This window comes from Nocardioides daphniae, from assembly GCF_004777465.1.
Lineage (GTDB): Bacteria > Actinomycetota > Actinomycetes > Propionibacteriales > Nocardioidaceae > Nocardioides > Nocardioides daphniae.
On record NZ_CP038462.1, the window covers coordinates 2579900 to 2694064 of the forward strand.

Genomic DNA, 114165 nt, shown 5'->3' on the forward strand with positions numbered 1-114165 from the left:
AACGACCGGGCCGAGTTCGCGTGCCCCTTCAGCGCCCGCAGCGGCATGCACTCCCCCGACGGCGCGGCCACCGTCAACGGCGTCTGCCGGACGCCGCGGGGGATGAGCGTGGACTGGATCTTCGGCAGCGGCTCGCTGCAGTGGAGCGACTACGTGCAGGACTGGTCGAGCCGGGACCGTCGCCTCAGCGACCACCCGATCATCGCCGGGACCGCGACGGTGCCGAGCATCCACGACCCGAGCAAGTGCCGCCGCGCGAAGGCGCGCGCCGGCATGCAGATCTACTGCCCGGCCAGCTGACCGGGCACCGCGCCACCACCGGAGCGGTCCGCCGCCCGGAGACGGCTCGGGGGACGGCTCAGGAGGCGTCGTCGTCGCGCTCGACGCGGTCGCCGGCCATCGTCGAGTCGACCTCGTTGCGGTAGTCGGCGAGCAGCCGGCGCGCCGCCTCCTCGTTCGCGCTCGGCCAACGGGACCAGCAGCTCGGTCACCACGTCGAGCAGCTCGGCCAGGCGCATGTTGAGCTGGCGGCTCTCCTGGACCTCCTGCTCGAGCACCTCGACGCGCGCCCGGAGGCTCGACTTCAGCAACTGCTTCACCTTGTCCATGACACTGCCATCCTGTCGATGCTCACGACCGCCGCAGCGGCACCACCGGCGAAGCCGGCCTGTTCCTCCGTCAGGCGGGTGAGGTCGACGACCTTCCCACCGACGGCCTCCACGAGGGCACGTACGTCCTCGGTGGCGAGGGCACGCAGCCCTCTCTCCTCGGCGAAGTCGGTCTGCGCCGTGCAGTACTGCAGGTACAGCGTCCCGGTGTCGCGGGCGAGCATCTTCGCGATCCTCAGCACGCCCTCGCGGGCCAGCGGGGTGGCGCCGTCGAGGAGGTGGTGCGCCATCAGCACGCGGGGGCCGGGACGGCGTACGAGGTCGGCGCCGGTCGCCAGCGTCGAGCGCAGGTCGCCGAAGTTGCACCACATGAACTCGGTGTCGAGCCCCTTGGCCTCGGTCTGGCGCATCGCCATCCGCAGGGACGGCGGGAAGTGGTCCAGCCCCACGGCGCGGAAGCCCTGCGCGGAGAACCAGCGGGTGTCGCCGCCGGCTCCGCAGCCGAGGTCGACGACGAGACCGGCGTCGGGGTGCTGCGCGGCGACGTGGCGCGCGAGGGCGCTCGGCTTGGCGCCGGTGCCCGTACGCCGTCCCTCACGGTGCGCGGTCCACCGCTCGTCGAGGCCGGAGCGCATCCCGCGGAACCAGCCGTTGAGGCGGCGGTGGGTCGAGTCGGGGGTGGTGAACTTGAAGGCCGGGTCGGGGACCCTCCAGGACGGGCCGTACATGGCGACCAGCAGGTGGTCGGGCTCGGCGGGGGACGGGAAGGTCCGCCCGGCCAGCGTCACCTCGCTGCGCGGGTAGAGCCACTCGCGGCGGAAGGGGGCGCCCACCTCCCCCATCAGGTAGAGGGTGTCGTCGAGCATGAAGCCGCCGAAGACGTCGAGCCCGCGCCGGGTGCCGTCGGCCTCGGCCACCGACACCTTGAAGCCCATGCCGCTGTAGCGGTCGACCGGGTAGCCCATCCGTTCGATGCGGCGCTGCAGCTGCATCGACTCGACGATCGCGTCCACCGGCGTGGTCGCAGCACTGACGTAGCCGAGGTCGGCGTCGGAGTCGTGGCCGATGAAGTCGCCCTGGCGCACCGCGCCGAGCAGCGTGCCGTAGGCGACGAACGGCTTGACGCCGGCCGCCTCGAGAACCTCGATGACGGTCTCCATCGAGTCGAGCAGCGGGGCGGTCTGGTCGGAGTCCTGGTCGCCGAAGAGCCGGCTCAGACGCATCGACTTGTCCAGACCCATCGGGTTGCCGTCGGCGTCGACGACGCGTACCTCGCCCTCACCCGAGCCCAGCACGGCGGTGGTGGAGGCCAGCTCCTCGCCGGTGGCCGGGTCGGCCAGCGCCACGTCGACGGTGCCGTCGAGGAACTTCCTGAGCACCGGCGGCCAGGGCATCAGACGCTGGGCGCCGCGGCCCTCGGTGTCGCGGAGCAGCCAGAAGGAGAAGACCCGCTTGCCGCCGAAGAGGACGTCCACGGGAGCGTCCTCGGAGGCGCTGAAGGCCACCCCCCGGTCGTCGACGTCGAGGCGCTGGACGCGTCGACCTGCAGTCTTCTCCACCCGTTCAGCCTATCGGTGCGCCGACGCCACCCTCACCCACCCGCCGCCCGGCTAGGATGCCGCGGGTGATCGTGACCGTCAGCACCGTCAAGGACCACCTGTCGAACGTGCAGCGGTTCGTCGAGGGCAACCTCGACGGCGGCGTCGACCACATGGTGGTCTTCCTGGCCCGGGCCCCCAAGGTGAAGGCGTGGCTGGACACCCGCCCGGAGGTCACCGCGGTCGTCACCGACGACACCTGGTGGCGCGGCCAGCGCCCCGCGCTGCTCAACCGCCGGCAGAACGCCAACGCCAACCTCGTGCGCCACGTCCTGGCCGACCTCGGCTGGGCGGAGTGGCTCTTCCACGTCGACGCCGACGAGGTGCTCCAGCTCGACCGCGACGAGCTGGCCGGTGTGCCGGCGCGCGAGCCCGCGGTCAGCGTGCCGCCGCTCGAAGTGGTCAGCATCGCCGAGCCCGACGGCCCGCCGGTGCTCTTCAAGCGCCTGCTCGACGACGGCGAGCTCCACTTGGTCACCGCGCTGGGCCTGCTGGCGGAGCCGACCAACTCGCGCTACTTCCGCAGCCACATCGCCGGCAAGGTCGGCATCCGCCCCGGCGCCGACGTCTGGCTCGGCATCCACAAGGCCACCGACCCGGGCGGGCGGCGCCTCCCCCTGGTGCAGCGTCCCGGGGTCGAGATGCTCCACTACGAGGCGTTCTCCGCGAGGACTTCGTGCGCAAGTGGGTGGCGATGGTCGGCTCCGGCCCCAGCGTCAACTTCGGCACGCACCGGATGGCCCTGGCCACCGCCCTGCGCACCCTGGTCGGCATGGAGCTCGACGAGGAGACCAGGGCGCGCTACCTGGCGCGGTTCTACGACCCTCCACATGGCCGACCCGGTCGACGACCTGGCCGCGCTCGGGCTGCTGGAGAGCCGCCCGCCGCTGAGCCACGGCCACCGTCCGCAGGTCCTCGACGAGTCGCGCCGCAGCGCGCTGGCCGCGGCGGTGGAGGGGCTGCGTACGCAGGACAAGAAGCGCTTCGTGCCGCCGAAGGACCCGGCCAAGGGCGAGACCGCACCCAGCGCCGCAGGCGCCGGCCTGACCGAGAAGGTCCGCCGCCGCATGCGTCGTCAGGGCTGAGCCGTCAGACGCTCGCGACCGGTCGTCTGGCGCAAGAACACCCCTCTCACGCGCACCATGGGTCACACTGGGTCTCGCCCCGCAGTCCCTGGAAGGCCCCACCCCATGGTTCGACACCTCTCCCGCCCGCGTACGTGGCTCCTGCTCGCCGTCGCCCTGCTGCTCGTCGGCACGGTCGCCCTCGTGCCGCGCGGCAACGCCGACCAGCCCACCGCCGAGCTGAGCAGCGGCGCCCCGACGGTGCAGCCGCCCGGGACGACCTCGTTCCGGATCTCGTCGTTCAACCTGCTGGGCGCGGGCCACACCGACGGCAAGAAGCCGAAGCGCAAGGGCTGGGCCAACTCGGCGCAGCGGCTGAAGTGGACCCGGCAGATCCTCGACCAGCAGAACGTCGACGTCGTGGGCTTCCAGGAGATGCACGCCAGCCAGGTGCAGCAGTGGCCGGTCAACAACCCCGACTTCGCGTCGTGGCCGCTGCACAAGTTCTCCCACGCCGTGGGGCACAACACCATCTCGTGGCGCACCAGCGTCTTCCGGATGGTCAAGGCGAAGACCATCATGGTTCCGTACTTCAACGGCGTCGAGCAGCGCATGCCCTACGTCCTGCTCGAGCACATCGCCAGCGGGCAGCGGATGTGGCTCTACAACGTGCACACGCCGGCCAACATCGGCGGCAACCACCAGAAGTGGCGCGACATCGGCTTCCAGCGCGCCATCGAGCTGGCCAACAAGCTCCGCGCCGAGGACCCCTCGATCCCGGTCTTCATGACCGGCGACATGAACGACCGCGAGAAGTTCTTCTGCCCCACCGCGGCCCAGACCGACCTCGTCGCGGCCAACGGTGGCTACGCCTCGGGGTCGATCTGCACCCCGCCGAAGCCCACCCAGATCGACTGGATCATGGGCAGTGCGCCGGTCACCTTCACCGACTACGCGGCGGTCCGTACGCCGCTGGTCAGGAAGACCACCGACCACCCGGTCATCGTCGCCACCGCCAACGCACCGTCGATGGCGGTGCAGCAGAGCAGCATCCAGCGCGTCGTCGTCGTGACGGCCGAGGGCCTGCGCGCCTCCACCGGCAGCCAGCTCGCCACGAAGGGCGAGATGCCCCAGCTGGCCGCGATGCGCGACTCCGGCAGCCACACCTTCAACGCCCGCACCGCGGTCGAGTCGGCCGCTCCCCTGCCCAACCTGGTCTCGATGCTGTCGGGGCGCCCGGTGGCGAAGTCCAGCGCCGGCCACGGCGTCACGAGGAACAAGCTGAGCGGCACCGTGCACCGCGCGGCCGGCACCTACGTGCCCACGGTCTTCGACCGGGTCCACGACAGCGGCCGCCGTACGGCCGTCTTCGCGAGCTCGAGCGTGGTGGCGCCGATCCGCACTTCGTACGACGCCAAGAACGGTGCGCTCGACCCCTACGGCAAGAACAACGGTCGTCGCAAGATCGACGGCTGGACGATCGCCGGGTCTGACCACAAGGCGGCCAAGGCCTTCCGCGACGCCAGCAAGCCCGCGGCGTACACCCACATCCACCTCAGCGGGCCGCGCGCCGCCGGGGAGAAGTACGGCTTCGGCTCCGCCCGGTACCGCAGGGCGCTCAAGCAGCTCGACCGCAACCTCGCGCTGGTGCGACGCACGGTCAACACCCACCCCGCCTACCGCGGCCGCACCATGCTCGTGGTGACCGCCACCGGCGGCGGCGACAAGCGCTCGGGCACCGACCGCCTGGCCCCGCACACCTACAAGGTGCCGCTCTTCGTGACCGGCCCCGGCATCCCCGCCGGCCAGTCGCTCTACACGATGAACCCCGAGTGGCTCTGGCCCGCGGGCGACCGGGTGGGCTACACGCGCCGCCCGATCACCACCGGCGTGGTGGCCAACCTGTCGCTGGCCGCCCTGCGGCTGCCCGCGCTCAGCGGCTCGACGCTCAACCGGGCCCAGAACTTCAACGTGCTCCAGCTGCCGACGACCGCCCCCGGCACGACCCCGACCCCCGCCCCGGCCAAGGGTCGCTGACCTGCGGCGACGCGGTGGACGACAGGTGCTCCACGGGCGCGTACGTGCGCAGCCGGCGCGCCGCCAGAAGGTAGCGTGTGCCGCGTGAGCAGCTCCCCCAGCCGTGTCTTCGCGGCGCGTCTCGTCGGCCTGCCTGTGTTCGACCCCCGTGGCGACCAGGTGGGCAAGGTGCGTGACGTCGTCGTGGCGCTGCGGTCGGAGGTATCCCAGCCCCGCGTGCTGGGGCTGGTGGCGGAGGTCTTCGGCCGGCGTCGGATCTTCGTGCCCATGACCCGGGTGACGGCGATCGAGGGTGGCCAGGTGCACACCACCGGCCTGCTCAACATGCGCCGCTTCGAGCTGCGCCAGGCCGAGACCCTGGTGATCGGCCAGATGCTCGACCGCCGCGTCACCATCCGGCCCACCGGCGTCTCCGGCACCGTCTACGACATCGGCCTCGAGCAGGCCCGCAACCGCGACTGGGTGGTCTCCCGCGTCGCCATCCAGGAGCCGGGCAAGGGGCTGCGGCGTCGCGGCCAGACCCACATCGTCGAGTGGCGCGACGTCGAGGGCCTCACCCGTCGCGAGGACACCCAGGGGGCGACCCACCTGCTGGCCGCGCTGCGCGACCTGCGCCCGGCGGACGCCGCCGCGGTGATCCACGACCTGCCCACGGAGCGGCGTACCGCCGTCGTCGCCGGCCTCAACGACGAGCGTCTGGCCGACGTCCTGGAGGAGCTCCCCGACGAGGACCAGGTCGAGATCCTCCAGCTGCTCGACACCGAGCGTGCCGCCGACGTCCTCACCGAGATGTCGCCCGACGACGCGGCCGACCTGATCGCCGACCTCAGCCCCGAGACCGCCGCGACCCTGCTGGCGGCGATGGAGCCCGACGAGGCCGAGGACGTGCGGCGACTGATGTCGTACGCCGACCAGACCGCGGGCGCCATGATGACCCCCGAGCCGGTCATCCTCTCCCCCGACGCCACCGTCGCCGACGCGCTGGCGCACGTGCGCAACCCCGACCTCACCCCGTCGCTGGCCGCGCTGGTCTACATCTGCCGCCAACCCCTGGAGACGCCCACGGGCCGCCTGCTCGGCGCCGCGCACATCCAGCGCCTGCTGCGCGAGCCACCGTCGACCCTGGTCGCGGCCGCCCTCGACGAGTCGATGGACCCGCTGCGGCCCGACGCCACCATCGACCAGGTGGCGGCCCACCTTGCCACCTACAACCTCGTCGCGGCCCCGGTCGTCGACGAGGAAGGCCGCCTGCTGGGTGCCGTCACGGTCGACGACCTGCTCGACCACATGCTCCCCGACGGATGGCGTGACCACGCCCCGCGTCGCGCTGGAGGTGCCTCGTGAGCGAGACCCGCGACCGCCTCGACCAGCCCCGCGAGGTCCGTCGGTCGCTGCGGCGCCACCGCGGCGACGACGACCGCTTCGGCGTCTTCGCCGAGCGCTTCGCACGGTTCATGGGCACGGCACGCTTCCTGGCGTACATGACCGCCTTCGTGGCGATCTGGATCGCGTGGAACTTCCTCGCCCCCGTCGACCTGCGCTTCGACCGCTACCCGTTCATGTACCTCACGCTCATCCTGAGCCTGCAGGCGTCGTACGCGGCGCCGCTGATCCTGCTCGCGCAGAACCGGCAGGAGCAGCGCGACAAGGTGATCGCCGAGCAGGACCGGCAGGCCAACGCGCGCGCCCACGCCGACATGGAGTTCCTGGCCCGCGAGGTGGCCTCGTTGCGCATGACGGCCGGCGAGATGGCGAGCCGTGACTTCATCCGGTCGGAGCTGCGCGGCCTGCGCGACGACCTCGAGGAGCTCACCCGGCCGGAGCCCGAGCCCGAGCCGTCCCGCGAGGCGCGGGCGGAATCGTGACCTGAGGGTTCGACTCGTAGACTCGGGTCCCATGAGCACCCCCTCCCTCGAGCAGGTCCAGGCCGCGCTGGCCACGGTCAACGACCCCGAGATCAAGCGCCCGATCACGGAGCTCGGGATGGTGGACTCCGTCTCGACCCACGACGACGGCCTCGTCAAGGTGAAGGTGCTCCTCACCGTCGCGGGCTGCCCGCTCAAGGACACCATCAACCGCGACGTCACCGCCGCCGTCACCGCGGTCCCCGACGTCACCGGCGTCGAGCTCGAGCTGGGCGTGATGACCCCCGAGCAGCGCGCCGCCCTGGGCGAGACGCTGCGCGGTGGCCAGGCCCAGCGCGAGATCCCGTTCGGCCAGCCCGGCAACCTCACCAAGGTCTACGCGATCGCCAGCGGCAAGGGCGGCGTCGGCAAGTCGTCGGTCACCGTCAACCTGGCGCTCGCCCTGGCGAAGCAGGGCCTCAAGGTCGGCATCGTCGACGCCGACATCTACGGCCACTCGGTGCCCGCGATGCTCGGCGTGGCCGACACCCGTCCCACCCAGGTCGACGACCTGATCATGCCGGTGCCCACCGCCTCGGGCGTCTCGGTCATCTCGATCGGCATGCTCAAGCCGCGTCGCGACCAGGTCGTCGCCTGGCGCGGACCGATGCTCGACCGCGCGCTCGTCCAGATGCTCGCCGACGTCTTCTGGGGCGACCTCGACGCCCTGCTCCTCGACCTCCCGCCGGGCACCGGCGACGTCGCCATCTCGCTGGGCCAGCACCTGCCCAGCGCCGAGGTCATCGTGGTGACCACGCCCCAGGAGGCAGCCGCCGAGGTCGCCGAGCGCGCCGGCACGATGGCCTCGATGATGCACCAGCGCGTCATCGGCGTCGTCGAGAACATGGCCTACCTGCCCTGCCCGCACTGCGCGGAGGAGGGCAAGGAGCACAAGCTCGAGATCTTCGGCTCCGGCGGTGGCGAGCGCGTGGCCCAGACGCTCTCGCAGCGCTTCGGGTACGACGTCAAGGTCCTCGGCTCGCTGCCGATCGACGTGACGCTGCGCGAAGGCGGCGACGACGGCAAGCCCGTGGTGGAGTCCAACCCCACCTCCCCGCCGCCGGCGTCATCCACCAGATCGCCCGCGACCTGAGCGGACGTGGCCGAGGACTGGCCGGTATGCAGCTGGGATTGACACCGACGAGTAAGTTCTGACCCATGTTCGGAATGGGGCTGACGGAGCTGGCCGTCATCGCACTGGTCGCTGTGATGGTCTTCGGCCCTGATCGCTTGCCCGAGCTGGCCAAGCAAGCGGGCCAGATGGTCAAGAAGGGCCGCCAGATGGCGAACGCCGCGCGCGACGAGCTCCGCGAGGAGCTGGGCCCGGAGTACGCCGACCTGCAGCTCCGCGACCTCGACCCGCGGGCACTGGTGCGCAAGCACATCTCCGAGGTCCTGGCCGAGGACGACGACGAGGTCGTCGCGGCCCCGGCGGGCGCTGCCCGTCTGTCGGAGGGCGAGAAGCCGCCCTTCGACGCGGACGCCACCTGATTCAGCCTTCGGCGCGCTGAGTCATCCTTCGGCGCGCAGGGCGGCGATCACCCCGGTCGCGACCACCACACCGGCGGCCGGCCCCTCGTCGAGCTCGACGAAGTCACCACCGACCCGCCCCAGCACCCCCTCCAGGGTGCTGTCGTCGACGAGGTGGACCGTGCAGAGCGCCCGCGCGTCGGCCAGCCTCCGCAGCGGCGAACCGATCCCGACGGCGTCGAGGCGGCTCCACGCCACCCGGGGCATGGGCGGGTCGAGAGCCCCTGCGCCCACAGCAGGGCCGCCGACCGGACGGTCCACGTGGCCGGGCCGGCCGCCACCTGGCACCACTGGTCACCCACCCGCCGGAGCGTGCCGTGGACCGGCCCCACGCCGCGTACGCCCAGGACCACGTCGTGACCGATCGAGGCCATGAGCCGGCCCTCGAGCAGGACGGCCTGGTACTCCGAGCGGCTGCGGTCGGCGACCTCGGCCGCGCGCTCGAGCCGGTGGAGCGTCTCGGCGTGCGCCTCGAGGTCCTCCAGGACCTCGAACATCGCCTCGTCGCTCACGAGCCGTGGCGTCCTCGTCCCGCCTCGCGGGAGCGCACCCGCAGGACGAGCACCGTCCAGATCGCCAGCAGCACTGCTGCCCCCGACCACCCGGCGAGGGCGAGCCAGCTCGCCCCGGCCGAGGCCATCATCACCAGGACGACCACGGCGGCCGCCATCGCGACGTGCACCCACTGCACCTGATCGGACATCACGTCCTCCTCACCCACGTCCCCCGAGGACGTACGCCCAGCCAAGCGGGCGGCGGGCGACGGACGCAACCCCACACGCCACCCCCGCCCCGTTCGCGCAGGATCCCCAAGGTTGGGGACGGGCGGCGGCTCCTTCCGCCGCCACCGGCAACCCCAGGCGCCGTGCCCTGAAATGGGGATGGTCAATCCGCAGCATCCGGCGCTTGAATGAAGCAAACACACGTAAACGAAAGGTTCGAGATGACTCGGAGTCTCGCCTCTCCTTCTGCCCCGCTTCCGGCCCACGCCCCGGCCTGGCGGTGCCTCCTGGTCTGGGCCGTCGCCACCGCAGCCCTGGCCACCGGCACCCTGCTGGGCTGGAGAGCGCGGCCACCCTGCGCGGCGGCCAGGCCGACCGCGCGTTCGACCTCGTCCTGGTCGACCTCGCCGGCGCACTCGCCGCGCTGGTCTGCCCCTGGCTGTGGATCCTCACCAGCGCAGGCGTCGCCGACGCACTCCGAGGCCGGACCACCGCGCGGGCGGGCTGGTGGCGTCGCCTGACGCTCGTGGCCTGCGGTTGCGCGGCCAGCGTGGCGCTGGGCAGCACGGCCCACGCCGTCGCGGCCCCGACCGACGTCCTCACCGCCGACACCTCCTCCGGTGCCAGCGGTCCGGGCGCGGTCGAGCTCCTGCAGGGCCTCCCCTACCCCGACCGTCCTGCCGTGGGCGCCGACCTCGGCCAGACGTCCGACGAGGGGGCGACAGCCCGTCCGACGGCACAGGTGACCGACCCGCCCCAGCTGCGCCCCACCGCCTCCCGAGGCGCCGACGCCTCCCGAGACTCCGACGCCCGGCGGACCCACGTCGTACGCAGCGGCGACACGCTGTGGGAGATCGCCAGGAGCCACCTGGAGGGCGCCGCAGGCGTCCCGGCCCCACCGGTCTCCGACGCGGCCGTGGCGCGGGCCGTGGCCGCCCTGCACCAGACCAACCGCGACGTCGTGGGCGCCGACCCGACGTGATCACGCCCGGCCAGCAGCTGGCCCTCGACCTTCCTGACCGAGAGGACGCACGATGAGCACCACGACCACCCTCAACCCGCGCCCCCACCACCGCGACGCGCGTCCGGTCGCGCCCCTCGCCATGGTCCAGGGCTCGCTCGCCCTCGACCTCACCCCGTGCCTCGACCCGCCGCGCCCCGAGGCACGCCCCGGGCGCCCCGGCTGCGACCTGGTCGAGGTGTCGGCCAGCCTGCGCCAGGAGCTCGAGCAGTGGGTGGAGCGCTACACGCAGGCCGCGACCGAGATCGTGGCGGGCGACCGCCCTGCGGCCCAGCTGCTGCGCTGGACGCGCGCCGACGTTCACCAGGACCTCGTACGCCGTGCCGTGCTCGTCGCGCACGCCGGACGACGTGAGCCCGGCCAGGGGCGTCCGCCGGGCGTGACGCGGGCGCGGGTGCACGGCGTACGCCTGAGCTTCCTCTCCCCCGAGACGGTCGAAGCGGCCGTCCACCTCAAGCACGGCGCGAGGTCGCGTGCGGTGGCCGGCCGCTTCGAGGTCCACCGCGGACGGTGGATCTGCACGGCGTTGGAGTTCTGCTGAGCCGCTCCGGATGGAGCGGGTGGGTCAGCCGATCCGGGCGGTCTGCCCCGAAGCGCCGCCCGGCGCTCCGTGGCACTTCTTGAACTTCTTGCCCGAGCCGCAGGGGCAGTCGGCGTTGCGGCCGATGCCCGCGAACGGGTCGTCCTCGGCCACCGCTGCAGTCACGACCTCCGCGTCGCCGTCCTCCGAGGGCGCCGTGTAGGTGAGGTTCTGCGGCTTCTTCGGAGCGTCGAGCCCCTTCGCCCTGACCTGCGGGGCGTGGGCCGCGGCCTCCTCCATGTCGATCGGGCCGGGCGCCTCGTCAGCGTGGTCATGGTCGTGGTCGTGGTCGTGCTCCACCTCGACCTCGACGGCCAGGTTGAAGAGGAAGCCGACCGACTCCTCCTTGATCCCGTCCATCATCGCGGCGAACATGTCGAAGCCCTCGCGCTGGTACTCCACGAGCGGGTCGCGCTGCGAGTAGGCGCGCAAGTAGATGCCCTCGCGCAGGTAGTCCATCTCGTAGAGGTGCTCGCGCCACTTGCGGTCGAGCACCGAGAGGACGACCTTGCGCTCGAGCTCACGCATGACCTCGTCGCCGAACTCGTCCTCGCGGGCGTCGTACGCGGCGTGCGCGTCCTTGCGGATCTTCTCGGCGAGCGTCTCGCGGGTGAGGTTGACGCGGCCGCCGACCTCCTCGACGACGCTCTCGAGAGTGAAGCTCATCGGGTAGAGCTGCTTCAGCGCGGTCTCGAGCGCCGGCAGGTCCCAGTCCTCGGCCTGCTCGGCGGTGGCGCCGGTGACGTAGCCGTTGACGACGTCGTCGATGAAGCCGCGGACCTGCTCCTCGAGGTCGGCGCCCTCGAGGACGCGACGGCGCTCGGCGTAGATGACCTCACGCTGGCGGCTCATCACGTCGTCGTACTTGAGGACGTTCTTGCGGGACTCGAAGTTCTGCGACTCCAGGTTGGCCTGGGCGCCGGCGATCGAGTTGGTGACCCGCTTGGAGTCGATCGGCATGTCGTCCGGGACCTTCATCGCCGTGAGGAGCCGGTCGATCATCTCGCCCTTGAAGAGGCGCATCATCTCGTCCTGCAGCGAGAGGTAGAAACGGCTCTCGCCCGGGTCGCCCTGACGTCCGGAACGACCACGCAGCTGGTTGTCGATGCGGCGCGACTCGTGGCGCTCGGTGCCGATGACGTAGAGACCACCCAGGGCGGCCACCTCGTCGTGCTCGGCCGCGACCTGCGCCTTGATCCGGGTGAGGGTGTCCTCCCACTTGGCCTCGTACTCGGCCGCGGTCTCACCGGTGGGCTCCAGGCCCGCGTTGCGCAGCTCCTGGTCGGCGAGGAACTCCACCGAGCCACCCAGCATGATGTCGGTGCCTCGACCGGCCATGTTGGTGGCCACGGTGACCGCGCCCTTGTGACCGGCCATCGCGACGATCTTGGCCTCGTCGGCGTGGACCTTGGCGTTGAGGACGGTGTGCGGCACGCCCTCCTTCTTCAGCAGGCCGGCGAGCAGCTCGGACTTCTCGACCGAGACGGTGCCGACCAGGACCGGCTGGCCCTTGCGGTGGCGCTCCGCGATGTCCTTGACCACGGCCTCGTACTTGGCCTCCTCGGTCCGGTAGACGAGGTCGGGCTGGTCGATGCGGGCCAGCGGCTTGTTCGGCGGGATCGGGACGACGCCGAGCTTGTAGATCTTGTCGAACTCGCTCGCCTCGGTCATGGCCGTACCGGTCATGCCGGAGAGCTTGGAGTAGAGGCGGAAGTAGTTCTGCAGGGTGATCGTGGCGAGGGTCTGGTACTCCTCGCGGACGGTCACGCCCTCCTTCGCCTCGATCGCCTGGTGGAGGCCGTCGTTGTAGCGGCGACCCGACAGGATGCGGCCGGTGTGCTCGTCGACGATGAGCACCTCGCCGTTCATGACGACGTACTCCTTGTCCTTGCGGAACAGCTCCTTGGCCTTGATGGAGTTGTTCATGAAGGAGATCAACGGGGTGTTGACCGAGTCGTAGAGGTTGTCGATGCCGAGGTTGTCCTCGACCTTGGTGATGCCCGGCTCGAGGACGGAGATGGTGCGCTTCTTCTCGTCGACCTCGTAGTCGACGTCCTTCGTCATCTGGCGCGCGATCCGGGCGAACTCGCCGTACCACTGCACCTCGTCCTGCGTGGGGCCGGAGATGATCAGCGGCGTGCGCGCCTCGTCGATGAGGATGGAGTCCACCTCGTCGACGACGGTGAAGTTGTGGCCGCGCTGGACGCAGTCCTCCAACGCGTCGGCCATGTTGTCGCGCAGGTAGTCGAAGCCGAGCTCGTTGTTGGTGGCGTAGGTGATGTCGCAGTTGTAGGCCTCGCGGCGCTCGGCCGGGCGCATCGACGGCAGGATCACGCCGGTGGTGAGGCCGAGGAAGCCGTAGACACGACCCATCCACTCGGCGTGGTACTTGGCCAGGTAGTCGTTGACCGTGACGACGTGGACACCCTTGCCGGAGAGGGCGTTGAGGTAGGCGGGCAGCGTCGCCACCAGCGTCTTTCCCTCACCGGTACGCATCTCGGCGATGTTGCCGAGGTGGAGGGCGGCGCCACCCATGATCTGCACGTCGTAGTGACGCTGGCCGATCACGCGCTTCGCGGCCTCGCGCACGGTGGCGAACGCCTCCGGCATGATGTCGTCGAGGGTCTCCCCGTTGGCCAGGCGCTCCTTGAACTCGTCCGTCATCGCGCGCAGCTCGGCGTCGCTCATGGCGACGAAGTCGTCCTCGATCGCGTTGACGGCCTTGGCGATGTTCTCGAGCTGACGCAGGACCTTGCCCTCGCCGAGGCGGAGGAGCTTGTCGATGATGGCAGGCACGGGGTTGAACTCCTGGTGCAGGTCGAAGGAGGCACGGCACGGTCGAGAGGACCGTCGGCCATGCTACCCACCGCACATGAGACGCGGAGACACACGCACACAGTGGTCAGGGCGCTCCTCAGGCGGGCGCGTTCACCCGGCGTCGGACAGGGCGGCGGCCAGCGGAGCGGCGAGGTCGCCGACGCCTCCCACCTCGACGCTGTCGCAGCCCACCCAGGCGGCCGCGCGGCGCAGCTCGGCGGCGAGCTGCACGGCGGTCTCGCCCGGGGCGTACGCCTCGGCGAAGGCCCCGGGGACGCTCAGGACGCCGCGGCGCCGGTCGGCCTTGAGGTCGACGCGCGCCACCACCCGGTCGCCGAGCAGGAAGGGCAGCACGTAGTAGCCGTGCACCCGCCGGTGCGCAGGCGTGTAGATCTCGATCCGGTAGTGAAAGTCGAAGAGCGCCTCGGCGCGCTCGCGGTGCCACACCACGGGGTCGAAGGGGCTCAGCAACGTGCGGGCTGCGATCCGGCGCGGGAGCCGTGCCCCGGTCGCCAGGTAGGTGTCACGCCGCCACCCCTCGACGGTGACCTCCTCGGCCTCGCCGCTCTCGACCAGGGTGCGCAACGCCGCCCGGGTCGGGCCGACGCCCATCCGGTAGTGGTCGGCGACGGTGGTCGCGGTGGCGACGCCGTGGGAGCGCAGGGCGCGGCGTACGAGCTCGAGCTCGGCCTCCTCGCGCGTCGGGGTCGGCGCCTCGAGCACCCGCGCCGGAAGGACCCGCTGGGGGAGGTCGTAGAGCACCTCGAACGACCGGGTGCGCCCGGCGATCGCCACCTCGCCGGTGAGGTAGAGGAAGTCGAGCACCTTGCGCGCCTGAGACCAGTTCCAGCCCCAGTGCTCCTTGGTGCGCGTGGCCCCCAGGTCGGCCTCGAGGTCGCGAGCGGTGACGGGCCCGCGCTCGGCGACCGCGGCCAGCACCTGCGGCTCCAGCATCGGGTCGGCCCCCATCCCCCACTTGCCGCGGCGGGCGCGGAACTCCGCGCGACGGTGGTGCATCGCCGGCCAGAGCTCGACGGGCATGTACGCCTGCACGTGCGCCCAGTACTCGACCAGGCGACGGTCCCTGGCCCCCGAGGAGGCCCGCTCCAGCAGGGCCGGGTCGAAGGGGCCCATCCGCGCGTAGAGCGGCATCAGGTGGGCGCGCGCGAAGACGTTGACCGAGTCGACCTGCAGCACGCCGGTCCGGGCAACGACCCGGTCGAGGGTGCGCATCGTCGGGGTGGCGTGGGGTGGGTCAGCAAAACCCTGGGCAGCGAGCGCCACCCGCCTGGCCTGGGGCAGGGAGAGGCTCTGGAGGGCGCGTCGCGGGCTCCGAGACGTCACGGCAGGTCGAGGATCTTCTCCTTGACCGCATACATCACGGCCTCCATGCGCGAGTGCAGCTGCAGCTTCTCCAGCATGTTGCGCACGTGGTTCTTGACGGTGTTCTCGGAGATGAAGAGCACCTTGGCGATCTCGCGGTTGTTCATGCCCTTCGCGACCAGGCGCAGCACCTCGAGCTCACGCTCGGTCAGGCGCAGGCGTGGCCCCTGCTGGTGCTCGGGGCGCGACATCTGCTTGAACTCGTCGATCAGCTTGACCGCCATCGACGGGGAGATGAGGGACTGGCCCTCGGCGACGACGCGGACGCCCTGCGCGACCTCCTCGATGGAGGAGTCCTTCAGCAGGTAGCCGGCGGCACCGCCCTTGACCGCCTCGTACAGGTCGGCCTCCTCGTCGGAGACGGTGAGCATGATGACCTTGGCCGACGGGGTGGCCTCCTTGATCGCTCGGCACGCCTCGATGCCGGTGCGCTTGGGCATGCGCACGTCGAGCAGCACGACGTCGGGGGCCAGGGCCATCGCCATGTCGGTGGCGGCGACGCCGTCGGACGCCTCGCCGACCACCTCGATGTCGGGCTCCTGGCTCAACAGCATCGTCAGTCCGCGGCGGAAGAGCTCCTGGTCGTCGGCGATGACGACCCTCACTGCTCCTGCACCCGTTGCTTCGTCGGTCACGCGGTCATCATGTCAGACGAACCACTCCCCGAGGCGTGGGCGACACACCCCGGGGGAGCTCGGTGCCTCAGTGGCGGAGGATCACTCGCTCACGTCGAGCGTGATGACTCCGTAGTCGTAGCCACGGCGGCGGTAGACCACCGAGGGTCGTTCGGACTCCTTGTCGACGAACAGGTAGAAGTCGTGGCCCACCAGCTCCATCTCGTAGAGGGCCTGGTCGAGGGTCATGGGGGTCGCCTCGTGGGACTTCTCGCGCACCACGAGCGGTCCGTCACCGGTCACGGTGATGGGACCGACCTGTCGCTCGGTGACCTCCTCGGCGTCGGTGTCGGGCTCGGGCGCCTGCACCCCGGCGAGCGCCTCGGCCACCGACACGGGCGTGTGGCGGCCACGGTGGACGCGGCGACGGTCGGCCGCCTTGCGCATCTGCGCCGCCATCTTGTCCAGGGCGAGGTCGAGGGCAGCCATCTTGTCCTCGGACGCCGCCTCGGCGCGGATCACCGGGCCCTTGGAGAAGGCGGTCAGCTCCACCTTCACGGCCCGCTCGATCTGACGGGGATTCTTCTCGTGGGAGACCTCGACGGCCACTCGTTGAATGCGGTGATCGTGCTTCTCGAGCCGTGACAGCTTCTCAGCGGCGTGCTCGCGGAACCGATCCGAGACCTCGATGTGCCGGCCTGTGACCACAACGTCCATGTGAACCTCCCGATTCAGTGAAATCACCTGCGATGACTGACGACCACCGGCCGGGAGGGCACGGTGGTCGGCAGATGGTGGAGTCCGTCCGGCCGACCTGGTCTTCGTCCCCACAGCCGCCTGCTGAGGCTCTCGCAGCTCAGTGCCACTACCCACCTTCTCCCGACGTCCGTCGTGTCTGACGACGGGGCCGAGGCAGGACTTACTTCTAAGCCGCACCGTGATCAGCGGGCCCTCGACGAGAGCGCGCCTTACGTGGGCCGTTTTGCCTGCGACTGGCATCGGCTTGCCGTCCAGGACGCCCCGGACGACGCAACCACGGACCCGAACGGACTCCATGCACAGACGTTAGCCCCCTTCTCCCAACGGCGTAAGGCGACCGCCTGATCCGTCCGACAGGCGACCCCCTTCCTTCCGCTCATGCTCGTCGTGGGGCTGGCGTACGCCGTGGCACCGCGGCGACGACGGCTGCTCCGAGCGGGCCCGCGCCGACCGCCACGAGCGCCCGACGGGCCTCCACCAGCGTGGCTCCCGTCGTCACCACGTCGTCACAGAGCACCAGCAGCGGGGCCGGGTCGAGGCGTGCGAGCCTGGCCAGCCCCGGTGAGGGGCAGTGCATCGACCCCACCAGGTTGGCGGCGCGCTGGGCGGCCGTCAGCCCTCCCTGGTCACGCACCCCGCCGCGACTGCGCAGCAGTGCGTGCACGCGTACGTCGTGCCCCTGCCCCCGCAGCTGCCGCGCGGCCAGCCGCACCACCCGTGCCAGCGGGTCGTCGCCCCGAGCCCTGGCAGCGCCCGGCGACGACGGCACGGGCACCAGCACCGTGGGCCGGGCCGGCGCCGGGGGACCGTCGGCGAGCCCGTCGCAGATCAGGGCAGCAACCGAGGCCGCCAGGCGCTCGCCCAGGAAGGGCGCCACCGCGGTCCGCCCGCGCTCCTTGTGGGCGACGACCGCGCGGGCCAGGAGGTCGACGTACTCCCCCGAGGTCCAGCAGCGCGGAAAGCCGGCCGGGTCGGCCGGGGCCGGGTCTGCCACGGCTGCGGCAGGGCCTCGACGCAGGCCGGGCACACGGGTGGACCGGGCGCCGAGCAGCCGGCGCAGGAGCTGCCGAGGACCAGGTCGAGCCAGGCGGCGTGGGTGGAGAGCATCGCCCCAGCCCAGCAGCCGGGCGACGGTCGAGGTCAGGTCCAGCCGCTCGTCTGTGGATGGGCCGGACGTGGGGAGGGGCCGCGGCTCAGCCGACGAAGCCGAACCAGCTCGGTCCCTGCCCGGGCGTCGGGAGGTCCCGCGCGGCTTGGCGAGGTCGAGGATCTGGTCGGCGGTCACGACGTAGGTGCCGTCGCCCTCGACCGGCGAGGAGACGAGGCGGCGCGCCTCCCCGCGTACGCGGGTGGCGGCGTTGGTGCCGCGCTCGCCGGGGGCGCCGTCGACGCTGAGCAGCCTCACCTGCGCCAGGTCGGGGGTGACGCTGCCCAACAGGGCCAGGGTCACCGGGAACGCCAACCGATGTCGGTCACGCGCCGGGCGGCGTCGCCGCGTCGGGCGATGGCGCGTGCCCGGGTGAAGCGCGGGAGGCCACCGGCCGGGGAGTGCTCGATCCGGCTCACCACCAGACGGTCCTGGGCCGGGCCGCGGACCACGGCCACCAGGCGGGAGGAGTCACGCGAGACCAGGAAGAGCGTCACGTCCTCGCCGCTCACCCCGGGCACGTCGACCTCGACGGGGTCCTCGTCGGGGCCCATCACCTGCACCCGCGCGCCCGACGGCGCCCGGTCGACGAACCAGACCCGGCCGGAGAAGTCAAAGACCGGACGCAGCAGGCCGCTGGCCCCGGTGAGCACGGTGTCGGGGGCCGCGCCCTTCTCCAGGACCGCCCGCACCGCGGACCGGCCGTCGGAGCTGACCCCGACGGCGCGGGTGCCGTCCAGGCTGACCCCGACCGCGGACCCCCACCTCGCCGGCCCCGAGTGCGCCGGCCGTCGGGGAGAAGTTCTCGAAGTCGCCCCGGACCAGGCGGCCGCCGACCAGGGCGAAGAGGTCGCGGCTGGAGCTGACGCCCAGGGGGCTGAACGACAGCCCCGACTGCACCGCCACCTCGCGCACGCCGTCGTCCAGCGTCACTGCGCGCTCGTCGACGGTGAGCCGGACCTGCTTGACCCGCGGCACCTGCCGCAACGTCCAGGTCAGCTGGGCCAGCATCTCCTCGGCCGCGCCGGAGTCGAACGTGCCCTCGACGTCCTCGACGACGACGTCGGCCACGCCGTCGGCGTTGATCGGCACCGAGTTCATCGCCAGCCGTCCGCCCGACGGCAGGGCGCCACGGGAGACCGCGGGTCGGGCGCCCCCGCCAGCAGGCCACGGACCAGGGCGGTCGCCATCTGGTCGCCGCCCGGCACGTGCACCGGCTCGGGCACCAGCAGCGTCCCGCTGGGGTCGAGGAAGTAGAGGGAGGCCGGCTGGAAGCCGTCGGCGAACCACGACTCCGGGACCACGAGCGCGTCAGGAGCCGCGTCGATGCGCCACTCCTCCCCCTCGATCACCATCGGGAAGCTCAACGTGGCCTGCCCCGCGGGCAGCCGGCGCTGCCAGGCACCACGGTGGTCGTAGCGGTGCGCCTCGACCAGCGGCACCCGCACCCGGGTCAGCCCGACCGCCGGGCCGAAGTCGGAGTAGGTGATCGTGCCCTTCTCCGGCGACCAGGCGCGCTGCGCCCGCTCGGTGAGGAACTCCGAGGCGACGCTGGTCTTCACCGGCGTCGCCTTCATCGCCTCCAGGAAGCCGAGCACGATCTCCTCGGGGTCGGCCCCACCGACCGGTGGTCGGGGGTCGTAGAAGCCCCCGGCGTCGTCCTCGTCGGTGGTCTGCGGGTCGACGCGCACGAGCGGCCCCTGGGTGGGCATCTGCACGCAGGCCGTGAGGACGCCCAGGCCGAGCAGCAGCACCAGCGCGCCGACGGCGCGGCGCGCGCGGGAGGCAGCGGCGTACGCGTGGCTCATGCGCCGACCTCCGCATCCTCGGGCACCAGGGGCAGCGGGCTGTGCCGCAACGGCTGCCCGAGCGTACGCGGCAGCGTGAGGCGGAACTGTGCGCCGGCGCCCTGCCGTCCCCACGCCTGGAGCCAGCCGCCGTGCAGGTGGGTGTCCTCCAGCGAGATGGAGAGCCCCAGCCCGGTGCCGCCGCTGGTGCGGGCGCGGGCCGGGTCGGCGCGCCAGAACCGGTTGAAGACCATCGCGGACTCCCCCGGAGCCAGCCCGACGCCGTAGTCGCGCACCGTCAGCGCGGCGGCGCTGCCGTCGGCGCCCAGCGTGACCACCACGTCGCTGGAGTCGGCGTGGTCGATGGCGTTGGTGACGAGGTTGCGCACGATGCGCTCCACGCGGCGTACGTCGGCCTCGGCCAGGCAGGGGCGCTCCGACTCGCGCACCACGACGCGGGTGTTGCGGCGCTCGGCCATCACCCGGGTCGCGTCGACCACGCGGTAGACGACGTCGAGCAGGTTGACGTCGTCGGCCTCGAGCACGGCGGCGCCGGCGTCGAAGCGGCTGATCTCCAGCAGGTCGCTGAGCAGGACCTCGAAGCGGTCGAGCTCGGTCTGCAGCAGCTCGGCTGCGCGCGCGGTGACGGGGTCGAAGTCGGCCCGGGCGTCGTGCAGCACGTCGCCGGCCATCCGCACTGTGGTCAGCGGCGTACGCAGCTCGTGCGAGACGTCGGAGACGAAGCGGCGCTGCAGGCGGCTGAGCTCCTCGAGCTGGCGGATCTGGCGCTGCAGGTTGGAGGCCATCTGGTTGAACGAGATGGCCAGGCGCGCCAGGTCGTCCTCGCCGGTGACCCGCAGGCGCTCCTGCAGCTGGCCGGCGGCGAGCCGCTCGGCGACCCGCCGGGCCAGCCTGATCGGGTTGACCACCTGCCGGGTGATCAACCAGGTCACGCCCGCCACCAGGAGCACCAGGAAGGCCGCCGCACCGAGCAGGGCCCGACTGACCAGGCCGAGCGTCGCCTCCTGGTCGGTCAGCGGGTAGAGGTAGTAGAGCGTGTAGGTCTGGCCGTCGGCCGGCAGGGTCACCTGGGAGGCGACGACGATCCCGGGGCCGGGCTCCACGCGCGCGACCGGTCCCATGGTGCGGATCTCGGTGTAGGTCCACGCGCTCGAGCGGGGTTCGGAGAACTCCTCCACCATCGAGTCGGGCACGCTGGACTTGTCGAGGTTGCGGGAGAACTGGACGCCGCCCCCGGCCAGGTCGGAGCCCTGGCCGACCGGGGGCGAGAGCACGACGGCGAAGCCGCTGGCGGCGCCCCGGGCGATGATCGGCTCGATCAGGTCCTCGCGCTGCCCCGAGGCGTCGACGTCGGTCCCGGTGGCGAAGCTGAGCCGGTTGCGGGCCTCGGCGGTCTCGGCCGCGGCCTCGGCGAGGACACGGTCGACGCGCTGGTCGAGGAGTCCGTCACGCGTGGTGCGCAGCAGGAACCAGCCCACGGCGCTGCCGACCACCAGGCACAGCAGCACGGTGCTGGCGACGACGCGGGCCTGGATCGACCGGCGCCACGCGGTGAGGAACCGCCTCACACCACCCGAGAACCGGGCGAACGCTCTGCGCAGCGGCATGGCGCCTGCTACGACTTGCCGGCCCTGTAGCCGACGCCGCGCACGGTCAGGACGACCTCGGGGTTCTCCGGGTCGTGCTCGACCTTGGAGCGCAGGCGCTGGACGTGGACGTTGACCAGGCGGGTGTCGGCGGCGTGCCGGTAGCCCCAGACCTCCTCCAGGAGGACCTCACGGGTGAAGACCTGCCAGGGCTTGCGCGCCAGGCAGACCAGCAGGTCGAACTCCAGCGGCGTGAGGTTGATCTGCTCCTCGCCGCGGGTCACCTGGTGGCCCGGGACGTCGATGCTCAGGTCGCCGACGGTCAGCGTCTCGGAGTCGGGCGAGTCGAAGCGGCGTACGCGGGCCCGGATGCGGGCGACCAGCTCCTTGGGCTTGAACGGCTTGACGACGTAGTCGTCGGCGCCGCTCTCCAGGCCCAGGACCACGTCGACGGTGTCGCCCTTGGCGGTCAGCATGACGATCGGGACACCGGACTCGGCGCGGATCTCCTTGCAGACGTCGATGCCGTCCTTGCCGGGCAGCATCAGGTCCAGCAGGACGACGTCGGGACGGTACTCGCGGAACGCGGGGACCGCCTGGTCCCCCCGGGTGACCATGCGGGAGTCGAAACCCTCCTGGCGCAGCACGATGGTCAGCATCTCCGCCAGCGAGGCGTCGTCGTCGACGACCAGGACGCGCCCGCGCGCGGGTGCGTCCTGGTGCGTCTGCGTCATGCCGGACATTGTGCCAGTCACACGGCCCCGAGGGGTCCGCTCAGTAGCGGTAGTGCTCAGGCTTGTACGGACCCTGCACGTCGAGGCCGAGGTAGTCGGCCTGCTCCGTCGTCAGCGTGGTCAGGTTGACCCCGAGGCTGGCGAGGTGGAGGCGGGCGACCTCCTCGTCGAGGTGCTTCGGGAGCACGTAGACGCCGACGGGGTACTCCTCGAGCTTGGTGAAGAGCTCGATCTGGGCGAGGACCTGGTTGGTGAAGGAGTTCGACATCACGAACGAGGGGTGGCCGGTGGCGTTGCCCAGGTTCATCAGGCGACCCTCGGAGAGGATGATGACGGCGTTGCCGGCGGGAACGTGAACAGGTCGACCTGCGGCTTCACGTTCTTGCGGACGATGCCGTCCCACGCCTCGAGGCCGGCCATGTCGATCTCGTTGTCGAAGTGACCGATGTTTGCCGACGATCGCGTTGTGCTTCATGCGCGACATCTGCTCGGCGGAGACGACGTCCTTGTTGCCGGTCGCGGTGATCACGATGTCGGCGATCGGGAGGGCGTTCTCCAGGGTGTCGACCTGGTAGCCGTCCATGGAGGCCTGCAGCGCGCAGATCGGGTCGATCTCGGTGACGATGACGCGGGCACCCTGGCCACGCAGCGACTCGGCGCAGCCCTTGCCCACGTCGCCGTAGCCGCAGACCACGGCGACCTTGCCGCCGATGAGGACGTCGGTGGCGCGGTTGATGCCGTCGATCAGCGAGTGGCGGCAGCCGTACTTGTTGTCGAACTTCGACTTGGTCACCGAGTCGTTGACGTTGATGGCCGGGAAGAGCAGGTTGCCTTCCTTCATCATGTCGTAGAGGCGGTGGACACCGGTGGTGGTCTCCTCGGTGACGCCCTTGATCTCGTTGGCGACCTTGGTCCAGCGGTCCTTCGACTCGGCCAGCGAGCTGGCGACGGTCTGGAAGACGATGCGCTCCTCGACCGAGCCGGCGGTGGCCGGGTCGGGCGCGACGCCGGTCTTCTCGGCCTCGACACCGAGGTGGACGAGCATGGTGGCGTCGCCGCCGTCGTCCAGGATCATGTTGGCGAACTCGCCGTTGGGCCACAGCAGGATCTGCTGGGTGCACTCCCAGTACTCCTCCAGCGTCTCGCCCTTCCAGGCGAAGACGGGCACACCGCTCGGGTTGTCGACGGTGCCCTCGGGGCCCACGACGACGGCGGCAGCAGCGTGGTCCTGGGTCGAGAAGATGTTGCACGACGCCCAGCGCACCTCGGCGCCGAGAGCGACGAGCGTCTCGATCAGCACCGCGGTCTGGATGGTCATGTGGAGCGAGCCGGCGATCTTCGCGCCGGCCAGCGGCTTCGAGTCGCCGTAGCGCTCGCGCATCGCCATGAGGCCGGGCATCTCGTGCTCGGCGAGCTGGATCTCGGTCCGGCCGAAGTCGGCCAGGTTCAAGTCTGCGACCTTGTAGTCCATCACTACCCCTCGTCAGTGGCTCTTCTGTGCTGGTCCGGAGTCCCGGACCAACGTCCCCTCCGACGACGAGCGTAGAACCGGCTCCCGACAATCACGCAATCCACGGAACGGGCGCGCAGGACGCCCGAGCCCCGCCTCAGGCGAGCGTCGGTCTCGAGCCCCGGACGAGACGTCCGGTCAGTGGGACGGACCGGGGGTGTCGGCCCCCGGCGTACCGCCCTCGGAGCCACCCGCGGCGGCGAGGTCCTGGGAGCGGTGGGCCTTGCCCCGGGCCGCTGCCTCGGCGTGCTCCTCGTCCTTGCCGTGGCCGAAGGGCAGCAGGTGCAGGACCAGCACCACGACGGCGCCGACGACGAGGCCGAAGACCGCCGAGCAGGCCGTGTTGACCAGCCACCCGACGGCGCCGGCGGCGACCGGGACGGCGTCGTGCGCGGCCACCTCGAGGTGGTGCACGAGCTCGTAGGGGGCGTGCCAGCCGAGGTCGTCGAGGCCCACGAGCAGGATGTGTCCACCGACCCACAGCATCGCCACGGTGCCCACGGCACCGATCGTGGCCAGGACGCCGGGCATCGACTTCACCAGTCGGCGGCCGAAGCCGCGGCCGAAGCCCGAGCGCGCCTTGGTGGCGAGCATCAGGCCGAAGTCGTCGGCCTTCACGATCAGCCCGACGATGCCGTAGACCAGCAGGGTGATGCCGATGGCCACGACGACCAGGATCATCGCGCGCGACAGGAAGGGCTCGTCGGTGACCTCGTTGAGCGCGATCACCATGATCTCGGCGGAGAGGATCAGGTCGGTGCGGATCGCCCCGGAGACCATCTTCTTCTCCTGCTCGGGGCCGATCTCGGTCGCGAGGACCTCCGGCTCGGAGTGGCCGAAGAACTTCTCGTAGATCTTCTCCGCGCCCTCGAAGGCGAGGAAGGTGCCGCCGAGCATCAGGATCGGGGTGAGCAGCCACGGCAGGAACTGGCTCAGCAGCAGCGCCGCCGGGAGGATGAAGCAGAGCTTGTTGACGAGCGAGCCCTTGGCGATCTGCTTGACGATCGGCAGCTCGCGCTTCGCCGCCAGCCCCTGCACGTACTGCGGGGTCACGGCCGTGTCGTCGATGACCACGCCGGCGGCCTTGGCGCTCGCCCGCCCGGCCGCGGCACCCACGTCGTCGATGGAGGCCGAGGCCACCTTCACCAGCGTGGCCACGTCGTCGAGCAGTGCGAAGAATCCGCCACTCATGGGTTCACTCCCCCGTCAGTCCGATCTGCAGGTAGGCGGCGGCGTACCGCCCCTGCAACAGCAGTGATGCGTAGCGTGCCAGCTCGCTGGTGGCGCCGGGGTCGCAGGTCAGCGTCTCCACGCGTACGCGGCGCTCCCCCGCCGCACGGACCAGTCGGTCGCGCTGCTCGGCGACGACGGGCTCGTCGCTGCCGTCGTCGAGGACCACCAGCACCGGCGGCAGGCTGGCGGAGTCGCTCTCGAGCGGGTCGTCGAAGAGGTCCTGCAGCGGGGCGGACTCGAGCACCGGCAGCAGGTGCTCGGCGTCACCGGCGATCGCGGAGACACCGGTCGCCCGGCGCAGCGACTCGGCCACGCGGCGTGCGGCCCGGGCGGCGAGCACGGTGCCGCCCCAGACCACCGGCGTACGGTCGGCCAGCGCGATCGCGAGCAGCTTGGCGGGGTTGACCGAGAGGTCCTGGTGGGGCGAGCAGACGGTGGCGACGTGGTCGAGCGCGCCGGCGACGTCCTCGACGTCGGTGCGCGGCCCCAGGTCGACCCGGTCGAGGAACTCCAGCATGACCACGGCGGCGGCGGACTGGTCACCGGTGACGATCGGCAGCAGGTGGCACCAGCGGCCCTCGGCGTGCTCGGTCACCAGCGACTTCTCGGGCGCGGCGACCACCACCTGGGCGCCGCGACGCAGCGCCTCGGTCACCGCCAGCGCGGAGCCGTGGTCGGAGCCGTCGGGAGCGAGCACCACGACCAGGTCGAGGCTGCCCACCCAGCCCGGCAGTCCGGGCATCGGCCAGGCCACGAACGGCACCGGGCACCACGGCTCGAGCACGGCCCGCAGCAGGCGCGAGTCGGGACCGGCGGCCACCACGGCACGGGGCCGGTCGGCCTGGTGGCGTGGGCGACGGCCCGCTCGAGCGCGTCACCCACCTGCACCCGGTCACGTCGCACCCGGGCGCCGGCCTCGGCCAGCGTCCGCAGCATCGGGTCGGCGCCGGCGAGCACCCGCTCGTCGTCGAGTCGGGCCTCGTCGAACCAGGTCGTCACGGGTCGCCTCAGGCCGGCTTGCGGGCCTCGTCGACCAGCAGGACGGGGATGTCGTCGCGCACGGGGTAGGCGTACCGGCAGCCCGTGCAGACCAGCTCCTCGCCCTCCACGGCCAGGTCGGCGTGGCAGGCCGGGCAGACGATGATGTCGAGCAGGGCAGGGTCGAGGTTCATCAGTTGCTCCTGATCGTGGAGAGGACGGCGTCCCGGATCTCGGCCATGGTGGCCTCGTCCTTGCCCTCGGAGTTGAGGCGGAGCAGGGGCTCCGTGTTCGAGGCCCTGACATTGAACCACCAGTCGGCGTGCGTGACGGTGAGGCCGTCGAGCTCGTCGACCTCGACGTCGTCACGGCCGGCGTACTGCTCCTTGAGGCTGGCGAGCACGGCCGCCTGGTCGTCCACGGTGGAGTTGATCTCGCCCGAGGAGGGGTAGCGCTCGTACTCGGCCATCAGCTCCGACAGCGGCAGGTCGGTCTCGGCGAGCGCCGCCATCGCGTACAGCGCGGCGAGCATGCCGGAGTCGGCGCGCCAGAAGTCGCGGAAGTAGAAGTGGCCCGAGTGCTCGCCACCGAAGACCGCGTCGGTCTCGGCCATCGTCGCCTTGATGAAGGAGTGGCCGACGCGGGTGCGCACCGGAGTGCCGCCGAGCTCGGTGACGATCTCGGGGACGGCACGCGAGGTGATCAGGTTGTGGATCACGGTGGCGCCGGGGTTCCTGGCCAGCTCGCGGGCCGCGATCAGCGCGGTCAGCGTCGACGGCGAGACCGCGCGGCCCTGCTCGTCGACGATGAAGCAGCGGTCGGCGTCGCCGTCGAAGGCGAGCCCGATGTCGGCCTTCTCGGCCAGCACGGCCTGCTGCAGGTCGACCAGGTTCTCGGCCTCGATCGGGTTGGCCTCGTGGTTCGGGAACGTGCCGTCGAGCTCGAAGTAGAGCGGCACCATCTCGACCACGCCACCGATCTTCTCGAAGACCACGGGGGCGGTCAGGCCGGCCATGCCGTTGCCGGCGTCGACGACGACCTTGAGGCCGCGCCCGCGCACCGGGGAGAGGGTGAGCAGGTGGTCGGCGTAGGCCGACAGCACGTCGGTCGAGGAGATCTCGCCGGGCGTCCCGGCCTCACGGACGGTGCCGGCGGCGACGATGTCGCGGATCTCGGCCAGGCCGGTGTCGAGACCCACCGGCTGGGCGCCGGCGCGGCACATCTTCATGCCGTTGTACTGCGCGGGGTTGTGGCTCGCGGTGAACATCACGCCCGCGTGACCCAGGTGGCCCGAGGCGAAGTAGAGCTGGTCGGTGGAGGCCAGGCCCACCATCACGACGTCCGCACCGGCGGTCGAGGCCCCCTCGGCGAACGCCTGGGCCATGCCCGGCGACGAGGGGCGCATGTCGTGGCCGACCACCACCGTTCCGGCGCCGGTGACCTGCACGAACGCGTTGCCGGTCGCCCGGGCCAGGGTCTCGTCCATCTGGTCGGGAACGGTGCCGCGGACGTCGTACGCCTTGAAGATCGCGTGGAGGTTCGCGGGGTCCAGGGTCGGGCTGCCGGAAGTCATGGGCGGGAGCCTATCGGCCACCGCACGGACGGTCAGTCCGTGGTCAGCACCCGCAGGTGTCCGCGTCGCACGCCCTGCGAGGGATCGTCGGCCGGGTGCACGTGCGGCGCCGGCTCCGGCGGTCGTGCGGCCTCGCGCACGGCATCGGCCAGCGCGAGCAGGTCGTCGTTCGAGGGCCCGGGGTCGCGCAGGTCGTGCGCCAGCCGGAGCACCTCCCACCCACGGGGGGCGGAGAGCCGCTCGCTGTGCTGCTCGCAGAGGTCGTACGCGTGCGGCTCGGCATGCACCGAGAGGGGTCCGAGGACGGCCGTCTGGTCGGCGTACACGTACGTCAGCGTGGCGACCGCAGCGCGACCGCACGCGGTGCGCGAGCAACGACGGGCGGGATTCACACCGCAGACGTTACCCCGCAGCCGGCGCCGCGCCGTCTAGGCTCGCGGCATGGAGATCGTGCCGCGCCGCACCCGTGACCGGCGCGGTCGCGGCATGCGCGGGCCGGGCGTGCTGCCCCGCGTGCCGGGCACCCCCGCCCTGCGCACCGAGCGGGAGCGCTTCGACGCCCTGGTGCTCAGCGTGGTGCAGGTCGTGGACGGGCGCTGGCACGACCGGCTCGGCCTGGTGGAGTACGCCGTCGAGGACACCCCGCTGGTGCCCGACGACTGGGACGACGCGGGCGTCCCGCTCGCCTCGGTGGTCCGTGGATCGGGGGCCACGCCGAGCCGGCTGGTCCTCTTCCGACGCCCGCTCGAGCACCGCGCCGACAACCGGGAGGAGCTGCGCGCGCTCATCCACACGGTGGTCGTGGAGCAGGTGGCCGAGCTGCTGGGGATGGACCCCGACGACGTCGACCCGCGCAACGACTGAACGCTGCGGCTCGGCGGGGACAGCTCAGTAGAGCGCCGGGCCCACGTGCGGGACCCAGCTGTCGGTGACCAGCTCGCGCACGGGCCGCACGGAGGTGTCACCCGCCTCGAGCGCCGCGACCACGGGCACGTCGCCCACCAGCACCTGCACCCAGCGGGCGCGGGCGGCGAGCTCGAGCCGGGTGCCCTGCCCCGGGCGTACGGTCACCCGCAGCTCCTTGAGCGCGGTGCCGTCGGCAGCACGCTGCACCACGCGCACGTTGGACGGCTTCTCGGCCCCGGCCAGCACCAGGCGCTGGTCGCCGCCGGCGACGGCGAGCGCACCCGACTCGGCGAGCAGGGCGGCCGCCACGGCGTGGGTCAGCCGGTTGCCGTCGCGGGACCGCAGCAGGCTGGCGACCGGGGCGTCGGCCTCGACGCGCAACGCCACCAGCCCCTGAGCGGCCTGCGAGCGCAGGAACCGGCCCAGGTCGACGGTCACGGTCGCCCCGGCCGGGACAGGGACCTCGGACAGGTCGGTCGGCGCGAACTCGCTCTCCGGCGTGACCGCCTTGAGCCGCACGCGGGTCTCGTCGTCACCGGGGTTGGTCAGCACGAGGGTGCGTTCCCCTCCCCCGCGGCGTACGCCGGGGAGGAAGGCGTCGGTGGCGGGCTCCGCGACCGCCGGCAGCCAGGTCGTGGCCCGCTCGTCGCTGCCCAGAGGGTCGACGCGGTCGACGATCGAGGAGGCCAGCCGGCCCCGGGTGACCCGGAGGTGGAGGGTGACGTCCTCGCGCTCGGGCATCACCTCGGCCAGGTCGAGCGCCAGCTCGTCGCGGGCGCCCACGGCCACGCCCCGCAGCGCCGGGACCTCACGGATGCCGCCGGCGGCGTGCACGACCACGTCGGCGATCGCCGGACCACCGTCGGGGTTGACCAGCCGCAGGACCGAGGAGTGCTCGGGCCCGGCGCCGACACCGGCGAACCAGACGTCGCTGGCCGGGCGCAGGCAGTCGGTCGCCAGTCCCCCGCCGGTACGGGCGGCAGCCAGGCCCGAGGCGGTCGGCCCCTCCCCGCGCAGCAGGAGCGTGTCGGACGTACGCCGGGTGGCCACCGACCCCGCGGAGAGGGTCAGGTCCTTGCCACCCGTACGCAGCGCTCCCGCCACGTCGGTGTCGGCGAGCGCGGCCTGCACCAGGTCGGCGCCACCCAGCGCGGGCGGGCAGACCAGCACCGTGTTGGTGAGCGGCGTCGCCGTCGGAGGCTGGGCCGCCTCCTCGGTGGGAGCAGGGTTGACGGTGGCCAGCAGCGCCACGGTGAGCAGCGGGATGCCGAAGGCCAGCAGGGTCAGCGGGTCGACGGCGCGCTGCCCCGGGGCCGACGAGCGGCGACGGTCACGGCGCTGGGGGCGCTCCGCGGAGCGACGGGAGTCGGTGCTCATGCCTCGGACCTCGATCGGACGAGTGTGGGGGCCGCCGCAACCAGGGCGAGCAGCCAGGCGGCGCCCTGGAGGACGAGCAGCAGGACGCGACCGACGCCGACCTCGCTCGAGACGCCCGCCACGGAGGTCTCGCGGTCGACGCGCCAGGCGCGGGTCGAGCGGTCCTCGGCGCTGGCCTGCACGAGTCCGTCGACGGCGTCGAGCCCGGCCGAGAGGCGGCCGTCGACGGGCGACGGGAGCACGACGTACTCGACGCCGCGCTCGGCCAGCGCCTCGACGTCGCGAGGGCTGGGGGCGGAGACGAGCCGGGTCACGAGGTCGGTCATCGCGCCGTCCTCCGCGGTGAGGCCGAGGATCTCGTCCTCACCGACGGTGACGCCGTCGCCACGACGTACGCGGTAGCTGACGCCCTCGTCGACCGAGCCACGCACCACCAGGACGCCGTGGTCGTCACCGGTGAGCGAGCTCTGCGCCATGTAGGCCGGGACGACCTCGACCCGGTCCTCGTCGAACGCGGTGTCGGCGCCGAGCCACCAGACGAGCCCACCGACGGGCACGGCCACCGCGACCACCGCGACGACCAGCGCGATCGCCCGCTGCCACAGCGGGTGCGGGTCGCCGGAGAGGCGGCGTACGAGGGCCCCGGTGCCGAGCGCGGCCGCGACCACGGCGACGCCCTGCAGCACCACGACGAAGAAGCCCATGCTGGGCGGGGTGGAGGTCGCCGGCAGGTCGAGCTCGACGAGGCCCAGCACCGCCACCACGCAGGCGGCGGGCAGGGCGATGAGCCACCCGATCATCACCGGCACACGGGTGGAGTGCGGCGCGATCGCCAGCACGGCCAGCACCGCCACCGCGGGACCCCGAGCCACCACGGCGCACCGAGGTCGGAGAGACGCCCGGTCACCAGGTCGGTGAAGTCGACCGCCGCGACGGGCAGGCGGCCGGCCTCGAGCAGCATCCCCTGCCCGGCGCCGCTGCCGAGCAGCGGCAGGAACCACGGCAGGAGCAGCAGCGGCACGAGGCCCAGCGCGACGGCCGGAGGCCCCCAGGCCGAGCGCTCACGCAGCAGGCGGGGGCTGATCGCGAAGGCGGCGGCGACGACGAGGGCGGCGGCGAGCAGCCCGAAGAGCCAGACGCCCGGGACGAAGGCCGAGCAGAGCGCCAGCAGCAGGCCGGTGCGCCAGGCCGCCCGCCAACGCCGCTCGGGGTCGGGGTCGGCGAAGCCGATGGCGGCGTGGGCCAGCCACGGCAGCAGCGCGGCGAGGGCGACGGTCCCGAACCTGCCCTCGCCCCAGGCGCCGGAAGTGGCCGGCACCAGGGCGTAGGTGATCGACCCCCAGACCAGCACCCAGGTGGAGAGGCCACGCGGGTCGACGAGACGACCGACGAGGCGCAGGAGACGCCAGGCGCCCCACAGCGCCACCGGGACGGCCAGCAGCATCAGGCCGCTGACCACCGCACCGGCGCTGCCGCCCAGGAAGAGGCCGGCGACGGCGAAGAGCGCCACGTACGCCGGCGCCGGGACGTCGCTGCCCGTGCCGAGCGGGTGGCGGGACTCGACGTGGAGACGCCACCAGTCCCCCGCCCCCTGCGGCACCGGGGAGAGCGCACCGCCCTGGATCTCGCCGAAGGCGGAGCGGGCAGCGACCAAACTGGCCACCACGAAGAGGCTGAGCACCAGCGCCACCGGGTTGGTGAAGAAGCGGGTGACCCACCCGGAGTCGGCGTACATCTCCTCGTCGTCGGAGTCGTCACCGTCGGTGCGCCGCGACTCCTTGACCGCCTGGAGCGGGGCGAGCGCGGGCGAGGCCTCGATCTCGGCGGCCAGGGCCGCCTCCTTCGCGTCGCGCCGCCGGTCGGCCAGGTCCTGGGCGCTGCCGGCGACGGCCGAGGCCAGGTCGGAGACCGTGTCGAGGCCGTGGCGGTAGGGCAACCACCAGGGCGGACGCAGCGCGCTGACGTCGCGGGGGCTGTCACCCCACCTCGCGGCACGCTCCTTGCGGGCGGCGCGGACGACGCCGGGGTGGGTGTAGATGTTGAGCAGGGCAGCCAGCTCGTCGAGGGCCTGGCCGACGGCGCGCACGCCCAGCAGCCCCAGCACCCGGAGCAGGCTGCCGAGGAGGAGCCGGATCGTCTGGCCCAGCAGGCGCCGTGACTCGACGTTGGCCAGCAGCGTCAGGAGCGCGGCGCGGCGCTCCTGGTAGTGCGGGTGGCGCCCGGTCAGCGCGGTGCGACGGAGGCCGCGACTGGCCGCCTCGGCGTGGAAGACGACGGCCTGGGGCACGACGTACGTGCTGTGCCCGGCGCGGGCGGCCCGCCAGCCGAAGTCGATGTCGTTGCCGAAGACCGGCATCCGGTCGTCGAAGCCGCCCAGCTCCTCCAGCACGCGCCGGCGCACCAGCATGCCCGCTGTGTTGACCGCGAGCACCTCGCGCTCGACGTCGTGCTGGCCCTGGTCGTACTCGCCGCGCTCCAGGCCGGTCTCGCGCCGGCCGGTGCCCGACAGGGTGACGCCGAGCTCGAGGAGCCGGCGCAACGAGGGCCACTCGCGCAGCTTGGGGCCGAAGATCTCGACCTCGGGGTACTCCTCCGAGGCAGCCAGCAACCAGGCCAACGCCTCGGTGTCCGGCGCGGAGTCGTCGTGCAGCAACCAGATCCACTCGTCGTCGCCGGCGGGCGGGAGCGCCGCGAGGGCGGCCCGCACCGCAGCGGGGAACGAGGTGGAGGCCGGCTGGTCGACCACGCGGGACTCACCGAGGGCAGCCACCAGGAGGTCGCGCGACTCGTCCTTGCTGCCGGTGTCGACGGCGAGGCAGCGATCGGCGGGACGGTGCTGGCTGCGGATCCCGTCCAGGACGTTCGGCAGCCACCTCGCCCCGTCGTGGCTGACGAGTACGGCGGAGACGGTCACCGGACAACCCTAGGGAAGGGCCCCACGGCCGTGCGAATCGAGCACGGATGGCCTGGACGGGTCGCAGAGGTCAGACGGCGCGCTTCTTCAGCTTGCGGCGCTCCCGCTCGGAGAGGCCACCCCAGATCCCGAAACGCTCGTCGTTCATGAGCGCGTACTCCAGGCAGTCACTACGCACGTCACACGTGAGGCAGACCTTCTTGGCCTCACGGGTCGATCCACCCTTCTCCGGAAAGAAGGCTTCGGGGTCGGTCTGCGCACAGAGCGCTCGATCCTGCCACCCCATCTCTTCGGTGTCGGCATCGAGGAGAAACAGTTCCCGCATCAGCCTTCGCCCTTTCGACCCAGTGTCCGGCCTTCTCCCCGTCGTGAGGACCGTTGGAACAACACTAGTGGAATTACATGCCTGTCGCAGGCGTAAGTCAAGCCCGATCCGAGGAAGTCCGGGGTCTCCTGCGTGTCGCAGATGGGTTCAGGCAAAGATATGTCGTATGCGTGACATCACGGTTCTCTCAGGTGGTATGGGAGGCGCGAAGTTCCTTCGCGGCCTGCTCCACGGCATCACCTCCGGGACCCTCCCCCACATCGATCCCGACGCCCGCGTCACCGTCGTCGCCAACACGGCCGACGACATCTGGCTGCACGGCCTGAAGGTCTGTCCGGACCTCGACACCGTGATGTACACCCTCGGCGACGGCATCGACCCCGAGCGCGGCTGGGGCCGTCGTGACGAGACCTGGAGCGTCAAGGCCGAGCTCGAGGCCTACGGCGTCGAGCCGACCTGGTTCGGGCTCGGGGACCGCGACGTCGCGACCCACCTCGTCCGCACGCAGATGCTCGACGCGGGCTACCCGCTGTCGAAGGTGACCGAGGCGCTGTGCCGACGCTGGCAGCCCGGCGTCACGCTGCTGCCGATGACCGACGACCGGGTCGAGACCCACGTCGCGATCGCCGACCCCGACAGCCCCAGCGGGCGGCGGGTCATCCACTTCCAGGAGTACTGGGTGCGGCTGCGGGCCCAGGTGCCGGTCGAGACGCTCGCCTTCGTGGGCCTCGACCAGGCCACCCCGGCCCCCGGCGTGCTGGAGGCGGTCAACGACGCCGACCTGGTCGTCCTGCCGCCCTCCAACCCGGTGGTCTCGCTCGGCACGATCCTCGACGTGCCCGGCGTCCGCGACGCCGTGCGTACGACGCGTGCGAAGGTCGTGGGCCTCTCCCCCATCGTCGGCGGCGAGCCGGTGCACGGGATGGCTCGGCAGATGCTCACCGCCATCGGCGTCGAGGTGAGTGCGGCCGGCGTCGGCCGCCACTACGGCGCGCGGCGCAACGGCGGCCTGCTCGACGGCTGGCTGGTCGACGAGTCCGACGCCGATGCGGTGCCGGCGCTGCAGGTCAGTGGCCTGGACGCGGCGGCCGTGCCCCTGATGATGACCTCGCCGGAGGCCACCGCGGCGATGGCCGCGGCCGCCGTGCGGCTCGTGGCCGGCGCCTGAGGTGCGCGGCATCGAGGTCACCGCCCCCGACGGGGTCGGCGAGGTCACCGTGGGCACCGACCTGGCCGCCCTGGTCACCACCCACCTCGACCTCGTCGACGGCGACGTCGTCGTGGTCACCAGCAAGGTGGTGAGCAAGGCCGAGGGCCGGACCGTCGTCACCGGCACCGGCGAGGCCGGCGAGGCGGCTTACGAGGAGGCACTGGTCGCCGAGACCCGGCGCGTGGTCGCCCGTCGCGGCCGACCCCCGCATCGTCCGCAACCGCCTCGGCCTGGTGATGGCCGCCGCCGGCATCGACCGCTCCAACGTCGAGGTCGGCACGATCGTGCTGCTGCCCGCCGACCCCGACGCCTCCGCCCGGCGGCTGCGCGAGCGGCTGCGCGAGCTGACCGGCGCCAACGTGGGCGTCGTGGTGACCGACACCGCCGGCCGCGCCTGGCGCGACGGGCAGACCGACATCGCCATCGGGGCGGCCGGCCTGGACCCCAGCGAGGAGTTCGCCGGTCAGGTCGACCCCTACGGCAACCCGTTGGCCGTGACGCTCCCGGCGGTGGCCGACGAGATCGCGAGCGCCGCCGAGCTCGCGCAGGGCAAGCTCGGCGGACGGCCGGTCGCCCGCCTGCGCGGTCGCCCCGACCTGGTCCTGGCGCCCGGCGCGCACGGCCCCGGCGCCGCGTCGCTGCAGCGCGAGGAGGGCGCGGACCTCTTCGGCTTCGGCGCCCGCGAGGCCGTCGTGGTGGCGCTCTCCGGCGAGACCGACCTGCACCCGGTCTTCGGGGCGCCTGCCGCGCCCGAGGAGGTGGCCGACGCCTTCGCCCGGGTGAGCCCGGGCGCCGTGCTCAGCCCCACCGCGAGCGGCTGGGAGCTGCGCACCGTCGCGCCGCTGCCGACCGCCGCGCTGCGCGCGCTGTGCGTGGCCCACGGCTGGAGCGCCACCGCAGGCGACGCGGATTCGGTCACGGTCGCCCACGTCTCACCCCTGCGTACGTAGAATCGCCGCGACGCTCTCCCCGAGACTGAGGAACGACCCATCGTGGCCAAGCAGGACAAGACGAGCCGCCAGGCCGTCATCGACGAGATCCGCAACTCCCAGAAGGCTGCCGAGCGACGTCGCGGCGGCATGATCGTCGGCGTCGCCGTCGTGCTGGGTCTGCTCATCATCGGCGCTGCGGCGTGGAAGCCCATCACGGACTCCATCTCGGCGCGCGAGTTCAAGGAGAAGGAGCTCTCCACGATCGGCGCGAAGGCCGACGTCTGCCAGGACGTCACCACCAAGCCGGCCGAAGGCATGCAGGACCACGTCGCCCAGGGGACGGAGATCCCCTACGCGGACGCCCCGCCGGCCTTCGGCACCCACTACGACTCGTGGGAGCCGATGGAGCGCAAGTTCTACGGCCCCGACGACCGCCCCGAGCTCGGCTACCTGGTGCACAACCAGGAGCACGGCTACACCCTGCTCTGGTACAACGAGAAGGTCGCCGACGACGCCGCCCAGATGAAGGAGCTGCGCGGGACCGCCGCCCGCTTCGACGGCGACGACATGCGCAACAAGTTCAAGGTCGTGCCGTGGACCGCCGAGGACGGCGACCCGTTCCCCGAGGGCCAGAACATCGCCCTGACCCACTGGTCGGCCGGCGGCACCGGCGAGAGCGGCACCGCCAAGCAGGTCGGCGCGTGGCAGTACTGCTCCGAGTTCAGCGGTGAGGCCCTCGAGGACTTCATGACCGAGTACCCCTACATGGACTCGCCGGAGCCCCTCGGCGGCTGAGCCAGCTCAGACCAGATCGTCGTGGCCGTCCTCCTTGAGGGCGGCCACGATCGATTTCACCTCCTGGGCGCGGGCCTTGGTGGTGACCAGGACGGCGTCGGGGGTGTCGACGACCACGACGTCGTCGAGGCCGACCACCGCGACCGTGCGACCTCCGGCGGGCACGACCAGGCCGGTGGCGTCGTGCGTACGCACCCGCGCGGCCTCCCCGATCACGCGCACCGCCGCCTCGTCACCGGCCAGGGTAGCGAGCAGGTCGCCGAGCGAGGAGAAGTCGCCCACGTCGTCCCAGGTGAAGCGTCCCGGCACGCAGGCCACCCGGCCGGCGGCTGCGGCGGGCTCCGCGACCGCGTGGTCGATGGCGATCTTCGGCAACGTGGGCCAGAGATCCTCGAGCCTCTCGGGGGCCGCAGCGATCGCGCGCAGGGCGCCGGTGAAGTCGGCGTCGGTCTCGGCGAGCAGCTCCAGCAGCACCGTGGGACGCACCACGAACATGCCCGCGTTCCACCGGTAGGCGCCGGAGGCGAGGTAGCCGCGGGCCACCTCGAGCGACGGCTTCTCCACGAACTCCTCGACCCGGCTGGCGGCCAGGCCGGGCAACGGCTCACCCGCGCGGATGTAGCCGAAGCCGGTCGCCGGCCCGGTCGGCTCGATGCCGATCGTCACCAGCCAGCCCTCGCGGGCGGCCTCGACCGCGGCGGTGACGCACTCCTCGTACGCCTGCTGGTCACCGATGACGTGGTCGGCCGCGAAGGAGCCCATGACAGCGTCCGGGTCGATTCGCTCGAGCATCGCGGCCGCGAGCCCGATCGCGGCCATCGAGTCGCGCGGCGACGGCTCCGCCACCACACGGTCGTCGGCGAGACCGGGCAGCTGGCGGCGCACCGCGTCGGCGTGGGCGGCACCGGTGACGACCAGGCAGCGCTCCCCAGCCAACGGCGTGAGCCGGTCGACGGTCGCCTGCAACAGGGTGCGGCCCGCCCCGGTCAGGTCGAGCAGGAACTTCGGCGCGCCGGAGCGCGACAGGGGCCACAGCCGGGTGCCGGCGCCGCCGGCAGGGATCACGGCCCAGAAGTTGTCAGGCATGGCAGGAGGGTAACGGGCGTCGTCGGCGATGGGCGGCGCGTCTACGCTGACCCGATGACCTCCACCTTCGCCGCCGCCCTGGAGCGTCGGGTCAAGCACTCCCCCGGCGACCCTCTCGTCACCTTCTACGACCACGCCACCGGCGAGCGCGTCGAGCTCTCGGCGGTGACCTACGCCAACTGGGTGGCCAAGGCCGCGGGGCTGCTCAGCGACGAGCACGACCTCGAGCGCGGCATGCGGATCCGGCTGGACCTGCCCGCGCACTGGCTGGGCACGGTCTTCCTGGGCGCCGCCTGGACCGTCGGCCTGGTGGTCACCGACGGCGACGACGTCGACGTCGTCGTGTGCGGCCCCGACACCGTCGACCAGTGGGCCGAGCGGGCCGATGAGCTCCCCGTACTGGCCTGCAGCCTGCTCCCGCTGGGCGTACGCTTCCGCGACCCGCTGCCGGGGGGTGTGCACGACGTGGGCATCGAGGTCTGGAGCCAGCCCGACGCCTTCACCGCGTGGGACGCGCCCACCGGCGACGACACGGCGTACGCGTGGGGCGGGGAGCAGGGCACCCTCACCGACATGGTGGAGGCGGCCGCCACCGGGAGTCTCCTCACCGACGGCGGCCGCCTCCTGACGGTGGCGAACCCGACTTCCCCATCAGGTGTCGCCACCTTCATCGAACCTCTCGTGAGAGGGGGCTCGATGGTCCTGGTGGCCAACGCGGACCCCGAGCGACTCGAGGTGACCGCGGAGCAGGAGCGGGTGACCGCGCGAGCCTGAGCGGCGCGGCACCGGCTCATCCGGCCAAGTCGTAGGCCCCCATTCCCTCACCCAGGAGGCGACGGCCGGTGAGGCCGCTCGACGACGCGGTGAAGAGGTAGAGCAGGCCCGTCTTCCTGTCGCGAGCGATCAGGTCGGTGCCGGCCTTGGCCAGGTGGGCGTCGCTGATCGCGACCTTCCAGTCGTACAGCGTCGGGTCGTAGACCGAGGAGGTCTTGAGCCGGCCGACTGCTCCGGCGAAACCGGTGGCGGGGACGCCTGCGGCGATCGCCTTGGCGCCACGGCCGGCGTAGAAGACGGTCTTGCCGGAGACGGTGCCGAGCAGGTCGGGCATCTTGTCGCCGTCGATGTCGCCCACGGCCTCGAGGTTCTTGACGTCGCCGAAGCCCGTGCCGATGCGCAGCGGGTTGGCCAGACGGCCGGTGCCGTTGCCGCGGCGCAGCTGCAGCGCACCGTCGTCGCGGATGCTGATCACGTCACCGTGTCCGTCACCGTCGAAGTCGCCGGCGTTGATCACCGCGGTGATCCCCTTGGCGGTGGTGCCGGTGCCGACGGGTCGGCCCAGCTCGAACGTGCCGGGGTTGGTGAGCACGACCAGGGAGTCGCCGCGTCGAGCCACCACGTCCGGGAGGCCGGTGGCGGTGATGGCGCCGACGGAGAGGTTGGTGATGTTCTTGCGGACGCCCAGCGGTCCGAGCGGCAGGCCGAAGGTGCCGTTGCCGCGACCCGGCAGCACCTGGAGGGTGCCGTTGGAGGTGCGCACCAGCAGGTCGGTGACGCCGTCGCGGGTGAAGTCACCGCCGCCCGCGACCGTGGTGCTGGCCGGCCAGGAGCCCGGGGTCAGCTTGTGGCTGGTGATCGCGTTGCGCCCTGCGCCGCGAATGGTCCAGGCGGTGCCGGAGGCCTCGCGACCGATCAGGTCGGGACGGCCGTCGCCGGAGATGTCGCCGACCGCGGTGAGCGAGGTGTAGCGCTTGACGGTGCGCTTGAGGCTGACCTTCCAGAAGCCGCCCTTCTTCTTCTGGATGAAGCCGACGAGCATCTTCGTGCGCTTGTCGCGGCCCACCAGGTCGGCCAGGCCGTCGCCGTTGAGGTCGCCGTACGGCACCAGCAGGTCGTGGTTCTTCGTGGCCAGGATGCGGCGGTTGGCTGCGGCGAAGCCGCCCTGGCCGTCGCCGGGGTGCACGCTGGCGATGCCGGCCGAGTCGATGGAGACGACGTCGGCGCGACCGTCACCGGTCAGGTCGGAGGAGATGAAGAACTTGCCGCGGGCCTTCCAGCCGGCCGAGACCGACTTCGGGGCACGCAGGCTCGAGGTGCCGCCGGTCGGGATGATCAGCAGGCGGTTGTCCGACTTGCGGCGCACGACGAGGTCGGGGTGCGGGGTGCCCACCAGGTTCGAGTGCTTCACCGGGGTGGAGTACTTCGGCGCGGGATCCGGCGTCGGCGTCGGGGCCGGCGGCGTCACCACGGCGCCGCCCTGCGCCGACTTGGCGATCTTGCGGATGTCGCCGAGGCGGGCGTAGAGGTGCTTGCCCGGGCAGGCGTGCTGCCGGCGTCGCGGTGACCGTTGATCGCCTGGAAGGTGCCCTTGCCGACCTTCTGCTTCGTCGAGGAGGCGTCCACGCCGGCCAGGCTCAGCTTCCACGCCATCAGGGCGCCGTAGGCGTCGACCATCGACTGCGACGGCTTGGCGGTCTCGAAGTTGCCGATCGCCGACATCGCGAACGCGTAGTCGTTGTAGCCCAGCGTGTGGGCGCCCACGACCGCCTTGTCGACGCCGCCGTAGCGGCCCTCCCAGATCCGACCGAAGCGGTCGACGAGGAAGTTGTAGCCGATGTCGCTCCAGCCACGCGACTTGGTGTGGTACGCGTAGATGCTGCGGATGATCCCCGGCACCTCGTCGGCGGAGTAGTCGTTGGCGTTGACCGTGTGGTGCACGAAGCCGGCGCTGATCGTGCCGTAGCGCAGCGACGACTTGTCGCGCAGCTTCTCGTTGGCGCCCCACTGGGCGCGCGAGTAGATGGTGGGCTTGACGGCGGTCTTCTTCTTGGCCGCGCTCAGCTCGATGTCGCCCTCGGCCTGCCCCTCGCCGGCGGCGGCGGGAGCCTGCGACTCGATGGCCGGCCCCTCCTCGCGGGTGACGGTCGCACCGGGGTCGACCACGGCCAGCGACATGCCCTCGGGCAGCTCGCCCGCGGCGTCGGCCCGAAGCTCAACCTCGTCGACGTCGCCGACGATCAGCGCGTCGGTGCCCGCACGGGCCAGCTCGGCGTCGGGGCTGCCGGCGTCCGGAGCGTGGTCGTCGTGGTAGGTGAGCTCTCCCCAGCCGCTCCACTCGCCGCCGACGCGCGTGCGCACCTGGAGCGCGATCTCGCCCTCGGCGACCTCGGCGTCCTCGTCCCACGTGACACCCACGGCGCCGTAGCCCTTGACCGGCGCCTTGACGGTGGCCTCGACGACCTCGTCGGCGTCCACGTCCTTCGACAGGCCGTGCGCGTGGTCGCGGGAGTCGGTGTGGTCGTGCGCGTCGGGCGTCGCCTGCTTCGGCGCAGCCGGCTTCTCGGCCTTCTGCCGCGACGGCTTCTTCGCGGCCGGCTTCTTCGCGGCCGGCTTCTCGGCCTTGGCCGCACCGGAGGTCACCGCGTACTCAGTGACCTGGGGCTCCACGGGCGCCACCGGGACCTCGGAGGTCGCGACGCTGGCGGTGTCGACCGGCGCGGAGGTCTCGACGGAGGGCTGCTGAGGCACCAGGTCGAGGGAGACCACGTTGGTCGCGGGAGCGAGGACGGCCACCACGACGCCAAGGGCCAGAGTGGTCTGGCAGGCAGTGATGAACCGGGCTTGATTCGTACGCATAAGGGCTACTCCAGTGCGGGGGAAGAGTCACACAGTGAGCAACTTTCACATGAGTCACAGGAGCTTGGCGAGCGAAAGTGAGTAACTACAACGGTGTAATTTCCACTCGCCACGCCGAGCGACACGCACTTTGTCAACTTTCCGAGCCCCAGAATGGCTCAGAAACGGCCCGCCGGTGGCTAGAACGCGCCGAAAGGTAAAAACGAGGCCGAACCCCCATCAGGGGGTCCGGCCTCGTTCGGGACGTCGGTGCTTCAGACGTCGGCGCCCAAGCCGTCGTCGGTCTTGTCGCCCCCGACCTTCGAGTCGTCGTCGTCGTAGTGCAGGAAGTGGATGCCCTCGTCCACTCCCCCGTCGAAGACGAGCTTGCCCTTCTCCAGGACCAGCACGCGGCTGCAGAGGCTGCGTACGGCGCCGGGGGCGTGCGAGACGTAGAAGATCGTGGTGCCCGAGTCGCGGATCTCGTCCATCTTGTTCTTGCACTTGCGCTTGAACGGACGGTCACCCACCGCCAGCGCCTCGTCGGCGATGAAGATGTCCGACTCCACGTGGATCGCCACCGCGAAGCCGAGGCGCGCCTTCATGCCCGAGCTGTAGTAGGTCACCGGGGTGTCGAGGAACTTGCCCAGGTCGGCGAACTCGACGATCTCGTCGAACTTGCGTCGGGTCTCGGCCTCGCTCATCCCCAGGATGGCGGCGTTGAGCCAGAGGTTGTCGCGGCCGGAGAGCTGGGGGTCGAAGCCGGCACCGGTGGCGATGAGACCGGCGATCCGGCCACGGGTGAGCACCGACCCGGAGTCAGGGCTCATCACGCCGCTGATCAGCTTGAGCAGCGTCGACTTGCCCGATCCGTTGAGGCCCATCAGCCCGATGGCCTCGCCCTGCTGGACGTCGAAGCTGACGCCGTCGACCGCATTGAAGGTGTCGTGCGTCTTCATGCCACGCGCCTTCGCCAGCGCCATCTGCTTCAAGGAGCGGTGGTACTGCATGCGGAAGGTCTTCGTGGCGTCGCGCACCTCGATGAAGTTGGTCATCTCAGAGCCTCTCCGCCACGCGCTTCTCGTACTTGCTGAACCACAGCTGCGCCAGTACGAGGAGCAGCAGGGAGGCGCCCATCATGATGCCGCCGCGTGCCCACAGGTCGTCCGGGAAGTGGTTGTCGATCAGGTACTGCGGGTCCGGGCCGGTGCCCACCCAGAAGCAGCGCTGGAGCAGCAGGACCGCCTCGGCGACCGGGTTGAGCAGGTAGATCTGCGAGCCCAGGTCGCCGAACCGCTCGTGCACCATCGTGTACGGGTAGATCATCGGCACGCTGAAGGTCGTGAACTGCGTCAGCGTGCCCACCACCTTGCCGAAGTCACGCATGAAGACGTTGAGCACGCTGAAGAAGAGAGCGAGCGCCAGACCGAGCGGGATCAGGATCCCGAAGGCCAGCAGGCCGGCTGCGACCCCGACCAGGTCGGGGGTCCAGCCCAGGAAGACGCAGGCGACCAGCAGGATCACCAGCATCGGTCCGGTGTGCCACAGCGCCACCAGCATGCGCGAGACCGGGAAGAGCTCCTTGGGCATCGCCAGCTTGCTGATCAGCCCTCGGGCTCGCACCAGCGCGGCCGTGCCGCCGTTGAAGGTCTCTGTGAAGAAGTGGACCAGGATCATCCCGGCGAAGAGGTGGATCGCGAAGTTCGGCAGGTCGTCGCCGCCACGGCCGATCGCGACCTGGAAGACGAAGTAGAACATCGCGAACCGGACGCCCGGCTGCAGGTAGCTCCAGGTCCACCCCAGCGCGGTGCCCTGGTAGCGCGACTTGATCGTGTTGCGGACCAGCATGCCGAGCAGGTAGCGCTTGCGGAACACCTCCAGCAGGCCCGAGTTCGCTGCCGGTGGCGCGAGGGGAGGAAGCTCCTCCCCTCGCATCGACGGGGCCTGGCTCATGCGTCCGTCGGGCTCTCGGTCGACCCGGCCTCCGTCGACATCTCCGTCGACAGCTCATTCGACATCCAGGGGGCGAAGGTCTTCTCCCACTCCGCCGGCGAGGTGATCTCGCCCAGGGCGTCGCGGTACTCCTGAGCCAGGCGCGGCCACTCCTTGCGCAGGCGCAGGTGGATGTCGACCGTCTTCTTGAGCAGCTCCTGGTACTTCTGCGGGTCACGCTGGTAGAGCGCCGCCGAGGTGCCGTCGGGCATCGAGACGATCGCCGAGTCGAACTTCGCGATGCGGTACCACTGCGAGTCCATCGCCGGGAGCTCCGCCTCGGGGTTGACCCGCGAGCTAGGGCGGACCGGGAGCATCGCCCGGATCGGCGCCTTGAGGGCAGCGATCTTGGTCTGCAGGCCCGTCGGCACGGCCGTCTCGTCCTTGCCGCGCCTCGGCGGCTTGTGACGGCGTACGGGCGGGAAGGCGTCGGGGTCGGCCTGCAGCTGCGCGTCGGTGAAGGGCTTCACGACCTCGCGGATCTCGGGCAGCTTGGTGGCGAGCTCACCGTGCAGCGCACGCGGCCCGGCCAGGACGTCCTCGAGCGCCTTGTGGCGCAGCTCGACGGTCGAGTACTGCATCGAGACGATGTGCTTGACCTGGTGGTTGAACGACTCCAGCACCATGCGGCCACCGTTGGGGTAGACCGAGTGGAGCAGGGCTGCCACGAAGCGGTTGCGCTGGTGGAAGTACGACTGCCAGTCGAGGCCGTCGTTCTTGTCCGTCCACGGCACGTGCCAGACCGCGGCACCGGGCAGCGTCACCGTCGGGTAGCCGGCAGCCTTGGCACGCAGGCCGTACTCGGAGTCGTCCCACTTGATGAAGACGGGCAGCGAGAGACCGATCTCGTCCAGGATCTGGCGCGGGATCAGGCACATGAACCAGCCGTTGAAGTCGACGTCGATGCGCTTGTGCAGCCAGCGGGTCGAGCGCAGGTTGCGGGCGCCGAAGTCCCAGTCGCCGAAGACGCCCGGGGCCGACTGCCACCAGAAGCGGTAGGGCTGGACGATCTCGCCGTAGGAGTGCAGGCGCGAGCGCGAGTAGATGCTGAACATGTGGCCGCCCACGATCGTGGGACGACGGGCGAGGTCACCGAAGGTGACCGCCCGGATGATGCCCTCGGGCTCGCAGATCACGTCGTCGTCGAGGCACATGAAGTACGTCGCCGTGCCCTTGCGCACCGACTCCAGCTGACCGCGGGCGTAACCGCCGGATCCGCCCAGGTTGCCCTGCTCGATGACCCGGAGCTTGTCGCCCAGGGCCTTCTCGGCGGCCGGGAAGACCTCGGAGCCCGTGACGGGCTGGGTGCCCTGCTCCATCACCAGCACCTCGTCGAGGTAGGGACGCAGGGAGTCGTCGTCACCGAGCTGGTGCAGGAGGTTCGCGCAGAAGTCGGGGCGGTTCATCGTGGTGATGCCGATGTCGACCGTGCCGTGCTCGGCGCGGTCGGCGGGGACCTCGGCGGTCCACTCGGCCGACTCCACCACGACCTCGGTGTCGGCGGAGACGACGTCGTACCAGTAGAAGCCACCGTCGACGAACGGCTTGAGGGGCAGCGCGAACTCGAAGATGCCCTCGGCCTCACGACCACCGGGGACGGTCTCGACCCGCTGCGAACGACCGTTGGCCATCGAGCGGAAGACGTTGACCTGGGCCGGGCCACCGCTGATCCGCACGGTGAGGTGACCTCGGTGACGATGGTCCAACGACGCCAGTAGCTGGCGGCGAACGCGTTGAAGTAGGTGCCGAAGGAGACCGACTCCCCCGCCGGGATCCGCAGGCCCGTGCGGCTGACGAACTGGTCGGGGTGGACCGACGCGCCGGTGGAGATCGACTGACGCATCGCGGCAGCGTTGAGCTGCTGGGCGCTGCGGTTGGCGCCGACCTCGTACTTGTCGGCGTCGAGGACGGCCGCCTCCAGGTCGACGTAGAGCGGGTAGACGCTCGTGTCGGCCATGGTCGGCATGATCTGACGCTGCAGCAGACGGGTCACCGTCTGGGTGGTGGGGGTGCTCATTCGTCCACTCCTCCGCTCTTGAACGCAACGCCGTCGGCGAAGTGCGGGCGGATCTTGTTGTCGTACATGGAGAGGGCCGCGCCGATCGCCATGTGCATGTCGAGGTACTTGTAGGTGCCGAGGCGGCCACCGAAGAGGACCATGGGCTCGGCCTTGGCCAGCTCGCGGTACTTCAGCAGCTTGGCGCGGTCCTCGGCGGTGTTGATCGGGTAGTACGGCTCGTCGCCCTCCTCGGCGAAGCGGCTGTACTCGTGCACCACGATGGTCTTGCCGGCGAGGTGCTTGCGCTCGGGGTGCAGGTGCTTGAACTCGAGCACCCGGGTGAAGGGCAGCTCGGGGTCGTTGGCGTTGACCACGCCGGTGCCCTGGAAGTCGTCGACGTCGAGCGTCTCCTGCTCCAGGTCGATGGTGCGCCAGGAGAGGCGGCCCTCGGAGTTGTCGAAGTACTCGTCGACGGGGCCGGTGTAGACGATCGGCACCTTGCCCTTGTACTGCTCGGCGACGTCGAAGAAGTCGGTGTCGAGCTGCACGGTGATGTTCGGGTGGTCGGCCATCCGCTGGAGCCAGGCGGTGTAGCCGTCGACCGGCAGGCCCTCGTAGGTGTCGTTGAAGTAGCGGTTGTCGAAGGTGTAGCGGACCGGGAGGCGCGTGATGATGTCCGCGCTCAGCTCCTTGGGGTCGGTCTGCCACTGCTTGGCGGTGTAGCCCTTGACGAACGCCTCGTAGAGCGGGCGCCCGATCAGGGAGATCGCCTTCTCCTCGAGGTTGGTGGCGTCCTCGGTGGCGATCTCGCTGGCCTGCTCGGCGATCAGCGCGCGGGCCTCGTCGGGGGTGTGGGACTTGCCGAAGAACTGGTTGATCAGGCCCAGGTTCATCGGGAAGGAGTAGACCTGCCCCTGGTACTTCGCGAAGACCCGGTGCTGGTAGTTCGTGAAGTCGGTGAACCGGTTGACGTACTCCCAGACCCGCTTGTTGGAGGTGTGGAAGAGGTGCGTGCCGTACTTGTGCACCTCGATGCCCGTCTCCTCGTCGAACTCGGAGTAGGCGTTGCCGCCGATGTGCGGGCGACGCTCGAGGACGAGCACCTTCAGGTCGAGGTCGTTGGCGGCACGCTCAGCGACGGTGAGGCCGAAGAAGCCGGAGCCGACGACGACCAGGTCGGGCTGGTCGCTGGGCGCGGTCGACGGGACGGACTCGGACAAGACGTGCTCCTCACGAAGGTTCTTCACAACAGGTGCTGGCACTGGGGCACAGGCCCAGCGAGTCTAGCGGCGTGGCGAGGCGGTTCCCGGCACCGCACGCATCCCCCACGCGTCCCTCATGGCCCGAGTCACGTTGCCCGCCTCGGCGCGGCCACCGCGTACGGGGCTGAGCAGGACCACCGCCAGGGTGATCAGCAGGGGCTTGAGACGGACCAGGAGGTTCTCGCCGTAACGCAGGTGGACGACGAAGAGGTTGCGGTACATGAAGTAGCCCTTCCACCCCGACAGGTCGTGCTGCTGGTTGAAGTCGAGCTGGCGCACCAGCACCGCGTCGCGCAGCGCCCAGATGGTCCGGCCGGAGCGTCGGGCGCGCACCGCGAAGTCGACGTCGTCGTAGAAGATGAAGAACGACGGGTCCGGCAGACCGACCTCGTCGATGACGCAGCGCCGGGCCATGAACCCCTCGAAGGCGACGTTCTCCACGGCGACGCGCTCGGGCATCTCGGCCCGCGAGGCGTACGTCGAGTCGACGCTCGCCGTCTTCGGCCGGATGGCGAGCGGGTTGGCGAGGTCGAAGCGCAGCGCCGACTTCTCGACCAGGGCGCCGGTGAGGTCCTCGCGCACGACCATGAGGCAGTCCTCGTCGGCCGCCATCAGCACCGCCAGGCAGTCGGGGGCGGGCACGGTGTCGTCGTCGACCAGCCAGATCCGGTCGTAGCCGGCCTCGTACGCGGTCTTCGTGCCGAGGTGGAAGCCGCCCGCTCCCCCGAGGTTGTCGGGCGAGGTGATGACCTGCAGCGGCAGGTCGGTGCGCGCGGCCAGGACCTGGGCGGTGTGGTCGGTGCTGGCGTTGTCGACGACCACGACCACGTCGGGGCGGTGCGTCTGCGCGGCGAGGCCGTCGAGCATCCGCACCAGCAGGTCGGCGCGGTTGTAGGTCACGATCACCACGGCGACGCTCTCGCGCCCGGGCCCGGTGGGGGCGGTCATCCGAGGAACCTCCGGTGTCCGGTGAAGTCGCCGCGCAGGGCGGCGGCGAAGGCGGAGAAGCTGAGGCGCAGGCGCGCGGTGTCGCGGCGGGTGAAGAGGTAGAACCACACCGTCTTGGCGACGAAGGCCAGCGCGTGCGGCGTGCCGCGGTACTCCCGCAGGTTGAGCAGGTTGTTGCGCGCCATGCAGTAGTGCTTGAGGTCGCTGGGGCTGTCGTTGTAGGTCATCCGCCCGCCCAGCATCGGCGTGCCCAGCGCGCCGACCGAGGGGTGGCGCACGACGGCGTCGACGACGGTGGCGATCCGGGCGCCGGCCCGTTCGGCCCGCAGCCGGTACTCGTGGTCGTCGCCCCAGATGAAGAGCTCGGCACGCACCGAGCCGATCCGCTGCACCAGCTCACGGTGACCAGCACCCCGTTGAACGGGATCACGACGTCGCGGATCAGGCCGTCGGTGGCGGCGGCCCGCACGGCCGCCATGTCGTGCACGACCGTGGAGGTGCCGGGCAAGCGGATCGGGAAGACCAGCCGGTCGCTGCGCTCCTCGTCGACCACGGCCGGTCCCCAGAAGTCCAGCTCGCCGTCGTGGGCGAGCAGCAGCTCGAGGCAGTCGGGGTCGGGGAGCCCGTCGTCGTCCATCAGCCAGACCAGGTCGGCGCCGCGCTCGACGGCCACGTCGAGGCCCTCGCGGAAGCCACCCGCTCCCCCACGGTTCTCGTCCAGCAGGCGGGTCACGACCGGCGTGCCGGGAGTGCCCTCCAGGCTGCGCAACCACTCGCCGGTGCCGTCGGAGGAGGCGTTGTCGACGACCACGACCTCGGCGACGCCGGGGACCTCGCGCAGCCGCGCGACGAGCCTGCGCAGCAGGCCGATCCGGTTGAAGGTGACGACCGCCGCGACGATGCGGCGCTGGCCGGCAGCGTCAGGGAGGGGGTCGGTCACGGGGTACACCCTAGAGCGGGAGGCGTCGCGGCCCCGACTCAGCAGGCGGCTGCGACGTCGTCCGTGTCGTTCGCCACGTAGCCCGAGCTGAGCGTGCCCTTCGAGCCGCCGGTCACCGCGTCGGTGGCCGGCTTCGGCTTCTTCGCGCCGCCCGCCTTCTTCTTGGGCGGGTTCTCGGAGCGCTCGATCGCCTTCTCGACTGCCCCGTGGGCGACGTCGATGTCGGGGTCGGCCGTGCTCAGCAGCGGCGGTACCAGCGAGACGCTGGCCATCTTCTGGTCCTTCGCCTTGAGCGCCAGGGAGATGAAGGTGTCGAACTCGCTGCCCGGGATCGAGGTGCTGAGCATCGACGAGCCCGCCTCCATGATCTCGCGCAGGTTGAGCACGGCCTTGGCCGGGTTGACCTGGCTGAGCAGCGCGCTCATGACGCACTTCTGGCGCGCCATCCGCGAGTAGTCGTCGGAGCCGTGGCGGGCCCGCGCGAACCAGAGCGTGTCGTCGCCGTCGAGCGTACGGACGCCGGGCTCGATGTAGTGGAAGGACGCCTCGTGGGGCAGGCCCACCGGGATCCGGTCGCGGACGTTGAGCTCGACGCCACCGAAGGCGTCGACGACGTTGCGGAAGCCCTTCATGTTGACCATCGCCCAGTAGCTGATCTCCAGGCCGGTGATGCCCTCGACCGCGGAGATGGTGGCGACCATGCCGGCCTGCTTCTTGCGCTTGAAGAGGTGGGTGTTGTCCATCGCCCAGGTGCTGACGCCGTTGAGCATGCACCCGTCGCAGTCGAAGCCGTCGGGGAACTGCTTGTCCATCACCGACCCCTCCTTGAAGGGGAAGTGGCTCATGTTGCGCGGCAGGCCGATCAGCACGGTCTTGCCGGTGCGCGCGTCGATGCGACGGTGAGCGAGTCGGGACGCAGGCCCACGCGCCCGGCGCCCTGGTCGGCGCCGGCGAGCAGGATGTTGTAGCGGCCCTCGCTGGTCCCGGCGACGTCACCGTCACCGGCGACCGCGATCCAGAAGGCGCGCTGCACGTTGACGACGTGGGCGCTGAAGAGCAGAGCGCCGACGACCACGAAGACGAGCGCGCCGTTGATGCCCACCAGCGACAACCGGTGGTTGCGCAGCAATGAGAGCGGCTGGCCCAGGCGCCAGGCGTCGACGAAGAGCACGCCCCACCCGATCGCGACGGCGATCAGGACGATCCGCAGCAGCCCCAGCAGAGCGGGGCTGGTGCCAGCCTTGAGTCCGAGGCCGGGCCAGGCAGCGGTGAGCAGCACCGAGACCAGGACGACGGCGAGCAGCGCGCCCCAGATGCGCATGGCGATCCGGCCGAGTCGACGGTCGCCGGCGACCAGCTGGGCCGACCCGGGCAGGACCAGCGTCATCAGCACGAGCGTGACGGCACGACGGAAACGCACTCGAGCAGCACGGTCCGACACCCCCAGCGGGGTGTAGGGAGCGGGCGGAGGTGCGTACGACGACATCAGGGCTCTCTGCAGGCGAACGGGGAAGGGCAGATCCCGGCGGAGACCGGTGTCCCCCAGTATCACCAGCCACACGGGCCACAGCCCTCAACGCGCGTCGGCGTGTTGTGCGATCGGGCCGCTCCCCCGGGCCGGGTAGTTTGCCCCCATGGCGACACGCAAGCCCGGCGGCGGAGGCCCCGAGGAGGGCTCCCCCGAGTACCGGTGGCTCTACGGCGAGGACCAGGCGTCCACGCCCGGCACCCAGCGACCCCCGCAGCCGGACCAGACCCGGGTCATCCGCACCCAGCCGCGCGGTGGCACCGCGACCACCGAGCCGCGGTACGCGCCGCCGTCCGGCCCGGGCGCCCCTCCCGGCACGCCTCCGGGTGAGGGCGGTCGCGGCCCGCGGCGCCCCCGCGGCGGCAGGCCGAAGCGCCGCGTGTTCAAGGTCGTACGCCTGCTCCTGCTGCTGTGGCTGGTCTTCCTGGTCGCCGTGCCCTTCCTGGCGTGGCGCGAGGTCGACACCGTCGACGCCTTCAAGGGCGAGCGCATGGTGTGGCAGCCCGGCACCACCTACCTGCTCGTGGGCAGCGACTCCCGCGAGGGGCTGACCAAGGAGCAGCGTCGCCGGCTCGGCACGGGCAACGCCGCCGGCCGACGCACCGACACGATCATGCTGCTGCACACCGGCTCCGGCCCCCACGTGCTGACCTCGATCCCCCGCGACTCGCTCGTCGAGATCCCCGGCAAGGGCACCAACAAGATCAACGCCGCGTACGCCTGGGGCGGCGCCCCACTGCTCGTGCAGACCGTCGAGAAGGCGACCGGCGTGCGGGTCGACCACTACGTCGAGATCGGCTTCGGCGGCTTCGTCGACGTGGTCGACGCGGTGGGCGGCGTGGAGATCTGCCCGAAGGCGCCGATGAAGGACAAGGACGCCAACCTCGACATCAAGGCGGGCTGCCAGGAGGCCGACGGCACCACGGCGCTCGGCTACGCCCGCTCCCGCAAGACCTACAAGGCGCTCGGCGACGTCGACCGGGCGAAGGCTCAGCGCGAGGTCGTCTCGGCGGTCGGCGCGAAGGCGCTCTCGCCGTGGACGGTCATCAACCCGAAGCGCTACTACGACCTGTCGATGGCCGGCGCCAACTCGTTCACCGTGAGCGAGGGCACCGGCCCCTTCGCGATGGCGCGCTTCGCGTGGGCGATGACCCGGCTCGACGGTGACGCCGGCATGACCTGCGGCGTCCCGATCCGTGACCTGGCGGTCCACTGGGACGAGCAGCGGTCGAAGGAGTTCTTCGGCTACCTGCGGGCCAACAACACCGACGAGCTGCCCAAGAAGCTCTGCACGCCCTCGGGCCTGCCCAAGTGAGGGCGGTCCGTCCTCAGCCCGGCATCAGGCCAGGACGGACTGCCCCATCCACTCGCCCTCACGCCATCCGGGCGGCACGGCGAACTCCGCCGAGCCGACCGCGGTGGTCCACTCGTTGAGCTCGTCGGCCTCGTCGAGGGTGCGCTGGATCGGCACGAACTGGTCGCCGAGGTCGGCCTGGTAGCTCTGGAAGAGCAGCCCGGCCTCCGCGCGCCCGTCGACGTACGCCTCGTAGTTGGCCCCCTTGCGGAAGATCCGCCGCCCACCGTTGGTGGAGGGGTGCGAGCGCCGCACGTGCGACTTCTCCGCGATCACGAAGCGACCCTCCTCGCGCGCCCCGAGCTGTACGTCGTCGAGCTCACCGCCACCGGTCAGCGGTGCGCCGGTGGCCAGGTCGCGGCCGACCGAGCGCTCCTGCTCGCTGCGGGTGAGCTCGTCCCAGGTCGGCAGGTCCATCCGGATGCGGCGCACCACCAGCGTCGTGCCGCCGCCCACAGGCCGTCCTTGACCCAGACGGTCTGGTCGAAGAGGTCGGTGCCCGGCCTCGGGTTCGCCGACCCGTCGACCTGCCCGAACAGGTTGCGACCGGTGTGCGGGCGGCCCTGGGCGTCGTGCGGCTGCCACGAGCCGGTCTGGCGCCAGCGCAGCGCCGCGAAGGGCGCGGCGTCGGCGACCAGGCGTCGTACGGCGTGGCCCACCGTCGTGCCGTCACGCCCGGAGACCACGGCGACCAGGTCACCGCCGCTCCAGGCGTCGTCGAGCCGGTCGTGCTTCATCGCCGGGACGCGGCCGAAGCCGCGCGGCGGCGTGAGACCCCACGGCTCGTCGAAGAGCCGCGGGCCGAGCCCCACGGTGACGGTGAGGTCGGCGTTGGCGGTGGCCAGCCACGGGGCGGTGTCGCCGGGGGTGCCGCGCCCGGCCGTGAGCGCCTCGACGTCGGTGGTCCACACCCGCATCAGGCGGGCCAGCGCCTCGACGTCGCCGGCACGGTGCAGCGCCGGGCGCAGGTCGAGGGCGACCAGCTCGGTGACGGCGCCGGGGTGCGCGGCGATGCCGGGCTGGTGCGCGCCCCACGGGCTGACGGCCTCTCCCGTACGACGCACGCCCACCGCTGTGGGCTCGTCGGCGTCGAGGGCGCGGGCGCCGACGACGCCGGCCCCCGCGCCGGCGGCGGTGCCCGCCGCGGCCGTCCCGAGGTAGCCCAGGAAGCCGCGGCGGCCGAGGGTGGGAGCCATATCAGTGCTCGTGGTCCGCGGTGCCGGGAGCGTGGTAGTGCTCCTCCTCCTCGGTGAAGGCCTTGACCGGGGCGGTGACCTCCTTGGTGGAGCCGTCGGCGAGCTCGAGGGTCAGGGTCACCTCGTCGCCGGCGGCCAGGCCACCCGTGAGGTCCATCAGCATGATGTGCAGGCCGCCGGGCTGGAGCAGCTGGCCCTTGCCGGGGGCCAGCACGATGCCCCCGTCGATCTCGCGCATGACCGACTTGCCGTCGACCATCGCCATCTCGTGGAGCTCGACGCGGGCGGCGGCGTCGGTGGTGGCGCCGGTGAGGGTGAACTCCTCGTCGCCCTCGTTGTCGAGCACCATGAAGGCGGCCGACATGGTGGCGTCCTTCGCGCCGTCGGTGCCGCGGACCCAGGGGTCCTCGACGACCAGGGCGTCGGCCGAGGCGGCGGCGGGTGCCGCCGCCTTCGACGACGCGCCCTTCTCGCCGGTGTCGGTCCCGCAGGCGGCGACGGAGCCGGCCAGGGCGACGACCAGGGCGGCGGCGCCCAGACGGGCGCGGTTCAGGGGTGAACGGGTGTGCGACATGTGGTTCTTCCTCGCTGTGCAGTGGGCGTGACGGCGCACCCGGGCATCCGGCCCGGGGCGCTGCGGCGTGCCCGACCTGACGGTCAGGCGGCGAGGACGAACGGTGGTCCGCGGTGGCGCTCGGGACGCCGGTCGAGCAGGGCCGGGCGGAGCACCGGCACGGTGGGTGCCCCCGGCGCGGCGCGACGGGTCGCGACTCCGAGGCGTACGCCCAGGGTCGCCGCGGCGAGCTGCCAGCGGCGTACCTCGACCCGCGCACGGGCGACGCCGAGCAGCAGGAGCCGCCACAGGGCGGACTCGCCGACGGACAGGAAGAGGCCGAGCACCGCAGCACCGGCCACGTGGGCCAGCAGCATGGCCGGCCCCTGCTCGGTGACGTGCTCGACCTGGTGGGCGAGCCAGTCGCTGCCACCGGCGGGCGCGGGGTTGGCGGCGACCAAGGCGTCGTACTGGTCGAAGAAGCGGGCCGGTCGCGCCCGTCGGGCACCGGGGCGACGGCGCGCAGCGGCGCGGCGTCGCCGGCGTGCCCGGCCAGGACCGACAGCGCGGTGTGCACGAAGGTCTGACCGGCGACGACGAGCGCGACGAGGCGTACGACGCCCGCCCGACCCCGCAGGAAGACCGCCGAGAGGCCGATGCAGGCCAGCAGCAGGAAGGCCAGGCCCATCGGCCCGGGCAGGCGCCCCTCGCCGAGCACGTGGGAGGCGGCGCCGGTGGCCAGCGCGACCGTGCCGAGCACCGCAGCGCGACCCCACACCATCACGGGCGTGGGGTCGACCCTCAGCGCGTCCGTGCGACGCATCGCGACCACCCCTCCATGCTAGGGCCGGACGTCGTCGCCCGTGGACTCACGGGCGACGACGTCGGTCACACCGGCTGCTGGGACTCCTCCGCCAGGGGGAAGAGCCCCTTGAGCAGGTCGGAGAGCGTGACGACACCCACGTGGGTCTCGCCGTCGGCGACGAGCACCAGGTGCGAGCTGGTGCGGCGCATGTGGGCGAGCGCGTCGTAGACCTTCATCGAGGTCGGCAGCGTCTCCACCGGGCGCAGCCACTCGCCGACCTCGTCGGTCGGCAGCGCGGTGAGCGTGTCACGCACGTGCACCATGCCCGCGATCGAGGAGGGCTCCCCCACCAGGATGCGCAGGTGGCCGGTGGCCAACGACTGACGCTGCGCGTCGGCGACCGTGGCGCCGACGGGCACGGCGGTCATCCGCCCACGGCGTACGAGGTCACCCAGCGTGAGCCGGTCGAGCTCCAGCGCCCCGGTGAGCTGCGCCGAGTAGGTCTCGTCGAGCGAGCCCACCTCGGCGGAGTGCTCGACGAGCACCCGCAGTGCGTCGGGGTTCTGCCCGGCCTCGATCTCGTCGGTCGCCTCGACGCCGACCTTGTGCAGCATCCAGTTGGCCATCCCGTTCATGGCGCGCAGCAGGGGCCGGGTGAGCCACATGAAGCCCCGCATCGGGATCGCCAGCACGGTGGCCGACGTCTCGGGGTGGGCGATGGCCCACGACTTGGGAGCCATCTCGCCGACCACGAGGTGGAGGAAGGTGACGATGACCAGCGCCAGCACGAAGCCTGCGGCGTCCGCGACCCACATCGCGATGCCCCACGACTCGAAGAGCGGCGTCAGCCAGTGGTGCACGGCCGGCTTGGTGATCGCACCGAGCGCCAGCGTGCAGACGGTGATGCCGAGCTGCGAGCCGGCGAGCAGCAGCGTCAGCTCACCGGAGCTGCGCAGGGCAGCGCGGGCGGAGCGGCTGGTGGCCGCCTTCTCCTCGAGCCGGTTGCGGCGCGCGGAGATGAGGGCGAACTCGACCGCCACGAAGAAGGCGGACAACCCGATGATCAGCACGGTGACTGCGGTCACCACCCAGGCGTTCTCCATCAGGCCTCGCCTTCCTTCTCGGTCGCCGCGACCGGGGCCGCATCGGCCTCCGGGTCGGGCTGGTCGTCGCTCGGCAGGGTCATGGCGTGCTCGAGCTCCTCGACGCGTGCGGCCGAGCGCTCGTAGGGGTGGCCGTCCTCGTCGAGCAGGGTGAGGCGGATGCGTCCGGGGACGTGGCCGTCGAGCTCGACGACCTCCATCTCGACCTGGCGCACGCTCGGGTCCTCGCCGGGGAGGCGTCCGAGGTCCTCGCCCAGGTCGAGGGCGACCGTGGTGCCGACCTCGGGCAGGCGGCCGTGGGTGGCGATGAAGAGGCCGGCGAGGGTCTCGTAGTCGCCCTCGGGGAGGTCTCGGTCCATGGCGCGCTCGACCTCGTCGACCGGGGTGGAGCCGGAGACGATCCAGGTGCCGTCGGCGGCGGCCACGGCCTGCAGCTCGGCGGCGTCGGAGTCGTGCTCGTCGGTGATCTCACCGACGAGCTCCTCGGCGAGGTCCTCGATGGTGATGACACCGGCGAAGCCGCCGTACTCGTCGAGCACGCAGGCCATCTGCTGCTTCGTGAGCGCGAACTCCTGCACTGCCTCGGGCAGCATCATCAGGGTCGGCATCAGCAGCGGCGGGCGTACGAGGTCGGCTGCGGTGAGCCGCTCGTCGGTCGCCGTCATCACGTCGATGAGGTCGACGACCCATGACCTGGTCCTCGTCGTCGATGACGGGGTAGCGCGAGTGGCCACCGCTCATCTCGATCCGGATCTCGGCCAGGGTGGCCTCGGGGTCGAGGTGGTCGACGTGGACGCGCGGGATCATCGCGTGCTCGACGGTCTCGTCGGGGAAGTCGAGGATCCGGTCGAGGAGCAGCGACAGCGCGGGGCTGAGGTCGCCGGAGTCGCGTGAGCGCTCGACGATGGCCTCCAGGTCGCGCGGGGTCGCGGAGTGCTCGACGTCGTGCACCGGCTCGATGCCGAGCGCCTTGAGCAGCAGGTTGGACGACTGGTCGAAGATCCAGATCAGCCAGCCGAAGAGCTTGAGGTAGAGCGTGGTCGACACGGCGAGCCAGCGAGCCACGGGCTCGGGCCGCGCGATGGCGAGGTTCTTCGGGAAGAGCTCACCGAAGACCATCTGCACGCCGGTGGAGAGCGCCAGGGCGAGCACGGTGCCGACGCCGACGCCGACGGCGGTCGGCACGCCGACCCCACCGAGCATCTCGCCGAGCGCCTGGCCGACCAGCGGCTCGGCGACGTAACCGACGAGGAGGCCGGTGACCGTGATGCCGAGCTGGGCACCCGAGAGCATGAAGGAGGTGCGCTGGGTGACCGCGAGCGCACGCTTGGCGGAGCCGTCACCGGCCGCGGCGGCAGCGCCGAGCCGGGAGCGGTCGACCGCCATGTAGGCGAACTCCTGCGCGACGAAGTACGCAGTGAGGGCGGTGATCGCGACGATCACCAGGATTCCGAGGAGGAGGGAGAGGACAGTCATCGGCCCTCCCCCGCTGCGAGCACGCCCGTGCCCGTCGTCAGGACATGTACATGTGCTGCCGCGGGCTCGGGCCCGGGACTATGGGGAGGTTCCATTTCTCATCTGTCAGAGGGGCGTCTGGTGACGCAACGCCCCAAGAATACGGCGAGTTCCCGACAGTGCTGAAAATGAACCCACGCCCGCGAAGCGTGAACCTCGCCCACCCGGGGTAATCGATCCAGGACCCCCCCACGACAGGATCGAGGACCCCATGACCGACCACGACGAGGCCAAGGCCGAGCTCCGCAAGCGCGTCGAGGGGCAGCGCTTCGTGATGTTCACGACCGCGACGGCCGAGGGCACGCTGACCAGCCGGCCGATGACCGTGCAGGAGGTGGACGGCTGGACCCTGAGGTTCATCACCCAGGACAGCAACACCGTCACCCCCGAGAGCGAGGGCAAGCAGGTCAACCTGGCCTTCATGGACGGCGGCAACTACGTCTCCCTGTCGGGCACCGGCTCCGTCTCGCGCGACGTCCAGCAGAAGCGCGAGCTCTGGGACCGCCTCAACGAGGCCTACGCCGGTGAGCCCGAGGACCCGGACAACGTCATCCTCGACGTGCACGTCGACGAGGGCGAGTACTGGGACGGCGGCAACCCCGTCGCCCGCGTCGTCGGGCTGGCCAAGGCCGCGATCACCGGCGACCCGCCGTCGGGGAAGCACGCCGCGGTGGACATCTGAGTCACGTTCAAGAACGCACGACGGGCGGCCGGTCAGATGACCGGCCGCCCGTCGTGCAGCGTACGAAGCTCAGATCTCCGACTGCACGCCCGCGAGCAGTTGGCGCGCCATCACGATGCGCTGCACCTGGTTGGTGCCCTCGTAGATCTGGGTGATCTTGGCGTCGCGCATCATCCGCTCGACCGGGTAGTCGCGGGTGAAGCCGTAGCCACCGAGCACCTGGACGGCGTTGGTGGTGACCTCCATGGCCACGTCGGAGGCGAAGCACTTGGCCGCGGCGCCGAAGAAGGTGAGGTCGTCGTCGCCACGCTCGGAGCGGCCGGCGGCGGCGTACGTCATCTGGCGCGCGGCCTCCACCTTCATGCCCATGTCGGCGAGCATGAACTGCAGGCCCTGGAACTCGGCGATCGACTTGTTGAACTGCTTGCGCTCCTTGGCGTACTCGAGCGCGTAGTCGAGCGCACCCTGGGCGACACCGACGGCCTGGGCGGCGATCGTGACGCGGGTGTGGTCGAGGGTCTTCATCGCGGTCGCGAAGCCGGTGCCCTCGGCGCCGATCATCCGGTCGGCGGGGATGCGCACGTTGTCGAGGTAGACCTCGCGCGTCGGCGAACCCTTGATGCCGAGCTTCTTCTCCGGCGCGCCGAAGGAGACGCCCTCGTCGGACTTCTCGACCACGAATGCGGAGATGCCGCCGCGGGTCTTCTTCTCCGGGTCGGTGAGGGCCAGGACCGTGTAGAACTCGGACTCACCGGCGTTGGTGATCCAGCGCTTCACGCCGTTGAGCACCCAGTGGTCACCGTCGCGCACGGCGCGGGTCTTCATGCCGCCCGCGTCCGAGCCGGCGTCGGGCTCGGAGAGGCAGTAGGAGAAGCCGCCCTCGCCCTTCGCGAGCTTGCCGAGGTACTTCGCCTTGAGCTCCTCGGAGCCGGCGATCTGCACGGGCAGCGAGCCGAGCTTGTTGACGGCGGGGATGAGCGAAGAGGAGACGCACGCACGGGCGATCTCCTCGATGACGATGACGGTGGCGAGCGCGTCGGCACCGGCACCGCCGTAGACCTCGGGCACGTGCGGCGCGTGGAAGTCCGCGGCCAGCAGGGCCTCTGCGGCCTCGTGCGGGTAGCGCGCCTGCTCGTCGACGTCGGCCGCGTGCGGGGCGATCTTCGCGTCGGTCAGCGCCCGGATGGCCTCGCGGATCGCGCGGTGCTCCTCGGAGAGCTGGTACAGGTCGAAGTCAGGGTTGCTCATGCGCATCTCTCAGGGTCGAGGTTCATGGGGGGAGCGGAACTCAATACCGCATCCTACGGTACTCAGTACCGTTTGCTGGAAACGGATGCACGACCCCGTTGACCCCCACGCGCTAGATTCGGCCCATGACCGTCGCGTGGCAGGACCAGTCCGACATCGACTTCATGCTCGACGAGGCCGAGACGTGGGCCGTCGTGGGCCTCTCCGAGAACCCGTCACGCACCGCGTACGCGATCGCCGCGATGCTGCAGCAGCGCGGCAAACGCATCGTCCCCGTGCACCCCTCCGCCGCGACCGTCCACGGCGAGCAGGGCTACGCGACGCTGGCCGACATCCCCTTCCCGGTCGACGTCGTCGACGTCTTCGTACGCTCCGAGCTCGCCGGCGAGGTCGCCGACCAGGCCGTGGCGATCGGCGCCAAGGCGGTCTGGTTCCAGCTGGGCGTCATCGATCAGGACGCCTACGAGCGGACCACCGCCGCCGGCGTACGCATGGTGATGGACACCTGCCCCGCCATCGAGTGGGGACGGCACTGAGCATCCGGCGACGCGGCCGCTCGCCCCTGCTGGGTGCGCTGGCCGCCGTCGCGGTCGCAGCCTGAGCGCTGGTGGCGTGGCTCGGACCGAAGGCCTGGGACGCCGTACGAGGTGACCGCGCGACCGCGGCCGACGCACCGCTCGCCGACCAGTGCGGCGACGTCCCCGACTCGGCCTCGCGACTGACGCTCACCGCGCGCGACGGACGCGCCCTGGGTGCTGCGAGCGTGGGCGACAAGGGCGCGCGTACGACCGTGGCGCTGCGTCATGGTGCCTCGCAGACGCTCTGCGACTGGCTGTCGTGGGCCGACGCCCTGGCCGAGGAGACGGGCACACGCGTGCTGCTCTTCGACCGCCGCAGCCAGGGCTCCTCCCCCGGCGACGACGACCTCGCCCCCGAGCCCGACGACGTCGCAGCGGCCGTGGCACTTGCTCGCAGCGAGGGCGCCGAGGAGATCGTTCTCGTCGCCTCATCGATGGGCAACGACTCCACCTGGAACGCACTGCCCCGCATCGACGGCGAGGCCTGCGGGGTCATCTCCATCTCCCCCGTCGTCGCCACCGCCGACATCGACGCGCTCGATCCGAGCGTCTTCCCGCGCGCCGTTTTCGCGATCCACGAGGACGAGAACGCCTCCATCGTCGCGACGGCCGAGCACCTGCTGAAGCGCGCGGCAGCGGCGAACGCCGCGACTGTCGCGATTCCCGTCGCAACCGACGACCACAGCCTGTGGCTGGTCGAGAACCATGACGACGCCGAGCAGCACGTGACGGAGGGCGTGGCCTCCTGCAGGTGATCTCCCCGGATGAGGGGTTGGCCCGAGTCCGCCGCACACCCCAGAATCGAATGTATGTTCGAACCGATGGCGAGTCCCCGCGACCTGGTCGCACTGGCGCGTGAGCGCAGTGCGGCCGTCCGTCGTGCCGAGGCAGACGTCTTGGTGATCGCCCACGAGTGGGCGGTCGCACATCCGGCCGCCGAGGACGGACACGACGCGGCCGCGTTCCACTGCCAGTTCGGGATCGAGCCGATCAGCGGTGACGGGACCCCGGAGGTCAACGAGTACGCCGTCGCACCTGGGTGCTGCGCTGGGGTTGTCGACCGACTCGGCGAAGAAGCTGTTCGGGCACGCCCTCGAGCTCGCACACCGACTGCCGCGGCTGTGGGCACGGGTCACCGCGGGCGAGGTCCCGGTGTGGCGAGCCCGGCTCGTGGCCGAAGCCACGATCCATGCCTACCCCGCGCTGCCGGCCGAGGGCGTCGCCTGGATCGACACCCAGGTCGCCCCGTTCATCGAGAAGATGGGCCGCGCCGCGATCGACCGGCTCATCGAACGAGCCATGAAGCTCTACGGCCTCGCCACGGACCAAGATGACGACGTGCCTTCGGACAGCCGGCACGTGACGATCGTCGGCGAGCGGGACCCGTTCGCGCAGACGATGCAGGTCCACGCAGAGCTCGACATCGCCGACGCCCTCGACCTGGAGCAGGCCGTCGCCGCGGGTGCCGCGGGGTTGAAGGCCGCCGGCTGCGAGGAGTCGTTGGACGTACGCCGCTCCCTCGCCCTCGGCGAGCTGGCTCGGCACCAGACTGCGCTCGACCTCGCCGGCGCAGGTGCCTCGGACGACATCGTCGAGCGGACCACCGCGCGCCGTGTCGACCTGCACCTGCACTTCACCGCAGGCCTTGAGCCGGACGAGTCGCTCTCGTTCGGAGCGACGGGGCAGCTGGAGAACCGCCAGCGGCTGATCCTCTTGGAGCAGGTCCGCCGCTGGGCCGGCACCAGCCACACCGATGTTCGGATCCTCCGGTCGTCGACCTGAACGCCTCGCTCTCGTCCGAGAGCTACGCACCCTCCGACCGGCTCCGGCGCCAGGTCCAGCTGCGTGACGAGACCTGCGTCTTCCCGCACTGCACCCGCCCCAGCCGACGCTGCGACGTCGACCACGTAGTCCCGTTCGACCACGACGCCGCGGGTGAAGGCCGACCACAACCCGGGCCAACGCTCACCGAGAATCTTGCGACGCTCTGCCGGAGCCACCATCGGTTGAAGACCCACACCGCCTGGCAACTGGAATCGCCAGCCAACGGGGTCTTCGGGTGGACCTCACCGCACGGGCAACGTTTCCGGCGCGACCGGCACGGCACCACCGATCTGAGCGGCGTTCCAACGCCGACCCTTGCGTGACCCGGAGCCCTTCACGCCACCCACACACACTTCGCACCTGATCCTCACCACCTCGTGCGGGGAGTCCGCGACGCTCCCGCCATGGGACACCACTCCGCCGCCGATCGGCTGCTGCACAGGCTCGCCCTGACCTCGCTCACCCTTGCCTGGCTGGCGTGGGGTCACGGCCTGTTCGTCGCGCCCCGGTCGTACGAGCTCGTCACCCGGATGCCGATCGAGGAGTGGCGTGCCGCCGCGGACCTCACGACGATGTTCCCCTTCTGGGTCGCCTCGCTGATCGTGCTGGCGTACGTCCCGCTCGCGGCGCTGGAGCTGATCCCGGTCGGCGTGACCGCGGTCGTCTCCAGCCTGACCGCCTGGCACCTCTGGACGCAGGGGGACGAAACCACCTTCCTCGTGCGTCCGGGCCTGGAGCCACCACTCGTCATCGCGACCGCGCTGGCCGCAGCCGCCGGCGGCCTCGCGGCCGCCGCGGTCCTGTGGGCCGTCGTACGAAGTGGGTGGCGGTCCGGGCAGACGCTGGGTGCGCTGCCGCAGCGCGGCCCGGTGCGGCTCGCGTCACTGCTGGTGGTGGCGGCCTGGGTGGGGATCGCCGTCGTCGCCCAGCTCGCACCCCGCGTGCGACTCGCCCCCGAGGACGACATCGAGCCCGGGACGGCCTTCGGGATCACCGTCCTGGTGCACTTGCCGTTCATCCTGGCCACGCTGTGGATCGTCCCCACCTGCGTCCTCGGTGCTGCTGGACGGATGCCCCCGATCGGCGTCGCACTGAACGCTGTCGCGCTCCTCGTGGCGTCGCTCTGGGTCAGGTCTGTGTCGCCACAGCTCCACGAGCTCATCCCCACCCTCCGGTACCCCTGGAGGTGGGCATGGCTGTGGCGGTGCTGGCCCTTCTGCTCCTGCTCGCGGGAAGGAATCCCGGGGACGCGCGGGTTGCCCCGCGGCCCCGGTGAGGTCAGAAGCCGAGCTTCGGCCGCGGGTTCGCCGCGGCCTCACGCACCGACGCGCCCTTGGCGTGCGCGGCGTCGCGCAGCGACACCTGGAAGTCGAGCATCTTCTGGGTCAGCTCGGCGTCACCCGTGGCGAGGATGCGGGCGGCCAACAGTCCGGCGTTGCGGGCGTTGCCGATCGAGACCGTCGCCACCGGCACGCCCGCGGGCATCTGCACGATGGAGAGCAGCGAGTCCATGCCGTCGAGGTACTTCAGCGGCACCGGGACGCCGATGACCGGCAGCGGCGTCAGCGACGCCAGCATCCCGGGGAGGTGGGCGGCACCACCGGCACCGGCGATGATCACCTCGAGTCCACGGCCGTGGGCCTCGCGGCCGTAGGCCACCATCTCCTCCGGCATCCGGTGCGCGGAGACCACGTCGGCCTCGTACGCGATGCCGAACTCCTTGAGCGCCTCGGCAGCGGCCATCATCGTGGGCCAGTCGGAGTCCGACCCCATGACGATGCCGACGCGCGGCTGGCCGCCCGGCGTGCTGACCGGCGTGCTGACGGGTGCGGTCTCACTCACTGTGGTCTCCCAGGTCTCCGCGGAACCAGGCCGCCGCGTGGCGGGCCCGCTCCAGGGTGTCGTCGAGGTCGTCGCCGAAGGCGTTCACGTGTCCGACCTTGCGGCCGGGCCTCCAGTCCTTGCCGTACAGGTGCACCTTGAGGTGCGGGTCGCGCGCCATCACGTGCGGGAAGCCGTCGTACAGCCGTCCGGCGTCGTCGGGCCCACCGAGGATGTTGACCATCACCGACCACTTCGCGCGCGGCTCGGGCGAGCCCAGCGGCAGGTCCATCACGGCCCGCAGGTGGTTCTCGAACTGCGAGGTCACCGCCCCGTCCTGGGTCCAGTGGCCGGTGTTGTGCGGACGCATCGCCAGCTCGTTGACCAGCACCCGTCCGTCGGTGGTCTCGAAGAGCTCCACCGCCAGGATGCCGGTCACGTCGAGGGCACCCGCCACCGTGAGCGCGATCTGCTGGGCGCGTCCGGCCAGCTCGGGGTCGAGGTCGGGGGCCGGGGCGACGACCTCGGCGCAGACACCGTCGACCTGCAGCGTCGCGACGACGGGATACGCAGCGGCCTGGCCGCTGGGCGAACGCGCCACGATCGCGGACAGCTCACGGCGGAAGTCGACGAGCTCCTCGGCCAGCACCTGCACACCGCTCTCGGCAGCGACGGCGAAGGCCTCCGCGGCGTCGTCAGCGCTGCGTACGACCCAGACACCCTTGCCGTCGTAGCCACCACGCGTCGTCTTCAGCACGCACGGGAAGCCGAACGCCTCCACCTCGGCCACGTCGGTGACCAGGGCGTTGCGCGGGCACGGCACGTCGAGCTCGGCCAGCTTGGCGCGCATCACGCCCTTGTCCTGGGCGTGCACGAGGGCACCCGGCCCGGGGCGCACGGCGACGCCGTCGGCCTCCAGGGCGTGCAGGTGCTCGGTCGGCACGTGCTCGTGGTCGAAGGTGACGACCGCACAGCCCGCCGTGATCCGGCGCAACGCGTCGAGGTCGCGGTAGTCGCCCACCTCGTGGTCGACGATCACCTGGGCGGCGGAGACACCCTCACCCTCCGCGAGCAGACGCAGCGGCAGGCCGAGGGCGATGGCCGGCTGGGCCATCATCCGGGCCAGCTGACCGCCACCGATGACAGCGAGGGTGGGCGCAAGCGGTTCGGGCACGGGAGAACCCTAGCCGCCCGGGTCGCGCTACTGGCTGCCCACCTCGAAGCGCAGACCGCGCCCACGGACGGTGCTGATCAGGCTCGGGTTGCGGCTGTCGTCGCCGAGCTTGCGACGCACCCAGCCGAGGTGGACGTCGATGGTCTTCGACGACGTGTAGAACGTCGCGCCCCACACCCCACGCATGAGCTCGTCACGGGTGACGACCTCACCGGGGCTCTTGATGAGGGCGTGCAACAGGTCGAACTCCATACGGGAGAGCTGCACTTCCTCGCCCCGCCGCCACACCTTGCGGGCAACGGGATCAACCGCTACATCCTGTACCTGGATCACATCTCGAAAGGTAGAGAAACCCGACGCGCACGGTGACCGGAATGCGCAACCACGGTGCGTGGTCCAGACCGCCGGGGCCGGGGCCGGGAGAGGTCAGCGGCGGCTGACCGCCAGCGGCTCGACGATGCCGAAGCCCCGCACCGGGCGCGCCGGGAGGCGCCGGGTGATGAAGATGTCCGGCAGCAGCTCGGCGGTCGGCGCGTCCACGATGATCCGGTTGCGGCGGGCCACCGCGGTCAGGCGCGCGGCCATGTTGACCGGCGGCCCGAAGACGTCACCCATGCGGGTCACGACCGAGCCCGACGAGATCCCGACGCGTACGTCCGGCATCCGCGGGTCACGCCCGATCACCCGGATGATCCCCTCACCGATCTCGATGGCCGCCGCAGCGGTCGGCACCACGAAGAGGATGGCGTCACCGATCGACTTGATCACCCGGCCACCGGCCGTGGAGACCACGTCGTGGCACCGGGCCTCGAAGACCTCGACCAGGTCACCGATCCCTCGTCGTCGAGGGTGTTGCTGAGCGCGGTGAAGCTGACGATGTCGGCGAACCCGACGCTCACGTGGGTGGTGTGCAGGTCCTCCTCGTTGGCGCCCAGCGCCTCCATCCGCGACACCGCCGCCGACAGGTGCCGGCGCCACGCGTAGATGAGGAGCTCCTCGAAGGCCGGGTTGACCTCCTCGACCATGCGGTGCGCGTTGGACATGCGCGAGCCGCCGTCCTCCGCGGCGGCCAGCTGCTCGACGCGGTTGACCAGGATCGCGACCTCCCAGTCGGCGAGCTTGGACATGGTCTGCCCCAGCGCCCGGGTGACGGCCACGGCCATGTCGAAGTCGAGGGTGCCGGAGTCGACGGTGGAGAAGATCTTCAGCACCGCGTCGACGTCGCCGCGGGTGAACGCGTTCTCGTTGTCGACCTCGGGGAAGCCCAGCGCACGCCACAGGCGGCGGATCTGGGCGACGGTGACGCCGGCCTCCGAGGCGACGTCCAGCGCGGAGAGCTCCTGGTGCTCCCCGAGGATCGACTCGGCCAGCTCGTCGCGGCTCGGTCGGCGCTCAGGCACCGTCGTCGCCCCGCTCCAGACGGTGCAGCTCGTCGGCGACCTTCAGCTGGACCTCCTCGACGCGCGGGATGTCGTGGACCTCGACCCGCCCGTCGGCGCTGGCGTCGCTGACGATCAGCGTTCCGCAGCCGAAGAGCCGGTCGATGACGCCGATCTCGAAGTCGACGCCGCTGATCCGGTTGAGCGGGATCGTGCGGCCCTCCTTGGCGATGAAGCCGGAGCGCGCGATGAAGCGGCGGTTGGTGAAGGTGTAGGTCGTGGTCAGCCAGTCGATCAGCGGACGCACGAACCACCACAGCACGACGACGGCGGCCACGACGCCGACCAGGATCCCCAGCACGGTGCCGGCGGTGCCGGTCGGGGCGACGAAGCCGACCCCCACGACCGCGGCGACGACGACCACGAGCAGGAGCACCGGCCCGATCAGCGCCTTGGCGTGCGATCGGGTGTGGACGACGACGTGCTCGCCCTCGTTGAGGAGCTTCTCAGGGATGGCCACGCAGTGAATCCTCTCACTCCCCACCCCGGCGCCGTGCGCTCACGTCGCCGGTCGGACGTGCACCACGTCACCGGCGTGCGCGGTGAAGGTGCCCTCGCCGGTGCTGAGCACCAGCGCGCCGTACTGGTCGAGGTCCAGCACCTCACCTCGTACGGTCTCCCCACCCGGCAGGTGGACGTCGACCGTGCGCCCCACCGTGGAGCAGACGTCGACGTACGCAGCCCGCAGGACGTCGGGCTGCTCGAGCAGCGGCAGCAGCGCCCGGAAGGAGCCCAGGAACTGCACCAGCAGGTCGCCGCGGTCGAAGGTCTCCCCCAGCTCGACGCGCAACGAGGTGGCGGTCTCGGTCGGCAGGTCGTCGAGCCCCTGGTTGACGTTGAGCCCGACGCCGATGATCGCGGCCGGCCCCTCGGGGGTCTCGATCCGCTCGACCAGGATGCCGGAGATCTTGTGGTCGCCGACGAGTACGTCGTTGGGCCACTTCAGCATCACCTCGGGGATCCGGTCGGCCAGCGCCGCGTGCAGGGCGTAGCCGGTCAGCAGCGGGATCCAGGTCCAGGCGGTGATCGGCAGGTCGGGGCGCAGCACGATCGAGAAGGTCAGCCCGAGCCCGGGCCGGGCCTCCCAGACCCGGTCGAGCCGACCGCGTCCGGCGGTCTGGTGCTCGGCCACGACGACCAGGCCCTCGGGGGCGCCGGCGCGGGCGCGCTCGGCGGCCAGCGCGTTGGTCGACCCGGTCTCCTCGACGATCTCGACGTGGAGGGGCGCGGGCAGCGTGAGGAACTGCTCGGGATCGAGGGCTGGGCGCGGTGCGGATGCGTCGGACATGGGCATTAGATTGGCCTAGTTGCGCGTCGGACACACCTCCGACCCGCGGCACGAGCGTGGGGGAAGACCCCCTGCCCGTGCAGACCGCCCAGCACAGCCGAGGAGACCTGACCGGTGAGCGCCGAGAAGAACGAACAGCCCGAGATCGACATCCACACCACCGCGGGCAAGCTCGCGGACCTTGAGCGACGCATCGACGAGGCCGTCCACGCCGGATCTGCCAAGGCCGTCGAGAAGCAGCACGCCAAGGGTCGCAAGACCGCCCGCGAGCGCATCGAGCTGCTCTTCGACGAGGGCTCCTTCGTCGAGATCGACGAGCTGGCCCGCCACCGCTCCACCGCCTTCGGCCTGGAGAAGACCCGCCCCTACGGCGACGGCGTCGTCACCGGCTACGGCACGGTCAACGGCCGCCAGGTCTGCGTCTTCTCCCAGGACTTCACCGTCTTCGGTGGCTCGCTGGGCGAGGTCTACGGCGAGAAGATCACGAAGATCATGGACCTGGCCATCAAGACCGGCTCCCCGATCATCGGCATCAACGAGGGCGCCGGCGCCCGCATCCAGGAGGGTGTCGTCTCGCTGGGTCTCTACGGCGAGATCTTCAAGCGCAACGTCCACAACTCCGGCGTCATCCCCCAGATCAGCCTGATCATGGGCAACTGCGCCGGTGGCCACGTCTACTCGCCGGCCGTCACCGACTTCACGATCATGGTCGACCAGACCTCGGCGATGTTCATCACCGGTCCCGACGTCATCAAGACCGTCACCGGCGAGGACGTCTCCATGGAGGAGCTCGGTGGTGCGCGCACGCACAACACCAAGTCGGGCAACGCCCACTACATGGCCTCCGACGAGGAGGACGCGATCGAGTACGTCAAGGCGCTGCTCAGCTACCTGCCGCAGAACAACCTCGACGAGCTCCCGACGTACGACGAGGTCGCCGACCTCGAGCTGACCGACCTGGACCGCTCGCTCGACACGATCATCCCGGACTCGCCGAACCAGCCCTACGACATGCACGACGTCATCAAGGCCGTCGTCGACGACGAGGACTTCCTCGAGGTCCAGGAGCTCTTCGCGCCCAACATCATCGTCGGCTTCGGCCGGGCCGAGGGCTCGCCGGTCGGCGTCGTCGCCAACCAGCCGATGCAGTTCGCCGGCACGCTCGACATCGACGCCTCCGAGAAGGCCGCCCGCTTCGTGCGCTTCTGCGACGCCTTCAACATCCCGGTGCTGACCTTCGTCGACGTGCCCGGCTTCCTGCCCGGCACCGACCAGGAGTGGACCGGCATCATCCGCCGCGGCGCCAAGCTGATCTACGCCTACGCCGAGGCCACCGTCCCGCTGATCACCACGATCACCCGCAAGGCCTACGGCGGCGCCTACGACGTCATGGGCTCCAAGCACCTCGGCGCCGACATGAACATCGCGTGGCCCACCGCGCAGATCGCCGTCATGGGTGCCCAGGGCGCGGCCAACATCGTGCACCGCAAGACCCTCAAGAAGGTCGAGGACGAGGGCGGTGACGTCGAGGCGAAGCGTGCCGAGCTGATCGACGAGTACGAGACCACGCTGGCCAACCCGTACGTCGCCGCCGAGCGTGGCTACGTCGACGTGGTGATCCCGCCGCACGAGACCCGTGCCGAGATCGTTCGCGCGCTGCGCCTGCTCAAGTCGAAGCGGGAAACCCTCCCGGCCAAGAAGCACGGGAACATCCCGCTCTGATGGCTGACGAGACCCCCGACAGCACGGAGACCCCCGCCACCGCGGCGCCTGCCGCCCCGGTGCTGCGAGTCGTCAACCCCGACGCCACGCCGGAGGAGATCGCCGCACTGGTGGCCGTCTTCTCCGCCATGGGCGGTGGCCAGGCGCCCGCGCCGAAGCGCCCCCGCTCCCAGTGGTCGGCCCCCGAGCGCAGCGCCCGCCGCACCCTGCCCCACGGCCTGGGTGGGTGGCGCGCCAGCGCCATGCCGCGCTGATCCACCCCTGCTCCACCCACGTCGCCGGTCCGCTCCCTGCGGGCCGGCGACGTGGCATTTCCGCCTCGGCGGCTCCGCACTAGGCTCGCGGCGTGACTGAGCAGAACCTCTCGCAGACCTCGCGTCCCGTGGACGCCCTCAGCGACGCCTACGTCGACGACTACGCCGCGCTCGACCCGGTCGCCGCCACCTACTTCGGCGTCGAGGGCCACGACCACGCGCTCACCGACCTCTCCCCCGAGGGCTTCGACGCCCGCGACGAGCTGGCGGCACGGGCGTACGCCGCGGTCGAGGCCGCGTCGCCGACCGACGCCCGCGAGGCCGTCGCCCGCGACGCCTTCCTGGAGCGGCTGGGCCTGCAGCGGGCGCTGTCCAGGGCCGGCTACGAGCGCAGCGACTTCTCCGTGATCAGCAGCGGCCTGCACAGCATCCGCGAGGTCTTCGACCTGATGCCGACCGAGGGTGAGGAGGCGTGGGCGACCATCGCTGCACGGCTGGAGGCGATCCCCGAGACCCTCACCGGCTACCGGGTCACGCTGGGCGACGAGGCGGCCAAGGGCCGGGTCGCGGCGGCGCGCCAGTACACCGAGGTCGCGGCCCAGGTCGAGCGCTGGACGGGGCAGGTCGGCACGGGAGGCGACTTCTTCGCCGGCCTCGTCGCCCGCAGCGAGGCGTCGGGCACGCTGCGTACGCGGCTGGAGGCGGCGGCCAGCCGGGCCTCGCGCGCCTTCGCCGACTTCGGCCTCTTCCTCGACGACGAGATGGCGCCGCAGGGCCGCACCAACGAGGCCGTGGGTCGTGAGCACTACGCACTGGCCTCGCAGGCCTTCCTCGGCGCGCGGATCGACCTCGAGGAGACGTACGCCTGGGGCTGGACGGAGCTCAAGCGGATCAGCGACGACATGGCCGCCACCGCCGACCGGATCCTGCCGGGCGCCACGCTGACCGAGGCCGTCGCGGCGCTCGACGCCGACCCGGCGCGGCGGATCGAGGGGCGCGAGCCCTTCCGCCAGTGGATGCAGGAGCTGGCCGACCGCACCGTCGCCGAGCTGGCCGACGTGCACTTCGACATCCCCGAGCCGATCCGCCGCATCGAGTGCTGCCTGGCGCCGACCAACGACGGCGGCATCTACTACACCGGCCCGTCGGAGGACTTCTCCCGCCCCGGCCGGATGTGGTGGTCGGTGCCCGACGGCATCGACTCCTTCACGCCGTGGCGCGAGGTCACCACCGTCTTCCACGAGGGCGTGCCGGGCCACCACCTCCAGGTCGGGCAGGCGGCCTACCGCGCCGACAAGCTCAACCGCTGGCAGCGCACCATGTGCTGGGTCTCCGGCCACGGCGAGGGCTGGGCCCTGTACGCCGAGCGGCTGATGGACGACCTCGGCCACCTGGCCGACCCCGCCGACCGGCTCGGGATGCTCGACGGCCAGGCCCTGCGCGCCGCCCGCGTCATCGTCGACATCGGCATGCACCTCGAGTTGGAGATCCCCCGCGACAACCCGTTCGGCTTCCACCCGGGCGAGCGCTGGACACCGGCCCTGGGCCTGGAGTTCATGCGCCAGCACTCCCAGATGGACGACCCGACGCTGGTCTTCGAGGTCAACCGCTACCTCGGGTGGCCGGGCCAGGCGCCCTCCTACAAGGTCGGCGAGCGGATCTGGCTCGAGGCCCGCGACGAGGCGCGCGCCCGCGCCGGGGACGCCTTCGACCTCAAGCAGTTCCACCGCGACGCCCTCGACCTGGGCTCGCTGGGCCTCGACCCGCTGCGCGCAGCGCTGGCCCAGCTGTGAGCGCCCCGTTCGTCCTGGCCTCGGCGTCGGAGGCCAGGCTCAAGACCCTGCGCACGGCCGGCATCGAGCCCGTCGTCATCGTCTCCGGCGTCGACGAGGAGCAGCTCGGCGACCTCTCCCCCGTCCCGCTCGCGGAGGCGTTGGGCGAGCTCAAGTGCCGCGCCGTGCTCGACCACGCCGACGTGCCCGCCGGGGCGCTGGTGCTCGGCTGCGACTCGGTGCTCGAGCTCGACGGGGAGGCGTTGGGCAAGCCCGGCTCCGCCGAGGTCGCCCGCGAGCGGTGGCAGGCGATGCGCGGGCGCTCCGGCGTGCTGCACACCGGCCACGCGCTCGCCGACACCGCCACCGGGCGGGTGCTCACCCGGGTCGCGAGCACGACCGTGCACTTCGCCGACGTGAGCGACGCCGAGGTCGACGCCTACGTCGCCACCGGCGAGCCGCTGTGGGTGGCCGGCGCCTTCACGCTGGAGGGGTACGCCGCCGCGTTCATCAGCGGCATCGAGGGCGACCCGCACAACGTCGTCGGCGTGAGCCTGCCCGTCGTACGTCTGATGGTCGCCGAGCTCGGCCACTCCTGGACCGAACTGTGGAACCGCGGCTGACGCTCGCTGCGCGACGGCAGCGGCGTCAGGAGGCGGTGTCAGGAGGCGGTGTCAGGAGGCGGTGTCGGGAGCGGTGTCGTACGACGTGGGCGCCAGCTTCGGGAAGACGTACTGGCGCAGCAGCAGGAAACGCACCGCCGTGCCGGCCCCCAGGCCGAGCACGTTGGCGGCGATGTTGTCGGAGAGCGGGTCGTCGAGCTGCAGCACCGCGCGGCTGAACCACAGGAACGCCATCGGGATCAGCATCGTGACGAGGTTGATCACCACGAACGCCGTGCGACCCCCGTCGGGGTGGCGGACGTCGCGGGTGCGGAACGCCCAGTCGCGGGTGCCGCGGAAGCTGACGACCATGCCGACCAGGTTGGCCAGGACGTAGGCCAGCTGAGGCTGGTCGTTCAGCGGCGGGTCGACGTCGGGCGACCAACCATGGACGAGGGCATTGAAGAGCACGAACGCCACCGCAGTGGCGACAGCACCGACGGTCAGGAACTTGCTCAGTTCGGCCGCGAGGCGTCGGCTGCGCATGGAGGGGATGCTATCCGCACACCATGGCAGCCGACGACTTGCCTATCGTTCGTCAGGTCGAGCGACCCGGACGCGGGTCACTCCACCGGCAGGCCGAGGCCGCGGGCGATCAGCATGCGCTGCACCTCCGAAGTGCCCTCGCCGATCTCGAGGACCTTGGCGTCGCGGTAGAAGCGCGCCACCGGGTACTCCTCCATGAAGCCGTAGCCACCGAAGACCTGGGTGGCGATGCGCGTGGCCGTCACGGCCGACTCGGTCGAGTAGAGCTTGGCCACCGCGGCGGCCTGCTTGAACTCGGCCACCATCGCGGTGGAGAGCTGGCCGCCACCGACCACCACGGCGTCCATCCGGTCCTTGAGCGCGGCGGCGCGGTAGGTCAGCAGGCGCGAGGCGTCGAGCATGACCTGGAGGTCGGAGATCTGGAAGGCGACGCCCTGCTTGCGACCGATCGGGCCGCCGAAGGTCTGGCGCTCGCCCGCGTAGGTGAGCGACATGTCCAGGCAGGCCTGGATGCAGCCGACGGCCAGGGCGGCGATGGCCACGCGGCCGTCGTCGAGCGTGGCCAGGAACTGCGCATAGCCGCGGCCCCGCTCGCCGAGCAGGTGCGACTCCGGGACCCGGGCGTCGACGAAGGTCAGCGGGTGGGTGTCGGAGGCGTGCCAGCCGAGCTTGTCGTAGCCCTTCTCGGCGGTGAAGCCGGGCGTGCCCGACGGCAGCATGATCGTCGAGATCTCCGGGCGACCGTCGGCGCGCTCGCCGGTGCGGGCCGTGACGGTGACCACCGAGGTGATCGCGGAGCCCGAGTTGGTGATGAACTGCTTGGCGCCGTTGACGACCCACTCGCCGTCGACGAGCTCTGCCTTCGTACGCGTGGCACCGGCGTCGGAGCCCGCGCCCGGCTCGGTGAGGCCGAAGCCGGCGAGCTGCTGCCCGGCGACGAGGTCGGGCAGCCAGGTCTGCTTCTGCTCGTCGGTGCCGTAGGTCAGGATCGGGTTGATGCCCAGGCCCACCGCGGCCTCGAGGGTGATGCCCATGGCCTGGTCGACGCGACCGATCTCCTCGATCGCCAGGCAGAGGCTGGTGAAGCCGCCGTCCTCGCCGGCCAGGCCGGCACCGCCGAACTCCTCCGGCGCCGTGAGGCCCATCAGCCCGAGCGCGCCCATCTTCTGCACGACGTCGGTCGGGAAGTGGTGCTCGCGGTCCCACTGGGCGATGTGGGGAGCGATCTCGGCCTCGGCGAAGTCGCGGACGGTGCGGCGGAACTCTTCGTGCTCACGGGACAACTCGTAGGTCATGCAGGTCACACTAACCCGAGAGGTTAGTGATTGTTAACCACTTCCGAGGGACTGGATCGACCAACCTCAGGACCTCGTCGTCCGGAGCCACGGGCCGGGCTTAAAGTAGGAAAGCCTTACCTCCATCGAAGGACGTCGCATGCACTCTCGGTCCCCCCAGCGCCTAGCCGCCACGCTCGCCTCCCTGGCCCTCACCGCGGGCCTGCTCGCGGGGTGCAGCGACGAGCCCGACCTGGTCGTCTACAACGCCCAGCACCAGGAGCTGCTCGAGGAGATCGTGCCGATCTTCGAGGAGGAGACCGGCCTCGACGTCGAGCTGCGCAACGGCAAGGACCTCGAGCTGGCCAACCAGCTGGTGGCCGAGGGCGACGGCTCACCCGCCGACGTCTTCCTCACCGAGAACTCCCCCGCGATGAGCATCGTCGACAACGCCGACCTCTTCGCCCCCGTCTCCGACGCCGCGAAGGCCCCGATCCCGGAGCAGTACGTGCCCTCCTCGGGCAACTGGACCGGCTTCATCGCCCGCTCCACGGTGGTCATGTACAACACCGACCAGGCCAAGGCCGCCGACATGCCCGCCTCGATCCTCGACTTCGCGAAGCCCGAGTGGAAGGGACGGATCTCCTTCTCCCCCACCGGCGCCGACTTCCAGGCCATCGTGAGCGCCGTCCTCGAGCTCGAGGGCGAGGAGGCCACCCGCACCTGGCTGGCCGGGCTCAAGGCCAACGGCGTCGAGCTGCAGAACAACCTCGTCGTGCTCAAGTCGGTCAACTCCGGCGAGGTCGAGGCCGGCATCGCCTACCACTACTACTGGTACCGCGACCAGGCCGAGGCCGGCGAGAACTCCGACAGCTCCGCCCTGCACTTCTTCGGCGACCAGGACCCCGGCGCCTTCCTCAGCGTCTCCGGCGCGGGCGTCCTGAAGTCGAGCAAGAACCAGGACGACGCCCAGAAGTTCGTCGAGTTCCTCACCGGACCGCAGGGCCAGAAGGCGATGGCGGAGTCCTACGCCCTCGAGTACCCGCTCAACCCGGAGGCCTCCCTGCCGGCCGAGGTGAAGCCGTTCGACGAGCTCGAGCCGCCGACCGTCGACGTCGCGTCGCTCAACGGCCCAGCCGTGGTCGACCTGATGACGGAGGCCGGACTCCTCTGAGCGCCACCCCGCGTACGTCCCTCGCGCGCCCCACCTCCGGGGCCACGCGGACGTTCTCCTTCGCCCACGTCGCCGGGCTGGTCGTCGCACTGCTGACGCTCATCCCGCTCGGCTACGTCGTCGCGTCCGCGGTCGCGACCGGGCCGGTGGAGGCGTACGAGCTCCTCGTACGACCGCGCATCGGCGAGCTGCTGCGCAACACCATCGGCCTGACGGTGGCGACCATGGCCTCGACCGCCGCCCTCGGCGTCACGCTGGGCTGGGTCGTCGAGCGCACGGACGTACGCGGCGCCCGGTGGCTGCACGCCCTGCTGGTGGCACCGCTGGCGGTGCCGGCCTTCGTCAACAGCTATGCGTGGATCTCGCTGAACCCCTCGGTGGTCGGCTTCTGGGGCAGCTGGCTGGTCATCACGCTCTCGTACTACCCCCTGGTCTACCTGCCCGTGGTGGCGACGCTGCGCGGCCTCGACCCCGCGCTCGAGGAGACCGCCTGGGCGCTGGGCCACTCGCGCCTGCGCAGCTTCGCGACCGTCGTGCTGCCGCAGCTGCGCCCCGCCCTCCTCGGCGGCGTGCTGCTGGTCGGCCTGCACCTGCTGGCTGAGTTCGGCGCGCTGCAGCTGCTGCGCTTCCCGACCTTCACCACCGCGATCTACGACCAGTACGGCTCCACCTACAACGGCTCGGCAGCGCCGATGCTGGCGAGCGTGCTCGTGCTCCTGTGCCTCCTGCTGCTGGTCGGCGAGCTGCGGCTGCGGGGGCAGCGCCGCTTCGCCCGGCTCGGCGGTGGCGTGGCCCGCCGCTCCGAGCCCGTACGCCTGGGCCCGCTGCGCTGGCCCGCGACCCTGGCCACCGTCGTCCTGGTCGCCCTCGCGGTCGGCGTCCCGGCGTACTCGTTGCTGCACTGGCTGCGGGTCGGCTCCTCGACCGAGTTCCCGCTGGACGAGATCGGCGCTGCGGTCGCCTCGACGGTCGCACTGGCCGCGGCCGGTGCGGTGGCCGCCACTCTGTGCGCGCTGCCGGTGGCGTGGCTCGCCGTGCGGGTCCGTGGCCGCTGGGCCACGCTGGTCGAGCGCAGCAGCTACGTCGCCAACGCCCTGCCCGGCATCGTCGTGGGCCTGGCCCTGGTCACCGTCTCGCTGCGCGTCGTACCGCCGCTCTACCAGACCGCCGGACTGCTGGTCCTGGCCTACGTCATCCTCTTCCTCCCCCGCGCCACCGTCTCGGTGCGCGCAGGCCTCGAGCAGGCCCCGGTGCTGCTCGACGACGTCGCCGCCTCGCTGGGCCACAGCCGCCTCGCGGTCCTGCGCCGGGTGACCCTGCCGCTGATCGCCCCCAGCCTCGGCGCCGGCGCTGCCCTGGTCTTCCTGGCCGTCTCCACCGAGCTCACCGCCACCCTGATGCTCTCCCCCATCGGCACCAGCACCCTGGCGACCGAGTTCTGGTCGGCCTCCTCCGACATGCGCTACGGCGCGGCCGCTCCCTACGCCCTGCTGCTGGTGCTGATCTCGATCCCCGCCACGCTGCTGCTGATCCGCGAAAGAAGGCACGAGTCGTGACCACCCTGCACCTGCGCGGCGTCTCCAAGTCGTTCGGCACCGTCGAGGCCGTCAAGGAGCTCACCCTGACGGTCCCGCACCAGTCGCTCACCGCGGTGCTCGGCCCCTCGGGCTGCGGCAAGACGACCTTGCTGCGGCTGATCGCCGGCTTCCTGCGCCCCGACGCCGGCGAGATCGCCTTCGACGACCGCGTCGTCGCCGGGCCGTCGACCTGGGTCGCTCCCCAACAGCGCCGCGTCGGCTACCTGCCGCAGGAGGGGGCGCTCTTCCCCCACCTCGACGTGGCCGCCAACATCGGCTTCGGGCTGTCGCGCGCGGAGCGGACGCCGGCCCGGATCGCCGAGCTGCTCGACCTCGTGGAGCTGCCGCACGCGATGGCCTCGCGCCAGCCGCACGAGCTCTCCGGCGGCCAGCAGCAGCGGGTCTCCCTGGCCCGCGCGATGGCGCCGCGCCCCCACCTGGTGCTGCTCGACGAGCCCTTCTCGGCGCTCGACACCGGACTGCGGGAGACCACCGGTCGGGCCGTGGTCCGCGCACTGCGGGCCGCCGGCGCCACCGGGCTGCTCATCACCCACGACCAGAACGAGGCCATGAGCCTCTCCGACCAGGTCGCGACCATGCGGGCCGGGCGGCTGGTGCAGGCGGCGACCCCGTTCGAGACGTACGCCTTCCCTGCCGACGCCGAGGTCGCCCGCTTCGTCGGGGGCGCCAACGTGGTCGCCGGCACCGCCGACGGCGGCACGGTGACCTGCCCGCTCGGCGCGCTCGCGACCGAGTCGCCCGTGACCGGCGAGGTGCGGGCCGTGGTCCGGCCCGAGCAGGTCGAGCTGACGCCTGCGCAACCCGACTCCGACGTGGCCGCGGTGGCCACCGTGCTCGAGGTCAGCTACTACGGCCACGACGCTGCCGTACGCCTGTCCCACGGCGAGGGCGAGCTGCTCGCCCGGGTCAACGGCACCGAGGTCCCGCGCGTCGGCGACCGGGTGGCGGTCCGCGTGCGGGGCCCGGTGCACACCATCCCCGCCTGAGCGGGAGCGTGCTCGGTCTGATCCGTGACGCAACTTCTTAGGCAAGGCTTTCCTCATCTAGGCTGTGCCCATGGACGCCCTTCTGTGCGGACGGGCGCTGCGGCTCGGGCAGCACGACGACGCTGTCGCCGTGCTCGACGCCGGCGGCACGCAGCTGACCCATGCCGAGCTTGCCGACCTCGTCGCCCGACGCGCGGCGTCGTGGGGACCGGCCCGACGCCTCGTCCTGATCGAGGGCGGCAACCGCCTCGACGCCCTGGTCGCCCACCTGGCCGCAGTGGAGCACGGGCACGTCTCCCTGCTCGTCCCGCCGCGCGACCCGGCAGCCGCCAGGCATCCGCTCGCGACGGCGTACGACGTCGACATCGAGTGCAGCGAGGCCGGTGACGTGGTGCACCGCGACACCTCCACCCACGACCTGCACCCCGACCTGGCGATGCTGTCGAGCACCTCCGGCTCGACGGGCTCACCCAAGCTGGTCCGGCTCTCGGCAACCAACCTGACCGCCAACGCGGAGTCGATCGCCGACTACCTCGGCCTCGGCGACGGCGACCGCGCGCTCACCAGCCTGCCGCTGCACTACTGCTACGGCCTCTCGGTGGTCCACAGCCACCTGCTCGCCGGCGGCGCACTCGTGCTCACCGAGGCCAGCGTGGTGGACGAGGAGTTCTGGGCCGTGGCGCGACGCCACCGCGCCACCTCGTTCGCGGGGGTGCCCCACACGTTTCGACCTGCTTTCCACTGCTGGGTTTCGACGCGCGCCGCCCCGCGTCCCTGCGCCAGGTCACCCAGGCTGGCGGGCGGATGGCGCCCGAGCGGGTCGTCGAGTGGGCCGAGCGCGGGCAGCGACAGGGCTGGGACCTGGTCGTCATGTACGGCCAGACCGAGGCCACCGCGCGGATGGCCTGGCTGCCGCCGGAGCTCGCGACCACGCACCCGACGGCGATCGGTCTCCCCGTGCCCGGAGGACACCTGCGCCTGGAGCCGGTCTCGGAGAGCGACGACCCGGAGGTCGGCGAGCTCGTCTACACCGGCCCCAACGTGATGATGGGCTACGCCACAACCCCGGCCGACCTCGCCCGGGGCGCCGAGCTGGCCGGCTGCGCACCGGCGACCTCGGTCGCCAGCGCGACGGGCTCTTCGAGGTCGTCGGCCGGCGCAGCCGCTTCGCCAAGCTCTTCGGGCTCAGGCTCGACCTCGGCACGGTCGAGGCGGCGCTCGAGGCGCGCGGGACCCCCGCGGAGATGGTCGCCACCGACCAGCACCTGCACGCCTTCGTCACCTCACCCGGCAGCCCCGCTCACGGCGGCGTGGCCGAGGCCGTCGCGGAGATCTGCCACGTGCCGCCGCACGCCGTACGTGTGCACCACCTCGCCGCGCTCCCCCGCACGGCCAACGGCAAGGTCGACCGCGGCGCACTCGCACGCCTGGCCGCCCTCGACGCCGACGCGCTGCCGCCGACGCTCACCTCCGACGCGCCGCTCACGCCGGAGCAGTGGATCGTGCAAGCCGCCGCCGAGGTCCTCGGGCGCGACGACGCCGACCCGCTCGACTCCTTCGTGGGGCTGGGCGGCGACTCGCTGTCTTACGTCGAGCTCGCCGTGCAGCTCGAGGACCGCTTCGGCCGGGACCTGCCCGCGCAGTGGCACATCCTGAGCTTCGGCGAGCTCGCCGAGCAGCTCGCCCCGACCGAGGCCCCTACGACGACCCCCGCCGCGGAAGCGGTCGCCGAACCGGCCCAGGCACGGCTCGACACCACCATCACGCTGCGCGCCCTGGCGATCGTCGCGATCGTCGCCAGCCACGTCGACCTCGTCGACTGGCAGGGCGGCGCCCACCTCCTGCTCGCCGTGGCGGGCTTCAACTTCGCGCGCTTCCAGCTGGGCTCGGCCATACGGGCCACCCGGATCCGGCACGGACTGACCACGCTGGGCCTGCTGCTGCTCCCTGCCGTCATCTGGGTCGGCGCCGTGGCCACGCGCCCGGGTGGCTACGACGCCACGACCGTGCTGATGCTCAACGGGGCGCTGGGGTCCGCCACCTGGGACGTGCGCTGGCAGCTGTGGTTCCTCGAGGCGCTCGTCTGGATCATGCTGGGGGCGGTGGCCCTGGTCGCGGTGCCGGCGCTCCACCGCTGGGAGCGCCGCTCCCCCTTCGGCTTCGCGCTCGCGGTGCTGGCTGCCGCCGCCCTCGTACGCCTGCTCCGCGTCGGCGTGGAGGCCGGCGACCTGGAGCGCTACACGACCGGTGTCGTCGCCTTCTTCTTCGCCCTCGGCTGGCTCGCGGCGCGCGCGGACACCACGGCGCGCCGTCTGCTGGTCACCGTGCTGGCCGCCGCGCTGACCGTCGGCTTCTTCGGCGACCTGGCCCGCGAGGCGGTCGTCGTCGCCGGCATCGCGCTGGTCATCTGGGCGCCCCGACTGCCCGTGCCGCGACCGGTCGCGGCGACGGTGGGCCGGGTCACGGCACCGCTCGCGACGTACTCGCTCTTCGTCTACCTCACGCACTGGCAGGTCTACCCGCCGTTGGAGGACGCCGGGCACCCGTGGCTGGCGCTGGTCGCCTCCTTCGCCGTCGGGATCGCGTACGGCGTGGCGATGCGCCCGCTGCAACGGCGCCTCGCGTCGTGGCTCTCCCGGAGCGCCCCTCGGCGGGTCCCTGCGGAGCCCTCCCGGCGGCCCGCGTCCGGGGAGAGGACCGGGGTCGGCCAAGGCCTCCGGGGCAGGTAATCTCAGATAGTTCGACGCCAGTGCCATGGCACCAACCACCAGGAGTGTCCGAGTGAGCTTGCAGAAGGTCCTCATCGCCAACCGAGGCGAGATCGCCGTCCGGGTGATCCGCGCCGCGAAGGACGCCGGGATCGCCTCCGTCGCGGTCTACGCCGACCCCGACCGCGACGCCCTCTTCGTCCGCCTGGCCGACGAGGCACACGCCCTCGGCGGCTCGACGCCGGCCGAGTCCTACCTCGACATCGAGAAGATCATCGCGGTCGCCAAGAAGTCGGGTGCCGACTCGGTGCACCCGGGCTACGGCTTCCTCGCCGAGAACGCCCAGTTCGCCCAGGCCGTCCTCGACGCCGGGCTGATCTGGATCGGCCCCTCCCCCGAGGCGATCGACGCCCTCGGCGACAAGGCCAAGGCCAAGCACATCGCCCAGAAGGCGAACGCCCCGCTGGCCCCCGGCACCAAGGACCCCGTCGAGAACGCCGACGAGGTCGTCGCGCTGGCCAAGGAGTTCGGCCTGCCGATCGCCATCAAGGCGGTCTACGGCGGTGGCGGTCGCGGCCTCAAGGTCGCCCGCACGCTGGAGGAGATCCCCGAGCTCTTCGAGTCGGCCACCCGTGAGGCCGTCGGCGCCTTCGGCCGCGGCGAGTGCCTGGTCGAGAAGTTCCTCGACCGCCCCCGCCACGTCGAGACCCAGTGCCTGGCCGACCAGCACGGCAACGTCGTCGTCGTCTCGACCCGCGACTGCTCGCTCCAGCGCCGCCACCAGAAGGTCGTCGAGGAGGCCCCCGCGCCGTTCCTGACCGACGAGCAGGTCGCGCGCCTCTACGAGTCCTCGAAGGCCATCCTCAAGGAGGCCGGCTACGTCGGCGCCGGCACCTGCGAGTTCCTCGTGGCCGCCGACGGCACCATCTCGTTCCTCGAGGTCAACACCCGCCTCCAGGTGGAGCACTGCGTCTCCGAGGAGGTCACCGGCATCGACCTGGTGCAGGAGATGTTCCGCATCGCCGCGGGCGAGGAGCTGGGCTACGACGACCCCGAGATCAAGGGTCACTCGATCGAGTTCCGCATCAACGCCGAGGACGCTGGCCGCAACTTCATGCCGGCTCCGGGCACCCTCACCGAGTGGGCCCCGCCGAGCGGCCCCGGCATCCGCCTGGACTCCGGCTACGAGAAGGGCGAGACCATTCCGGGCGCCTTCGACTCGCTGGTCGCCAAGCTGATCGTGAGCGGCAAGGACCGTACCCAGGCGATCGCCCGCTCCAAGCGCGCGCTGAGCGAGTTCAAGGTCGACGGCATGCCGACGATCATCCCCTTCTTCGAGAAGGTCCTCGACGAGCCGGCCTACGTCGGCGCCTCGAACAAGTCCGGCGAGGGCTCCTTCGACGTCTACACGACGTGGATCGAGACCGACTTCGTCAACGACATCGAGCCCTTCGGCGGCGAGGCGGGCGAGACCGAGGAGGCGGGCGAGCGCCAGAAGGTCACCGTCGAGGTCGACGGTCGTCGCCTCGAGGTCGTCCTCCCGGCCGGCCTGGGTGGCCTCGGCGGCGGTGGCTCCACCGGTGCCGCCAAGAAGCCGAAGCGCGCCGCGAAGAAGGCCGGCTCGGCCGTCTCCGGTGACGCCGTCGCCTCCCCGATGCAGGGCACCATCGTGAAGATCGCCGTGGAGGAGGGCCAGGAGGTCGCCGAGGGCGACGTCGTGGTCGTGCTCGAGGCGATGAAGATGGAGCAGCCGCTCAAGGCCCACAAGGCCGGCACCGTGACCGGCCTGTCGGCCGAGGTCGGCGCCACCGTCGGCAACGGCGAGGTCATCTGCGAGCTCAAGGACTGACGTACGTCCGTCCCGACGAGGGCCGTCTCCTGCGGGAGGCGGCCCTCGTCCCATTTGTCCGCAACTGTGGAGTTGATGCGGCAACACGCCGAGAGCACCGCATCAACTCCAGGGTTCCGGGAAGGCGTACCAGACACATAGCGAGCACTCACTCTCTATGTTAGGTTCTCCCGCGTGCCAGCACTCCCCACCGCCCCGCGTCGTACGCAGGCACAACGGCGCGACGCCACGATCGGCCGACTCCTGGCCGCCACCGTCGACTGCCTGAACGACCGGGGGTACGCCGGCACCACCACCGCCGCGGTCTGCGCCGAGGCCGGCGTCAGCCAGGGTGCACTCTTCCGCCACTTCCCCACCCGGATGGCGCTGCTCGTCGCCACCGCCGAGCACGTGGCCGAGGCCAACGTGGCGGCGTTCCGCGACGTCGTCGACGAGCCGGTCGCCGACGTCGAGCAGCTGACCCGCGTCCTGGGCCACCTGCGCAGCATCGTGCTGTCACGCGCCAACCAGACCTGGCGCGAGCTGCTGGTCGCGGCGCGCTCCGACGCGGCGCTGCGCGAGGCCATGCTCCCGGCGCGTCAGGCCTTCCAGGCGCAGATGCTCACCACTGCCGGCGACCTGTGGGGCGACCTGCTGCCCGACGAGGAGCGCGCTCCCCTGCTCAGCCTCGTCGTCAACTTCCTCGACGGCCTCGCCTTCTCCACCCTCGACCCCGCCTCGGAGCCGGGCGCTCCCGGCCGCACCGTCGACGCGGCGCTGGCCCTGCTCGCCCAGATGATCGTCCACCGCTACGTGCCCGACACCCCGCAGGAGACCCCATGAGCACCGACCACAGCGACTTCACCCCGACGTCATCGTCGTCGGCGCCGGGCTGGCGGGTCTGGTGGCCACGCACGAGCTGGCGAAGGCCGGCAAGAGGGTGCTCGTCCTCGACCAGGAGAACCGCAAGAACCTCGGCGGTCAGGCCCACTGGTCGCTCGGTGGGCTGCTCTTCATCGACTCCCCCGAGCAGCGCCGGATGGGCATCAAGGACTCGGTCGAGCTGGCCACCCAGGACTGGATGGGCAGCGCCCAGTTCGACCGGCTCGGCGACGGCACCGACGGCCCGGACCGCGGCGAGGACTTCTGGCCGCAGCGGTGGGCGCAGGCCTACCTGGAGTTCGCGCACGAGACCAAGCGCGACTACCTGCACGACCTCGGTCTCAAGTCGCTCCCCTTCGTCGGCTGGGCCGAGCGCGGCGACGGGCGCGCCGACGGCCACGGCAACTCGGTCCCCCGGTTCCACATCACCTGGGGCACCGGACCTGAGGTCGTCCGCGTCTTCCTCGAGCCGGTCGAGGCGGCCGAGCAGCGCGGCCTCGTCCGCTTCGCCTTCCGCCACCAGGCCGACGAGCTGCTCACCGAGGGCGGTGCGGTCGTCGGCGTACGCGGCACCGTGCTCGCGCCGGACGACTCCGAGCGCGGCGTGAAGTCCAACCGCGACGCCGTGGGCGACTTCGAGCTGCGCGCGGGCGCCGTCGTGGTCACCTCCGGCGGCATCGGCCACAACCACGAGCTGATGCGCCAGAACTGGCCGACCGAGCGCGTGGGCCCGGCCCCGCGCCACATGATCAGCGGCGTCCCCGCCCACGTCGACGGCCGGATGCTGGCGATCACCGAGTCGGCCGGCGCCACCATCGTCAACCGCGACCGGATGTGGGCCTACGTCGAGGGCATCCACAACTGGGACCCGGTCTGGCCCGACCACGCCATCCGCATCCTGCCCGGGCCGTCGTCGATGTGGTTCGACGCCCACGGCAACCGGCTCAAGGGCATGTCCGGCGTGCCCGGAGCCGACTCGATCGGCTCGATGAAGCAGATCCTGGCGACCGGCCACGACTACTCGTGGTTCATCCTCACCCAGTCGATCATCGAGAAGGAGTTCGCGCTCTCCGGCTCCGAGCAGAACCCGGACATGACCGGCAAGGACATCAAGTTCCTGCTGCAGTCACGTCTGGCCAAGGGGGCGCCGGGCCCCGTCGAGGACTTCAAGCAGCACGGCGAGGACTTCGTGGTCGCCGACAACCTGGCCGACCTGGTCGCCGGGATGAACAAGATCACCCGCGGCCCCGAGCTCGACCTCGCCCAGGTCGAGCGCCAGGTCGTCGCCCGCGACCGCGAGCTCGGCAACGACTTCGGCAAGGACGTGCAGCTGATGGTGATGGCCAACGCGCGCCGCTCCCGCACCGACAAGCTGGTCCGGGTGGCCAAGCCGCACCGCATCCTCGACCCCGCCCACGGCCCGCTCATCGCGGTGCGCCTCAACATCCTGTCGCGCAAGAGCCTGGGTGGCCTGGAGACCAACCTCGACAGCCAGTGCGTCGCCGCTGACGGCACGCCGATCCCGGGCCTGTACGCCGCGGGCGAGGTCGCCGGTTTCGGTGGCGGCGGGGTGCACGGCTACAACGCCCTCGAGGGGACGTTCCTCGGCGGCTGCATCTTCTCCGGGCGTGCCGCCGGGCTGGCGCTCGCGCGGGGCTGAGCCCTACCTCTGCTGAGCCCTACTTCTTGCGGGCCTTCGGCTTCTTCTTCTCGACGGTGAAGTCGAACCAGTTGGAGCGCAGGCCGAGGGCGGAGCGCACCTGGTCGCCGCTGACGCGGACCTTGCCCTTGCTGCCGACCAGGGTCACGGCGACGACACGACCACCGAAGTCGCCGTGGCCGCTGCGCTCGGTGACGTTGATCCGGGTCAGCGTGCCCAGGGCCGGCCAGGTCCGCTCCAGCTGCGTGGCCGGCAGCTTGACCTGCCAGGCGTGGACCGGGTTGCCGCTCCAGCCGTCGTACGGGTCCTCCTTGGCGACCTGGTAGGGCATGGAGCCAGCGGCCGCCCAGCCACCGTTGCTGGAGCCGAACTGGGTGAAGGCGGCCTCGCCCCGGTAGGTCAGGATCTTGGTGCGGGTGTCCTTGATCGCGGCGTCGGAGAGCGGGTGCTCGGCCGAGGCACCGCCGTAGACCTGGCACTGGGTGGTGTCACAGATCTGGTAGTGCTTGGCGAGCGGGTGCGAGCGCTCGTACGTCGCATACGTGCGCGCCGCGACGGCCTGCGCCCGCACGGCCTCGGGGTGCCAGGAGGCCGGGATCTCCAGCGGAACGACGCCGCGCAGGTAGTTCTCCATCGAGACCAGGTTGACCGTGTGGCGGGTGCGGCTGCCGGAGTCGGGGGCGGCGGAGCGCAGCCGGCCGCGGTAGGCGACGTCACCGCTGGAGGTGACCAGGGTGATCGGGCGGCCGGCGGCCGCGAACTGCGCCTCTCCCCCGAAGGTCTTCCAGCGCTTCCAGGCGGCCTTTCCCTTGCCCTTGAACTGCACCACGGTGCGACGCTTCGCGTCGGTGGTCAGGCGCCACAGCGTGGCGCCGTTGCCGGGAAGCATCCAGGTCCTGCCGGCCTTGAGGTCGCGCACCCGCAGGAAGTTCCGGGCCCGCACGGTGACGTCGGAGGAGGTGTTGCGGGTGATCCGCACCTTCACGTCTCCGCCCACGTGGCCCCACTTCGTCCCGGGGTAGTAGAACTCCGCGATCTGGGTGTGCTTCAGCCCCTCGCGCGCGGCGCCCTGGGCGCCGTACTGCGACATCCCGCGGCCGTGGCCGTAGCCGCGGCCGTCGATGACAACCGTGGCGCCTTCGGCGACGTCCACCTTGTCGGCGGCCTGGGCAGGCGTCGCCAGCAGCGGGAGGGCGGCAGCAACGAGGGTGGCTCCTGCGACACGGACGGGGCGGGAGGAGAAGAAGGACATCCTGGCTCTGGGTCTGATGGGTCAGGTGTGACGAACGTGAACCACGAGCGAAACACACGTCCGCGGCGAACGCACCATCATCGCGAGAACTACATTTCTGTAGTTCCCTGAGTGGTCCCGGTGGCGATCAACGGACCGCAAGGAGCCCGCCGACTACGCTGGTCGCATGCCCGACGAGCAACCCGACGACACCGCGACCACGGCCCCCCTGAGGGTCGCCGCCCCTTCCAGGGGCTCGTCACGGTCCTCGTGGAGGCAGGCGCGCGCGTCGAGTCCGGCGAGGTGCTGGCGGTGCTCGAGGCGATGAAGATGGAGGCGCCGATCACCGCGCCGCGGGCCGGGACCGTCGTGGCCGTGGCCTTCGAGGGCACCCGCGCCGTCTCCGGCGGGGACGCCCTCGTTGACCTGGCCTGACGGCCCGGGTCGCGAGGCTGGGTCGCGAGGCTGGGCTCAGAAGAACTGCGAGATGTCCACGTGGTGCAGGCGGCGGGCGGCCTCGGCCACCGAGCCGCTCATCGACGGGTAGACCGTGAAGGCCTGCGCCAGCGCGTCAGCCGTCAGTGAGCCCGCCACCGCGACGGAGAGCGGGTGGATCAGCTCGCTCGCCTTCGGCCCGACGACGACGCCACCGACGACGATGCCGGTGCCGCGGCGGCAGAAGAGCTTGACGAACCCGTCCTCGACGCCCTGCATCTTGGCCCGTGCGTTGCCGGCCAACGGCAGCATCACGACCTCCGCGTCGATCTCGCCCGCGTCGACGGCCTGCTGCGACCAACCGACCGTGGCGATCTCCGGTGCCGTGAAGACGTTGGAGGAGACCTTCTTGAGGTCCAGCGGAGCGACCGCGTCGCCGAGCGAGTGCCACATCGCGATGCGACCCTGCATGGCGGCCACCGAGGCGAGCATCAGCACGCCGGTGCAGTCGCCGGCCGCGTAGACGCCCCGCACGCTCGTACGGGAGACCCGGTCGACCTTGATGAAGCCGCCCTCGTCGACCGCGATCCCGGCCTCCTCGAGGCCGAGCCCCTCGGTCTTCGGGATCGAGCCCAGCGCGAGGATGACGTGCGAGGCCTCGACGGTGCGACCGTCGGTGAGCGTGACCGTGACCCGGTCGCCGTTGCGGGTGACCGACTCCATGCGCGACTTCGACAAGACGTTCATGCCGCGTCGCTTCGCGACCTCCTCGAGCACCAGCGACGCGTCGGCGTCCTCGCCGGGCAGCACCCGGTCGCGCGACGACACGAGCGTCACCGGGATCCCGAGCGCCAGGTAGGCGGAGGCGAACTCCGCGCCCGTCACTCCCGAGCCGACCACGACCAGCGACTCCGGCACCTCGTCGAGGTCGTAGACCTGCTCCCAGGTGAGGATGCGCTCGCCGTCGGGCTGCGCGGTGGGCAGCGTACGCGGCGCGGCACCGGTGGCGATGAGGACCGTGCCGGCCTCCAACGTCTCGGTGCCACCGTCGTTGAGGTCGACGACGACCCGCGACGGACCGTCGAGGCGACCGCGGCCGCGCACGATGCGTACGCCGCCACGCTCGAGCCCGGCGGCGATGTCGGCCGACTGCTCGGCCGCCAGCGACTTGACCCGCTCGTTGATGCGACGCAGGTCGACGCGCATGTGCCCGAGGGCCGCGGCGTCGTCCTCATCGTGGTACGTGATGCCGAGCTCGACCGCGTGCGCGACGTCGCTCATCACCTCGGCGGCGGCGATCAGGGTCTTGGAGGGCACGCAGTCGGTGAGGACCGCGGACCCTCCGAGCCCGTCACTGTCGACGACCGTCACGTCGGCGCCCAGCTGGGCGGCGACGTGGGCGGCCTCGTAGCCTCCGGGGCCTCCACCGATGATCACGACCCGATTCATGTCGGTGCTTCCCCTCACGTGCTGTGGATCTGGCTGACTGACTGACCGGCCGATCAGAAGTTGATCATGTGGCCGGCGATGCCTTCCACGGCTTCCTTGACGGCCTCGGACAGCGTCGGGTGGGCGAAGACGTTGCGACCCACCTCGTCGGCGGTGAGGTCGAAGCGCTGCGCCATCGTCAGCACCGGGAGGAGCTCGGTGACGTTCGGGCCGATCATGTGGGCGCCGAGGATCTCGTTGTACTTGGCGTCGGCGACGACCTTCACGAAACCGGTGGTGTCGCCGAGACCGGCGGCCTTGCCGTTGGCGGCGAAGGGGAACGTCGCGGTCTTGACGTCGTAACCCTTGTCGCGGGCCTGCTGCTCGGAGTAGCCGAACGAGCCGATCTGCGGGTGGCAGTAGGTCGCGCGCGGAATCATGTCGAAGTCGATCTCCATGGTCTCCGCGTCGGCGATGGTCTCGGCCGCGACGATGCCCATGGCCTCGGCGACGTGGGCCAGCATCATCTTGCCGGTGACGTCACCGATGGCGTAGACGCCGTCGACGTTCGTACGACCGCGGGCGTCGACCTTGATCGCACCGCGCTCAGTCTCGACGCCGAGGCTCTCGAGGCCGTAGCCCTCGAGGCGGGGGGCGAAGCCGAAGGCGGCCAGCATCTTGTCCGCCTCGAGGACCTGGGCGTCGCCGCCCGCGGCCGGGGAGACGGTGACCTTGACGCCGGAGCCGGTGTCCTCGACCTTCTCGACCTTGGTCGAGAGGAGGACCTTCACACCGAGCTTCTTGTAGTGCTTGAAGAGCTCCTTGGAGATGTCCGCGTCCTCGGCGGGCACCATCCGGTCGGCGAACTCGACGATGGTGACGTCGACGCCGAAGTTCTTCATGACGTAGGCGAACTCGACGCCAATCGCGCCGGAGCCACCGATGATGATCGACTTCGGGAGCTCGGCGTCGAGGATCTGCTCCTCGTAGGTGACGACGTTCTCGGAGACCTCGATGCCCGGCAGCAGGCGCACGGTCGCACCGGCGGCGATGATCAGGTTGTCGAAGGAGAGCTCGCTGGTGGAGCCGTCGTTGAGCGCGACCGACATCGAGGTCGGCGAGGTCAGGGTGCCCCAGCCGTCGACCTCGGTGATCTTGTTCTTCTTCATGAGGAAGTGGACGCCCTTGACGATGCCGGCGCTCACCTGGCGCGAACGCTTGTGCGTCGGGCCGTAGGACATGGTGGCGTCACCCTCGATGCCGAACTTGGCCTTGTCGTGGGTGAGCGTGTGGGCGAGCTCGGCGTTGGCGAGCAGCGCCTTCGAGGGGATGCAGCCGACGTTGAGGCAGACACCACCCCAGTACTGCTTCTCCACCACGGCCACCTTCAGGCCGAGCTGGGAGGCACGGATCGCGGCGACGTAGCCACCGGGGCCAGCACCGAGGACGACAAGGTCGAAGTGAGTCGCGGAGTCAGTCACGAGTCCGAGTTTATGCCCTGCCGGGCGCGAGTTCCCATCCGGAGTCGTTACCCTTCGGTTCGTGACGCTCTACGCCGCCTACGGGACGAACCTCGACCCTCGCCGCATGAGTGAGCGCTGTCCGCACTCGCCCCTGCGCAGCACCGGGTGGCTGACCGGGTGGCGCCTCACCTTCGGTGGCGAGGAGCTCGGCTGGGACGGCGCGCTGGTCACCCTCGTCGAGGACCCCATCGAGCAGGTCTTCGTCGCGCTGTACGACGTCTCCCCCGAGGACGAGGCCGCGCTGGACCAGTGGGAGTCGGCCGACACCGGCCTCTACCGCAAGACCCGCGTCCGGGTTGCTGGCATGACCGGCGAGGTGCTCGCCTGGACCTACGTGCTCGACGCGTACGAGGGTGGCCTGCCAGCGCGCTGCACCTCGGCACGCTCGCCGAGGCCGCGGAGGCGGCCGACGCGCCGGCCGACTACGTCACCGGGCTGCGCAACCGGCCGTGCCGCTCCATCGGCCACTGACCAGGGGGGCCTACCCCGGTCAGAAGCTGAGGCGTACGTCCAGCTCGTCGCGGGTCATCCCGCCGGCGAAGAGCACGTCGGCGGCCAGTGACCGGATCTGGGCGGCGACCGCGGCCCGGTTGAGCGTCATCTCCTGGGTCATCGCCTCCATCGCGAGCCGAACGGCCTCGACGAGCCGGTTCTCCGCTCGGGCCCGCTCCCCCGGGTCGGCCAGGTGGTCCTGGAAGACGCCGATTCCGCGGGCCAGCTCCTCGACCGCGGAGGCGAGGTCGTCGCCGGGACGCTCACCCAGGCGGATCATCGTCGCCACCCGGCGGGCCAGCACCCGGGCGTCGCGGATCGCGTTGTCGACGTCGACCAGGACGGAGGCGTAGCGCTCCACCTCCGGACGCTGACGCCAGCGCATCGGCGAGATCGCCGCCACCTCGCGCACGTTGGCGGCGGTGGTGAGGGCGGTGTTGACCTTGTCCTGGAGGCCCCGCGCCCGGGTCAGGGCTTCGTGCGCGGCAGGTGCGTCGCTCTCGCGCATGGCCCGGGCCAGGGACTCGAGGATGCCCCTGAGGTCGCTGATCAGCGGTCGGACCTCGAGGTCGATGTCGCGCGTCGGGTTGCGCGGGAGCAGCACCACCATGACCAGGGCGCAGCAGCCGCCGATCAGGGCGTCGATGAAGCGCGTCGTCGCAGGGTTGGACGAGCCTGCGGCGGGCACCACGGCGGCGAGCAGCACGGCGGAGTTCGTCGCCTGGGTCAGCGCCACCCCCTTGAAGCCGGCGAAGGTGGCGACGACGAGGGTGATCACCACGATCAGCGCCAGCTGCCACACACCCCGGCCGATGGTGAGGATCAGCATCTCCCCGACGAGGACACCGAGGGAGACCCCCAGGATCAGCTCGAGCAGCAGGCGCTGGCGGAGCCCGACGCCGGCGAGCAGCACGATCACGGCGGAGACCGGCGCGAAGAACGCCTGCTCGTGCCCGAGGATCAGCGTCGAGATCGCGTACGCCCCCGAGGTCGCGACGCCGAGGCGCAGCATCAAACGCCAGCGCTTGCGCACCTTCTCCAGGCGCTGGCGCACGGTCAGGTCAGCACCCAGCGACAACGCTCTCAACAGGGAATGGTCACCACTCACCGGTCCATCTTGTCCCACCGCTCAGGTGGCCACGGCGCAGCATGCCTCCACGTTGTTGCCGTCGGGGTCGCGGACGAAGGCGCCGTAGTAGCCCTCGTGGTACTCCGGCCAGAACCTCGGCTCGTGGAGCACCTCCGCGCCGCAGGCCACCGCCTCGGCGAACCAGGCGTCGACGGTGGTCGCGTCGGCCGCGGAGAAGGCGACGTGGACCTCGCGGTTGGGGCCGATGCCGTCGAAGGTGCCGATCCAGAAGTCCGGCGAGGTGGTGCCGTAGCCGATGGCGACCCCGTGGTCGAGCAGGCGCCGATGGCCCAGCACGGCGAGCGTCCGGTCGTAGAACTCACCGGCCCGCTCCATGTCGGTGCGGTTGATTCCCAGGTGACTGATCATGCCTCCGATCGTGCACCCGACCACCGACAAAACCTAGGATCGAGCAATGACCGATCACGACCCCTTCGTCCTGGCCGACCAGGCCGCTGCCACGCTCCGCGACCTGACCGGCGTCGAGTCCCACGACATCGCCCTGGTCCTCGGCTCCGGCTGGCTGCCCGCCGTCGACGCGCTCGGTCCGGCCACCGCCGAGATCGCCACCACCGACCTGCCCGGCTTCCACGCCGCCGGGGTCGCCGGGCACTCCGGCAGGATCCGCTCGATCAAGGTCGGCGACCGCAACGTGCTGGTCTTCCTGTCGCGCACCCACTTCTACGAGGGCAAGGGCGTCCGCGCGGTCGTGCACCCGATCCGTACCGCCGCGGCAGCCGGCTGCCGTGCGATCGTGCTGACGAACGGCTGCGGCGGCCTCAAGGAGACCTGGACGCCCGGCACCCCGGTCCCTGATCAGCGACCACATCAACCTCACCGCCACCTCTCCCATCGAGGGCGCCAACTTCGTCGACCTCACCGACCTCTACAGCCCGCGCCTGCGCGAGCTCTGCCGCGAGGTCGACCCGACCCTCGACGAGGGCGTCTACGTGCAGTTCCCCGGCCCGCACTACGAGACCCCGGCCGAGGTGCGGATGGCCGCCGTGCTCGGCGGCCACCTGGTCGGCATGAGCACGACGCTGGAGGCGATCGCGGCCCGTCAGGCCGGCATGGAGATCCTCGGCATCAGCCTGGTCACCAACCTGGCCGCGGGCATCAGCGACGCCCCGCTCAACCACGAGGAGGTGCTCGAGGCGGGCCGCTCCGCAGCGTCCCGGATGGGCGAGCTGCTCGGCCAGATCGTCCCGAGGATCTGACGTGCGCGTCCTGGTCACCGGCGCGGCCGGCTCCATCGGCCGGGTGGTGGTCGCCGCCCTGCTGGCCGACGGTGTCGAGGTCGTCGGCCTCGACCTGGTCCCGGCCCCGGACGGCGTCGACGCCCAGTGGCACACCGGCGACTGCACCGACCCGGGTGCGGTGGCCGAGGTCTTCGGCGCGCACTCGTTCTCGGCGGTCGTGCACCTCGCCGGGCACCCCGACGAGCTCGACCTCCAGGGTTCCCTGAGCTCGCACGTGGTCACCACCGCCGCTCTGCTCGACGCGATGGTCGAGCACGACGTGCCGCGCATCGTCTACGCCTCCAGCAACCACGCCGTGGGGCGTACGCCGCGCACCGACCTGGTGGGTGTCGACGCCCGGCCGCGCCCCGACACCTTCTACGGCGTCGGCAAGGTGGCTGCCGAGGCACTGTTGAGCCTGTACGCCGACCGGTACGGCATCGACGCGGTGGCCTGCCGCATCGGCTCGTTCCTGCCGGAGCCGACCACCCGACGCCACCTCTCGACGTGGCTGTCACCGGCCGACTGCGTACGCATGGTGCGCGCGGCCCTCGAGACGCCCGCGCCCGGCTTCGCGGTGCTCTACGGCATCTCGGCCAACCGCGACGCGTGGTGGGACCTGGAGCCGGGGCGCGCGCTGGGCTACCACCCGCAGGACGACGCGGCAGCGTACGCCGGTCGTCTCCCCGAGCGCGACGAGGACGCCGTCGAGGCGGCGACCGTCGGCGGGCCCTTCGCGACCGAGGAGTTCTACCGCCCGGCGGTCCCCTCCCCCTGAGCACCGGCCGTCAACAGGCAACGAGGCCGGATCCCCGTCGGGATCCGGCCTCGTCGTCATGACGGGTGGCGCCGGGGCAGCCCGGCGTCACGCAGCTGTCACTTGACCTTGAAGGAGGCGGCCTTCTTCTTCGCGGCCTTGTAGTTCTTGTCGCCGGCGTAGGTGACGACGACCGAGTACTTGCCCTTCTTCTTGGCCTTCGGCAGCTTCACGACCACCTTGCCCTGCTTGTTGAGCTTCGGCGTGAGGACCTTGGCCTTCTTGATGCCGGGGATCCGCAGCGTCACCTTCACCCGGCCGGTGGCCTTGGGCTTCGTTGCAGTGATCGTGACGGTGGCCTTGCCGGCCTTCTTGCGGGTGGCCTTCTTGTTCACCTTGACGGCGGTCTTGGCGACCACCTTCCACTTCGACCAGTCGATCGAGACGAGGGTCCTGGTGTCCTGCGTCGCGTTCGAGTTCCGGTGCGCCTGCCAGGTGAAGATGGCGTACTGCGTGTGTTTCTTGAGCTCGGCGGGGTTGGCCGAGACGACGGTGACGAAGTCGTTGCCGTTGAAGGCAGCAGCCGGCACGTACGCCGCCGGGTACTTGTCGATGCCGGAGGAGTCGCTGCGGTCGATCTTCTCGTTGGCAGGAGCCATCACGACGTAGACGCCGTCGTCACCGGGGTTGGTGACCGGGGTGAAGCCCTTGCCCTCGACCTTGACCTGGACGCCCTCCTTGGGCGAGTTGAGCGTGGTCGTCAGCTTCACCGCAGGCGTCGGCTGCGCGTCGACGACCAGCGTTGAGGGAGCCTTGCGGGCGTTGCTCTCGGCGGAGCCGCGGTTGCTCCAGTAGAAGGTGCTGCGCACGTCCGGGTGCAGGGCACCGAGGAGCTCCGGGTCGAACGACTTGCCCAGCGTCGGGTAGCCCGCCGCGATGCCCAGGTCGTTCGCCTCGGTGGAGTCGGGGGCGAGGACGCCCTCCCACCTCGGGGTCGCGGTGAGGACGCCGCCGGCCTTGGTGGAGGCCGCGAACTCGGTCACGGTGACCTCGCGCGGACCTGCGCTCGGGAAGACGACGGTCGCGTCGGTGTTGGACCCCACCGAGTTGACGGTCGCGCGCAGCTCGCCCGAGCCGTCGGCCTCGACGACCAGCTTCGGGTCGTTGAGGTGGATCGAGTAGAGCTCCGTGCCACCGAAGGCGAAGGCACCCTTGAGGCCACCGTCGAAGGTGTACGTCGTGACGGCGCCGGCGGTCGTGACCGACTCCAGCGGGAAGGTGGCGTCCTTCGTCGTGGCGTCGTAGGTGGCGGCGCCGAGCGGCGTCTGGGTGTTCAGGTGGGTCTGGAACTGGTCGGAGACGTTCCAGCTGAGACCTCGAGCGGGAGCTGCGTTCGCCGGGGCTGCGGCCAGCCCGGCGAGGACGCCAGCGACGAGCACGCCGGAGATGCCGGCGGCAGCGCCGCGACGTGCGGTGCGCATGAGCGACTTCATGGGTGTTCCTTTCGGTGTGTTGCTGACGTCCGTCAGCGGGCAACGCGTCCGCGAACGGGCACGAGGAGCAGGAGGGCGGCACCGAGGAGCAGGACTCCTCCGACCACCCAGGGGGTGTGGGACGCACGCGCCGACGCGAGCCGGACGTCGTCCACGGCCGCGGCTGCCTCCACCGACACCGGGCCGAGGGAGGTGCCGTACGACGTGGGGTCGGGTGCGCCGACGGCGGGAAGGTCTGCCATCGGCACCTGACCGGGAAGGGCAGGGGCCGCCACGGGGCCTGTCGGGGCCGGCGGGAGGGTGACCGCGTTGGTCGGGTCCGCCCTCTCGGGCTTCGGCGCGGGCGGCGGCTCCTTGACCGTGGTGCCGGCCACGGCCACCCGGATCGGGGTGGGCAGCTTGGTCCAGTCGGACTGCAGACCGGTGGAGTACCAGAACTGGTCGGTGCCCATGGGCTCGAGGAAGGTGACGAACTCCTGCGGGAAGGCACCCCAGTGCTCGCCGGTGCGCTTCTGCGGGACGGTGCCCTCGACCACGTGCCCCGCGTAGTCGGGGGTCACGACGAGGCCGGCGGCGGTCACGTCGACGTCGCTGAGGGTGACGACGGGGACGTCCTGGCTCGGCACCCGCTTCCATTTCGTGGGGTCGGCGCGGTCGGCCGCCCATCCCCCGCCGGTGGCGCGCAGCTGGCCGTCGCCACCGGTGAGGGTGAGGCGAGGGTCGGAGAGCGTGAAGACGGTGTTGCCGGCGTAGTAGACGACCGTCCCAGGTGCCCTTCCACGAGAGGGCGGCGTCGTCCGCAGCGGCGTCGATCGTGCCCGTGCCGTCGGTCAGCCGCACGCGGTGCCCCGAGAACGGGCCGTGGACGCCGATCTTCTCGCCGTGGGCGTCGGTGCCGAGGCCCTTCCAGGTGGCCGTACGCCAGGCGCCGGACGCGGCCTGCTTCTGGATGGTGACGCTGCCCGAGGTCGCCCTCCACTTCGACTCGGGCAGCTTCGCGCCGCCCCGTCCGGGGTTGGCCTCGCCGGCGGCGAGGAAGTTGATGGCGCCGGGGTTGTGCGACAGCGCGTTGGTCTGGTCGCTCATCGACCAGGTGAAGACGGCGTCGTCGACCGTGACCTCGCCGCCCGGTGCCGGGGTCGACGTCGGGGAGGGTGAGGCCGTCGGGCTCGGCGTGCTCGTCGGGCTCGGCTCGGCCGTGGGGCTGGGCGAGGGGCTCGGGCTCGGCTCCGCGGTCGCGGTGGGCTCGGCGTGCGGCACCGAACCGTCGGTCGCCGCAGCACCCAGCGGCAGGGCCAGCACACCGGCAGCCGCCAGGACGCCCGCCGCCACCAGCGAGGCGACGTCACGCCTGCGCACGACGGCCTCGCACGATCCGACGCAGCGCCACCACGAGGGAGGCGAGGAAGACCAGTCCGGCCACGCCGGCGAAGACCCAGGCGCCGACCGGGCGCTCGGACTCGGAGACCTCGGCGCTGACGGGCTCGGCATCGGGGTCGCGGGAGACGCCGAACTTCAGCGACGCCTTCTTCGACGCGCCGAAGACGCGCAGCTCGTGGGTGCCTCCGCCCAACGAGGCCGGCAACGACACGACCCCGGTGGCGACCCCGTCGGCCCCCACCACGAAGGGACCGGAGGCCGCGAGACCGTCGTCCAGGACGACGGTGAGCTGCTCGCCGGGCGTCAGGTTGGTGACGGTGAAGGACATCGCCCGGCCGCTGAAGGCAGACGCGTGGTCGACGGTCAGCTTCGCGGGGCCCTTGGCGGCCTTCACCGGCGTCGCGGCGGGCGCTCCCCCGGCCTGCGCGGCCGCAGGAGCGTTGCCGGGCTCGTCGGTCGCCGGCTGCTGGGCCGCCGGGGTGCCGGAGAGGTCGGCCAGGCGGACCGGCGTGAAGGTCTCGTTGTTGCCGTTGCGCACGCCGTGGGCGCCGATGGTGATGACCCCGCAGGTGACCTTGCGGCAGTCGACCTCGGTGGCCTTGCCGTTGCGCCCGACCGCGGTGAAGGTCGGGCCGGGCACCATGAGCTTCACGTCCCAGGCGCCGGAGGCCGACATCGTGCCGCCGTTGGCCGACGCCGCGGTCGATGAGCCCGGGAAGGCGACGTAGCGCTGGAAGCCGGCATTGTCCTTGGTCTCGCTGTCGGGCACGTAGACGTAGTTGACGCCCGACTTGCCGCCCTTGCTCGGGCGCCAGTCGCCGTTCACGGTGCCGAACCAGACGTAGATGCCGCCGTGACCGCCCTTGACCGACTGGAAGCCGGTACCGCGCACGCGCAGCTCGGTCGAGTACGTCCGGTCGATCACCGCACCCCGGCCGCCGGCGTCGACGGTGACGTCACCGGCCGCGTGGGCCGGGCTCGTCGCGCCGACCGTGAGGGCCGCGCTCGCGACCACGGCGGCGAGGGCCGCTCGGGCGGCGGGGTGGGCGTGCGCCTTCAGCGGACGACGGGGCACGACGACTCCTTCGACTCCCGGGTGCGCACCGGCACCACGAGCAGGTTTCCGGCGTGGTGGAACACCTCGACGGGGTGCTCGTACACGTCACTGAGCAGGTCACTGGTGAGCACCTCGAGGGGCGCACCGCAGGCGCGCACGCGCCCCTTGGCCAGCACGCAGATGCGGTCCGCGTACGCCGCCGCGAGGCTGAGGTCGTGGAGCACGACGACGACCGCCGCTCCGCGCGCGGCGCTCCCGCGGGCCTGCTCGAGCACGGCCTCCTGGTGCTTGATGTCGAGCGCCGCGGTGGGCTCGTCGAGCAGGTGCACCTCGACGTCCTGGGCGAGCAGCCTCGCGAACGAGACGCGAGCCTGCTCGCCGCCCGACAGCGTCGGCACGACCCGCGAGGCCAGGTGGGTGACGTCGGCGACCTCCATGGCCCACTCGACGACCTCGTCGTCGTGCTCGGCACGCTCCGTGCGCCGCCACACCGACCGCCCCATCTCCACGACCTCACGGGCCCGGAAGCCGAAGGCGAGGGTGTGCCGCTGCAGCAGCACGGCGCGCTGGCGGGCGAGCGAGCCCGCGTCCTGGCCGGTGATCGCGACGCCGTTGAGCTCGACGCGGCCGCTGTCGGGGTCGACGTCGCCGGAGAGCAGCGAGAGCAGGGTCGACTTGCCGGCACCGTTGGGGCCGACCAGCGCGACGACCTCGCCGTGGCGCACCTCGAGGTCGACGCCGTCGAGGATCGTGGCCTCCCCGAAGGAGAGAGTGACGTCGGTGGCGCGCAGCGCGACGGGGCCGGCCATCAGGCCCACCCGCCCGCCGTGCGCCGGGCGCGGCGCAGCAGCCAGAAGAAGACCGGTCCGCCGATGAGCGAGGTGACCATCCCGATCGGCAGGTCGGCGTAGGCGATCGCGGTGCGCGCCCACAGGTCCGCCAGGACCAGGAGCACTGCGCCGCCCAGCGCGCTGGCGGGCACCAGCGCCCGGTGGCCCGGGCCCACGACCATCCGCATCAGGTGCGGGACGATCAGGCCGACGAAGGCGATGATGCCGGCGAAGGAGACGGCGGCGGCGGTCAGCACGGCGACCACCACGATGGCGACGACGCGCAGCTTCTCGACGTCGACGCCGACGTGGCGTGCGGCCTTGTCGCCCAGGGCCAGAAGGTCGAGCTGGCGGGCCATCAGCAACGACGCCACGATCCCGACCAGCGCGATCGGCAGCACCAGGGCGACCTGCTCGTTGCGTGAGCCGTTGAGGCTGCCCATCTGCCAGAAGATGATCTCCTCGCGCGCCGAGGTGTCACCGAGGAACATCAGGAAGGCGAGCGCAGCGCCGGCCATCGCGTTGATCGCGACGCCGGTCAGGACCAGGGTGACGACCTCCGTACGCCCGTGGTCGCGCGCCAGCAGGTAGACCGCGAACGTGGTCACCAGTCCACCGACGAAGGCGCCCAGGGCGACGGTCCAGGCGCCGAAGGTGGCCAGGTCGAAGACGATGATCGCGGCGGCCGCCACCGCGGCGCCGGAGGAGACGCCCACGACGCCCGGCTCCGCGAGCGGGTTGCCGAAGACGCCCTGCATGACGGCACCGGCACAGGCCAGCGCGGCCCCCACCAGGGCGGCCATCACCAGCCGCGGGAAGCGCACTGCCACAGCGTGGCCTCACCCTGCGGGTGGGTCGGCAGCGCGCCCCAGTCGAGCCCCAGCTTGTGCAGCACCGAGCCGACGACCTCGTCGACCGGGATCGCCAGCTGCCCCGTCCCGGCCGCGGCGACCACGGCGAGCAGCAGCATGACGGCCAGCGCGCCCAGGACGAGCCGGCGGCTCGTCGAGGTGGCCGGCAGCGGGAGGCTCAGGCTCACGAGAGCTCCTCGGGCGCGATCACGGCGACCGCGAGCGCGTTGAGGACGTCGGCGGTGTTCGGCCCGTAGCCCAGGACCAGGGAGTCGTCGACCGTGACGATGCGCTTGTTGCGCCCGGCTGCCGTCTGGGCCAGCGCGGGCAGCTTCTCGAGCAGGCCGTCGACGCCGCCGGTCGACTTCAGTCCCCCGGTCATCATGACGACGAGCTCGGGCGCGGCGGCGACGAGGCCCTCGGCGGTGACCGGGCGCATGCCCTTCCACTTGATCTCGTCGGCGACGTCGTAGGCGCCCACCGCGTCGATCAGGTCGTCGGCGCCGGAGCCCTGGCCGAACATGTAGTAGACGCCGGCGGTGCCGCGTACGTAGAGGAAGACGGTGCGTAGACGGTCGTCGCGGTCGGCGGGGGCCTGGGCAGCGATCTTCGCTGTGACCTCCTCGACCTCGGCGTCGATGCGGTCGGCCAGCAGCGTGCCGGCCTCCGGCAACCCGAGGGCCGTGGCGGTCATCCGGGTCAGGTCGCCGACGTTGCCCAGGTTGCGGTCGGACTCCACCCAGACGACCGGGATGCCCGCCTCCTCCATCTGGAGGAGCACGTCGATCGGGCCGAGGGTGGTGTCGCTGATGATGACGGTGGGGTCGAGCGCCAGGATGGCCTCAGCGCTGAGGTCGTGCCCCTTGGGGGTGACCAGCGGAAGGTCGAGGGCCTGGTCGAACTGCGTCGAGGTGTCACGCCCGACGAGGCGGTCGCCCAGCCCGAGCTCGAAGACGGTGCGCGAGAGCGTGCCGTAGAGGTCGAGCGCGAGGATGCGCGAGGCGTCGGTGACGGTGACCTTGTTGCCCTGCGCGTCGGTGACGGTGGCGGGCAGCTCGGGCTCGGGGTCCTCCACGACGGGGTCGATGTCGGTCTCGTCCACGCGCGGCGACACCACGCCGGTGAAGGCGCGCGGGTCGGCGGCAGGCTCGACCTCGGAGATGTCAGGGGCCACGGAGGTCGCGGCGACGTTCCGCGTCTCGGAGGAGCCGGAGGTGTCGATGCCGCAGGCGCTCAGGACCAGGGCAGCAGCGACGAGCGGTGCCACCGCTGACAGACGACGAACGGACATCGGCTCTCCCAGGAAGGTGAATGGATATAGCATCTATCCCAATTACTTAGGGAAGGCTAACAGAACTTAGGCTACCCTAACCAATTGTCAGCACCCCGAAGCCGGCCAGTCGAGAGCGAACATGACCATCACCGAACAAGCCACCGTCCCGTTGTCCGTCGCCTTCAAGAAGGGCTCGCAGGACCTGCACGACCAGGCCGAGGCCGCGACCTTCATCGACGACCTGATGAACGGCAAGGTCAACCTCGCCGGCTACGTCAACTACCTGAAGTCGCTCCGCGTCGTCTACGCCGCGCTCGAGGAGGTCGCCCGCGACAACGCGACCGACCCGATCGTCGCCGTCATGCACGACCCCGCCCTGGAGCGCCTGGCCTCGATCGAGGCCGACATCGAGGCGCTGAGCACCGGCGCCCCCGAGGAGAGCCTCTGCCAGCACGAGGCGGCGACTGCCTACGCGGCCGACATCCACGCCGCCTCCGGCAACGCGCCCGCGATCGTCGCGCACCACTACACCCGTTACCTGGGCGACCTCTCCGGCGGCCTCGCGATCGGCAAGATCCTCGACCGCACCTTCGGCCTCGAGGGTCGCGGCCTGGCGATGTACCACTTCGAGGACATCAAGGCGAAGGTCTACAAGGAAAACTACCGCGAGCGCCTCGACCACCTCCCGCTGGACGACGCGCAGCGCGCCGAGGCCGTGCGCGAGGTGCAGTCCGCCTTCCGCCACAACCAGTCGGTCTTCGCCGAGCTCGGCCAGCACCTGGCCTCCTACCAGCGCTGAGGCTCGTCGGGCTGGCCTGCAGGTGACAGGATGGGCGCCATGGCAACCACCGCATTCAAGGGCAACCCCGTCAACACCGTCGGCGACCTGCCGGCCGTCGGCTCGAAGGCTCCGGACTTCGAGCTCGTCGGCGCAGGCCTCTCCCAGGTGACCAACGACCAGGGCGGCAAGCGCCTGGTGCTGAACATCTTCCCGAGCGTCGACACCGGCATCTGCGCGGCGAGCGTACGCAAGTTCAACGAGCTCGCCGCCGACCTTGAGGACACCGTTGTGCTCAACGTCTCGGCCGACCTCCCCTTCGCCCAGGCCCGCTTCTGCGGTGCCGAGGGCATCGACAACGTCGTCGTGGGCTCCGTCTTCCGCTCGTCCTTCGGGCAGGACTACGGCGTCACCATGGCCGACGGCCCGATGGCTGGCCTGCTGGCCCGCTCCGTGGTCGTCGTCGAGGCCGATGGCACCGTCTCCTACACCCAGGTCGTCCCCGAGATCACCACCGAGCCCGACTACGACGCGGTCCTCGCCGCTCTCTGAGCCGGGCTCGTACGCCGGGGTGCAGGCACCTCGAACCGAAGGCCGGTCCGTCCCGACGGACCGGCCTTCGGCTTCTCCCGGCGCTGACGTTCCCGGGCGAGGGCCCGCACGTTAACGTGCCTGCATGAGCCTCGAGACCGCCGCGGACCTGCACCAGCTCGCCACCGACTGGATGGCCGACGACCCGGACCCGGCCACCCGGGACGAGCTCGCCGGGGTCGTGGCGGCCGCGGCCGGTGGCGACGCCGACGCGGCAGCCGACCTCGCCGACCGCTTCCGCGGGACGCTCGAGTTCGGCACGGCGGGCCTGCGCGGTGCGCTGGGTGCCGGCCCCAACCGGATGAACCGGGTCGTGGTGACGCGGGCCGCGGCCGGGTTGGTGGCCCACCTCAAGGCCAACGGCGCCGGGCCGGGCGACTCCGTCGTGATCGGGTACGACGCGCGCCACAACTCCGACGTCTTCGCGCGCGACACCGCCGAGGTGGTGACGGGCGCCGGCCTGCGGGCGCTGGTCCTCCCCCGCCCCCTGCCCACCCCGGTGCTGGCGTTCGCCATCCGCGACCTCGGCAGCGTGGCAGGCGTCATGGTGACGGCCAGCCACAACCCGCCCCAGGACAACGGCTACAAGGTCTACCTGGGCGACGGCAGCCAGATCGTGCCGCCCAGCGACTCCCAGATCGCCGAGCAGATCGCCGCGGTGGGCCCGCTCTCCACCGTCCCGCGCGGTGACGCCGGCGAGGTGGTCGGCGACGACCTGCTCGAGCGCTACCTGCAGTCGGTCGTCGGCCTCCTGGGCGACGGCCCCCGCGACCTCTCCGTCGTCTACACCCCGCTGCACGGTGTCGGCGGCACCGCCGTGACCCGCGTGCTCGCGCAGGCCGGCTTCCCCGCTCCGTACGTCGTCGAGGCCCAGGCCGCACCCGACCCCGACTTCCCGACGGTCGCCTTCCCGAACCCCGAGGAGCCGGGCGCCATGGACATGGCGCTCGCGCTGGCCGAGGCCCGGGGGCCGACCTGGTGGTGGCCAACGACCCCGACGCCGACCGGTGCGCCGCGGCCGTCCCGGGCCCGCACGGCTGGCAGATGCTGCGCGGCGACGAGGTCGGTGCGCTGCTCGCCCACCACCTGCTCTCCCGCGGCCGCCAGGGCACCTACGCCGCCTCGATCGTCTCCTCGTCGCTGCTCGGTCGGATGGCGCGCGCGGCGGGCCAGCCGAGCGCGGAGACCCTCACCGGCTTCAAGTGGATCGGTCGCCTCGAGGGTCTGGCGTTCGGCTACGAGGAGGCGCTGGGCTACTGCGTCGACCCCGAGCACGTGAAGGACAAGGACGGCGTCTCGGCGCTGCTGGTGCTGTGCGAGCTCGCGGCCCAGTCGAAGGCCCAGGGCCGCACCCTGGTCGACATCCTCGACGACATCGCCCTCGAGCACGGCCTGCACGCGACCGACCAGCTCTCGGTGCGCTTCTCCGACCTGGCGGGCATCGGTGCGGCCATGGAGCGGCTGCGCTCGGCTCCCCCGACAACGCTGGGCGGGCTGGCCGTGGAGAAGGTCGAGGACCTCTCCCTGGGCAGCGCCGACCTGCCACCGACCGACGGCCTGCGCTACACGCTCGCCGAGGGGGCGCGGGTGATTGTCCGCCCGAGCGGCACCGAGCCCAAGGTGAAGTGCTACCTCGAGGTCGTCATCCCGGTCGACCCGGAGGACGGTGTCGACGCCGCGCGCATCTCCGCGGCGGGCAGGCTCGACGCGATCAAGGGCGACGTACGCCGCGCAGCCGGCCTCTGACGGTCCGCGGCGAGGCTCAGAGCAGGAACACCACCAGGGCCAGCACCACGACGACCGCTGCCGCAGCGGTCGGCACGACGTCGACGTGGCGCACGGCCTCACGGTCGCTCTCCCCCGTCGTACGTGCGCGGGCGTCGAGCGCGGCCCGACGCACCTTGGCCTCCACGTGGTCGGCCCAGTGCACCTCCCCGATCCGGGGAGGCGTGGCCTGCTGGTCGCGCCGGCCGGCCTGGGCCGCCTCGCGCATGATCCGTCGACGCGGGTGCCCCACCGCCGCGGTCTGGTGGCGACGCCCGTCGGCGCGGATCTCCATCACGTGGCGCACCGAGACCTCCTCGACGGACGCGAGGGGGATGCGCGTGGTGGTGAGGCTCTGGCGCAGGACCACGTCGCCGCCCTGGATCAGCACCCGCGGACGGAGCAGGACCAGCCACGAGAAGACCGACGCCACGAGTGCCGCCACGACCGCTGCCGGGCCGAAGCCGTCCCACCCGTCGCGCACACCCATGGCGGCCACCACCGCTGCGACCGCGATCAGCAGCCACCCCACGAAGGTGCCGCTCGTCGGGGCGAACGACTCGTCGCCCGGTGCGTCGTCGCCGACCCGTCCTCTGACACCCACGTCTGGTCTCATTCCTTGGATTGCTTGCCGTTGCGCACCCAACCTTATGCTGGTCAGGTGACAGCCATTTCTGCCTCAACGGCGAGTGCAGGTCAGGGCGCCACCGGGCTCTCGGACTCCTTCGCGGAGATCACCCGGTCCAACGCCTCCCTGCGCCGATTCCTCCACGGCCTCCCGGGAGTCGACCAGGTCGGCAACGAAGCCCGCGCTGCGGCGCTCGGCACCCGGTCCATCAAGACCACCGCGAAGGCGCAGGCGATCGACCTGGCCATCCGGATGGTCGACCTGACCACCCTCGAGGGCATGGACACCCCCGGCAAGGTGCGCGGGCTGGCGTTCAAGGCCATGCGCCCCGAGCCCGGCGACCCGACCTGCCCGCCCACCGCCGCGGTCTGCGTCTACCCGGACATGGTCGGCATCGCCAAGGAGACCCTGGGGGACAGCGGCGTCAACGTCGCCGCCGTCGCCACGGCCTTCCCGAGCGGTCGCGCCGCCCTCGACATCAAGCTGGCCGACACCGCCGACGCCGTCGAGGCGGGCGCCGACGAGATCGACATGGTCATCGACCGTGGCGCCTTCCTCGAGGGACGCTACCTCGACGTGACGACGAGATCGTCGCCGTGCGTGAGGCCTGCCGCCGTCCCGACGGCACCGAGGCGCACCTCAAGGTGATCTTCGAGACCGGTGAGCTGCAGACGTACGACAACGTCCGCCGCGCCTCGTGGCTGGCGATGATGGCCGGCGGCCACTTCATCAAGACCTCCACCGGCAAGGTCTCCCCCGCGGCGACCCTGCCCGTCACCCTGGTGATGCTCGAGGCGGTGCGCGACTTCCGCGACGCCACGGGCCAGATGGTCGGCGTGAAGCCGGCCGGCGGCATCCGCACCACCAAGGACGCCATCAAGTACCTCGTCATGGTCAACGAGACCTGCGGCCCCGGCTGGCTCGACCCGGACTGGTTCCGCTTCGGCGCCTCGTCGCTGCTCAACGACCTGCTGATGCAGCGTACGAAGATGCTCACCGGCCGCTACTCCGGCCCCGACTACGTCACCCTGGACTGAGGGAGCACATCATGGTCAAGGTTCCCGATCAGGCGTCGCCCGCGACGCTCTTCGAGTACGCACCCGCCCCGGAGTCGCGCGCGATCGTCGACATCGCGCCCTCCTACGGCCACTTCGTCGACGGCGAGCTGATCGCCGGCACCGGCGCCGCGTTCAAGTCGATCAACCCCGCCACCGAGGAGGTGCTCGCGGAGGTCTCCGCGGCCACCGACGCCGAGGTGGACGCCGCCGTTCGTGCCGCACGCAGGGCGTACGACACGGTCTGGTCGCGCATGCCGGGCCGCGAGCGCGCCAAGTACCTCTACCGGATCGCGCGGATCATCCAGGAGCGTGGGCGTGAGCTCGCCGTGCTGGAGACGCTCGACAACGGCAAGCCGATCAAGGAGACGCGCGACTTCGACGTCCCCACGGTCGCTGCGCACTTCTTCTACTACGCCGGTTGGGCCGACAAGCTCGAGTACGCCGTGCCCGGCAAGCCCGCGCCCCAGCCGCTCGGCGTGGCGGCCCAGGTCATCCCGTGGAACTTCCCGCTGCTGATGCTGGCGTGGAAGATCGCGCCCGCCCTGGCCGCGGGCAACACGGTCGTGCTCAAGCCGGCCGAGACCACTCCCCTGAGCGCCATGCTCTTCGCGGAGATCTGCCAGCAGGCCGACCTCCCGCCGGGCGTCGTCAACATCGTCAACGGCGCCGGTGACACCGGTCGGGCCCTGGTGGCCCACCCGGACGTCGACAAGGTCGCCTTCACCGGTTCGACCGAGGTCGGTCGGGCCATCGCCCGACAGATCGCCGGGACCAGCAAGAAGGCCACCCTCGAGCTCGGCGGCAAGGCCGCCAACGTGGTCTTCGACGACGCGCCCATCGACCAGGCGGTCGAGGGCATCGTCAACGGCATCTTCTTCAACCAGGGCCACGTCTGCTGCGCAGGCTCGCGCCTGCTGGTGCAGGAGTCGGTGGCCGACGAGGTGCTCGAGCGGCTCAAGCGCCGGATGTCGACGCTGCGCCTGGGCGACCCGCTGGACAAGAACACCGACATCGGTGCGGTGAACTCGGCCGAACAGCTCGCCCGGATCACCGAGCTCACCGGAGCCGGCGAGGACGAGGGTGCGACCCGTTGGTCGCCCGCCTGCGACCTCCCGAGCACCGGTTTCTGGTTCCCGCCGACGGTCTTCAGCAACGTGACCCAGGCGCACCGGATCGCCCGCGAGGAGATCTTCGGCCCGGTCCTGTCGGTCCTCACCTTCCGTACCCCCACCGAGGCGGTCGAGAAGGCGAACAACACCCCCTACGGCCTCTCCGCGGGTGTGTGGACCGAGAAGGGCTCGCGCATCCTGTGGATGGCGAACCAGCTCCGCGCCGGTGTCGTCTGGGCCAACACGTTCAACAAGTTCGATCCGACGTCGCCGTTCGGCGGCTACAAGGAGTCCGGCTACGGTCGCGAAGGCGGTCGTCACGGCCTGGAGGGATACCTCAAGTGAGTCCTGCTGACACCCCCCGCGCTGGAGTGCGCAAGACGTACAAGCTCTACATCGGTGGGGCGTTCCCCCGCTCCGAGTCGGGCTACTCCTACGTCGTCAACGACTCGAAGGGAAACTTCGTGGCCAACGCCGCCCTGGCGTCCCGCAAGGACGCGCGTGACGCCGTCGTCGCGGCCCGCAAGGCCTTCGGCGGCTGGTCCGCCCGCTCGGCCTACAACCGCGCCCAGATCGTCTACCGCATCGCCGAGGTCCTCGAGGACCGTCGCGCCCAGTTCGTCGAGCTGGTGCGTCAGGGCGAGGGTCTCTCCACCGGCAAGGCCAACGACGTGGTGAACGAGAGCGTCGACCGCCTGGTCTGGTATGCCGGCTGGGCCGACAAGATCACCCAGGTGACCGGCTCCGCCAACCCGGTGGCGGCGCCCTTCTTCAACCTCTCCTCGCCCGAGCCGACGGGCGTGGTGGCCATTGCCGCCCCGCAGGAGTCCTCCCTGCTCGGCCTCGTCTCCGTCCTGGCCCCGGTCATCGTCACCGGCAACACGGCTGTGGTGGTGAGCTCGTACGCTCGCCCACTCCCCGCCGTGAACCTCGCCGAGGTGCTGGCCACGAGCGACGTCCCCGGCGGCGTCGTCAACATTCTCACGGGTGACTGGCGCGCACCGCTCCCCTGGCTCGCCTCCCACATGGACGTCAACGCCCTCGACCTCACCGGTGTCGCCAGCGACGTCGAGGCGGCTGCCGACCTCGAGGCCACCGCCGCCGAGAACTTGAAGCGCGTGCTCCGTGCGCCCGCCCAGGAGGAGGACTGGTACGCCGCTCCCGGCATCGAGCGGATGACCACCTTCCTCGAGACCAAGACGGTCTGGCACCCGGTCGGCATCTGAGCCCACCGCACCACGCACAAGAGCCCCACCGGTCCTCCGGTGGGGCTCTTTCGTGTCCCTGCATCGTGCCCGGTCCTGGTGGACCACCTCGGGAACGCAGAAGCCCCACCCGGTGATCCGGTGTGGGGCTGAGTGTGTGTCCTGGTGCGGTGTGCCGTGGTGCTGGGCGTCGTGGCGCCGGCGTAGCGGAGCTGGCCTAGTGGATTTGGGTGGGATGGTGCCATCGCGCAAGCGGGGAAATGGCAGAAGAGGGAGCACTCTCACGTGGGGTGCTCCCTCTCCTGAAGTGTATGTCCGGCGGCGTCCTACTCTCCCACGACCTCTCGATCGCAGTACCATCGGCGCTGAAAGGCTTAACTTCCGGGTTCGGGATGGGACCGGGTGTTTCCCTTTCGCTATGGCCGCCGTAACTCTTTCCAGTCCTGTCCAGGGACCCAGGTGCACCGGGTGGGGTGCACTGCATGGGTGTGAGTGGGACCGAGTCCATTGTGTTGTTGTCCGCCTTCGTCCTGCGTGCGCAGGACAGGGGTCTGTTGTCTGGGAACTGGTTAGTGGACGCGTAGCGGGTCTTCACAACAAGATGTGTTGTGTTGAGTGGTTTTGTACGGTGTTGGGACAAGCCCTCGGCCTATTAGTACCGGTCGGCTGGGCATTACTGCTGTACACCTCCGGCCTATCAACCCAGTGTTCTGCTGGGGGCCTTAACCACTCAAGGTGGTGGGAAACCTCATCTTGAAACATGCTTCCCGCTTAGATGCATTCAGCGGTTATCACTTCCGAACGTAGCCAACCAGCCGTGCCCCTGGCGGGACAACTGGCACACCAGAGGTTCGTCCACCCCGGTCCTCTCGTACTAGGGGCAGCCTTTCTCAAGTTTCCAACGCGCGCGGCGGATAGGGACCGAACTGTCTCACGACGTTCTAAACCCAGCTCGCGTGCCGCTTTAATGGGCGAACAGCCCAACCCTTGGGACCTACTCCAGCCCCAGGATGCGACGAGCCGACATCGAGGTGCCAAACCATCCCGTCGATATGGACTCTTGGGGAAGATCAGCCTGTTATCCCCGGGGTACCTTTTATCCGTTGAGCGACGCCGCTTCCACATGCCGACGCCGGATCACTAGTTCCGACTTTCGTCCCTGCTCGACATGTCTGTCTCACAGTCAAGCTCCCTTGTGCACTTACACTCGCCACCTGATTGCCAACCAGGCTGAGGGAACCTTTGAGCGCCTCCGTTACATTTTAGGAGGCAACCGCCCCAGTTAAACTACCCATCAGGCACTGTCCCTGATCCGGATTACGGACCTAGGTTAGACATCTAGTACGACCAGAGTGGTATTTCAACGATGACTCCACCCCAACTGGCGTCGAGGTTTCACAGTCTCCCACCTATCCTACACAAGCCGAACCAAACACCAATACCAAACTATAGTAAAGGTCCCGGGGTCTTTCCGTCCTGCCGCGCGTAACGAGCATCTTTACTCGTAGTGCAATTTCGCCGAGTCCATGGTTGAGACAGCGCCCAAGTCGTTACTCCATTCGTGCAGGTCGGAACTTACCCGACAAGGAATTTCGCTACCTTAGGATGGTTATAGTTACCACCGCCGTTTACTGGGGCTTAAGTTCTCAGCTTCGACTTGCGTCTAACCGGTCCCCTTAACCTTCCAGCACCGGGCAGGAGTCAGTCCGTATACATCGTCTTACAACTTCGCACGGACCTGTGTTTTTAGTAAACAGTCGCTTGGGCCTGGTCTCTGCGGCCATCACCGCTGCCACTCGAAAAGAGTTTCACGGATCCGGCCCCCCTTCTCCCGAAGTTACGGGGGCATTTTGCCGAGTTCCTTAACCATGGTTCACTCGATCGCCTTAGTATTCTCTACCTGATCACCTGAGTCGGTTTGGGGTACGGGCGGCTCATAGCTCGCTAGAGGTTTTTCTCGACAGCATAGGATCATCCACTTCACCACAATTGGCTCCCCATCAGGTCTCAGACATCCAGAGGGCGGATTTGCCTACCCTCAGTCCTACACCCTTAGCCGTGGTCTACCATCGCCACGGTTGGACTACCTTCCTGCGTCACCCCATCGCTTGACTACTACTGGATTGGGTCCCGTGCTCCACGCACACGTCCTCACCCCGAAGGGATCAGATCACGGCGCTTCGGACGGTCAGCATCACCAGCCTCGTCATGGGCGCTACTTCGCCGGTACGGGAATATCAACCCGTTGTCCATCGACTACGCCTGTCGGCCTCGCCTTAGGTCCCGACTTACCCAGGGCAGATTAGCTTGACCCTGGAACCCTTGATCATTCGGCGGAAATGTTTCTCACATTTCATTCGCTACTCATGCCTGCATTCTCACTCGTGTGGCCTCCACGGCTAGATCACTCTGCCGCTTCACTGCCCACACGACGCTCCCCTACCCATCCACACACCTGGACCACGAAGGCCTAGCTCAATATGTGAATGCCATAGCTTCGGCGGATGACTTGAGCCCCGCTACATTGTCGGCGCGGAATCACTTGACCAGTGAGCTATTACGCACTCTTTCAAGGGTGGCTGCTTCCAAGCCAACCTCCTGGTTGTCAATGCGACTCCACATCCTTTTCCACTTAGTCACCGCTTAGGGGCCTTAGCTGATGGTCTGGGCTGTTTCCCTCTCGACTACGGAGCTTATCCCCCGCAGTCTCACTGCTGCGCTCTCACTTACCGGCATTCGGAGTTTGGCTAACGTCAGTAACCTGGTAGGGCCCATCGGCTATCCAGTGCTCTACCTCCGGCAAGAAACACACAACGCTGCACCTAAATGCATTTCGGGGAGAACCAGCTATCACGAAGTTTGATTGGCCTTTCACCCCTATCCACAGGTCATCCCCTCAGTTTTCAACCTAAGTGGGTTCGGTCCTCCACGCGGTCTTACCCGCGCTTCAACCTGCCCATGGATAGATCACTTCGCTTCGGGTCTAGAGCGTGCAACTGTGTCGCCCTGTTCGGACTCGCTTTCGCTACGGCTTCCCCACACGGGTTAACCTCGCTACACACCGCTAACTCGCAGGCTCATTCTTCAAAAGGCACGCCGTCACAAGAACAAGTTCTCGCTCCGACGGATTGTAGGCACACGGTTTCAGGTACTATTTCACTCCCCGCCAGGGGTACTTTTCACCTTTCCCTCACGGTACTTGTCCGCTATCGGTCACCAAGGAGTATTTAGGCTTAACGGGTGGTCCCGCCAGATTCACACGGAATTTCAGGGGTTCCGTGTTACTTGGGGTGACGCTCCAGAGACACAGACTTACACGTACGGGGCTATCACCCTCTACGGCCAGGCTTTCCAACCTGCTTCGGCTTCATCTGTGTTTTCTTACTCTGTACCAGCACGGCAGCACTGATCGAGCGGCCCCACAACCCCCACTCCGCAACCCCTGCCGGGTATCACACGAAGTAGGTTTGGCCTCATCCGATTTCGCTCGCCACTACTCTCGGAATCACTGTTGTTTTCTCTTCCTGTGGGTACTGAGATGTTTCACTTCCCCACGTTCCCTCCACTCACCCTATGTGTTCAGGTGAGGGTAACTGGACATGACTCCAGCTGGGTTTCCCCATTCGGACACCCCCGGATCACAGCTCGGTTGCCAACTCCCCGGGGCTTATCGCAGGCTCCTACGTCCTTCATCGGCTCTTGGTGCCAAGGCATCCACCATGTGCCCTTAGTAGCTTGTCTCAACAACGTCAAAACAACTCAACGCGTCAACACAGATTCTTACTTGCTACAAAGACCAACCACCACACCACAATCAGGCGTGATGGCTCATTTGCTTAATTGCACAACACACAACCCCAACCAGTCCCGAAGAACCGTTGAACGTGCGTGCTGATGCTCGCGTCCACTATCCAGATCTCAAACAACAACCCCACCAACCCCATCGGCCCAGATCAACCAGGCTTCAAGCGAAGGAGGCCAGAAGAACCAACCCCACCCGACTACTCAGGCAGTGTTCGATCCTTCAGGACCCAACAGCGTGTCACGACCCTCCCCCTACCAGCCATCCACCAGGTTCCACGCCCAGCCTCCGAAGAGACAGGGCAGTACTGAGGTGCACGAACCAGCCAGGTTCAAGCCATTCATCGACGATTCCACTAGTGAGACACCACCATACGCAGCAGAACAGGCGTCTGCTGTCGGGGTGTGTGCTCCTTAGAAAGGAGGTGATCCAGCCGCACCTTCCGGTACGGCTACCTTGTTACGACTTCGTCCCAATCGCCAGCCCCACCTTCGACGGCTCCCTCCACAAGGGTTGGGCCACCGGCTTCGGGTGTTGCCGACTTTCGTGACGTGACGGGCGGTGTGTACAAGGCCCGGGAACGTATTCACCGCAGCGTTGCTGATCTGCGATTACTAGCGACTCCGACTTCATGGGGTCGAGTTGCAGACCCCAATCCGAACTGAGACCGGCTTTTTGGGATTCGCTCCCCCTCACGGGATCGCAGCCCTTTGTACCGGCCATTGTAGCATGCGTGAAGCCCTGGACATAAGGGGCATGATGACTTGACGTCATCCCCACCTTCCTCCGAGTTGACCCCGGCAGTCTCCTATGAGTCCCCACCACGACGTGCTGGCAACATAGGACGAGGGTTGCGCTCGTTGCGGGACTTAACCCAACATCTCACGACACGAGCTGACGACAGCCATGCACCACCTGTACACCGACTAAAAGGGCACCTATCTCTAGGTGTTTCCGGTGTATGTCAAACCCAGGTAAGGTTCTTCGCGTTGCATCGAATTAATCCGCATGCTCCGCCGCTTGTGCGGGCCCCCGTCAATTCCTTTGAGTTTTAGCCTTGCGGCCGTACTCCCCAGGCGGGGCGCTTAATGCGTTAGCTGCGGCACGGAACCCATGGAATAGGCCCCACACCTAGCGCCCAACGTTTACGGTGTGGACTACCAGGGTATCTAATCCTGTTCGCTCCCCACACTTTCGCTCCTCAGCGTCAGGTAATGCCCAGAGAACCGCCTTCGCCACCGGTGTTCCTCCTGATATCTGCGCATTTCACCGCTACACCAGGAATTCCGTTCTCCCCTGCATACCTCTAGTCTGCCCGTATCGGAAGCAAGCTCAGAGTTAAGCCCTGAGTTTTCACTCCCGACGCGACAAACCGCCTACGAGCCCTTTACGCCCAATAATTCCGGACAACGCTCGCACCCTACGTATTACCGCGGCTGCTGGCACGTAGTTGGCCGGTGCTTCTTCTGTAGGTACCGTCACTTGCGCTTCGTCCCTACTGAAAGAGGTTTACAACCCGAAGGCAGTCATCCCTCACGCGGCGTTGCTGGATCAGGCTTTCGCCCATTGTCCAATATTCCCCACTGCTGCCTCCCGTAGGAGTCTGGGCCGTGTCTCAGTCCCAGTGTGGCCGGTCACCCTCTCAGGCCGGCTACCCGTCGAAGCCTTGGTGAGCCATTACCTCACCAACAAGCTGATAGGCCGCGAGCACATCCTCCACCGCCAGAACTTTCCAACCCCCAACATGCGAAGGAGGTTCATATCCGGTATTAGACACCGTTTCCGGTGCTTATCCCGAAGTGAAGGGCAGATTACTCACGTGTTACTCACCCGTTCGCCGCTCGTGTACCCCGAAGGGCCTTACCGCTCGACTTGCATGTGTTAAGCACGCCGCCAGCGTTCGTCCTGAGCCAGGATCAAACTCTCCATTGAAAATTTCAAGAAAAGCCATCCCCGACAAGAACAAACCCTGACTAACTTACGTTGTCAGAATTCATTGTCAAAGAAATCCGTAGACACTCCCAAAGAAGTGCCGACGGGGCATATCAAACTAATTCGTCGACTATGACACACTGTTGAGTTCTCAAGGATCAAACGCACCCAGCTTCCACCCCCGAAACCTCGAGGACTTCTTGCTGAGACAACCCGGCCAAACTTACTCGGCCGAACCGACTCCGTCAAACTGACCGGACTCACTTGTTTGGCCCCCGCACAAGTCACCCTCAGATCCGGACCTTCTGGCCCGGGAGGACGTCCCTTGCGGCGACAGGTGAAACCTTAGCACCACCCCGACACCACGCAAATCGGCCCCCACCCCACGCATACCCGCAGGTCAGAGCCGTGTTCGAGCGCGTCGACACGCGTCCCACCGGCATCGTGGCCGGCGTACGGCAGCGCTGACGGCGGCGAGAAGAGGGGCAATGAGGGCCACTTGCCCCCGGAAGTGCTGACGAAGGTCCCGAGAAATGCCGAGGGCCCCGGCCGACAAGGTGTCGGCCGGGGCCCTCAGAGCTGGATGGATCAGCGAGCTGAGATGGCCTTCGAGAGAACCATCAGGATGTCCGACGGAGTGTTCGCCTGGAACCAGCTGCCGCCGGTGGTCCGGGCGATCGACTCCAGGGCAGCCATGTCGGCGTCGTTGGAGATGCCCAGGCCGATCACGCGGACCGGCTTGTTCGGGTCCTTCAGGTTCTCGAGCTCGGAGAGGAGCTTCGAGAGCGAGATGGAGCCCTCGTCGTCGTTGGCGCCGTCGGAGAAGATGACGATGGCGTTGTAGTAGCCACGGTCGTAGTTCTTCATGGCCTCCTTGTAGGCCGCCAGCGTGGTGTCGTACAGGCCCGTGCCACCTTGGGTGATCTTCTTGAGCTCTTTGACCTGCTTGCGCAGGTAGGCCTCGTGCTTCATGCCCTTGGTGGTGTCCAGCAGACGACGCATCGGTGCGAGCTCACGCCAGTCCTGGCCGGGACCACCCTGCTCGATGGAGAAGGCCCAGATGCCCAGGCGCGTGGTGTCCGGCAGGACGTCGAGGGCGGTGAGGGCCGCGTTGCCGGCGAGGTCCATGCGGGTTCCGCCCGGGGCAGGGAAGTCCATCGAGCCCGAGGCGTCGAAGACGGCGAGCATGGACGACGGCACGCTCAGCATGCCGAACTGACCCAGGACCTCGTTGAACTGGACGGCAGGGACCTCGTCGAGGATCTTGTCGTCCGCCATGCCGCGGCCGACCAGCGGCGAGCCGTCGGCGGGACGCAGACCGGCGTCGGCCAGGGCGATGCGACCATCCTGGGAGGTGAACCAGTCACGCAGCGCGGTGGCCACGAGGTCGGTGTCGGGGGCTCCACCGTTGGCCTTGACCAACGGGAAGGTGAGCGCCGGGGCGCCGGTGGGCGGCGTCAGGTCGACGACCTTGTCGTTGCCCTTGGCCTGGGTGAGCATCTCCTGCTCGGTCACCGGGATCAGCTTGGAGTAGGAGGCGCCGACCTCGTCGAGGGCGGTCTTCTCCACGTCACCCTCGACGGCGCGACCGCCGTACGCCTGGGCGACGGTGGTGACGACGGCCTGGGCGCGAGCGGCGTCGGTGCCGCCCTCCATCACCGGCGCGATGAGGGCCATGGCGCTGGCGCTGTCGACCTGCGGGTCACCCAGCATCACGGCGCCGGACTCCAGGGCCTCGGCCCAGGTGGGGTACTCGGTGCTCTTCTTGGTGCCGGCCAGACCGATCGGGCTGACGGCCAGCGACGGGGTGAGCGTCGTGGTGTTGACACCGATCGAGGCGAGGCCGTCGACACGGGCGGGGGTGTCAGCCACCCACAGGTCGGGGCGACCGCCGTTGAAGAAGGAGTCCTCCACCGCGGCGGGCGACTCGGCCCGGATCTCGGCCGGGAAGCAGGCGTCGCCCTTCTTGAGGTCGGCGAGCGCCGCCTCCATCGCCATCTGCATGGCGGGGACGACGCTGATCACGACCGGTCGATCGACGTCGCAGTCGTCAGCGCTGCTGCCGCGGTCGGGCCCGAAGGCGAGCCATCCGACGCCGGCCACTGCAGCCACCAACGCCACCACGAGCGCGATCGAAGTCAGTCCGCGCCTGTTTCCTTCTGAGTGGCGTCCAGTGCTCATGCCACATCCCCCTTGAAAATGTTTCTGCCAAGTTTCGGCGAGGATACGTCGGGGCAGGCCGCCGCTCGGGCCTTTCCAGGAATCCCGTCAGGCACAATAGCGACCGTGTCCGCGCGCGTCATCGTCCTTGCAGGTCCTTCTGGCTCCGGCAAGTCCCGGCTGTCTGCTCGTCTCGGCCTTCCGGTCCTGCGGCTGGACGACTACTACAAGTCCCACTCCACGCCTGACCTTCCCCTGTTGACCACCGGGGCGAACGCCGGTCTCGTCGATTGGGACGACCCACGGACGTGGCGCCTCGACGACGCGATCGCCGGCATCGAGGACCTGTGCAGCGTCGGTCACACCGACGTACCGGTCTACTCCATCCCGGAGAGCCGCCCGGTCGGCGTGCAGCACCTCGACATCGGCGACCACCCCTGCTTCGTCGCCGAGGGCATCTTCGCGGCCGAGGTCGTCGGGCAGTGCGCACGGCGGGGGCTGCTGGCCGAGGCGTACTGCGTGCGGCAGCACCCGTTGGTGACCTTCTGGCGACGCCTGACCCGCGACCTCAAGGAGCGGCGCAAGCCCCCGCTGGTGCTGGTGCGCCGGGGCATCGCCCTGATGCGCGACCAGCGTCGGATCGTCGACGCCGCGGTGGCGAAGGGGTGCCGCCCCATCCACCCCGACGAGGCCTACGAGCAGATCCGGGCCCTGGTCACGGCCGGCACGCAGGAGCGCTGAGGGCGATGACCTGGTCGGCAGCCCTGCGCGCGGCTCCCCTGCGCCAGCCCGACCAGCAGTCCTGCGGGGCGGCGGTGGCAGTCGCTGCCGCAGCGCTGCACCGCGACGGGGTGCCACCCCGGGCCGGGCGGGCGTTCGACGCGGAAGTGCTGCGTACGCACCGGCTGCTGACCGCCACCCGTGACGTGCGCGGAGCAGCCCAGCTGCCGTGGCCCGCCGCGCTGGGCACTCCCCGTGGTCGTTGGCGCGCCACCTCACCGCAGTGACAGGGGTGCGGCACCGGGTGGGCGTCGTACGCCTCGCACCCGTGCGTGCGGTGCCCCGGGTGCGTGCGGCGCTGGAGGCCGGGCACCCGGTCGCGCTCTACCTCGGCAGCAGGACGCTGCCTCGCCACGTCGTCCTCGCGCTACCGCCGCAGGTCTCCGACACCACCGCGGACCGGTGGGCGGTGTACGACCCGGCAACGGGCCGCGTCCGGCACCTGCCCGTGGCCCGCTGGACCAGCGGCACCGTCGACGAGTGCTCGTGGCCGGTGCCGTGGGGCGTGGTCGCCCCGGAGCTCAGGACTGGTCGATGAGCTTCGCGTACGCCGGCTTGATGACCTCGTCGATGATCGCGAGTCGCTCGTCGAACGGCAGGAACGCCGACTTCATCGCGTTGAT

At 70.6% G+C, this 114165-nt stretch carries 109 protein-coding genes, 3 rRNA genes and 8 pseudogenes (2 of these 120 only partly in view); 47 read left to right on the forward strand and 73 right to left on the reverse strand.

Going from position 1 to position 114165, the window contains the following annotated elements; genetic code table 11:
- On the forward strand, positions 1-300 hold the final stretch of the coding sequence (locus E2C04_RS12690) for an endonuclease/exonuclease/phosphatase family protein (protein ID WP_158630700.1). The gene continues 903 nt to the left of window position 1, outside the view; only the last 300 of its 1203 coding nucleotides appear in the window; the start codon falls outside the window, past its left edge; its stop codon occupies positions 298-300.
- Here E2C04_RS12690 and E2C04_RS12695 read toward each other — a convergent pair.
- A complete protein-coding gene (locus E2C04_RS12695; RefSeq protein ID WP_135832865.1) occupies positions 282-608 on the reverse strand; it encodes a DUF6752 domain-containing protein in 327 nt (108 codons plus the stop codon). The genes E2C04_RS12690 and E2C04_RS12695 overlap by 19 nt on opposite strands.
- On the reverse strand, positions 596-2167 hold the full coding sequence (locus tag E2C04_RS12700) for a class I SAM-dependent methyltransferase (protein ID WP_135832866.1): 1572 nt from the start codon (positions 2165-2167) through the stop codon (positions 596-598). Before E2C04_RS12700 ends, E2C04_RS12695 begins: the two co-directional genes overlap by 13 nt.
- A gap of 65 nt (positions 2168-2232) precedes the next feature.
- Between E2C04_RS12700 and E2C04_RS12705 the strand changes: the two genes are divergently transcribed.
- From E2C04_RS12705 to E2C04_RS12730, 6 genes and pseudogenes are all read left to right on the forward strand, one after another.
- On the forward strand, positions 2233-3291 hold the full coding sequence (locus E2C04_RS12705) for a glycosyltransferase family 2 protein (protein ID WP_158630701.1): 1059 nt from the start codon (positions 2233-2235) through the stop codon (positions 3289-3291).
- Between the two features lie 105 nt (positions 3292-3396).
- Entirely contained in the window at positions 3397-5307 is a 1911-nt protein-coding gene (locus tag E2C04_RS12710; RefSeq protein ID WP_158630702.1) for an endonuclease/exonuclease/phosphatase family protein, read from the forward strand.
- 84 nt (positions 5308-5391) lie between these two features.
- On the forward strand, positions 5392-6651 hold the full coding sequence (locus tag E2C04_RS12715; RefSeq protein WP_135832869.1) for a magnesium transporter MgtE N-terminal domain-containing protein: 1260 nt from the start codon (positions 5392-5394) through the stop codon (positions 6649-6651).
- Entirely contained in the window at positions 6648-7172 is a 525-nt protein-coding gene (locus E2C04_RS12720; RefSeq protein ID WP_135832870.1) for a DUF1003 domain-containing protein, read from the forward strand. The genes E2C04_RS12715 and E2C04_RS12720 overlap by 4 nt, the downstream gene beginning before the upstream one ends.
- A 31-nt stretch (positions 7173-7203) precedes the next feature.
- Positions 7204-8366, forward strand: a pseudogene (locus E2C04_RS12725) (Mrp/NBP35 family ATP-binding protein).
- 3 nt (positions 8367-8369) lie between these two features.
- Positions 8370-8702: a sec-independent translocase gene (locus E2C04_RS12730; protein ID WP_135832871.1), complete on the forward strand. Its 333-nt coding sequence runs from the start codon at positions 8370-8372 to the stop codon at positions 8700-8702.
- 21 nt (positions 8703-8723) lie between these two features.
- On the opposite strand, the gene E2C04_RS12735 is transcribed toward E2C04_RS12730, so the two are convergent.
- Together E2C04_RS12735 and E2C04_RS12740 are read right to left on the reverse strand one after the other, a co-directional pair.
- Positions 8724-8948, reverse strand: coding sequence for a hypothetical protein (locus E2C04_RS12735; protein WP_135832872.1), 225 nt, complete (start codon positions 8946-8948; stop codon positions 8724-8726).
- Between the two features lie 301 nt (positions 8949-9249).
- Positions 9250-9444 carry a hypothetical protein gene (locus tag E2C04_RS12740; RefSeq protein ID WP_135832873.1) on the reverse strand — a complete coding sequence of 65 codons (195 nt, stop codon included), beginning with the start codon at positions 9442-9444 and terminating at the stop codon, positions 9250-9252.
- A 299-nt stretch (positions 9445-9743) separates the two neighbouring features.
- Here E2C04_RS12740 and E2C04_RS12745 point away from each other — a divergent pair, with 299 nt between their 5' ends.
- Positions 9744-10445: a LysM peptidoglycan-binding domain-containing protein gene (locus tag E2C04_RS12745; RefSeq protein WP_135832874.1), complete on the forward strand. Its 702-nt coding sequence runs from the start codon at positions 9744-9746 to the stop codon at positions 10443-10445.
- Positions 10446-10497: 52 nt separating this feature from the next.
- Entirely contained in the window at positions 10498-11025 is a 528-nt protein-coding gene (locus E2C04_RS12750; protein WP_135832875.1) for an Rv3235 family protein, read from the forward strand.
- A 24-nt stretch (positions 11026-11049) separates the two neighbouring features.
- On the opposite strand, the gene secA is transcribed toward E2C04_RS12750, so the two are convergent.
- From secA to E2C04_RS12830, 16 genes and pseudogenes are all read right to left on the reverse strand, one after another.
- Positions 11050-13860, reverse strand: a complete 2811-nt coding sequence (gene secA / locus E2C04_RS12755; RefSeq protein ID WP_135832876.1) for a preprotein translocase subunit SecA — start codon at positions 13858-13860, stop codon at positions 11050-11052.
- A 132-nt stretch (positions 13861-13992) separates the two neighbouring features.
- Positions 13993-15225 carry a winged helix-turn-helix domain-containing protein gene (locus E2C04_RS12760; RefSeq protein WP_229721665.1) on the reverse strand — a complete coding sequence of 411 codons (1233 nt, stop codon included), beginning with the start codon at positions 15223-15225 and terminating at the stop codon, positions 13993-13995.
- Positions 15222-15899, reverse strand: coding sequence for a response regulator (locus E2C04_RS12765; RefSeq protein ID WP_202977790.1), 678 nt, complete (start codon positions 15897-15899; stop codon positions 15222-15224). The genes E2C04_RS12760 and E2C04_RS12765 overlap by 4 nt, the downstream gene beginning before the upstream one ends.
- An 81-nt stretch (positions 15900-15980) precedes the next feature.
- Complete coding sequence (gene hpf / locus E2C04_RS12770; protein ID WP_135832877.1) at positions 15981-16595, reverse strand: ribosome hibernation-promoting factor, HPF/YfiA family; 615 nt, start codon at positions 16593-16595, stop codon at positions 15981-15983.
- A gap of 418 nt (positions 16596-17013) precedes the next feature.
- Positions 17014-18087: a ComF family protein gene (locus E2C04_RS12775; RefSeq protein WP_135832878.1), complete on the reverse strand. Its 1074-nt coding sequence runs from the start codon at positions 18085-18087 to the stop codon at positions 17014-17016.
- Complete coding sequence (locus tag E2C04_RS12780) at positions 18084-18524, reverse strand: LpqB family beta-propeller domain-containing protein (RefSeq protein ID WP_135832879.1); 441 nt, start codon at positions 18522-18524, stop codon at positions 18084-18086. The genes E2C04_RS12775 and E2C04_RS12780 overlap by 4 nt, the downstream gene beginning before the upstream one ends.
- Positions 18525-18777: 253 nt before the next feature.
- Positions 18778-18885, reverse strand: a pseudogene (locus E2C04_RS22370) (hypothetical protein); the annotation flags it as partial.
- Positions 18882-19592, reverse strand: a complete 711-nt coding sequence (locus tag E2C04_RS12790) for an LpqB family beta-propeller domain-containing protein (RefSeq protein ID WP_135832881.1) — start codon at positions 19590-19592, stop codon at positions 18882-18884. The gene E2C04_RS12790 and the pseudogene E2C04_RS22370, both read right to left, overlap by 4 nt.
- Positions 19589-21199 carry an MtrAB system histidine kinase MtrB gene (gene mtrB / locus E2C04_RS12795; RefSeq protein WP_135832882.1) on the reverse strand — a complete coding sequence of 537 codons (1611 nt, stop codon included), beginning with the start codon at positions 21197-21199 and terminating at the stop codon, positions 19589-19591. Before mtrB ends, E2C04_RS12790 begins: the two co-directional genes overlap by 4 nt.
- Before the next feature lie 8 nt (positions 21200-21207).
- Positions 21208-21912 carry an MtrAB system response regulator MtrA gene (mtrA, locus tag E2C04_RS12800; protein ID WP_135832883.1) on the reverse strand — a complete coding sequence of 235 codons (705 nt, stop codon included), beginning with the start codon at positions 21910-21912 and terminating at the stop codon, positions 21208-21210.
- A gap of 40 nt (positions 21913-21952) precedes the next feature.
- Positions 21953-23383, reverse strand: a complete 1431-nt coding sequence (gene ahcY, locus E2C04_RS12805; protein WP_238694276.1) for an adenosylhomocysteinase — start codon at positions 23381-23383, stop codon at positions 21953-21955.
- Between the two features lie 177 nt (positions 23384-23560).
- Positions 23561-24613, reverse strand: a complete 1053-nt coding sequence (locus E2C04_RS12810) for a DUF808 domain-containing protein (protein ID WP_135832884.1) — start codon at positions 24611-24613, stop codon at positions 23561-23563.
- Between the two features lie 4 nt (positions 24614-24617).
- On the reverse strand, positions 24618-25475 hold the full coding sequence (locus tag E2C04_RS12815) for an SIS domain-containing protein (RefSeq protein WP_238694277.1): 858 nt from the start codon (positions 25473-25475) through the stop codon (positions 24618-24620).
- A 187-nt stretch (positions 25476-25662) separates the two neighbouring features.
- Positions 25663-25827 (reverse strand): Trm112 family protein, encoded by a 165-nt coding sequence (locus tag E2C04_RS12820; protein ID WP_135832885.1) that lies wholly within the window; start codon positions 25825-25827, stop codon positions 25663-25665.
- A complete protein-coding gene (locus tag E2C04_RS12825; RefSeq protein ID WP_135832886.1) occupies positions 25827-27206 on the reverse strand; it encodes a phosphomannomutase/phosphoglucomutase in 1380 nt (459 codons plus the stop codon). Before E2C04_RS12825 ends, E2C04_RS12820 begins: the two co-directional genes overlap by 1 nt.
- A 32-nt stretch (positions 27207-27238) precedes the next feature.
- Positions 27239-27598: a DUF3499 domain-containing protein gene (locus E2C04_RS12830; RefSeq protein ID WP_135832887.1), complete on the reverse strand. Its 360-nt coding sequence runs from the start codon at positions 27596-27598 to the stop codon at positions 27239-27241.
- 49 nt (positions 27599-27647) lie between these two features.
- Here E2C04_RS12830 and E2C04_RS12835 point away from each other — a divergent pair, with 49 nt between their 5' ends.
- The gene (locus tag E2C04_RS12835; protein ID WP_229721663.1) at positions 27648-28070 is read left to right on the forward strand and encodes a metallopeptidase family protein; all 423 of its coding nucleotides are present in this window, start codon (positions 27648-27650) and stop codon (positions 28068-28070) included.
- A gap of 24 nt (positions 28071-28094) precedes the next feature.
- Here E2C04_RS12835 and E2C04_RS12840 read toward each other — a convergent pair whose 3' ends face one another.
- The 4 genes from E2C04_RS12840 to E2C04_RS12855 form a co-directional block, all read right to left on the reverse strand.
- Positions 28095-29489 carry a DUF5719 family protein gene (locus E2C04_RS12840; RefSeq protein WP_135832888.1) on the reverse strand — a complete coding sequence of 465 codons (1395 nt, stop codon included), beginning with the start codon at positions 29487-29489 and terminating at the stop codon, positions 28095-28097.
- On the reverse strand, positions 29486-30361 hold the full coding sequence (locus E2C04_RS12845; protein WP_135832889.1) for a hypothetical protein: 876 nt from the start codon (positions 30359-30361) through the stop codon (positions 29486-29488). Before E2C04_RS12845 ends, E2C04_RS12840 begins: the two co-directional genes overlap by 4 nt.
- Complete coding sequence (locus E2C04_RS12850) at positions 30289-32403, reverse strand: glycosyltransferase family 2 protein (protein ID WP_135832890.1); 2115 nt, start codon at positions 32401-32403, stop codon at positions 30289-30291. The genes E2C04_RS12845 and E2C04_RS12850 overlap by 73 nt, the downstream gene beginning before the upstream one ends.
- Positions 32404-32473: 70 nt before the next feature.
- Positions 32474-32728 (reverse strand): WhiB family transcriptional regulator, encoded by a 255-nt coding sequence (locus E2C04_RS12855; protein WP_135832891.1) that lies wholly within the window; start codon positions 32726-32728, stop codon positions 32474-32476.
- Between the two features lie 166 nt (positions 32729-32894).
- On the opposite strand from E2C04_RS12855, the gene cofD reads away from it, so the two are divergent.
- The 4 genes and pseudogenes from cofD to E2C04_RS12870 all read left to right on the forward strand — a co-directional run bounded on the left by cofD (position 32895) and on the right by E2C04_RS12870 (position 35665).
- Positions 32895-33896, forward strand: coding sequence for a 2-phospho-L-lactate transferase (gene cofD, locus E2C04_RS12860; protein WP_135832892.1), 1002 nt, complete (start codon positions 32895-32897; stop codon positions 33894-33896).
- A gap of 49 nt (positions 33897-33945) precedes the next feature.
- A pseudogene (locus tag E2C04_RS20055) lies at positions 33946-34032 on the forward strand (hypothetical protein); the annotation flags it as partial.
- 142 nt (positions 34033-34174) lie between these two features.
- Positions 34175-34888, forward strand: a complete 714-nt coding sequence (locus E2C04_RS12865; protein ID WP_238694521.1) for a coenzyme F420-0:L-glutamate ligase — start codon at positions 34175-34177, stop codon at positions 34886-34888.
- 42 nt (positions 34889-34930) lie between these two features.
- Positions 34931-35665, forward strand: coding sequence for a DUF3105 domain-containing protein (locus E2C04_RS12870; RefSeq protein WP_135832893.1), 735 nt, complete (start codon positions 34931-34933; stop codon positions 35663-35665).
- A gap of 6 nt (positions 35666-35671) precedes the next feature.
- On the opposite strand, the gene E2C04_RS12875 is transcribed toward E2C04_RS12870, so the two are convergent.
- Complete coding sequence (locus E2C04_RS12875; RefSeq protein ID WP_135832894.1) at positions 35672-36751, reverse strand: mannose-1-phosphate guanylyltransferase; 1080 nt, start codon at positions 36749-36751, stop codon at positions 35672-35674.
- A 54-nt stretch (positions 36752-36805) separates the two neighbouring features.
- Here E2C04_RS12875 and E2C04_RS12880 point away from each other — a divergent pair, with 54 nt between their 5' ends.
- Complete coding sequence (locus E2C04_RS12880) at positions 36806-37525, forward strand: TIGR03089 family protein (RefSeq protein WP_135832895.1); 720 nt, start codon at positions 36806-36808, stop codon at positions 37523-37525.
- Positions 37526-37541: 16 nt separating this feature from the next.
- Here E2C04_RS12880 and E2C04_RS20060 read toward each other — a convergent pair whose 3' ends face one another.
- From E2C04_RS20060 to E2C04_RS20085, 12 genes and pseudogenes are all read right to left on the reverse strand, one after another.
- A complete protein-coding gene (locus E2C04_RS20060) occupies positions 37542-38996 on the reverse strand; it encodes an FG-GAP repeat domain-containing protein (RefSeq protein WP_338088844.1) in 1455 nt (484 codons plus the stop codon).
- Positions 38990-40324 carry a peptidoglycan recognition protein family protein gene (locus E2C04_RS20065; RefSeq protein WP_135832897.1) on the reverse strand — a complete coding sequence of 445 codons (1335 nt, stop codon included), beginning with the start codon at positions 40322-40324 and terminating at the stop codon, positions 38990-38992. Before E2C04_RS20065 ends, E2C04_RS20060 begins: the two co-directional genes overlap by 7 nt.
- 314 nt (positions 40325-40638) lie before the next feature.
- Positions 40639-41418, reverse strand: a complete 780-nt coding sequence (locus E2C04_RS12895; protein WP_135832898.1) for an ABC transporter ATP-binding protein — start codon at positions 41416-41418, stop codon at positions 40639-40641.
- Position 41419: 1 nt separating this feature from the next.
- On the reverse strand, positions 41420-42316 hold the full coding sequence (locus E2C04_RS12900) for an ABC transporter permease (RefSeq protein WP_135832899.1): 897 nt from the start codon (positions 42314-42316) through the stop codon (positions 41420-41422).
- Positions 42313-43986, reverse strand: coding sequence for a glycosyltransferase (locus E2C04_RS12905; RefSeq protein WP_275106505.1), 1674 nt, complete (start codon positions 43984-43986; stop codon positions 42313-42315). The genes E2C04_RS12900 and E2C04_RS12905 overlap by 4 nt, the downstream gene beginning before the upstream one ends.
- A gap of 107 nt (positions 43987-44093) precedes the next feature.
- Positions 44094-44372: pseudogene (locus tag E2C04_RS22110) on the reverse strand (glycosyltransferase); the annotation flags it as partial.
- The gene (gene glf / locus E2C04_RS12910; protein WP_188422248.1) at positions 44369-45574 is read right to left on the reverse strand and encodes a UDP-galactopyranose mutase; all 1206 of its coding nucleotides are present in this window, start codon (positions 45572-45574) and stop codon (positions 44369-44371) included. The gene glf and the pseudogene E2C04_RS22110, both read right to left, overlap by 4 nt.
- Before the next feature lie 63 nt (positions 45575-45637).
- Positions 45638-46564: a glycosyltransferase family 2 protein gene (locus E2C04_RS12915; RefSeq protein WP_135832901.1), complete on the reverse strand. Its 927-nt coding sequence runs from the start codon at positions 46562-46564 to the stop codon at positions 45638-45640.
- Positions 46561-46791, reverse strand: a complete 231-nt coding sequence (locus E2C04_RS20075; RefSeq protein ID WP_238694278.1) for a hypothetical protein — start codon at positions 46789-46791, stop codon at positions 46561-46563. Before E2C04_RS20075 ends, E2C04_RS12915 begins: the two co-directional genes overlap by 4 nt.
- Complete coding sequence (locus E2C04_RS12920) at positions 46788-47504, reverse strand: glycosyltransferase (protein ID WP_238694279.1); 717 nt, start codon at positions 47502-47504, stop codon at positions 46788-46790. Before E2C04_RS12920 ends, E2C04_RS20075 begins: the two co-directional genes overlap by 4 nt.
- Before the next feature lie 38 nt (positions 47505-47542).
- Positions 47543-48373: an LCP family protein gene (locus E2C04_RS20080; protein WP_238694280.1), complete on the reverse strand. Its 831-nt coding sequence runs from the start codon at positions 48371-48373 to the stop codon at positions 47543-47545.
- Positions 48367-48891 carry a hypothetical protein gene (locus tag E2C04_RS20085; RefSeq protein ID WP_238694281.1) on the reverse strand — a complete coding sequence of 175 codons (525 nt, stop codon included), beginning with the start codon at positions 48889-48891 and terminating at the stop codon, positions 48367-48369. Before E2C04_RS20085 ends, E2C04_RS20080 begins: the two co-directional genes overlap by 7 nt.
- Positions 48892-49138: 247 nt before the next feature.
- On the opposite strand from E2C04_RS20085, the gene E2C04_RS12930 reads away from it, so the two are divergent.
- Positions 49139-50347 carry an LCP family protein gene (locus E2C04_RS12930; protein WP_135832902.1) on the forward strand — a complete coding sequence of 403 codons (1209 nt, stop codon included), beginning with the start codon at positions 49139-49141 and terminating at the stop codon, positions 50345-50347.
- 24 nt (positions 50348-50371) lie between these two features.
- Here the strand turns inward: E2C04_RS12930 and E2C04_RS20090 are convergent, their stop codons facing one another.
- The 7 genes from E2C04_RS20090 to E2C04_RS12955 all read right to left on the reverse strand — a co-directional run bounded on the left by E2C04_RS20090 (position 50372) and on the right by E2C04_RS12955 (position 55519).
- The gene (locus E2C04_RS20090) at positions 50372-50803 is read right to left on the reverse strand and encodes a Dyp-type peroxidase (RefSeq protein WP_238694282.1); all 432 of its coding nucleotides are present in this window, start codon (positions 50801-50803) and stop codon (positions 50372-50374) included.
- Positions 50719-51582 carry a Dyp-type peroxidase gene (locus E2C04_RS12935; RefSeq protein WP_238694283.1) on the reverse strand — a complete coding sequence of 288 codons (864 nt, stop codon included), beginning with the start codon at positions 51580-51582 and terminating at the stop codon, positions 50719-50721. The genes E2C04_RS20090 and E2C04_RS12935 overlap by 85 nt, the downstream gene beginning before the upstream one ends.
- A 1-nt stretch (position 51583) precedes the next feature.
- Positions 51584-52156 carry a copper chaperone PCu(A)C gene (locus E2C04_RS12940; RefSeq protein WP_135832903.1) on the reverse strand — a complete coding sequence of 191 codons (573 nt, stop codon included), beginning with the start codon at positions 52154-52156 and terminating at the stop codon, positions 51584-51586.
- 83 nt (positions 52157-52239) lie between these two features.
- Complete coding sequence (locus E2C04_RS12945; RefSeq protein WP_135832904.1) at positions 52240-52596, reverse strand: hypothetical protein; 357 nt, start codon at positions 52594-52596, stop codon at positions 52240-52242.
- Positions 52597-53023: 427 nt separating this feature from the next.
- On the reverse strand, positions 53024-54043 hold the full coding sequence (locus E2C04_RS12950; protein ID WP_135832905.1) for a hemolysin family protein: 1020 nt from the start codon (positions 54041-54043) through the stop codon (positions 53024-53026).
- Complete coding sequence (locus E2C04_RS18810; RefSeq protein ID WP_202977791.1) at positions 54043-54582, reverse strand: transporter associated domain-containing protein; 540 nt, start codon at positions 54580-54582, stop codon at positions 54043-54045. Before E2C04_RS18810 ends, E2C04_RS12950 begins: the two co-directional genes overlap by 1 nt.
- A complete protein-coding gene (locus E2C04_RS12955; protein ID WP_202977792.1) occupies positions 54512-55519 on the reverse strand; it encodes a hemolysin family protein in 1008 nt (335 codons plus the stop codon). Before E2C04_RS12955 ends, E2C04_RS18810 begins: the two co-directional genes overlap by 71 nt.
- 250 nt (positions 55520-55769) lie before the next feature.
- On the opposite strand from E2C04_RS12955, the gene E2C04_RS12960 reads away from it, so the two are divergent.
- Entirely contained in the window at positions 55770-56240 is a 471-nt protein-coding gene (locus tag E2C04_RS12960; RefSeq protein ID WP_135832906.1) for a pyridoxamine 5'-phosphate oxidase family protein, read from the forward strand.
- Positions 56241-56309: 69 nt separating this feature from the next.
- Here E2C04_RS12960 and E2C04_RS12965 read toward each other — a convergent pair whose 3' ends face one another.
- Positions 56310-57488 carry an acyl-CoA dehydrogenase family protein gene (locus tag E2C04_RS12965; protein ID WP_135832907.1) on the reverse strand — a complete coding sequence of 393 codons (1179 nt, stop codon included), beginning with the start codon at positions 57486-57488 and terminating at the stop codon, positions 56310-56312.
- A gap of 125 nt (positions 57489-57613) precedes the next feature.
- Between E2C04_RS12965 and E2C04_RS12970 the strand changes: the two genes are divergently transcribed.
- From E2C04_RS12970 to E2C04_RS12980, 3 genes are all read left to right on the forward strand, one after another.
- A complete protein-coding gene (locus E2C04_RS12970) occupies positions 57614-58024 on the forward strand; it encodes a CoA-binding protein (RefSeq protein ID WP_135832908.1) in 411 nt (136 codons plus the stop codon).
- Between the two features lie 71 nt (positions 58025-58095).
- A complete protein-coding gene (locus E2C04_RS12975) occupies positions 58096-58821 on the forward strand; it encodes an alpha/beta fold hydrolase (RefSeq protein ID WP_135832909.1) in 726 nt (241 codons plus the stop codon).
- A 241-nt stretch (positions 58822-59062) separates the two neighbouring features.
- Positions 59063-59848, forward strand: a complete 786-nt coding sequence (locus E2C04_RS12980; RefSeq protein WP_135832910.1) for a hypothetical protein — start codon at positions 59063-59065, stop codon at positions 59846-59848.
- Between the two features lie 526 nt (positions 59849-60374).
- Here the strand turns inward: E2C04_RS12980 and E2C04_RS12985 are convergent.
- The 8 genes from E2C04_RS12985 to E2C04_RS13015 form a co-directional block, all read right to left on the reverse strand.
- On the reverse strand, positions 60375-60917 hold the full coding sequence (locus E2C04_RS12985; protein WP_135832911.1) for a hypothetical protein: 543 nt from the start codon (positions 60915-60917) through the stop codon (positions 60375-60377).
- A 251-nt stretch (positions 60918-61168) separates the two neighbouring features.
- Positions 61169-61732 (reverse strand): 5-(carboxyamino)imidazole ribonucleotide mutase, encoded by a 564-nt coding sequence (gene purE, locus E2C04_RS12990; RefSeq protein ID WP_268234042.1) that lies wholly within the window; start codon positions 61730-61732, stop codon positions 61169-61171.
- Complete coding sequence (locus E2C04_RS12995; protein ID WP_135832912.1) at positions 61725-62885, reverse strand: 5-(carboxyamino)imidazole ribonucleotide synthase; 1161 nt, start codon at positions 62883-62885, stop codon at positions 61725-61727. Before E2C04_RS12995 ends, purE begins: the two co-directional genes overlap by 8 nt.
- Before the next feature lie 27 nt (positions 62886-62912).
- The gene (locus E2C04_RS13000) at positions 62913-63152 is read right to left on the reverse strand and encodes a winged helix-turn-helix domain-containing protein (RefSeq protein ID WP_229721660.1); all 240 of its coding nucleotides are present in this window, start codon (positions 63150-63152) and stop codon (positions 62913-62915) included.
- Positions 63153-63311: 159 nt separating this feature from the next.
- Positions 63312-63677, reverse strand: a complete 366-nt coding sequence (locus E2C04_RS20100; protein ID WP_238694284.1) for an adenylate/guanylate cyclase domain-containing protein — start codon at positions 63675-63677, stop codon at positions 63312-63314.
- Positions 63650-64285: an adenylate cyclase regulatory domain-containing protein gene (locus tag E2C04_RS13005; protein WP_238694285.1), complete on the reverse strand. Its 636-nt coding sequence runs from the start codon at positions 64283-64285 to the stop codon at positions 63650-63652. Before E2C04_RS13005 ends, E2C04_RS20100 begins: the two co-directional genes overlap by 28 nt.
- The gene (locus tag E2C04_RS13010; protein WP_135832914.1) at positions 64278-64784 is read right to left on the reverse strand and encodes a PH domain-containing protein; all 507 of its coding nucleotides are present in this window, start codon (positions 64782-64784) and stop codon (positions 64278-64280) included. Before E2C04_RS13010 ends, E2C04_RS13005 begins: the two co-directional genes overlap by 8 nt.
- 39 nt (positions 64785-64823) lie before the next feature.
- Positions 64824-65612, reverse strand: coding sequence for a biotin--[acetyl-CoA-carboxylase] ligase (locus E2C04_RS13015; RefSeq protein WP_135832915.1), 789 nt, complete (start codon positions 65610-65612; stop codon positions 64824-64826).
- 114 nt (positions 65613-65726) lie between these two features.
- Here E2C04_RS13015 and E2C04_RS13020 point away from each other — a divergent pair, with 114 nt between their 5' ends.
- The 4 genes from E2C04_RS13020 (at position 65727) to E2C04_RS13035 (ending at position 69983) form a co-directional block, all read left to right on the forward strand.
- Positions 65727-67334, forward strand: coding sequence for an acyl-CoA carboxylase subunit beta (locus E2C04_RS13020; RefSeq protein ID WP_135832916.1), 1608 nt, complete (start codon positions 65727-65729; stop codon positions 67332-67334).
- On the forward strand, positions 67334-67588 hold the full coding sequence (locus E2C04_RS13025) for an acyl-CoA carboxylase subunit epsilon (protein ID WP_135832917.1): 255 nt from the start codon (positions 67334-67336) through the stop codon (positions 67586-67588). Before E2C04_RS13020 ends, E2C04_RS13025 begins: the two co-directional genes overlap by 1 nt.
- Before the next feature lie 92 nt (positions 67589-67680).
- Positions 67681-69381, forward strand: coding sequence for a DUF885 domain-containing protein (locus tag E2C04_RS13030; RefSeq protein ID WP_188422230.1), 1701 nt, complete (start codon positions 67681-67683; stop codon positions 69379-69381).
- Positions 69378-69983 (forward strand): Maf family protein, encoded by a 606-nt coding sequence (locus E2C04_RS13035; protein ID WP_135832918.1) that lies wholly within the window; start codon positions 69378-69380, stop codon positions 69981-69983. Before E2C04_RS13030 ends, E2C04_RS13035 begins: the two co-directional genes overlap by 4 nt.
- 51 nt (positions 69984-70034) lie before the next feature.
- Here the strand turns inward: E2C04_RS13035 and E2C04_RS13040 are convergent, their stop codons facing one another.
- The gene (locus E2C04_RS13040) at positions 70035-70508 is read right to left on the reverse strand and encodes a GtrA family protein (protein WP_135832919.1); all 474 of its coding nucleotides are present in this window, start codon (positions 70506-70508) and stop codon (positions 70035-70037) included.
- A gap of 77 nt (positions 70509-70585) precedes the next feature.
- Positions 70586-71803, reverse strand: coding sequence for an acyl-CoA dehydrogenase family protein (locus tag E2C04_RS13045; protein WP_135832920.1), 1218 nt, complete (start codon positions 71801-71803; stop codon positions 70586-70588).
- 139 nt (positions 71804-71942) lie between these two features.
- Here E2C04_RS13045 and E2C04_RS13050 point away from each other — a divergent pair, with 139 nt between their 5' ends.
- The 9 genes and pseudogenes from E2C04_RS13050 to E2C04_RS13085 all read left to right on the forward strand — a co-directional run bounded on the left by E2C04_RS13050 (position 71943) and on the right by E2C04_RS13085 (position 82618).
- On the forward strand, positions 71943-72956 hold the full coding sequence (locus tag E2C04_RS13050) for an iron ABC transporter substrate-binding protein (protein ID WP_135832921.1): 1014 nt from the start codon (positions 71943-71945) through the stop codon (positions 72954-72956).
- Positions 72957-73102: 146 nt separating this feature from the next.
- Positions 73103-74512: an ABC transporter permease gene (locus E2C04_RS13055; RefSeq protein ID WP_202977793.1), complete on the forward strand. Its 1410-nt coding sequence runs from the start codon at positions 73103-73105 to the stop codon at positions 74510-74512.
- Positions 74509-75540, forward strand: a complete 1032-nt coding sequence (locus E2C04_RS13060) for an ABC transporter ATP-binding protein (protein WP_135832922.1) — start codon at positions 74509-74511, stop codon at positions 75538-75540. Before E2C04_RS13055 ends, E2C04_RS13060 begins: the two co-directional genes overlap by 4 nt.
- Before the next feature lie 436 nt (positions 75541-75976).
- Positions 75977-76213, forward strand: a pseudogene (locus E2C04_RS21035) (AMP-binding protein); the annotation flags it as partial.
- A gap of 131 nt (positions 76214-76344) precedes the next feature.
- Positions 76345-76536, forward strand: a pseudogene (locus tag E2C04_RS21040) (hypothetical protein); the annotation flags it as partial.
- A 248-nt stretch (positions 76537-76784) separates the two neighbouring features.
- A complete protein-coding gene (locus tag E2C04_RS13070; RefSeq protein WP_135832924.1) occupies positions 76785-78269 on the forward strand; it encodes an acyltransferase family protein in 1485 nt (494 codons plus the stop codon).
- A 25-nt stretch (positions 78270-78294) separates the two neighbouring features.
- Positions 78295-80097: an acetyl/propionyl/methylcrotonyl-CoA carboxylase subunit alpha gene (locus tag E2C04_RS13075; RefSeq protein ID WP_135832925.1), complete on the forward strand. Its 1803-nt coding sequence runs from the start codon at positions 78295-78297 to the stop codon at positions 80095-80097.
- Positions 80098-80271: 174 nt separating this feature from the next.
- Positions 80272-80919 carry a TetR/AcrR family transcriptional regulator gene (locus tag E2C04_RS13080; protein ID WP_135832926.1) on the forward strand — a complete coding sequence of 216 codons (648 nt, stop codon included), beginning with the start codon at positions 80272-80274 and terminating at the stop codon, positions 80917-80919.
- A 31-nt stretch (positions 80920-80950) separates the two neighbouring features.
- Positions 80951-82618: an FAD-binding dehydrogenase gene (locus E2C04_RS13085; protein WP_135832927.1), complete on the forward strand. Its 1668-nt coding sequence runs from the start codon at positions 80951-80953 to the stop codon at positions 82616-82618.
- A gap of 19 nt (positions 82619-82637) precedes the next feature.
- Here the strand turns inward: E2C04_RS13085 and E2C04_RS13090 are convergent, their stop codons facing one another.
- On the reverse strand, positions 82638-83870 hold the full coding sequence (locus E2C04_RS13090) for a SpoIID/LytB domain-containing protein (RefSeq protein WP_135832928.1): 1233 nt from the start codon (positions 83868-83870) through the stop codon (positions 82638-82640).
- 120 nt (positions 83871-83990) lie between these two features.
- On the opposite strand from E2C04_RS13090, the gene E2C04_RS21045 reads away from it, so the two are divergent.
- A complete protein-coding gene (locus tag E2C04_RS21045) occupies positions 83991-84284 on the forward strand; it encodes a biotin/lipoyl-containing protein (RefSeq protein ID WP_275106506.1) in 294 nt (97 codons plus the stop codon).
- 36 nt (positions 84285-84320) lie between these two features.
- Here E2C04_RS21045 and E2C04_RS13100 read toward each other — a convergent pair whose 3' ends face one another.
- Together E2C04_RS13100 and lpdA are read right to left on the reverse strand one after the other, a co-directional pair.
- A complete protein-coding gene (locus E2C04_RS13100; RefSeq protein WP_135832930.1) occupies positions 84321-85733 on the reverse strand; it encodes an NAD(P)H-quinone dehydrogenase in 1413 nt (470 codons plus the stop codon).
- Positions 85734-85786: 53 nt separating this feature from the next.
- Positions 85787-87193, reverse strand: coding sequence for a dihydrolipoyl dehydrogenase (lpdA, locus tag E2C04_RS13105; protein WP_135832931.1), 1407 nt, complete (start codon positions 87191-87193; stop codon positions 85787-85789).
- Positions 87194-87254: 61 nt separating this feature from the next.
- Between lpdA and E2C04_RS13110 the strand changes: the two genes are divergently transcribed.
- Entirely contained in the window at positions 87255-87797 is a 543-nt protein-coding gene (locus E2C04_RS13110) for a gamma-glutamylcyclotransferase family protein (protein ID WP_238694288.1), read from the forward strand.
- Here the strand turns inward: E2C04_RS13110 and E2C04_RS13115 are convergent.
- Positions 87726-88814 carry an FUSC family protein gene (locus E2C04_RS13115; protein ID WP_135832932.1) on the reverse strand — a complete coding sequence of 363 codons (1089 nt, stop codon included), beginning with the start codon at positions 88812-88814 and terminating at the stop codon, positions 87726-87728. The genes E2C04_RS13110 and E2C04_RS13115 overlap by 72 nt on opposite strands.
- Before the next feature lie 42 nt (positions 88815-88856).
- A complete protein-coding gene (locus E2C04_RS13120) occupies positions 88857-89225 on the reverse strand; it encodes a VOC family protein (protein WP_135832933.1) in 369 nt (122 codons plus the stop codon).
- Between the two features lie 46 nt (positions 89226-89271).
- On the opposite strand from E2C04_RS13120, the pseudogene E2C04_RS13125 reads away from it, so the two are divergent.
- Together E2C04_RS13125 and E2C04_RS13130 are read left to right on the forward strand one after the other, a co-directional pair.
- Positions 89272-90073 (forward strand): annotated as a pseudogene (locus E2C04_RS13125) (purine-nucleoside phosphorylase).
- A gap of 1 nt (position 90074) precedes the next feature.
- Positions 90075-90872 (forward strand): NAD-dependent epimerase/dehydratase family protein, encoded by a 798-nt coding sequence (locus E2C04_RS13130; RefSeq protein WP_135832934.1) that lies wholly within the window; start codon positions 90075-90077, stop codon positions 90870-90872.
- 98 nt (positions 90873-90970) lie between these two features.
- Here the strand turns inward: E2C04_RS13130 and E2C04_RS13135 are convergent, their stop codons facing one another.
- The 7 genes from E2C04_RS13135 to E2C04_RS13160 form a co-directional block, all read right to left on the reverse strand.
- Positions 90971-92344 carry an Ig-like domain repeat protein gene (locus E2C04_RS13135; protein ID WP_135832935.1) on the reverse strand — a complete coding sequence of 458 codons (1374 nt, stop codon included), beginning with the start codon at positions 92342-92344 and terminating at the stop codon, positions 90971-90973.
- Between the two features lie 32 nt (positions 92345-92376).
- Complete coding sequence (locus E2C04_RS13140) at positions 92377-92970, reverse strand: hypothetical protein (protein ID WP_135832936.1); 594 nt, start codon at positions 92968-92970, stop codon at positions 92377-92379.
- 719 nt (positions 92971-93689) lie between these two features.
- Positions 93690-94799 (reverse strand): hypothetical protein, encoded by a 1110-nt coding sequence (locus tag E2C04_RS13145; RefSeq protein WP_135832937.1) that lies wholly within the window; start codon positions 94797-94799, stop codon positions 93690-93692.
- Entirely contained in the window at positions 94781-95590 is an 810-nt protein-coding gene (locus tag E2C04_RS13150) for a heme ABC transporter ATP-binding protein (protein WP_135832938.1), read from the reverse strand. The genes E2C04_RS13145 and E2C04_RS13150 overlap by 19 nt, the downstream gene beginning before the upstream one ends.
- Entirely contained in the window at positions 95590-96435 is an 846-nt protein-coding gene (locus E2C04_RS13155) for a FecCD family ABC transporter permease (RefSeq protein WP_238694289.1), read from the reverse strand. The genes E2C04_RS13150 and E2C04_RS13155 overlap by 1 nt, the downstream gene beginning before the upstream one ends.
- Positions 96414-96650: a hypothetical protein gene (locus E2C04_RS20110; protein WP_238694290.1), complete on the reverse strand. Its 237-nt coding sequence runs from the start codon at positions 96648-96650 to the stop codon at positions 96414-96416. Before E2C04_RS20110 ends, E2C04_RS13155 begins: the two co-directional genes overlap by 22 nt.
- Positions 96647-97729 (reverse strand): heme/hemin ABC transporter substrate-binding protein, encoded by a 1083-nt coding sequence (locus E2C04_RS13160; protein WP_238694291.1) that lies wholly within the window; start codon positions 97727-97729, stop codon positions 96647-96649. The genes E2C04_RS20110 and E2C04_RS13160 overlap by 4 nt, the downstream gene beginning before the upstream one ends.
- Before the next feature lie 145 nt (positions 97730-97874).
- On the opposite strand from E2C04_RS13160, the gene E2C04_RS13165 reads away from it, so the two are divergent.
- The 3 genes and pseudogenes from E2C04_RS13165 (at position 97875) to E2C04_RS22115 (ending at position 100850) form a co-directional block, all read left to right on the forward strand.
- On the forward strand, positions 97875-98534 hold the full coding sequence (locus E2C04_RS13165) for a biliverdin-producing heme oxygenase (protein WP_135832940.1): 660 nt from the start codon (positions 97875-97877) through the stop codon (positions 98532-98534).
- Between the two features lie 39 nt (positions 98535-98573).
- The gene (tpx, locus tag E2C04_RS13170; protein ID WP_135832941.1) at positions 98574-99065 is read left to right on the forward strand and encodes a thiol peroxidase; all 492 of its coding nucleotides are present in this window, start codon (positions 98574-98576) and stop codon (positions 99063-99065) included.
- Positions 99066-99189: 124 nt separating this feature from the next.
- Positions 99190-100850 (forward strand): annotated as a pseudogene (locus tag E2C04_RS22115) (phospho-sugar mutase).
- 16 nt (positions 100851-100866) lie between these two features.
- On the opposite strand, the gene E2C04_RS13180 reads toward E2C04_RS22115, so the two are convergent.
- On the reverse strand, positions 100867-101472 hold the full coding sequence (locus tag E2C04_RS13180) for a hypothetical protein (protein ID WP_135832942.1): 606 nt from the start codon (positions 101470-101472) through the stop codon (positions 100867-100869).
- A gap of 57 nt (positions 101473-101529) precedes the next feature.
- Here E2C04_RS13180 and E2C04_RS22375 point away from each other — a divergent pair, with 57 nt between their 5' ends.
- The 4 genes from E2C04_RS22375 to E2C04_RS13195 are packed head-to-tail and all read left to right on the forward strand — an operon-like array spanning position 101530 to position 104889.
- Positions 101530-102144: a beta/alpha barrel domain-containing protein gene (locus E2C04_RS22375; RefSeq protein WP_275106507.1), complete on the forward strand. Its 615-nt coding sequence runs from the start codon at positions 101530-101532 to the stop codon at positions 102142-102144.
- A complete protein-coding gene (locus E2C04_RS22380; RefSeq protein ID WP_275106508.1) occupies positions 102093-102533 on the forward strand; it encodes a beta/alpha barrel domain-containing protein in 441 nt (146 codons plus the stop codon). The genes E2C04_RS22375 and E2C04_RS22380 overlap by 52 nt, the downstream gene beginning before the upstream one ends.
- Before the next feature lie 11 nt (positions 102534-102544).
- The gene (locus E2C04_RS13190) at positions 102545-104008 is read left to right on the forward strand and encodes an aldehyde dehydrogenase family protein (RefSeq protein ID WP_135832943.1); all 1464 of its coding nucleotides are present in this window, start codon (positions 102545-102547) and stop codon (positions 104006-104008) included.
- Positions 104005-104889, forward strand: a complete 885-nt coding sequence (locus E2C04_RS13195) for an aldehyde dehydrogenase family protein (RefSeq protein WP_188422214.1) — start codon at positions 104005-104007, stop codon at positions 104887-104889. Before E2C04_RS13190 ends, E2C04_RS13195 begins: the two co-directional genes overlap by 4 nt.
- A gap of 292 nt (positions 104890-105181) precedes the next feature.
- Here the strand turns inward: E2C04_RS13195 and rrf are convergent.
- The 4 genes from rrf to E2C04_RS13215 all read right to left on the reverse strand — a co-directional run bounded on the left by rrf (position 105182) and on the right by E2C04_RS13215 (position 112783).
- Positions 105182-105298 (reverse strand): 5S ribosomal RNA (gene rrf / locus E2C04_RS13200).
- Positions 105299-105500: 202 nt separating this feature from the next.
- Positions 105501-108609 (reverse strand): 23S ribosomal RNA (locus E2C04_RS13205).
- 478 nt (positions 108610-109087) lie between these two features.
- A 16S ribosomal RNA gene (locus tag E2C04_RS13210) occupies positions 109088-110602 on the reverse strand.
- The 16S, 23S and 5S rRNA genes sit together here, the layout of an rRNA operon.
- Before the next feature lie 588 nt (positions 110603-111190).
- A complete protein-coding gene (locus E2C04_RS13215; RefSeq protein WP_135832944.1) occupies positions 111191-112783 on the reverse strand; it encodes a VWA domain-containing protein in 1593 nt (530 codons plus the stop codon).
- A 105-nt stretch (positions 112784-112888) separates the two neighbouring features.
- On the opposite strand from E2C04_RS13215, the gene E2C04_RS13220 reads away from it, so the two are divergent.
- From E2C04_RS13220 to E2C04_RS13230, 3 genes are read left to right on the forward strand one after another with little or no spacing between them, the layout of a single operon-like run.
- Entirely contained in the window at positions 112889-113503 is a 615-nt protein-coding gene (locus tag E2C04_RS13220) for an ATP-binding protein (RefSeq protein ID WP_135832945.1), read from the forward strand.
- Positions 113504-113508: 5 nt separating this feature from the next.
- Positions 113509-113769 (forward strand): hypothetical protein, encoded by a 261-nt coding sequence (locus tag E2C04_RS13225; protein ID WP_135832946.1) that lies wholly within the window; start codon positions 113509-113511, stop codon positions 113767-113769.
- A 5-nt stretch (positions 113770-113774) separates the two neighbouring features.
- A complete protein-coding gene (locus E2C04_RS13230) occupies positions 113775-114080 on the forward strand; it encodes a hypothetical protein (protein WP_145965136.1) in 306 nt (101 codons plus the stop codon).
- Here the strand turns inward: E2C04_RS13230 and E2C04_RS13235 are convergent.
- Positions 114064-114165, reverse strand: the 3' portion of a protein-coding gene (locus E2C04_RS13235; protein WP_229721585.1) for an adenosine deaminase. Its footprint extends 978 nt past the window's final position; 102 of the gene's 1080 nt are visible here — the last part of the coding sequence; its start codon lies off the right edge, out of view — the gene reads right to left on this strand; its stop codon occupies positions 114064-114066. The two genes, E2C04_RS13230 and E2C04_RS13235, sit on opposite strands and share 17 nt — an antisense overlap.

Coding starts and splice junctions, on each gene's coding strand:
- E2C04_RS12695 (WP_135832865.1), bottom strand. CDS start 608: ATGGACAAGGTGAAGCAGTTGCTGAAGTCGAGCCTCCGGGCGCGCGTC.
- E2C04_RS12710 (WP_158630702.1), top strand. CDS start 3,397: ATGGTTCGACACCTCTCCCGCCCGCGTACGTGGCTCCTGCTCGCCGTC.
- E2C04_RS12730 (WP_135832871.1), top strand. CDS start 8,370: ATGTTCGGAATGGGGCTGACGGAGCTGGCCGTCATCGCACTGGTCGCT.
- E2C04_RS12735 (WP_135832872.1), bottom strand. CDS start 8,948: ATGCCCCGGGTGGCGTGGAGCCGCCTCGACGCCGTCGGGATCGGTTCG.
- E2C04_RS12740 (WP_135832873.1), bottom strand. CDS start 9,444: ATGTCCGATCAGGTGCAGTGGGTGCACGTCGCGATGGCGGCCGCCGTG.
- E2C04_RS12750 (WP_135832875.1), top strand. CDS start 10,498: ATGAGCACCACGACCACCCTCAACCCGCGCCCCCACCACCGCGACGCG.
- hpf (WP_135832877.1), bottom strand. CDS start 16,595: ATGGACGTTGTGGTCACAGGCCGGCACATCGAGGTCTCGGATCGGTTC.
- E2C04_RS12790 (WP_135832881.1), bottom strand. CDS start 19,592: ATGAGCCACGCGTACGCCGCTGCCTCCCGCGCGCGCCGCGCCGTCGGC.
- mtrB (WP_135832882.1), bottom strand. CDS start 21,199: ATGCCGCTGCGCAGAGCGTTCGCCCGGTTCTCGGGTGGTGTGAGGCGG.
- mtrA (WP_135832883.1), bottom strand. CDS start 21,912: ATGACGCAGACGCACCAGGACGCACCCGCGCGCGGGCGCGTCCTGGTC.
- ahcY (WP_238694276.1), bottom strand. CDS start 23,383: ATGGACTACAAGGTCGCAGACTTGAACCTGGCCGACTTCGGCCGGACC.
- E2C04_RS12810 (WP_135832884.1), bottom strand. CDS start 24,613: ATGAGTGGCGGATTCTTCGCACTGCTCGACGACGTGGCCACGCTGGTG.
- E2C04_RS12820 (WP_135832885.1), bottom strand. CDS start 25,827: ATGAACCTCGACCCTGCCCTGCTCGACATCATCGTCTGCCCGGCCTGC.
- E2C04_RS12825 (WP_135832886.1), bottom strand. CDS start 27,206: ATGACTTCCGGCAGCCCGACCCTGGACCCCGCGAACCTCCACGCGATC.
- E2C04_RS12835 (WP_229721663.1), top strand. CDS start 27,648: ATGGAGATCGTGCCGCGCCGCACCCGTGACCGGCGCGGTCGCGGCATG.
- E2C04_RS12840 (WP_135832888.1), bottom strand. CDS start 29,489: ATGAGCACCGACTCCCGTCGCTCCGCGGAGCGCCCCCAGCGCCGTGAC.
- E2C04_RS12855 (WP_135832891.1), bottom strand. CDS start 32,728: ATGCGGGAACTGTTTCTCCTCGATGCCGACACCGAAGAGATGGGGTGG.
- cofD (WP_135832892.1), top strand. CDS start 32,895: ATGCGTGACATCACGGTTCTCTCAGGTGGTATGGGAGGCGCGAAGTTC.
- E2C04_RS12865 (WP_238694521.1), top strand. CDS start 34,175: ATGGCCGCCGCCGGCATCGACCGCTCCAACGTCGAGGTCGGCACGATC.
- E2C04_RS12875 (WP_135832894.1), bottom strand. CDS start 36,751: ATGCCTGACAACTTCTGGGCCGTGATCCCTGCCGGCGGCGCCGGCACC.
- E2C04_RS12880 (WP_135832895.1), top strand. CDS start 36,806: ATGACCTCCACCTTCGCCGCCGCCCTGGAGCGTCGGGTCAAGCACTCC.
- E2C04_RS12895 (WP_135832898.1), bottom strand. CDS start 41,418: ATGACCAACTTCATCGAGGTGCGCGACGCCACGAAGACCTTCCGCATG.
- E2C04_RS12900 (WP_135832899.1), bottom strand. CDS start 42,316: ATGAGCCAGGCCCCGTCGATGCGAGGGGAGGAGCTTCCTCCCCTCGCG.
- E2C04_RS12905 (WP_275106505.1), bottom strand. CDS start 43,986: ATGGCCAACGGTCGTTCGCAGCGGGTCGAGACCGTCCCCGGTGGTCGT.
- E2C04_RS12915 (WP_135832901.1), bottom strand. CDS start 46,564: ATGACCGCCCCCACCGGGCCCGGGCGCGAGAGCGTCGCCGTGGTGATC.
- E2C04_RS20075 (WP_238694278.1), bottom strand. CDS start 46,791: ATGACCTACAACGACAGCCCCAGCGACCTCAAGCACTACTGCATGGCG.
- E2C04_RS20085 (WP_238694281.1), bottom strand. CDS start 48,891: ATGACGCTGGTCCTGCCCGGGTCGGCCCAGCTGGTCGCCGGCGACCGT.
- E2C04_RS12930 (WP_135832902.1), top strand. CDS start 49,139: ATGGCGACACGCAAGCCCGGCGGCGGAGGCCCCGAGGAGGGCTCCCCC.
- E2C04_RS20090 (WP_238694282.1), bottom strand. CDS start 50,803: ATGGACCTGCCGACCTGGGACGAGCTCACCCGCAGCGAGCAGGAGCGC.
- E2C04_RS12935 (WP_238694283.1), bottom strand. CDS start 51,582: ATGGCTCCCACCCTCGGCCGCCGCGGCTTCCTGGGCTACCTCGGGACG.
- E2C04_RS12940 (WP_135832903.1), bottom strand. CDS start 52,156: ATGTCGCACACCCGTTCACCCCTGAACCGCGCCCGTCTGGGCGCCGCC.
- E2C04_RS12950 (WP_135832905.1), bottom strand. CDS start 54,043: ATGGAGAACGCCTGGGTGGTGACCGCAGTCACCGTGCTGATCATCGGG.
- E2C04_RS12955 (WP_202977792.1), bottom strand. CDS start 55,519: ATGACTGTCCTCTCCCTCCTCCTCGGAATCCTGGTGATCGTCGCGATC.
- E2C04_RS12960 (WP_135832906.1), top strand. CDS start 55,770: ATGACCGACCACGACGAGGCCAAGGCCGAGCTCCGCAAGCGCGTCGAG.
- E2C04_RS12965 (WP_135832907.1), bottom strand. CDS start 57,488: ATGAGCAACCCTGACTTCGACCTGTACCAGCTCTCCGAGGAGCACCGC.
- E2C04_RS12970 (WP_135832908.1), top strand. CDS start 57,614: ATGACCGTCGCGTGGCAGGACCAGTCCGACATCGACTTCATGCTCGAC.
- E2C04_RS13015 (WP_135832915.1), bottom strand. CDS start 65,612: ATGTCCGACGCATCCGCACCGCGCCCAGCCCTCGATCCCGAGCAGTTC.
- E2C04_RS13025 (WP_135832917.1), top strand. CDS start 67,334: ATGGCTGACGAGACCCCCGACAGCACGGAGACCCCCGCCACCGCGGCG.
- E2C04_RS13040 (WP_135832919.1), bottom strand. CDS start 70,508: ATGCGCAGCCGACGCCTCGCGGCCGAACTGAGCAAGTTCCTGACCGTC.
- E2C04_RS13045 (WP_135832920.1), bottom strand. CDS start 71,803: ATGACCTACGAGTTGTCCCGTGAGCACGAAGAGTTCCGCCGCACCGTC.
- E2C04_RS13050 (WP_135832921.1), top strand. CDS start 71,943: ATGCACTCTCGGTCCCCCCAGCGCCTAGCCGCCACGCTCGCCTCCCTG.
- E2C04_RS13070 (WP_135832924.1), top strand. CDS start 76,785: ATGGTCGCCACCGACCAGCACCTGCACGCCTTCGTCACCTCACCCGGC.
- E2C04_RS13075 (WP_135832925.1), top strand. CDS start 78,295: ATGGCACCAACCACCAGGAGTGTCCGAGTGAGCTTGCAGAAGGTCCTC.
- E2C04_RS13090 (WP_135832928.1), bottom strand. CDS start 83,870: ATGTCCTTCTTCTCCTCCCGCCCCGTCCGTGTCGCAGGAGCCACCCTC.
- E2C04_RS13100 (WP_135832930.1), bottom strand. CDS start 85,733: ATGAATCGGGTCGTGATCATCGGTGGAGGCCCCGGAGGCTACGAGGCC.
- E2C04_RS13120 (WP_135832933.1), bottom strand. CDS start 89,225: ATGATCAGTCACCTGGGAATCAACCGCACCGACATGGAGCGGGCCGGT.
- E2C04_RS13135 (WP_135832935.1), bottom strand. CDS start 92,344: ATGAAGTCGCTCATGCGCACCGCACGTCGCGGCGCTGCCGCCGGCATC.
- E2C04_RS13150 (WP_135832938.1), bottom strand. CDS start 95,590: ATGGCCGGCCCCGTCGCGCTGCGCGCCACCGACGTCACTCTCTCCTTC.
- E2C04_RS13165 (WP_135832940.1), top strand. CDS start 97,875: ATGACCATCACCGAACAAGCCACCGTCCCGTTGTCCGTCGCCTTCAAG.
- tpx (WP_135832941.1), top strand. CDS start 98,574: ATGGCAACCACCGCATTCAAGGGCAACCCCGTCAACACCGTCGGCGAC.
- E2C04_RS13190 (WP_135832943.1), top strand. CDS start 102,545: ATGGTCAAGGTTCCCGATCAGGCGTCGCCCGCGACGCTCTTCGAGTAC.
- E2C04_RS13215 (WP_135832944.1), bottom strand. CDS start 112,783: ATGAGCACTGGACGCCACTCAGAAGGAAACAGGCGCGGACTGACTTCG.
- E2C04_RS13225 (WP_135832946.1), top strand. CDS start 113,509: ATGACCTGGTCGGCAGCCCTGCGCGCGGCTCCCCTGCGCCAGCCCGAC.